This is a genomic window from Streptomyces sp. NPDC093225 (assembly GCF_044753805.1).
GTDB lineage: Bacteria > Actinomycetota > Actinomycetes > Streptomycetales > Streptomycetaceae > Streptomyces.
Genome location: NZ_JBIVNX010000012.1, coordinates 1 through 110,231, shown reverse-complemented (window position 1 = coordinate 110,231; position 110,231 = coordinate 1). Strand labels below are relative to the sequence as shown.

Here is a 110,231-nt window from a genome sequence, read left to right as displayed (position 1 = left end):
CGCCCTCTCCGGCGCCGGGATCTTCCTCCTCCACGGGCCCACCGGAGCCGGCAAGACCTCCGTCCTCGACGCCGTCTGCTACGCCCTGTACGGCTCCGTGCCCGGCGCCCGCCAGAGCCCCGGCACCACCCTGCGCAGCGACCACGCCGACCCCGGCACCGCGACCGAGGTGCGCCTCGACCTCACCGTCGGCGGCCGCCGCCTGGAGATCACCCGCCGCCCCGAACAGGAACGGCCCAAGAAGCGCGGCTCCGGCACCACCCGCGACAAGGCCCAGTCCTGGCTGCGCGAGCACACCGCCGACGGCTGGAAGGCGCTCAGCCGCTCCCACCAGGAGATCGGCGAGGAGATCGAGACCCTGCTCGGCATGAGCCGGGAGCAGTTCTGCCAGGTCGTACTGCTCCCGCAGGGCGACTTCGCGCGGTTCCTGCGCGCGGACGCCGACGCCCGCGCCAAGCTGCTCGGCCGGCTCTTCGACACCCGCCGGTTCGCGGCCGTCGAAGCCCGCCTGGCCGACCGGCGCAAGGCCGCCGAGGCGCGCGTACGGGAGGGCGACGAGCGGGTGCTGGCCACCGCGCACCGCCTGGCCCAGGCCGCCGGGGACTGCCCCGACCTGCGCGACCGGCCGCTGCCCCGGCTCGCCGCCGGCGACCCCGGGCTCGCGGCGGAGGTCCGCGCCTGGGCGGCCGTCGCCCGCGTCGGGGCCCGGGAGCGGCGCGACATCGCCGAGTACGCCCTCGCCGCCGCCGAGAGTGCCCACCACGCCGCCCGTACCGCCCTGGAGGACGCCCAGGAGCTCGACCGGCGCCAGCGCCGGCACGCCGAGGCGCTGGCCCGCCGCGAGGCCCTGGCCGCCGAGGCCCCCGCGCGCGAGCGGATCCGCGAACGCCTCGACCGGGCCGCCCGGGCCGACCGCGTCGCCCCCGCCCTCGACCTGCGCGGCGCCGCCGCCACCGCCCACCGCCAGGCCGCGCAGCGCGCCGCCGACGGCCGGGGCCGGCTGCCCGCCGGCCTGGCCGAGGCCGGCGCCGAACACCTGGCGACCGTCGAGCAGCGGCTGCGCGAGGAACTGGGCGCGCTCGGCGCCGCCACCCGCGCCGAGGCCCGCAGCACCGAGATCGGACGCGAGCTGGCCGCGCTGGAGCGCGAGGCCCGGGCCGCCGAGGAGCACCTGCACGAAGCCGCCGCCTGGCTGGAGGGCTGGGAGTCCCGCCGCGCCGGCCTCCAACGGCACGTCGACACCGCCCAGCAGGCCGCCACCCTCGCCGAGGCCGTCGCCGGGCGGCTCCAACCCGCCCGACTGCACCTGGCCGCGGCCCGCCGCCGTGACCAACTGGCCGGGCAGGCGGAGACCGCCGCCGCCGGCCTGCTCGCCGTGCGCGAGCGCGCCGGGGCCGCCCGCGAACACTGGCTGGAGCTCAAGGAGACCCGGCTGGCCGGGATCGCCGCCGAACTCGCGGCCGCCCTCACGGCGGGCGAGCCCTGCACCGTCTGCGGCTCGCCCGAGCACCCGGTCCCCGCCCGGCCGGCCCCCGGCCACGTCGACCGGGCCGCCGAGGACGCCGCCCGGGAACGCTACGAGCGGCTGGAGGACGAGCGGGCCGCCGGCGAGCGCGCCCTGGCCGCCGTACGGCAGGCCCGCGACGAGGCCGCGGCCACCGCGGGGGAGGCCGACGCCGCCGAACTCCACGCTCTGGCCGAGCGGCTGACGGCCGAGCACGCCGAGGCCCGGAACCTCGCGGGCGGCCTGCACGCGGCCGCCGAAGCACTGGCCCGGGCCGGCCGCGAGCACGACCGCCGCCAGGAGGTCCGCCGAGAGGCGGGCGCGGCGGCGGCCGCGGCCGTCTCGCGGCGCGAGGCCCTGGAGAAGGAACGGGCCTCCCTGGAAGAGGAGCTGTCCCGGGTCCGGGGGGACGCGCCCAGCGTCGCCGAGCGCGCCCGCGTCCTGGAGACCCGGGTCCGGCTCGTCGCCGAGGCCGCCGACGCCGCCCGCCGGGCCGACGCCGCCGACCAGCGCCTGAAGGAGGCCGACGACCGGCTCGCCGACGCCGCCTTCAAGGCCGGCTTCGACACCGCCGACGCGGCCGTCGCCGCCCTGCTGCCCGAATCCGAGGCCCGGGCCGGCCGGCAGCGGCTCGACGGCTGGGCCGCCGAGGAGGCCGCCCTGACCGACCGGCTCCGCGACCCCGAGACCACTGCGGCGGCCGCGCTGCCGCCGGCCCGGCCCGACCTGGCCCGGAGCGCGCTCGCGGCCGCCGCCGCCCGGCTGCGCACCGCCGGCTCCGCCACCGACGCCGCCCGCACCCGCTGCGCCGAACTCGACGCGCTCTCCCGGCAGGCCGAGACCGGCCTGCGCGCCCTGGGTCCGCTGCGCACCGAGTACGAGCGGGTCGCCCGGCTGGCCGGCCTGACCGCGGGCACCTCGGCGGACAACGAGCGCCGGATGGGCCTGGAGTCGTACGTGCTGGCCGCCCGCCTGGAACAGGTGGCGGCCGCCGCGACCGTACGGCTGCACCGCATGTCCGGCGGCCGGTACACGCTGGTGCACTCCGACGCCCGGGCGCGCCGCGGCGCCAGGTCCGGGCTGGGCCTGCACGTGGTCGACGCCTGGACGGGCAGCACCCGCGACACCGCCACGCTCTCCGGCGGCGAGACCTTCTTCGCCTCGCTGGCGCTGGCCCTGGGACTGGCCGACGTCGTCACCGACGAAGCGGGCGGCATGCGCCTGGACACCCTCTTCATCGACGAGGGTTTCGGCAGCCTCGATGACCAGGCGCTCGACGAGGTGCTGGACGTACTGGACTCGCTGCGCGAACGGGACCGCAGCGTCGGGATCGTCAGCCACGTCGCGGACCTGCGCACCCGGGTACAGGCGCAGCTGGAGGTGCTCAAGCAGCGGGGCGGCTCGGTCGTGCGGCACCGCACGGGCGGGCCCGGGGGACCGGGCTGAGCGCGGACCCGCGCCCCTGGGGGCCGTTCAGCCGCTGATGGCCCGCCGGGGCAGCGGCGAGGAGTACACCACGCTCGTGGTCACCGACCCGAGCGAGGAGATCCGGCCGGCCACCTCCTCCAGGTGCGCCATCGAGCGGGCGGCCACCTTCAGGACGAAGCAGTCCTCGCCCGTCACGTGGTGGGCCTCCAGGATCTCCGGCGTGCTCTCGAGCAGGTCGTGGAACGGCTTGTAGTTGCCGTGCGGGTAGCGCAGGCGGGTGAACGCCAGGATCGGCAGGCCCAGCCGCTCCTGGTCGACCACCGCCGCGTAGCCGGTGATGACGCCCGCTTCTTCGAGGCGGCGCACCCGCTCCGTCACCGCGCTCGCCGACATCGAGACGGCCCGCGCGAGGTCGGCGTAGCTGGCCCGTCCGTCGCGCTGGAGGGCCTCGAGGATGCGCCAATCGGTGGCGTCAGGGGAATAGGCGGTCATGTGCCAGGAGTACCAGGGGATTCACCGGTCGATCAAGGTGAGTGCCGGGGAATCCCCCTTCCGGGCATGATCAACGCTTTGTAGATTTTCGGGCATGACGACGCAGACGAACCCCAGCCAGGCGCCCGCCCCCACCAACCCCGTGCTCCGCGTGCCGCCCGCCTCCCCGGCCGCCGCGGCCGCGTACTTCGCCGCCAGCCTCGCCTTCCACGCCGACGTCTCCGACGTGGCCGCCGCGCTCGGGGCCGAGGGCGACCCGGGCTTCGTCCTCGTCGACTCCCGCTCCACCGCCGCCTGGGACCAGGCGCACGTCCCCGGCGCGGTCCACCTGCCGACCGCCCTGATCCCCGAGCAGGCCCCCGACCTCCTCGACAGGTCGGTCCCCGTCGTGACGTACTGCTGGGGCCCGGGCTGCAACGGCGGCACCCGCGCCGCCCTCGCGCTCGCCGAACTCGGCTACCAGGTCAAGGAGATGCTGGGCGGCATCGAGTACTGGATCCGCGAGGGCTTCGAGGTCGAGACCTGGCAGGGCCGCGAGCGGCGCGCCGGGGCGGACCCGCTGACGGCGCCCACGGACTCGGACGACTGCGGCTGCTGACCCGCCCGTACGCCGAACGGCCGCCCGCTCCCCGGAGGGAACGGGCGGCCGTCGTGACGTGCGGGGTCAGAGCTTGGACAGCTCGTCCACCAGGTCGTCCAGGCCCAGCGAGCCCTGCGACAGCGCCGCCATGTGCCAGGCCTTCGCGTCGAAGGAGTCGCCGTGCGCCGCCCGGGCGTTGTCGCGGCCGAGCAGCCAGGCGCGCTCGCCCAGCTTGTAGCCGATGGCCTGGCCCGGCATCGAAAGGTAGCGGGTCAGCTCGCTCTCGACGAAGTCCGCCGGCCGGCCGCTGTGCAGCCCGAAGAACTCCTGCGCCAGGTCCGGGGTCCACCGCTCGCCCGGGTGGAACGGCGAGTCCGCCGGGATCTCCAGCTCCAGGTGCATGCCGATGTCGACGATGACGCGGCAGGCGCGCATCATCTGGCAGTCCAGGTAGCCCAGCCGCTGCTCGGCGTCCTTGAGGAAGCCCAGCTCGTCCATCAGGCGCTCCGCGTACAGCGCCCAGCCCTCGGCGTTGGCGCTGACGATGCCCACGGTGGCCTGGTAGCGGGAGAGCTGGTCCGCCACGTGCACCCACTGGGCCAGCTGCAGGTGGTGGCCCGGAACGCCCTCGTGGTACCAGGTCGACACCAGGTCGTAGACGGGGAACGCCGCCTGGCCCATGGTCGGCAGCCAGGTGCGGCCGGGGCGCGAGAAGTCCTCCGACGGGGGCGTGTAGTACGGGGCGGCCGCGCCGCCCGCCGGGGCGATGCGGGACTCCACCCGGCGCACCCGCTCGGCGAGTTCGAAGTGGGTGCCGTCGAGGGCGTCCATCGCCTCGTCCATCACGCCCTGCAGCCAGGCCTGGACCTCGTCGACCGGGATCAGGGTGCCGTGCTCGTCGAGGTGCTTGAGCGCCTCCCACGGACCCGCGCCCGGCAGGATCTTGGCGGCCTCGGTCTTCATCTCGGCGAGCAGGCGGTGATACTCGGCCCAGCCGTAGGCGTACGCCTCGTCCAGGTCCAGGTCCGTGCCGTTGAAGTAGCGCGACCAGCGGGCGTACCGCTCGCGGCCGACCGTCTCCGGCTTGCCGGCGACGGCCGGGGCGTACACGTCGCGCATCCAGTCGCGCAGCGCCACCACGGCGGCCGTCGCCACCCCGGCGGCCTCGTCGAGCTCGGCGCCCAGTGCGTCGGGGCCGCCCGCGGCGAACTCCGCGAAGAACGCCTGGCCTTCTCCGTCCTCGCCGGCCCAGGAGGTGAGCTGCTCGACGAAGGTGGCGGCCGGGCGCGGGGCGCCCCACAGCCCGCGCTCCAGACCGAGCTCCAGGCCGGCCCGGTAGCCCTCGAGGGCCGTCGGGACCGCGTGCAGCCGCTGCACGAGGGCCGCCCAGTCCTCGTCGGTGTCGGCCGGGGTGAGGGTGAAGACCTCACGGACCGCGTGCACCGGCGAGTGGATGTTCGACACGGCGCGGAGGTCTTCGTCTGCGTCGTGCACGGCCAGTTCGGCGGTCAGGCGCTCCCGCAGCAGGCGGGCGCAGCGGCGCTCGGCGTCGCTGTCCGCACCCGGCAGCCGCTCGGCGTCGTCGAGCTTGCGCAGCGTGGTGCGGGCGAGCTCGGCGACGGCCGCGCGGCCGGCGGGGGAGAAGTCGGGGAGGGCGGAGGAGCTCTCCGCGACGCCGAGGTAGGTGCCGGTGATCGGGTCGAGCGCGATGAGGTCGTCGACGTACGCGTCGGCGACCTCTCGGGGCAGCTGATGGCCGTGCTGGGTGTCTGACATGCGGACATCTTCGTACGCGGAAGGGGTCCTCGTCACCACCGTTCGGTGCGAACCTCCTGACGCGCACGGTCCGGGTCCACCGGGGCGGCCTCGAGCCGGGCGGTGATCACGAGGGTGCCCTCCTCGATCTGGTAGTCGAGGGGCAGACCCAGGCCGCGCATCGCGGCCACCATGCCGGTGTTGGCGGCGCGCGTGACGGCGTACACGCTGTCGCAACCGGCTTCGCCGGCCATCTCGATCAGTCGGCGCAGCAGCTCCGAGCCGATGCCGCGGCGCTGCCAGGCGTCCTCGATCAGCAGGGCGACCTCGGTCTCGTCGCCGTCCCACAGCAGGTGTCCGAGGGCGACCAGGCGGCCCGAGGCGGTCCAGGCGGCGAGGGTGCGGCCGTAGCGGGGGCTGAGCAGGTGGCCGAGGTAGCGGTCGGCGTCGGAGACGGGTCCGTGGTAGCGCAGCGCCAGGGTGCGCTCCGAGCAGCGGTCGTGCATCGCGCGCGCGGCGTCCAGGTCGGTGGTGTCGGCGCGGCGGACGGTGATCGCGTTGCCCTCGGGGAGCGTCAGGACGTCCTGGCTGCGCGGGACCCGCGGGCCGAGCCGGGCGTCGAGCTCCACCAGGGCGCGGGCCCGGGCGAACTCGGTCGGGGTGAACGGCAGGTGGGGGCGTTCGATCGTGATGGCGCCGCCGGACGGGTCGCGCAGCCGCATCACGGTCTCCTCCAGCACGCCCTCGACGGGGGTGTCGGCGCCGGCGTGCGGGCGGCCGGAGAGGGTGGTCGCGGGGATCGAGTGGATGGTGCAGCGGCCCAGCAGCTGGCGCAGGGCGAGGGGGAGCTCGGCGGCGTCGAGGGCGGTGCGGGTGGCCAGGCCAAGAACCCGGGTCGGGGTGTCCACGAGGTCGTGGGCGTCGGCCCGCTCCAGCCACGTCCGGCGGCCGCCGCCGGACGCCACGGCCCGGGTCAGCTCGGCGGCGGGCAGCTCCTGGGGGGCTCGCAGGAGGAACTCGTCGGCGGTGCCGCCCTCGGCCAGCGGGTGGGTCTGGAGGGTGAGGATGTCGACCCCGTGCCGGGCCAGGGCGCCGCACAGCGCGGCGAGGCTGCCGGGCTCGTCCCGTACGGTCGTCCGCATCCGCCACAGGGTGCCGCCGGCCGGGGTGCGGCGGCCGGCGGCCGGGGCCCGTGCGGCTCCGGCGGCGGGAGTGGTGGGCGGGGGCGGCGGCGCATGGCTGTGCCGCCGCGCCCACCACATGTGGAAGCCGGAGGCGGCGAGCAGGGCCACCGCCGAGGCGACGAGCAGGACCGGGCCGTCGGGGCCGTGCACGACGAGGTTCGCGAGGGCGTCGGCCACCGCCACCGCGGTGAAGAGCGCGGCGAGTTCGACGAGGTCGCGGCGCCAGTGGTGACGGGTGGGGCGGGCGGAGGCAGGAGTGCGATCAGTCATGCCACCACTCTTCCGGCGTGGTGTTGCCTGATCACGAACGCACTGTGACCGACTGGTAAAAGGTGGATCTGGCCTGTTTCGCCCTGTTTTCCTGGCGTGTTGTGCCGGGCTCTCCGCCCCCTCCGCCACTCTTGACGCTACTGTCCCACACGTCCCGGCTGGAGGACCTTCGTGAAGAGCACCCGGCCGCCTTCCCGGCGCAGTCGGACGGTCAACTCGCCGGAATCCCCGTCGATCTCCACCTCGCCGTAGTTCGGCGGCTGCTCGGCGGGCGACAGGTTGGGCGTGGCGGGGGCCGACAGGAACGCGAACTCCGGTCCGAACGTGCCGTCGAGTCGGGAGGCCGGGAAGGCACCCGCCCCGATCGGGCCGGAGACGAACTCCCAGAACGGTGCGAAGTCGGAGAAGGCCGCCCGCTCGGGCGCGTAGTACTGGGCCGAGGTGTAGTGGACGTCGGCGGTGAGCCAGACGGTGCCCGTGATGCGCTGGTGCTTGATGTGACGGAGCAGCTCGGCGATCTGGAGCTCACGGCCCAGCGGGGCGCCCGGGTCGCCCTGCGCGACGGCCTCGAAGTCGGCCGCTCCGTCGGGCACCACGATGCCCAGCGGCATGTCGGCGGCGATCACCTTCCACACCGCGCGGGATCGGGACAGCTCCCGCTTGAGCCAGGCCAGTTGCTCCGCGCCCAGGATGCCGACCGGGTCGGAGTCCTGGCGGTCGGGGGAGTTGGCGTTGCGGTAGGTGCGCATGTCCAGGACGAAGAGGTCGAGCAGCGGGCCGTGCGGGACCACGCGGTGGATCCGGCCGCCGGGCCGCCCCCGCGTCCGGCCGGGCGCCAGCGGGACGTACTCGCCGAAGGCGCGGCGGGCCCGGGCGGCGAGCACGTCCACGTCCTTGACCGTGTAGCGGGGGTCGTCGAGCAGCTGGCCCGGGTACCAGTTGTTGCGGACCTCGTGGTCGTCCCACTGGACCACGGTCGGCACCTGAGCCTGGAAGCGCCTGTACGGCTCGTCGAGCAGGTTGTAGCGGAAATTGCCGCGGAACTCGGCGAGGGTCTCGGCGACCTTCGACTTCTCCTCGGTCGTCACGTTGCGCCAGAGCGTGCCGTCCTGCTGCGTCGCGGTGGCCTGGATGGGGCCGTCCGCGTACACGGTGTCGCCGCTGAAGAGGAAGAAGTCGGGGTCCAGGCCGCGCATCTCGTCGAAGACGGTGTGGCCGCCGCGGTCGGGGTTGATGCCCCAGCCCTGTCCCGCGAGGTCGCCGGACCACAGGAAGCGCACCCCCGAGCGGCGCCCGGCGGGGGCGGTGCGGAAGGTGCCGTGGACGGGGCGCGAGGCGCGGCGCGGGTCGTCGGGGTCGGCGAGCAGCACGCGGTAGTGGACCTGGGTGCCGGCGGGCAGGCCGTGCAGGGCCGTGGTGCCGGTGAAGTCGGTGCCGGGGCCGAGCAGCGGCCCGTACCAGAGGCGGCGGCCGTGTCGGAACGTCTCGGTGGGGGAGGTCTCCACGAGCATGCGCGCGGGCCGGTCCGAGCGCGCCCACACGAGCGCGGTGTGGGCCGTGACCTCGCCGGCCTGGACTCCCCAGCGGGCCTCGGGGCGGCCGGCGAGCGCGAACGCGGGGGCCGCGGCCAGCGGTGCGGGCAGGGTGAGCGCGGCGGTGGCGGCCAGCGAGCCGCGCAGCAGCGCGCGGCGGGCGGGCCCGGGCTCCGGGCGGCGGCCGGGCGCGGGCTGCTGGCCGGCGTTCGGGGCGGCGGAGGGGTGCGGCAGCGACGGCATCGCGGGCCTTTCGTGGGCCGTGCGTGGACGGGGTGGCCCAGTGTGCCGCCGACCCACCGGGCCACCCCCTACGGCGCACGAACCGCCGGTGAACAGATGACCAACCGTCAGACGGTCAGCGGGCGGCCCGGGTCGTGTCCCGGATGACCCGGGCCACGAGTGCGGGGTCGTCGTTCATCGGTACGTGGCCGCAGCCGCGCAGCCGGACCAGCCGGGCGTCCGGCACCGTCCGCTTGGCCCGTACGCCCTGGCGGGGCAGCAGCAGCCGGTCGCGGTCGCCCCAGGCGATGGTGACGGGAAGCCCGGGCACGTCGTCGGAGAAGCGCACCCGCGTGCCGGCCGCGAGGGTCTCGGCGAAGCCGTGCGCGCCGCGCAGGGCCAGCGTCTCGGCGACCACGGCCTCGGGTGAACGGCGGCCCGGGCGGGCGTAGATGGTGCCGGTCAGGGCCGCCCGGCCGGCACGGGTGCGGGCGAGCCGCTCGACCGCGGGGCGCGGCAGGGCCCTGGCCCCGGCCCGCATGGCGCGCAGGGTCGTGAACGCGTAGCGGCGCTCGGGCTCGTTCCAGAAGCCGGCGGGGGACAGCGCGGTGACGGAGCGGACCGTCTTGTCGCGGCCCATCTCCAGCGCGATCAGCCCGCCGAGGGAGTTGCCGGCCACGTGCGGGCGGTCCAGGCCGAGCGCCTCGCAGAGCGCGCCGAGTGCGGGAACGATGCTGCCGAGGCCGTGCGGGACGCCGTCCGGCAGCGGCCCGGACGCGCCGAAGCCCGGCAGGTCGACGGCGACGACGTCGTGGTCGGCGGCGAGCAGGTCCAGCACCGGGTGCCAGGCCTGGAGGTGGTGGCCGATGCCGTGCAGGAGCAGCAGGGGCTCGCCCGCGCCGCGGCGCTCGTACGCGACGGTCGCCGTGCGGGGGCCGTGGGGAGAGGGGACGGGGAAGGAGACCGTGGCGGTCATGCTGCTCCTCGCTGCGCGTGAACGGTCGGGCACGGGCGCGTAGTTGGACACGCCGTCAGCCATCATTACCGTCGGGTAGCCGGGGCGCGCAAGGGCCGTGCCGCCGCGGTGCGCCGCCCGGGGCGGCGGCGCTGTGCGGGAGTGACCGACCGCGGCGGCGCCTCCTGCCCGACGCGGCGTGTCGTCCCGTTCGTCGCATTTGCAGTGCGCAAGAACATCCTGTGAACGGCCTGATACCTATGCCCGGTCTGCCCGGCAAAGGTATGAGGATTGGTCTTGACCAAGGGGGTGCGCCGCCCTATGGTCGCAGGGTTAGTGCAGGAACCTTTAATAAACAAAGGCGCGGAACTGCCGCTGGAGACAGCGACGGCAGGAGGAGTCAGGGTGGGGACCACGCAGCTCGAAACGGTGCCGGAGCCGAAGTACTGGCACCTCAAGACCGTGCTCAGCGAGGCGCTCGATCAGGACTTCGCCGTGGGCGAGGTGCTGCCGAACGAACGCGAGCTGGCGGCCCGCTTCGGCGTGGCCCGGGCCACCCTCCGCCAGGCGCTGGAGCAGCTCGAGCTCGAAGGTCGGCTGCAGCGCCGGCGCGGCGTGGGCACCACGGTCGCGCCGCCGCGGGTGGGCGTGGCCGTCGGCGGCGGACGGGACAACTGGCCCGGCGAGGCCGCCGAGGGCTGGCAGGCCGTCGACGCCGCCGAGACGCTGCCCACCACCGCGCTCGCCGCCCTGCTCGGCGTCGACGCGGACACCAGGGTCCACACCGTCCGCCGCACCCGCGTCTCGCACGCGCAGCCCGTGGCCGCCGAGCTCCTGTACGTCCCGGCCGCCTCCGTGCCCGGCCTCTCCGGGATAGAGGCCCCCGCCGGACCGGCCCGGGCCCGCGCGGTGCTGCGCGAGCTGCGCCGGCTGGACCTGGTGGGCCAGGACCGCTCCGTGGAGCTGGGCTCCGCCCGCGCCGACGACGCCAAGGAACTGGACCGGCTGCCCGGCGCCCCCGTCCTCGTGGTCACCACGCGGTACCTGACCGCGGACGGCACGGCGGCCGTCTCGGTGGCCACCTATCGGGCCGACACCTGCCGCCTCACCTTCGGTGACAGCGGCGCGGACGTCGAGATCCACGACGGCGACGCGCGCCGCGCGTCCTGATCCGACCGATCCGACGGCTCGCAGCGCGACGCCATTCCCGCCCCGTCCGGCGTTCGCCCGGCCGGGGCGGCCGCGTGTCCGGGGCGCGCGCCCCCGGACCGACGGGCTCAGCGGCGGGCGGTGACCGTCTTCTCGATGGCGAAGAGCTGCTCCTCGACGTGGTCGAGGGCCAGCCGCAGGGCGCCGGTGGCCACGGCCGCCTCGCCCAGCATCGACAGCGTCACCCGCGGCGGCCGCAGGCAGTAGCGGGCCAGCTCCTCGCGCAGCGGGGCCAGTACGCCGTCCAGCCCGGCGGCCCAGCCGCCGACCACGACCAGCTCGGGGTCCATGGCCACCACCAGCGCCGCCACGTCGTGCACCAACCGCTGGATGAACCGCTCCACCGCGGCCTGCGCCTGCACGTCCCCGCCCCGGGCCTCGGCGAAGACCGCGGCCACGGCCTGCTCGTCCAGCGGGTGCAGGGGCTCGTCGGTGGTGGACAGCAGCGCCTCGGGCGTCACGTCCCGACCGAGCAGGTGCAGCGCCCCGATCTCGCCGGCCGCGCCGCCGAAGCCCCGGTGCAGCCGGCCGCCGATGAGCGAGCCCGCGCCGGGACTCAGGCCCGCCATCACGAAGACCACGTCGTCGGTGCCCCTGGCCGCACCCTTCCAGTGCTCCGCCACGGCCGCCGCGTTCGCGTCGTTCTCCACCAGCACCGGGCAGCGGAACGACCGGCGCAGCCGCTCGCCCAGCGGCAGCCCGGTCCAGCCGGGCAGCGCCGTGCCCAGCCGTACCGTGCCGTCCGCCTCGACGATGCCGGGGCTGCCGACCCCGACCGCGCGGAGCGAGTCGCGCGGCACCCCGGCCCGGCGCAGGAGGTCCGCCACGGTCGCGCGGATCTTCTCCAGCCGCTCGTCGGCGGTGGCGGTCTCGGAGACCTCCTTGGTGCCGGCGCCGATCACCCGGCCGTCCAGACCGGAGATGAGGACGGCCACGCGGTGGGAGCCGATCTCGATGCCGAGCAGGTGGCCCGCCTCCGCCCGGAAGCGGAACCGGCGGGCCGGGCGGCCCTGGCGCCGGGCCCCCTCCTCGACGTCGGCCTCGACGACGAGTCCGGAGGAGGTCAGGCCGTCCACGACCCCCTCCACGGTCGGTCGGGAGAGCCCGGTCGCCCGGGTGAGGTCGGTGAGGGTCGGTGCCCCCGCCGCGCGCAGTGCGCGCAGGACGACGGCGGAGTTGATCCGCCTGAGCAGAGAGGGATCCCCGCCGGTCAGCTGCCCCAACGTGATTCCTCCCAGCTCGTGCACCTGTTCAGGCGGATGGTACTGCGCCGCCCCGGGCCGGGCGAGGACGAGGGGGGCCTCGGCTCCGTTCCGCTCCGTTCCCCGTCCCCCCGCGCGGTGTCCGGCTGCCGGCCCGGCGGTCAGGCGGGCGTCACGAAGCCCGACTCGTACGCCGCGATCACCGCCTGCGTGCGGTCCCGCGCGCCCAGCTTCGTGAGCACCGCGCTGACGTGCGACTTGACCGTCTCCGCGCCGACGTACAGCTGCGCGGCGATCTCCGCGTTCGACAGGCCTCGCGCCATCAGCCGAAGCACCGCCTCCTCGCGGTCGGTGAGGGCGGCCGCCCGCAGGGCCGCCCGCGCGGCCCCGTTGCCGTACTCCGCCGCGAGCGCCCGGACCGCCGCGGGGAACAGCAGGCTCTCGCCCTCGGCGACGAGCCGCACCGCGTGCACGATCTCCGCCGGCCGGGCCCGCTTCAGCAGGAAGCCGTCGGCGCCGGCGCGCAGCGCCTGGTACACGTACTCGTCGTTCTCGAAGGTGGTGACCACCAGGATCTTCGGCGGCTCGGACACGGTCTTCAGCACCGCCCGGGTGGCCTCGATGCCGTCCAGCAGCGGCATCCGCACGTCCATCGCGACGACGTCGGGCCGCAGCTGCCGCACGAGCGGGACCACCGCCGCCCCGTCCGCGGCCTCGCCCACCACCTCGATGTCGGGCTGGGCGTCCAGGACCGCGCGCAGGCCCGCGCGCACGAGGGGCTCGTCGTCGACGAGGAGTACGGTGACCGGCATCCGCCCAGCGTAGGCGCTCGCGGCCGGTCAGCGTGCGGGCGCCAGCGGCAGCCGGGCGCGCACCCGCCACTGGCCCCGGTACGGGCCGGTGTCCGCCACGCCGCCCAGGAGCGCGGCCCGTTCGCGGATGCCCCGCAGGCCGCTGCCGCCGCCCGCGAACTGCGGGGCCCCCACCCGCGGCAGCGCGTTGACCACTTCCAGCTCCAACTCGTCCGCGCCCATGACGATCCTCACCCGAACGGGGACCGGACCGCAGTGCCGCAGCACGTTCGTCAGGGACTCCTGCAGGATCCGGTACCCCTCGCGGGCCACCGGGCCCGGCAACCGGTCCAACGGGCCGGTCAGTTCGGCCTCGACCGCCGCGCCCGAGCCGCGGGCCGACTCCAGCAGCCGGTCCGCCTCCGCCAGGGTCGGCGCGGCCGACGGCCGGGGCCCGCTCTCGCGCAGCACGAGCAGGACCCGCTCCAGGTCCTCCAGCGCGGCCCGGCCGGTGTCCTCGATCGCGGCCAACGCCCGCTCGGTGAACCCGGCGTCCCCCGCCGCCCGGGCCGCGCCCGCCTGCATCACGGCCACCGTCAGCGCGTGCCCGATCGAGTCGTGCAGCTCCCGCGCGATCCGGGCCCGCTCCAACAGCTGCTCGGTGCGCTCCTCCAGCACCGACAGCCGCTCGGCGGCGGACGGGCCGAGCAACTGCCGCGCCACCGCCGTGATCAGCCGCCCGAGCAGCACCACCACCGCGAAGAGCAGGGCCAGCGGGACCGGCACCAGGGCGGCCGCCACCCACCGGGGCAGCTCGGCCGTGGGGGCCAGGCCACCGCCGAGCGGGTGGCCGACGGCCTGGGCGGCCAGGTCCACCGCGGCGAAGGGCAGCCACGTCGTGGCGCCCACCGTGACGACCCCGACGAGCAGCCGCACTTCCAGCCACAGAGCCGTCCGCCAACGGTCGGCCCACGTGCTCGCGCGCGCGGTGGATATGGCCCCGTCCGCCCGTCCCCGCTCTGCCGGGGTCAGCAGGAACTGGGCCTGCAGACCCTCCATCAGCCGCACCCACGGCACCAGCCCGAGCGGCGGGATCAGCAGCGCCGGCCCCCACGGGTACCGGGGGAAGACGTAGAGCCAGACGGCGACCGCGAGCAGCGGAACGCACAGGTGCAGCCAGCGCGAGTACGTGACCGGCCGCAGGGTCGCGCGGAGGAGATGGGACATGCCGCCATCGTGCCAGCGGCCCTGCCGCCGCCATCTCCCCCGTACGGGGGAGGCGATCCCCCCGGGCGGGGGAGGAGCCGGGGCGGGGGCGGCGGCGACGCTGGGGGCATGAACGCGATCGAGATCCACGAACTGACCAAGGCGTACGGGACCGTCCGCGCCGTCGACCACCTCACCTTCACCGTCCGGCCCGGCCGGGTCACCGGATTCCTCGGGCCCAACGGCGCGGGGAAGTCCACGACCATGCGGCTGACGCTGGGCCTGGACCGCCCCACCGCGGGCCGCGCGACCATCGGCGGCCGCCCGTACACCGCACTCGACGAGCCGCTGCGGCACGTCGGCGCGTTGCTCGACCCGCAGGCGGCACACGGCGCGCGCACCGCGCGCGATCATCTCCTCGCGCTCGCCGCGGCGAGTCGGCTGCCGCCCCGGCGGGTGGACGCGGTGCTGGCGGAGACCGGCCTCGCGGAAGTCGCCCGGCGGCGGGTGCGCACCTTCTCCCTCGGCATGCGCCAGCGGCTGGGCATCGCGGCCGCCCTGCTCGGCGAGCCGGCCGTGCTGATGCTCGACGAGCCGACCAACGGGCTGGACCCGGAAGGCATCATCTGGATCCGCGAGCTGATGCGCCGGCTGGCCGCCGAAGGCCGCACCGTCCTCGTCTCCAGCCACCTGATGGCGGAGACCGCGGCGTGTGCCGACCACCTCGTGGTGCTCGGACGGGGCCGGTTGCTGGCCGACAGGTCGATGAAGGACTTCATCGACCTGCACAGCAGTCCCCGGGCCCGCGTCCGGACCTCGGACCCCGGCCGCCTGGAGCGGGCCCTGGCCCGGGACGGCCGGGTGCTGGTGCCGGCCGACGGCGGGTGCTGGGCCGTGGACGGGATACGCGCGGAGGAACTGGGCGCCCTCGCCGCCCGCGAGGGCGTGCCCGTGCTGGAACTCGTCGACGAGCGGGCCTCCCTGGAACAGGCCTACCTCGACCTCACCGCCGCCCACACCCCGTTCGCCGCCCCTCCCCCCTCCGCCGCGGCCCGGACCACCACCTCGACCCCGCCCGTGAGCCCGACCCCCACCTCGATCTCGAGCGCAGCCCGGGAGGCCTGACCATGCGTGCCCTTCCCACCCGCCCCGTCCTGCACTCGGAGTGGATCAAGATACGGTCGGTGCGGGCCACGCTCTGGTCCCTGGCCGGCATCTTCCTCGCCACCGTCGGCGTCACTGTCCTGGCCAGCGCGACCGTGGGCCGGGCCGAGGCCGACGACCTGGGCGGCGACCCGTTGTTCGGGGCGTTCTACGGACTGAACTTCGGGCAGATAGCGGCCCTCGCCTTCGGTGCCACCGCTTTCGCCGGCGAGTTCCACAACGGAGCCCTGCGGGTCAGCCTCGGGGCGGTCCCGGACCGGTCCCGGCTGTTCCTCTCCAAGGCCGCGGTGACCGGAGCCCTGGCCCTGGCCGCCGGCATCGCCACGGGATTCGCCGGATTCCTCGGCGGGCAGGCCTTCATGGGCCCGTACGCCCTGGGGCTCGGCGACCCCGGCGCGCTGCGCGCCGTGGTCGGCAGCGGGATCTACCTCGCGCTCATGGCCCTGCTCGCCGCGGGCCTGACGGCGGTGCTGCGCAGTGGGGCCCTGGTGCTGGGCATCCTCATACCCTTCGTGCTCATCGTCTCGTTCGTGGTCGGCGACATGGCCGGGGGCGCGGCCTCCTACCTCCCCGACCAGGCCGGACAGCTGGTGCTCTACCAACACCCCCCGGGTGCCCTGGGCCCGTGGACGGGCCTGGGCGTCACGGCACTGTGGTCGGCGGCCGCCCTGGCCGCGGGGTGGACGGTCCTGCGCCGCAGGGACGCCTGACGGCAGGCCAGTTGTCAGTGGCCCGCGGTTTACTGACGGCATGACCACGGCAGAGCAACTCGAGACCATCGACCGGCTGCGGACCGGTGCGCATCCCGGGGGGCACGGCGGGTCGCGCGGGGACCGGGACGGGCCCGGCCACCACCTCGTCGAGCTCGGCCGCACCCAGGACTTCTGGGAGGGTGACGGCTCCGACCGGGCCGGGGCGGCCGACCAGATCGACGCCGAATGCACCGCCCTGGTCCAGGCCCTGACCGACCGCTGGGGCCGGCCGGACGTGTTCAGCCCGGCGACCGTCCACGAGCGCGTGGTCGCGGGGGAGGAGATACCCGAGCCCTGGGGCGAGATCAGCGCGAGCACGGACCTGGTGAACCTGTGGCGCGCCGGCGAGCACTGGCTGGCGGTCTACGTCATCGACGCCGGCAGCCCGCACCCCTACCTCCTCATGGCCGCCCTCACCACTGCCGACCCGCCCTGACGGAGGTCAGTCGGGGAGGCCGGGGGTGAAGGGGATGTCGGGGGTGACGGGGGCGTCGGCGGCGGCGCGGAGGCGGGCGTACTCCTCGGCCATGGACTCGGCGGTCCAGTGGGCGTTGAGGCCGCTGGGGTTGGGAAGCGCCCAGATGCGGGTGGCGCCGATGGTGCGGTCCTGGGGGCCGATCTTCGCCCCGCGCTCGCCGAAGGCGGTGCGGTAGGCGGTGACGCCGACCACCGCGAGCCAGGACGGTCGGAGCCGGCGGACCTTCTGCTCCAGGAGGCGGCCGCCCTCGCGGAACTCCTCGGCGCCGAGCTCGTCGGCGCGGGCGGTGGCCCGGGCCACGACGTTGGTGATCCCGAGGCCGTAGTCGAGGAGCTCCTCCTGCTCGGCCGGCAGGAGCCGGCGCGGGGTGAAGCCCGCCAGGTGCAGCACGGGCCAGAAGCGGTTGCCCGGTCGGGCGAAGTGGTGGCCGGTTGCGGCGGACATCAGGCCCGGATTGATGCCGCAGAAGAGCACACGCAGACCGCCCGCGACCACGTCCGGGATGACGCGGTCACGGGCGGCGGCCAGTTCCTCGGGGGTCAGAGGATCGACCCCGGGGTGTAGGCGGCGGCCTCCGGGTGCTGCTTGGCGATCTCCTCGATGCGGGAGACGACCGAGGCGACCTGGTCGCCCGCCGCACCGGTGAAGGACAGCTTGTCGGCCATCAGGGCGTCCAGCTGGGCACGGTCCAGCGGGATGCGCTCGTCGGCGGCGAGCTTGCCGAGGAGCTCGTTGCGCTCCGCGCCCTGCTCGCGCATGGCCAGGGCGGAGGCGACGGCGTGCTCCTTGATGACCTCGTGGGCGACCTCGCGGCCGACACCGGCCCGCACCGCGCCCATGAGGACCTTGGTGGTGGCCAGGAAGGGGAGGTAGCGGTCCAGCTCGCGCGCCACGACGGCCGGGAAGGCGCCGAACTCGTCGAGCACGGTCAGGAAGGTCTCCATCAGGCCGTCCAGCGCGAAGAACGCGTCGGGCAGGGCCACGCGGCGGACCACGGAGCAGGAGACGTCGCCCTCGTTCCACTGGTCGCCCGCCAGCTCACCGGTCATCGAGGCGTAGCCGCGCAGGATGATCATGAAGCCGTTGACGCGCTCGCAGGAGCGGGTGTTCATCTTGTGGGGCATCGCGGAGGAGCCGACCTGGCCGGGCTTGAAGCCCTCGGTGACCAGCTCGTGGCCGGCCATCAGGCGGACCGTCTTGGCGATGGAGGACGGTGCGGCGGCCAGCTGCACCAGCGCGGTGACCACGTCGTAGTCGAGCGAGCGGGGGTAGACCTGGCCGACGGAGGTGAAGGCGTGCGCGAAGCCGAGGTGGCCGGCGATGCGCTGCTCCAGCTCGGCGAGCTTGCCTGCGTCGCCGCCGAGCAGGTCGAGCATGTCCTGGGCGGTGCCCACCGGGCCCTTGATGCCGCGCAGTGGGTAGCGCTCCAGCAGGTCCTCGAGGCGGGCGTAGGCGACGAGCAGCTCGTCGGCGGCGGTGGCGAAGCGCTTGCCGAGGGTGGTGGCCTGCGCGGCGACGTTGTGGGAGCGGCCGGCCATGACCAGTTCGGCGTGCTCCGCGGCCAGCTTGCCCAGGCGGGTCAGGACGGCCACCGTGCGGTCGCGGACCAGCTCCAGGGAGAGCCGGATCTGCAGCTGCTCGACGTTCTCGGTCAGGTCGCGCGAGGTCATGCCCTTGTGGACGTGCTCGTGGCCGGCGAGGGCGTTGAACTCCTCGATGCGGGCCTTCACGTCGTGGCGGGTGACCTTCTCGCGCTCCGCGATGGAGGCGAGGTCGACCTGCTCCAGGACGCGCTCGTAGTCGGCGAGGGCCGCGTCGGGGACCTCGATGCCGAGGTCCTTCTGGGCGCGCAGCACGGCGAGCCACAGCCGCCGCTCCAGCGTCACCTTGTACTCGGGGGACCACAGGACGGCGAGCTCCGCGGAGGCGTAGCGGCCGGCCAGGACATTGGGGATGCGGGGCTTGGCTGTCACGTGTAGGGATTCTACTGTCGGTTTGCGCAGGCCAGCGCCCCGCCCCCGATTGTGGCTTGCTACGAGAGCGGGCTCACGTGGCGCGGCCGGGCCGGGCCGCGCTCATGCCGGCGGCCCCTGCGGCAGGGGCGCGAAGGGCAGCAGCTCGGGCCGCTTGGCCGGCAGGCCGTCGCCGGAGGAGCGGCCGGTCAGCCGGCGGCCGATCCAGGGGAAGAGGTGCTGGCGGGCGAAGCGTACGTCCGCCACGCGCCGTTCGGCCCAGCCGGCCGGGAGCGCCGGCGGCAGCTCCGCCCGCCAGTCGTGCTCGGCCGGCAGGCCCAGCGTCTGCCAGACGGCCTCGGCCACCCGGCGGTGCCCTTCCGGCGTCAGGTGCAGCCGGTCGACGTCCCACAGCCGCTGGTCGCCCAGGGTCGGTGCCCCGTACAGGTCCACCACCAGGGCGTCGTGCCGGCGGGCCAGCTCGTCGACGAACGCGAAGAGCTCTTCCATGCGCGGTCGGAACCGCTCCATGACCGGTCCGTTGCGCCCGGGGGAGCGCATCAGTACCAGCCGACCGCACGAGGGGGCGAGCCGACCGGCGGCCTCCTCCAGGAGCCCGCGGACCCGGCCCATGTCGCACTTGGGCCGGAGCGCGTCGTTCAGCCCGCCCACCAGGGTGACGACGTCGGCCCGCATCGCGGCCGCCGCGTCCACCTGCTCCTCGACGATCTGGCCGATGAGCTTGCCCCGCACGGCGAGGTTCGCGTAGCGGAAGCCCGGCTCGCGGGCGGCCAGCCGCGCCGCGAGCAGATCGGCCCAGCCCCGGTACGACCCGTCGGGAAGCCGGTCGGACATCCCCTCGGTGAAGGAATCGCCGACCGCGACAAAACTGGTGTACGAGGCATTCATTTCCATGGCGGTGCGATGTTACCGCGCGGTTCGTCCGCCCCGCTCAGGTGTTCGCCGCATTCCCGAACAGCTCGCGCAGTACGTCCTCCATCGTCACCAGACCCGCGAGGGTGCCGTCCGTCCCCAGCACCGCCGCCAAGTGCGTACGGCTGCGCCGCATCGCGGTCAGCACGTCGTCCAGCGGCGTCTCGGCCCGTACCTGGGCGATCGGCCGCAGCGCGTCCGCCGGGAACGGCTCGTCCCGGCTGGGCGCGTCCAGCGTGTCCTTGACGTGCAGGTAGCCCAGGATCCGCCGCTGCCCGTCGACCACGGGGAAGCGCGAGTAGCCGGACCGGGCCGACAGCTGCTCCAGCTCCGCGGGGGTGAGCCCCTCCCGGGCGGTCACCACCCCCTCCACCCGCAGCACCACGTCCGCCACCGGCCGGCGCCCCAGCTCCAGCGCGTCGTGCAGGCGCTCGCTCGCCCGGTCGTCGAGCAGCCCGGCGTCGCTGGAGTCCTTCACCATGCGCGCCAGCTCGTCATCCGAGAAGGTGGCGGACACCTCGCCCTTGGCGTCCACCCGCAGCAGTCGCAGGAGCGCGTTGGCGAAGGCGTTGACCGCGAAGATCACCGGCCTCAGGGCCCGGGTCAGCGTCACCAGCGGCGGTCCGAGCGCCAGCGCGGTGCGCACCGGCTCGGACAGCGCCACGTTCTTCGGCACCATCTCGCCGAAGAGCATGTGCAGGTACGTCGCGACGGCGAGCGCGATCACGAAGGAGATCGCGTGCGTGGCTCCGGCCGGCACGCCCACGAGCTCGAAGAGCGGCGTGAGCAGGTGTTCGATCGCGGGCTCGGCCACCACGCCCAGCACCAGGGTGCACAGGGTGATGCCCAGCTGCGCCGCCGCCATGAGCGCCGAGACGTGCTCCAGGCCCCACAGGACGCTGCGCGCCCGCCGGTCGCCCTGCTCGGCGTACGGCTCGATCTGGCTGCGCCGGACCGAGATCAGCGCGAACTCCGCGCCGACGAAGAAGGCGTTGACCACCAGGGTCAGGAAGCCGATCAGCAGTTGCAGCGCGGTCATCGGTCCGTTCCCTCCTCGTCCTTGTCGCGGCCACCGGCCGCATGGCGGTCCGCACGCCCGCGGCGTCCGTCACCGCCGGGCCGGTCGGCGCCCCGGTGCCGGCCCTCGCCCCGGTGGCGCCGGTGGCGCCGGCCGTCCTCCTCGGCGGCCGGGACCGCGGGCGCGACCGGTGCGTGCAGCAGGACCCGCGAGGCGCGGCGCCCCACGGCGTCCACCACGTCCACCCGCCAGCCGTCCAGCTCCAGGCCGTCGCCCACCTCGGGTATCCGGCCGAGCTCGGTGGCGATGAGCCCGGCGAGCGTCTCGTACGGGCCGTCCGGCACGCGCAGCCCGATCCGGGCCAGCTGGTCGGTGCGGGCCGCGCCGTCGGCGGAGTAGAGCCGGCGGCCGCCGGCGTCGGTGCCGGCCGGGGCCAGGTCCGGCGTCTCGTGCGGGTCGTGCTCGTCGCGGACCTCGCCGACGACCTCCTCGACGATGTCCTCCAGCGTGGCCACGCCGGCGGTGCCGCCGTACTCGTCGATCACCACGGCCATCGTCTGCCGGCCCGAGAGGCGGTCCAGCAGCCGGTCCACGGTCAGCGACTCGGGCACCAGCAGCGGCTCGCGCAGCAGGCGCTCCACCGGGTACCGGTGCCGGTCCTCGGCGGGCAGCGCCAGCACGTCCTTGATGTGCACGGTCCCGACCACCGTGTCGAGGCTGCCCCGGTAGACCGGGAAGCGGGACAGGCCGGTGGCCTGGGTGGCGTTCGCGACGTCCTCGGCCGTGGTCTGCACGTCCAGCGCGGTGACCTGCACGCGCGGGGTCATCACGTTCTCGGCGGTCAGGTCGGCCAGGTTCAGCGTCCGTACGAACAGCTCGGCGGTGTCCTTCTCCAGCGCGCCCTCCTTCGCGGAGTGCCGTGCCAGCGCGACCAGCTCCTGCGGGGTACGGGCGGAGGCCAGCTCCTCGGCGGGCTCCATGCCCAGGCGGCGGACCATGTGGTTGGCGGTGGTGTTCAGGTGCCCGATGAGGGGCTTGAACACCATGCTGAAGACCCGCTGCGGGGTGGCCACGTGCCGGGCCACCGACAGCGGCGAGGAGATCGCCCAGTTCTTGGGGACGAGCTCGCCCACCACCATCAGGACCACGGTGGACAGGGCCGTGCCGAGCACCAGCGCCACCGAGGAGGCCGTGGTCTCGCCCAGCCCGATCGCCTCCAGCGGGCCGCGCAGCAGCGCGGCGATGGAGGGCTCGGAGAGCATGCCGATGACCAGGCCGGTGACGGTGATGCCGAGCTGGGCGCCGGAGAGCTGGAAGGTCAGGCTCCGGACGGCCTTCAGGGCGCTCTCGGCGCCGCGGTCGCCGCGCTCGACGGCCGCCTCCAGGTCCGCGCGCTCGATCGTGGTCAGCGAGAACTCCGCCGCCACGAAGACGCCGCAGGCGAGGCAGAGCAGCAGCGCCACCACGAGCAGAAGCACTTCGGTCATCGGTTCACCTCCGTCCCATGATCGGCCAGGGGGAGGCGTCGTGCGCGATGTCGGGTACTGGGAGGCTCGCCCATGGGCGGACGCTCACGCCTTTCGGTCGTCGGATCGGCCGCAGGGGCGGGCCGGGTCGGTCCCCACATGGTAAAGGATCGGCAAAGCAGACGGGTGGGCGGCGGCCGTCCGCATCGTGGGAATCCGGTGGCGGCCGGCGGTCGCGCGGTGATGGGGTGGCGCCATGGATGATCTCCGGATACGGGCCGCGTCGGCGGCCGACGTCGACGCCGTCCTGCGGTTCTGGGCCGACGCGGCGGAGGGCACGAGCATCAGCGACGACCCGGCCGGCGTCGGCCGGCTCGTCGCGCACGACCCCGAGGCCCTGCTGCTCGCCGAGCGCGGCGGCGAGCTCGTGGGCACCGTCATCGCCGGCTTCGACGGCTGGCGCTGCCACCTCTACCGGCTCGCCGTCTCCCCCGGCCACCGGCGCCGGGGCATCGGCTCCGCGCTGCTGGCCGCGGCCGAGGAACGCTTCGTACGCCTGGGCGGCCGCCGCGGCGACGCGATGGTGCTCGACCGGAACGAGCGGGGCCGGCACGCGTGGCGCGCCGCCGGGTACGGGCCCCAGGAGCAGTGGACGCGCTGGGTGAAGCCGCTGCCGGCCTGACCCGGGCCCGACCCGCCGGGCCGGCCGGCCCGCCGTCAGACCGACGGCCGCCGCGCCGACCCCAGGACGCAGTACGAGTCCGGGAAGGCCGGGCCCCGCTCCGGCAGCCGCAGCGAGCGCTGCGCGAGGAGCTCGAACCCGGCCGCCTCGATGGCGGCCACCGGATCGCGCGAGGTGTGGCAGCCCCCGCACAGCCGCGGCCACACCGTCCGGTCCAGCAGCCTCTGGAAGGAGGCCATGTTCGGTCCCGGCGCGAGCCCGTGCTCGAAGAAGCGCAGCTCCGCGCCCGGCCGCAGCACCCGGTGGATCTCGGCGAGGGAGCGCGGCAGGTCCCGTACGGAGCACAGCACCAGGGAGGCGACCGCCCCGTCGAAGGCCTCGCTCTTGACCGGCAGCGCCTCGGCGACGCCCGGGACCACGTCCACCGGCACCTCGGCGCGCAGCGCCGCCCGTACCGCGAGCCGGCGCAGCGTCCGTTCGGGTTCGATCGCGACCACCTCGGCGACGGCGGCCGGGTAGTGGGCGAAGTTGCGCCCGTTGCCCGCACCGATCTCGATGATCCGGCCGCTGAGCCCGGTCAGCAGCTCCGCGCGGATCCGGGCGACGCCGGCGTGGGCGTCGGCCTGGGCGCTCATCCGGGCGTAGGCGCGGGCGAAGAGGGGGTGATGGACGGGTTCCCTGGCGGCGCGGGTCCGGCGCGTCATGGCGGGCCTCCTTGGACGGGCGGGCACGGCGGGCGCATACCGTCAGTGTCCCCCCGTGTGCGGCCGCTATCCCCGAGCACGGGCGCGGGGCGGAGCGATTTCCCCCGCCCCGCCCCACCCCGTCCGGCACCACCGCGCGCGAGGACGGCCCCGCCCCCGGAGAAGGGGCGGCCTACGCGGCCCAGCGCGCCATGAAGTCCGCGGCGTCCCAGGTCCCGTCCAGCGCCGGGGCCAGCCACGAGCCGGCCGCCCCGCGGAATACGGCGGGGTCCAGTCCCGGCGCCCCCTGGGGTACGGCGCCCAGCAGCGGCACCCCGGACACCGAGGGCAGGTCCGCGAGGTTGCACCGCATCGCCAGGTCCGGCTCCGCCGGCCAACTGCCGATGACGACGCCCGGCGTGGCCAGGCCGCGGGCGGCCAGGGCCTCGGCGGTCAGCGCACAGGAGTTGAGGGTGCCCAGCCCGGCCGGGGCCACCACCAGCACCGGCGCGCCCAGCAGCCGCGCCGCGTCCGCGAGCGTGCCGCCCTCGGCGTCGAACCGTACGAGCAGCCCGCCCGCGCCCTCGACGAGCACGAGGTCGTGCTCGGCGGCCAGCTTCGCCGCGGCCTCGGCGACGGCGGCCGGCGAGACGAACGGCATCCCGGCCCGGCGCGCGGCCGTGTCGGGGGCCAACGGCTCCGGGTAGCGGGCCAGTTCGGCCCCCGTCACCGGCCCCGCCAGCCGCTCGACCTCCGCCACGTCCCCGGGCTCGCCCGGAGCCACGCCGGTCTGCGCGGGCTTGAGCACCGCGACGGACCGCCCGGCGGCCAGTGCCGCCGCCGCGACCGCCGCGGTCACCGCCGTCTTACCGATCTCCGTGCCCGTACCGGACACGACGAGGACGCCCATGTCAGCCTTCAGCCTTCCCGTGCGGCCGCGCACACCGCGCGACCGATCCGCGCCACGTCCTCGTCCGTCGAGACGTACGGCGGCATCGTGTACACCAGATCGCGGAACGGGCGCAGCCAGACGCCCTCCCGCACGGCGGCCCGGGTGGCCGCCGCCATGTCGACCTCGTGGTCGAGCTGGACGACGCCGATCGCCCCGAGGACCCGTACGTCCCGGACGCCCGGCAGCGCGGCGGCCGGGGCGAGCCCCTCGCGCAGCCCCGCCCCGATCCGCTTGACCTCGCCCGCCCAGTCGCTGCCGAGCAGCAGGTCGATCGAGGCCAGGGCCACCGAGGCGGCCAGCGGGTTGCCCATGAACGTCGGCCCGTGCGCGAGCACCGGCACCTCGCCCCGCGAGATCCCGTCGGCCACCCGCGAGGTGCACAGGGTCGCGGCCATCGTCAGGTAGCCGCCCGTCAACGCCTTGCCCAGACACAGCACGTCGGGCGTGACGCCCGCGTGGTCCGCCGCGAACATCGCGCCGGTGCGGCCGAAGCCGGTGGCGATCTCGTCGAGGACGAGCAGGACGCCGTACTCGTCGCACAGCTCCCGCAGCACCCGCAGGTAGCCGGGGGAGTGGAAGCGCATGCCGCCGGCGCCCTGCACCACCGGCTCCACGATCACCGCGGCCAGCTCGTCCGCGTGCGCGGCGACCAGGGAGCGCAGGTGGGCCACGTACTCCGGGTCCGGCTCGGCGTCGAAGCCGGCGGGCGGGACGTCGGCGAACACCTGCTTCGGCAGGTGGCCCTGCCACAGCTCGTGCATGCCGCCCTCGGGGTCGCACACGGCCATCGGCTGCCACGTGTCGCCGTGGTAGCCACCGCGCCAGGTCAGCAGCCTGGTCTTGCCCGTGTACCCCAGCGAACGCCAGTACTGCAGGCACATCTTGACCGCGACCTCGACCGAGACCGAGCCCGAGTCGCACAGGAAGACGTGCTCCAGCCCCTCGGGGGTGATCTCCACCAGCTTCGCCGCGAGCCGCACGGCGGGCTCGTGCGTGAGCCCCCCGAACATCACGTGGCTCATCCGGTCGAGCTGGCCGCGCACCGCCTCGTTGAGCACCGGGTGGTTGTAGCCGTGGACGGCCGACCACCAGGAGGACATGCCGTCGACCAACTCGTCGTGGCCCTCGGCCGGCTCGGCCAGCCGCAGCCGGACGCCGGACGCCGAGGAGACCACCAGCGGCTCCTGGCGGCCGGGCATCGGACCGTACGGGTGCCACACGTGCTGCCGGTCGAGCGCCCGCAGGTCGGCGGGGGACAGGGAGCCGGGTCCGCCGGACCGCGGGCCCGCTCCGGCGGACCCGGGCCCGGCGGCCCCGTACAGCGGGTCAGGCATTCGGCGCGAGGTCCGTGCCGGCACCGCGGCGGCGCACGGCGACCAGCTCCGGCCGCACCTCGCCGGGCGCGGCCTGCGTCGGCTGCTCCTGCTCGTCGGCCTCGGCCGCCGGGGCCTCGGCGACCTCGGCCGCCGGCTCCTCGTGCGCGCCGCAGCCACCGCAGCCGGAACCGCAGCCGGCCGCCGCGCCGTCCTGCGGACCGCACAGCGAGGCGCCCCCGCCGTGCGAGCCGCAGCCGCCGCCGGCGCGGGCCTCGGAGCGGTGCGTGGGCAGCGTCGTGGTGTCCGCGCCCTCCACCGTGAACCCGGCGTCCGCGATCATGTCGAGGTCGGCCTGACCGGCCTGGCCCTCACTGGTGAGGTAGTCGCCGAGGAAGATCGAGTTGGCCAGCTCCAGGGCCAGCGGCTGCAGCGTGCGCAGGTGCACCTCGCGGCCGCCGGCGAGCCGCACCTCGACGTCGGGGCAGACGAAGCGGACCATCGCCAGGATCCGCAGCGCGCGCTGGGGGGTGAGGTTCCACTCCTTCGCCAGCGGCGTGCCCTCGAAGGGGATGAGGAAGTTGACCGGCACCGAGTCCGGGTCCAGGGAGCGCAGCGAGAACACGACGTCGACCAGGTCCTCGTCGCTCTCGCCCATGCCCGCGATCAGACCGGAGCAGGCGGACAGGCCGGCGGCGTGCGCCTTGTTCACCGTGTCGACCCGGTCCTGGTAGGTGTGGGTCGAGGTGATCTGCCCGTACGTGCCCTCGGACGTGTTCAGGTTGTGGTTGTAGGCGTCGGCACCCGCCTCGCGCAGCCGCTCCGCCTGGCCGTCCGACAGGAGGCCGAGGCAGGCGCAGACCTCGATGCCCTCGTTCTCCTCCTTGATGGCCTCGATGGTCTTGGACACCCGGTCGACGTCGCGGTCCGTCGGACCGCGCCCGCTCGCCACCAGGCACACGCGCTTGGCGCCGCCGGCCACGCCCGCCGCGGCCGCCTTGGACGCGTCCTCCGGCTTCAGCCACGTGTACTTGAGGATCTCCGCCTTGGAGCCCAGCCGCTGCGAGCAGTACGAGCAGTCCTCGGGGCACAGCCCGGACTTCAGGTTGACCAGGTAGTTGAGCTTCACTCGACGGCCGAACCACTTGCGCCGCACCTTGCCGGCCGCGGCCACCACGTCGAGCAGGTCGTCGTCGGACGTCGCCAGCACGGCGAGCGCCTCTTCACGGGTCGGCAGCTCGCGCCGCAGCCCCTTGTCCACCAGGGTGTTCAGCAGGTCCATAGGCGTGATCCTGTCTCACGCCCCGGCCCTCGGCCAAGGAGAGAAGCTACAAGAAGAGTCGAAGCCGGTGTGGGCATCACCACACCAGTCCTGTGACGGACGGGGACTAGGGTCTGTGGACAGCCCACAAAGACGAGGACGGTGGCCGATGCCCGAGGACGTGTTCGCCTGGATCGACGGGGCCGCCGCCGCCCGTGAGCGGGCCGGGCTGGTCCGCACCCTGCGGCCGCGCCCGGCGGAGTCGGACCTGCTGGACCTCGCGAGCAACGACTACCTGGGCCTGGCCCGCCACCCCGAGACGGTCGAGGCGGCCGCCGAGGCCGCCCGCCGTTGGGGCGGCGGCGCGACCGGCTCCCGGCTCGTCACCGGCAGCACGGCGCTGCACGCCGAGCTGGAGCGCGAGCTCGCCGACTTCTGCGGCTTCGAGGCGGCGCTCGTCCTGTCCTCCGGGTACGCCGCGAACCTCGCCGCCGTCACCGCGCTGACCGGCCGCGGTTCCCTGGTCGTCTCCGACGCCGGCAACCACGCCTCCATCGTCGACGGCTGCCGGCTCTCGCGCGCCGAGGTGGCGGTCGTACCGCACGCCGACCCCGAGACCGCGCGCAAGACCCTCGCCGCGTACGACGGCGACCGGAAGGTCCTCGTCACCGACTCGGTCTTCTCCGTCGACGGCGACGCCGCCCCGCTGGCCGGCTACGCGGCGGCCTGCCGCGCCGAGGGCGCGGCGCTGGTCGTCGACGACGCGCACGGGCTCGGCGTGCTGGGCGAGGGCGGCCGCGGCGCGCTGCACGCCGCCGGGCTGGCCGGCGACCCGGACGTGGTGGCGACGCTGACCCTCTCGAAGTCCCTGGGCAGCCAGGGCGGCGCGGTACTGGGTCCCGCGAAGGTGATCGAGCACCTGGTGAACGCGGCCCGCAGCTTCATCTTCGACACCGGACTGGCCCCGGCGGCCGTCGGCGCGGCCCTCGGCAGCCTGCGCCTGCTGCGCCGCGAGCCGGCCCGCGCCGAGCGGGCCCGCGAGGTGGCCGGGGCGCTGTACGAGCGGCTGACGGCGGCCGGCCTGACGGCGGCGCGGCCCGACGCGGCCGTGGTGTCGGTGCGGGCGCCCTCGCCGGCGGCGGCGCTGCAGTGGGCGGCCGACTGCCGCGGGGCGGGGCTGTCGGTGGGCTGCTTCCGCCCGCCGTCGGTGCCGGACGGCATCTCGCGGCTGCGGCTGACGGCGCGCGGCGACCTGACGGAGGCCGAGATCACGCGCGCGGTCGACACGATCCTGCGGACCGCGCCGACCGCGGGCTGAGACGGTCGGCCCGCCGGTTCCGGGGGAGAGGGGGTCAGCCCTCGGAACCGGGCAGGTCCGCCCGTACGTACGACAGGAAGCCCTGCCAGGCCGTGTCCGTGAACACGAGGGCGGGCCCTTCGACCCGCTTCGAGTCACGGACGGCCAGCAGCGTGCGGCCGAGCTCGGCGGCCTCCACGCAGTTGTTCATCCCGGTGCTGCGGCTGCTGCGCCGCCAGGTCGCTCTGTTCAGAAGTCCGCTCGGGGGTCGGGGGTTTGCGGACATGGGGGTGTGCCTCCTTACGCGCCGTCAGCGATCGCGCTGATGAGATCCGACGAGTCCTGGGGCGGGAGGGCGTGCGCCTGAATCGTGCGGAAGGCGGCGCTGTACGCCTCGAGGTCTTCTTTCCGCTCCAGATAGAGGCTACTCGTCAAATGGTCGAGAACAACCACGTCCAGATCGGCGATGTTCGGAAATGAGAAAATAACGAAAGGCCCGGTGAGGCCGAGATGGCCTCCCACACTGAACGGCAGTACCTGGAGCCGGACTTGGGGCAACTCCGCGACCGCCGTCAGGTGCCGCAGCTGCTCCGCCATCACCTCCGGACCGCCGATCTGCCGCCGCAGGACGGCCTCGTCGAGCACCGCACTCAGCTGGAGCGGCGGATCCGCGCGCAGCACCGACTGCCGGGCCAGCCGTACGTCGACCAGCGCGTCCACCTTCGGCTCCGGCATCCCCCCGAGCGCCGCCCGGGTCACCGCCCGTGCGTACGCGGGGGTCTGGAGCAGCCCGGGCACCACCGACAGCTCCACCGTCCGGGCCGCGCTCGCGGAGGCCTCCAGGCTGATGAAGTCCCGGTACTCCTGGGGCAGCAGGCCCCGGTACTCGTGCCACCACTGCCGCGCCTGGCCGGTGTCGCCCGCCGAGACGGCCAGCGCCTCCAGCAGTGCGCGCTCCCGGGCGTCGGACACGCCGTAGGCGTCCAGGAGGAGCCGGACGTCCTCCGGTTTCACGCCACTTCGACCCGTCTCGATGCGGCTGATTTTCGACTGGTGCCACCCGAGCAGCTGGGCTGCTTCCCCGCTGGTGAACCCGCAGCGGTCGCGCAGCGCGCGCAGTTCCTCGCCCAGCTTGCGGCGGCGCACCGCGGGACCGTGCTGCATGCCGGCCTCCTTCCACCGGCGCACCCGCGCCAGTCCTACGCCCAAATACGGTCTTCCGTAGCAGAGTTCACCGCTTTGAGCGACAGATATATGCATATCTTGGTGGAACGCCAGCGTCGGCGCCGCCATGAGTGGCAGTCTGGCGCGGAGCACAGATCCGGGACCGTCCTCGAGGTCATCCGCTACGAGTCGGAGTCCGGCCCCGGTGGGAAAGGGACAGTGTCGCCATGGCAGACCACCAGGAAGCATCCGTCACTCTGCCGAGCGATCCCGCCTCGGTGTCCGCGGCCCGCCGCTACGTCGCGGACGTGCTGTCCGAATGGGGCCTGCCCGAGGACGCCGGCCAGGCCGACAGCGTCCGGCTGATCGTCTCCGAACTCGCCACCAACGCCGTGCAGCACACCTTCGGCCGGTCCCCGGTGTTCACGGTGGACATGCGGCTGGAGCGTGACGAGCTGCTGCGGATCGGGGTGACCGACAGTCACCCGCGCTGGCCCCGACGCCTGCCGGCCGCCGTCCAGCAGGACAACGGCCGGGGCATGGTGATCATCCGCTGGCTCACGGCGGAGGCGGGCGGCCGGTTGTCGGTGAGCCCGACCGCCGACGGGGGCAAGACGGTGTGGATCGTGCTGCCGTGGACGGCGGCCGCGGCCCCCGCCCCCGCCGAACGGACCTGCTGACGCGGCGTCGGGGCGCTCAGACCAGTCCGCGCTCGACGGCACTGCGCTCCACGCAGAACTCGTTGCCCTCCGGGTCGGACATGACCACCCAGCCCATGCCCTCCGAGGTCCTGCGGTCGTCCTCGATCCGGGCCCCGAGCTCGAGGAGCCGCGCCACCTCCTCGTCCCGGGTGCCGGTGGGCGGCTGGATGTCGAGGTGGACGCGGTTCTTGCCGGACTTCTCCTCGGGCACCTGGCAGAACAGGATTCCCGGCGCTCCTGGCTGCTGCGGGTCGAGCAGCACCTCCGGGTCGCCCTTCTCGGTCGGGTCGAGGGCGTAGCCGGTGACGGCGGCCCAGAACTCGGCGAGCCGGTAGGGGTCGCGGGCGTCGAAGTTGATGTGCCGGACGGGGTTGAGAAAGGACACGGCTCTCCTCGGTGGCGGATCCCGGCCCGGTGCGCCGGGATCCGCCAACCTACCCGCGTACACCCCGTGGGGGGCGGTGATTTCAGCGCACGCGGCCGTACCACACGCTGTTCGTCCAGATCTTCTCGAGGCGGACCGTGGAGCCCGTCTTCGGCGAGTGCCAGATCCGGTTCGCGCCGGCGTAGATGCCCACGTGGTAGACGGACGAGCCGTAGTGGAAGAACACCAGGTCCCCGGGCCGGCGGGAGCCCGCGGAGACGTGCGAGGTGCGGTTGTACTGCTGGGCCGCCGTGCGGGGCAGCGACTTGCCGGCCTTCTTGAAGGAGTAGAGGGTCAGGCCCGAGCAGTCGAACCGGTGCGGCCCGACCGCCCCCCACTGGTACGGGGCGCCCCTCTTCGATGCGGCCACCTGGAGCGCCTTGGTGCCGGGCGTCGCCGCGGCGGCCTCGCCCTGGGCGCCGGGGGCGAGGAGCGTGGCCCCGGCCACGGCGAGCGCGAGGGCCGAGGTGACCCCGGCTCGGGACAGCACGGACGGGACGTTCGTGAGCGCGGACATGCGCAACCCTTCGTCAGCCGCCTGTGAAGGATGACCTGTCGGGTTCGGGCGGCGAAGTTCGCCCGGCCGCAGAACGCCCCGTCCCCATGTGCGGGACGGGACGACGTACGGCTTCACCCCAAGGGCCGGCAACGGACCTGACGGTCCGCCGACCCGTACTGCTGGGTCCTCCACTCCTGCCGATGCATTCCTGTCGACCAGTCATCCGGGTGAGGCGGCAGGACTCGGCGTCCGCCCGGACCGCCCCGCCGTGGTGGCGGGGGCTTGTCGTCGACAGGGATCCTCACCCAGGAATTGCCCGAAAACCGCATCGAATCGGCGATATGTGAGACTCGTCACGTATGCCGGAATTGTGGTTTCCGGCTCCGGTTCCGGCCGTTCAGGTGACAAGGACGCATGCTCTGACCTGCGCGGTTGCGGTCTGCGCCGGTCTGTCCGGTACTGCGTCAAGAATGCATAAGTGGAGGGCGCCCGTTCGGGTGACTCTGGCCGGAACGTCGATGCTTCGTCAGGTCGCGAGGCGTACTGGCATGGCTACGCTGGGTGTTCATGGCCCGCTCGTGCAACACCCGCATGCGGCCGCCGGTCCACGCGGCGGCCCGCGTCCGAACCGTGCGACCGCCCGAAACGTGGGGTAACACGACGGAAAAGCGCGAGCCCTACGCTGCGGGGCCCGGTCCGTGTCCCCGGCTGGCGCAAAGCGGTAGTCATCGAAGGGCCAAAAAGAGCTCTGCGAGCGGCAAGTCATCACCAGCAGTTGGCAAGGGAAGGTCAACAGGTTGTTGACCGCGGATATGGTCCGGTTCGCTCCGCACTTGATCATCCGTAACCGCAGTGAGGTGACCCCCCGTGCAACTGACACCGCACGAACAAGAGCGGCTTCTCATCCACGTCGCCGCCGACGTGGCCGAGAAGCGGAGGGCCCGCGGCCTGCGGCTCAACCACCCCGAGGCGATCGCCCTCATCACCTCGCACATCCTCGAAGGCGCCCGCGACGGCCGCACGGTGGCCGAGCTCATGGCCTCCGGGCGCAAGATCCTCACCCGTGACGACGTCATGGAGGGCATCCCCGAGATGATCCACGACGTCCAGGTCGAGGCCACCTTCCCCGACGGCACCAAGCTCGTCACCGTCCACGACCCGATCGTCTGAGGGGGCCCGACGTGATTCCCGGCGAGATCCTCCACGCGGACGGGCCCGTGACCCTCAACGCGGGCCGCCCCATCACCCGTCTGACCGTGCTGAACGCCGCCGACCGCCCCGTACAGGTCGGCTCCCACTACCACTTCGCCGAGGTCAACCCCGGTCTGGACCTCGACCGCGCGGCCGCCCGCGGCCGGCGCCTGAACATCGCCGCCGGCACCGCCGTCCGCTTCGAGCCCGGCATCCCGGTCGAGGTCGAGCTCGTACCACTGGCGGGCCTGCGCACGGTGCCCGGACTGCGTGGCGAGACGGGCGGTGCCCTCGATGGCTGAGCTCACCCGACAGGCCTACGCCGCCCTGTTCGGCCCCACCACCGGCGACCGGATCCGGCTGGCCGACACCGACCTGCTCGTCGAGATCGAGGAGGACCGCAGCGGCGGACCGGGACTCGCGGGCGACGAGGCCGTCTTCGGCGGCGGCAAGGTGATCCGCGAGTCCATGGGGCAGGCCCGCACCACCCGCGCCGAGGGCGCCCCCGACACCGTCATCACCGGCGTGGTGATCCTCGACCACTGGGGCATCGTCAAGGCCGACCTCGGCATCCGCGACGGCCGGATCACCGGGATCGGCAAGGCCGGCAACCCCGACACCATGGACGGGGTGCACCCCGACCTCGTCATCGGCCCCGAGACGGAGGTCATCGCCGGCAACGGCAAGATCCTCACCGCCGGCGCCATCGACGCGCACGTGCACTTCATCGCGCCGACGATCCTGGACGAGGCCCTCGCCTCCGGCATCACCACCCTCGTCGGCGGCGGCACCGGCCCCGCCGAGGGCTCCAAGGCCACCACCGTCACCCCCGGGCCCTGGCACACGGCCCGGATGTTCGCCGCGCTGGACGCCCACCCCGTCAACATCGGCCTGCTGGGCAAGGGCAACACCATGTCCGCCGAGGCCATGCACTCCCAACTGCGCGGCGGAGCCCTCGGCTTCAAGATCCACGAGGACTGGGGCGCCACCCCGGCCGTCATCGACGCCTGCCTGCGGGTGTGCGAGGAGACCGGGGCCCAGGTCGCCGTCCACACCGACACCCTCAACGAGGCCGGGTTCGTGGGGGACACCCTCGCCGCCATCGCGGGTCGCACCATCCACGCGTACCACACCGAGGGCGCCGGCGGCGGGCACGCGCCCGACATCATCACCGTGGTCTCCGAGCCGAACGTCCTGCCCAGCTCGACGAACCCGACCCGGCCGCACACCGTCAACACCGTCGAGGAGCACCTCGACATGCTGATGGTCTGCCACCACCTCAACCCGGCCGTCCCCGAGGACCTCGCCTTCGCCGAGTCCCGGATCCGGCCCTCCACGATCGCCGCCGAGGACGTCCTCCACGACCTCGGCGCCATCTCGATCATCTCCTCCGACTCCCAGGCCATGGGCCGGGTCGGCGAGGTCGTACTGCGCACCTGGCAGACCGCGCACACCATGAAGCGGCGCCGGGGCGCCCTGCCCGGAGACGGCCGCGCCGACAACCACCGGGCCCGCCGCTACGTCGCCAAGTACACGATCAACCCGGCCGTCGCCCAGGGCCTGGCCCGCGAGATCGGCTCCGTCGAGACCGGCAAGCTCGCCGACCTCGTCCTGTGGGAGCCCGCGTTCTTCGGCGTGAAGCCCCAACTCGTCATCAAGGGGGGCCAGATCGCGTACGCGCAGATGGGTGACGCCAACGCCTCCATCCCCACCCCGCAGCCGGTGCTGCCCCGTCCCATGTACGGAGCCCTCGGCCGTGCCCCGGGCCTGAACTCGGTCAACTTCACCTCCCGGGCCGCCCTGGACGCCGGACTGCCCGAACGGCTCGGTCTCGGGAAGGAGTTCGTCGCCATCGAGGACACCCGTCGGGTCACCAAGGCGGACATGCGCGAGAACGACGCCATGCCCCGGGTCGAGGTGGACGCCGACACGTTCACCGTGACCATCGACGGCGAGCCGGTCGAGCCGGCACCCGCCGTCGAACTGCCCATGGCCCAGCGGTACTTCCTCTTCTGACGGCACCCATGGACACGGACACGGACACGGACACCACACCCACCGGCGGCGGCCGGGCCGCGCTGCTCGTCCTGGCCGACGGCCGGTTCCCGGCCGGCGGCCACGCCCACTCCGGCGGCGCCGAGGCGGCCGTCAAGGCCGGCCGCATCACGGACGCCGCCTCCTTGCAGGAGTTCTGCCGGGGCCGGCTGCACACCGCGGGACTGGTCGCCGCCGCCTTCGCGGCGGCGGCCGCCGCCGGCCACGACCCGGCGGACCTCGACGCCGCGGCCGACGCCCGCACCCCCGCGCCCGCCCTGCGCACCGCCGCCCGGCGGCTGGGCCGTCAGCTCACCCGGGCGGCGCGGTCCGTGTGGCCGGGCGACCCGGGGCTGGCGGCGCTGTCCGCCGCGTTCCCGCGCGGCGCCCACCAGCCCGTGGCCCTCGGGCTCGCGGCCCGGGCCGCCGGCCTCGGGCCGCTGGACGCCGCGCACGTGGCGGCGTACGAGAGCATCGGCGGGCCGACGACCGCGACCGTACGGCTGCTCGGCCTCGACCCCTTCGAGGCCACGGCGGTGCTCGCCCGGCTCGCCCCCGAGCTGGACGCGGTCGCGGAGCGCGCCGCCGCCGCGGCCGCACGCGCCCGTACGGAAGGGACCGGGGCGCTGCCCGCGGCGGCCTCGCCGCTGCTCGAGATCGGGGCCCAGGCGCACGCCGCCTGGCCGGTCCGGCTGTTCGCCTCCTGAGCCGCGGGGCACCGTCGTCCCGCTCCCTCTTCTTCTTCCTCTTCTTCCTCCTTCCCCCCGTCCGCCCCTGGAGGGCCCCATGCACCTCGACCACCCGGTCGTCTACCCCCAGCGCCACACCCACGGTGCCCCCGAGACCCGTCCCGACGGCCGCCGCCGCGCGCTGCGCATCGGGCTCGGCGGCCCCGTCGGCTCCGGCAAGACGGCCACCGTGGCCGCACTGTGCCGGGCGCTGCGGGCGGAGTTCTCCCTCGCCGTGGTCACCAACGACATCTACACGCGCGAGGACGCCGAGTTCCTGCTGCGCGAGGCCGTGCTGCCGCCCGAGCGGATCGCCGCCGTGGAGACCGGGGCCTGCCCGCACACCGCGATCCGCGACGACATCTCCGCCAACCTGGAGGCCGTCGAGGACCTGGAGGACACTGTCGGCCCGCTGGACCTGGTGCTGGTCGAGTCGGGCGGCGACAACCTCACCGCCACGTTCTCCAGGGGCCTGGTCGACGCCCAGATCTTCGTGATCGACGTGGCGGGCGGCGACGACATCCCGCGCAAGGGCGGGCCCGGGGTCACCACCGCGGACCTGTTGGTGGTCAACAAGACCGACCTCGCCCCGTACGTCGGTTCCGACCTCGACCGGATGGCCCGCGACGCGGCCGCCCAGCGCGGCGAACTCCCCGTCGCCTTCACCTCCCTGGCCGCCGAGGGCGGCGTCGCGCCCGTCGCGGGCTGGGTCCGCGAGCGGCTGGCCGCCTGGGCGGGCGTACCGGCATGACGGCCCCCGCCGCCGTACCGGCTCCCGCCGCCGGGCCCGCCCCCACTGCCCTACCGGCCCCCGCCGCCGGGCCGGCGGCCCCCCACGGGTACGGCGTGTCCGCGACCGCCCGGATCCGCGCCGTCCCCGACGGCCGGGGCGGTACCGCCCTGCCGCTGCTCGCCGGCGAGGGCCCGCTCGCGCTCCGGCGCACCCGCGGTCCCGCCACCGGCGCACAGGTCACCCTGGTCGGCGCCATGAGCGCACCGCTGGGCGGCGACCGGCTCGCGGTGGAGGCGGAGGTGGCCGTCGGAGCCGCCCTGACCGTCACCTCCGCCGCCGCCACCATCGCGTTGCCGGGCCGGGACGGTGCCCCCGCCCGGTACGACGTACGCCTGACCGCCGAGGAGGGCGCCGAGCTGCGCTGGCTCCCGGAGCCCCTCATCTGTGCCCGCGGCAGCCGGCTGCGCACCCGCACCGTCGCCGAACTCGCGCCCACGGCCCGCCTCCTGCTGCGCGAGGAGCAGGTGTTGGGGCGGGCGGCCGAGGAACCGGGCCTGCTCACCAGCCGGCTCCGCGTCACCCGGGCCGGGCGGCCGCTGCTGGACCAGGAGCTGTCCTGCGGGCCGGGGGCGGCCGCCGGCTGGGACGGTCCCGCGGTGCTCGGCGGACACCGGGCGGTCGGTCAACTCCTGGTCGTGGACCCCCGGTTCGAGGCCGACCCGGTGGCGCCCCGGATGCTGGGGGAGTACGCGGCCGTGACCCCGCTGGCCGGGCCCGCGGTGCTCGTCACGGTGCTCGCGCCCGACGGGCTGCGGCTGCGGGTCCTGCTCGACGAAGCCCGCCGTGCGTACGGTTGGTGAACTCTGACCGGATTCTGTACCGCTGAGCGGTACAGACCGATCCGGTTATCGGGTTGGTAAAGAAGCGGTCAGCACTCTGTTGTCAGGTACCCCGCAGACGAAAGGATCCCCCAGCAGTCTGTTCGAACACGGCCCACTCCGGCCGCACATGACGCAGGGGGAATACCACGTGATACGCACAGCGGTGCTCGGCAGCGCGGGCACTCTGATGGCGGGCACGCTCATCGCGGGCGCCTTCGTCGCCCCGTCGGCCGCCGCGGCCGACACCCAGACCGGCAGCAGCACCACCGTCTCCGCCGCCCGCGGCGCGGCCATCGCGGCCGCCCGCGCCGGCCGCAAGGGCATCACCTGGAAGGACTGCCCCGCCGCCTGGGGCTTCGCAGCTCCGATCCAGTGTGGCTGGGTGAAGGTCCCGCTCGACTACACCAAGCCGTACGGCAAGCAGATCGACATCGCCGTCGACCGCGCGCTCAGCACCGGCACCAAGGCCGAGCGCCAGGGCGCCCTCGTCTACAACCCGGGCGGCCCGGGCGGCTCCGGCATGCGCTTCCCGCTCCGCGTGGTCAACAAGGCGCCGCTGTGGGTCAACACCTCCAAGGCGTACGACTTCGTCGGCTTCGACCCGCGCGGTGTGGGCCACTCGACCCCGATCTCCTGCATCGACCCGCAGAAGTTCGTGGCCGGCCCGAAGAAGGACCCGGTCCCGGACAACGCGGCCGACAAGCGCTACCAGCGCAAGCTCGCCGCCGACTACGCGGACGGCTGTAAGAAGCGCAGCGGCTGGATGCTGCCGCACATGACCACGCCGAACACCGTGCGCGACATCGACGTGATCCGCGCCGCCCTGCACGAGAAGAAGCTCAACTACCTGGGCGTCTCCTACGGCACCTACATCGGCGCCGTCTACGCCGAGCTCTTCCCGACGCACGTGCGCCGCATGATCGTCGACTCCGTGGTCAACCCGTCCAAGGAGAAGATCTGGTACCAGGCCAACCTGGACCAGGACGTCGCCTTCCAGATGCGCTGGAACGACTGGAAGAAGTGGGTCGCCAAGAACGACGCCCACTTCCACCTGGGCAACACCCCGGCCAAGGTCGAGGCCCAGTGGCTGAAGCTGCGCGCCGCCGCCAAGAAGGCCCCCCTCGGTGGCAAGGTCGGCCCGGCCGAGCTCATCAACTTCTTCCAGAGCGCCCCGTACTACGACTCCGCCTGGCTGCCGGTCACCCAGACCTGGGCCGACTACGTCGCGGGCAACACCCAGGGGCTGATCGACGCCGCCTCCCCCGACATGTCGGACACCGCGGGCAACATCTCCGCGGAGAACGGCAACGCCGTCTACACCGCCGTCGAGTGCGCGGACGCCAAGTGGCCCACCAGCTGGGCCCGCTGGGACCGTGACAACACCCGGCTGCACAAGGACTACCCGTTCATGACCTGGGCGAACGCCTGGATGAACCTGCCGTGCGCCACCTGGGGTGCCAAGCAGTCCAACCCGGTCGAGGTCCGCGTCAACCGCGGCCAGGGCCTGCCCTCGGTCCTGATCGTCCAGTCCACCCGTGACGCCGCCACCCCGTACGACGGTGCCGTCTCGCTGCACAACCGCCTCTACGGCTCGCGCCTGATCACGGAGAAGGGCGCCGGCTCGCACGGCGTCACCGGCCTGGTCAACCCCTGCATCAACAACCGCGTCGACGCGTACCTGCTGCGCGGCAAGATCGACGCCCGCGACGTGACCTGCGCCGCGCACGCCGCCCCGGTGGTTCCCGCCGCCCCGGCCCGTGCCAAGGTCCAGGACGTCCTCGCGGACCTGCCCGCCGTGAAGTAACACCCGCGGTCGGTACCTCTTGAGGAAGGCTCAGCGCGTCCTGCGCTGGGCCTTCCTCGCTTCCTCCGCCTCGGTCTTGACCTCGGCCGCGTACCGGTCGACGTACTCCTGCCCGGACAGCGCCATGATCGCGTACATGATCTCGTCGGTGACGGCCCGCAGCACCGCCTTCTCGCCTTCCATCCCGGCGTACCGAGAGAAGTCCAGCGGGGCGCCGAAGCGGATCGTGATCCGCTTCGGGCGCGGCAGCCGCTGGCCCGGCGGCTGCGCCTCGAAGGTGCCGACCATCGCGCACGGCACCACCGGAACCCCGGCCGTCAGCGCCATCGCGGCCACACCCACCTTGCCCTTGTAGAGGCGGCCGTCGTGCGAGCGGGTGCCCTCCGGGTAGATCCCCAGCAGCTCGCCCTTGGCCAGCACGCCCAGCCCCTCGCGGATCGCCGCCTGCCCGGCGGCCTTGCCGGAGCGGTCCACCGGGATCTGCCCGGCGCTGCGGAAGAACGCCGCGGTGAGCCGTCCCCTGGGCCCGGTGCCCGTGAAGTACTCGGCCTTCGCCAGGAACGTGATCCGACGCCGGAGGATCGCCGGCATCAGGAAGTGGTCCGAGAACGACAGGTGGTTGCCCGCCACGATCGCGGGCCCCTCGGCCGGCACGTGCTCCAGCCCCTCGATCCGCGGCCGGAACAGCAGCCTCAGCAGCGGTCCCAGCAGTACGTGCTTGAGCAGGTGGTAGAACACGACCGACCCCCTTCGCGCCCCGACGACGGCCCGGTCATTGTGACAGCGCCCCGGCCGGTCGGACACGGGGCGCGGCGGGCGTGCCGGGGCGGCGGGTCAGGTGTTGCGCGAGGCGGCGACGCCCGCCGTGAGGACGCACACGACCACCCAGCCGAACCAGAGCCAGCCGTTGCTGCCGAGGGCCGCCGAGTACGCGGAGACCACCACCAGCAGGCCGACGCAGAGAACGGCCATCCACTTCATCGAACCGCTCATGCCCCCATGGTCGCGCCTACGGGGCGGAACGCGCTACCTGCGGGCGGGTTCAGCGGCCCCGGGTCTGGAGGGAGGCGAGGTAGGCGTTGTACGCCTCCAGCTCGGCGTCCCCGTCGCGGTCGGCCCGGCGGTCGACGCGCTTGGCCGTCCGCTGCTCCGAGCGGTACCACTGGTAGATCAGGGCGATCAGCACCAGGACCGAGGGGATCTCGCTGAAGGCCCAGGCGATGCCGCCGGCCGCGGTCTGGTCGGAGAGGGCGTCGATGCCGAGCGAGGCCGGCGGGTCGGCGTACGTGGAGACCATCGGCTCGGTCGCCATCATCAGGGCGATGCCGAAGAAGGCGTGGAAGGGCATGCCGGCGAACAGCTCCAGCATCCGCATGATGTACCCGGGCCGGTGCGGGCCGGGGTCCACGCCCATGATCGGCCAGAAGAAGACCAGGCCCACCATCAGGAAGTGCACCATCATCGCGATGTGCCCGGCCTTGCTGCCCATCAGGGTGTCGAAGAGCGGCGTGAAGTAGAGGCCGTACAGCGAGGCGATGAACATCGGGATCGTGAACGCCGGGTGGGTGACGACCCGCATGTAGCGGCTGTGCAGCAGCATCAGGAGCAGCTCGCGCGGCCCCTTGCCGCGGCCCCGGCCGGCCGGCGGCAGCGCGCGCAGCGCCAGCGTCATCGGCGCGCCGAGCAGCAGCAGGATCGGCGAGAGCATGCTGATGACCATGTGCTGGATCATGTGCACGCTGAACATGACCATGCCGTAGTCGTTCAGCTGCGTGTTCATCACGAGTGCGATGCTCAGCACGCCCGCGGCCCAGGCGACGGTGCGGCCCGCCGGCCAGGCGTCGCCGCGGCGGCGCAGCCGGAGCACGCCCCAGCCGTACAGGCCGAGGCCCAGCAGGCAGCCGACGAGGAAGAAGGGGTCGGCGGAGAACTCCAGGCCCCGCCCCAGCGTGAACGGCGGGAGGTCCATGGGCATGCCGTCCATGCCGTGCCCGCTGTGATCCATGTCCTCGTCGTCCTCGTCCCTGGGATGGTGCCGGTACTGCCCCCCCCACACTAGACCCGCCCCCGGAGGCCGAAGTCTCCGGGGGCGGGTCTGTCCGGGTTGATCACGTCACAGTACGGTCTGCCCCGTCGTGACGGGCCGTTCGGGGACGTCCGGGGACGTCCGGGCGGGCCGTCAGAGGACGGTCTCGGCCTCGGCGTAGCGGTCCGTCGGGACGGTCTTGAGGGTCTCCACGGCGCTGCCCAGCGGCACCATCGTGACGTCGGTGCCGCGCAGCGCGGTCATCATGCCGAACTCGCCCCGGTGCGCCGCCTCCACCGCGTGCCAGCCGAACCGGGTCGCCAGCACCCGGTCGTACGCGGTCGGGGTGCCGCCGCGCTGGACGTGGCCCAGGATGACCGGACGCGCCTCCTTGCCCAGGCGCTTCTCCAGCTCCACCGCGAGGACGTTGCCGATGCCGGCGAACTTCTCGTGGCCGTAGATGTCGGTGCCCCGGCCCTCGAACTCCATCGTGCCCGGCTTCGGCTTGGCGCCCTCGGCCACCACCACGATGGCGAACCGCTTGCCGGCCGCGAAGCGCGCGCCCACGATCTCGGTGAGCTCGGCGATGTCGAAGGGCCGCTCCGGCACCACGATGGCGTGCGCGCCGGCCGCCATGCCCGAGTGCAAGGCGATCCATCCGGTGTGGCGGCCCATCACCTCGACCACCATCACGCGCTGGTGCGACTCGGCGGTGGTCTTCAGGCGGTCCAGGGCCTCGGTGGCGACCCCGACGGCGGTGTCGAAGCCGAAGGTCACGTCGGTGACGGCGATGTCGTTGTCGATGGTCTTCGGCACGCCGACGATGGGCAGCCCGGCCTGCGAGAGCAGGTGGGCGGCCTTCAGGGTGCCCTCGCCGCCGATCGGGATGATCGCGTCCAGGCCGAGGTCCGCGACGTGGCCGCGGGCCCGCTCCACGCCGTCGCGCAGGTGCGCGGGCTGGACGCGGGAGGAGCCGAGGACGGTGCCGCCGAGGGCGAGGATGCCGCTCACCGAGTCGAGGTCGAGCTTGCGGTAGTCGCACTCCAGCAGCCCCCTCCACCCGTCGTGGAAGCCGATGACCTCGTCGCCGTGGTCGACGACGGCGCGGTGCACGACGGAGCGGATGACGGCGTTCAGACCGGGGCAGTCGCCGCCGGAGGTGAGCACACCAATGCGCATGGCAGGAGAGAACCTTTGCAACGTGGGCCGACGACCGGACCACGTCGTCCGGTTGGATCTGACCGCAACCCTACAAGCGGAAACCCGGTGGACTGAACCATCTTCCACAGGCTCGGCAGGCATCTCGTACGAAAAAACGAGGGCCAGGGCGCCTCTGGGGTGAGGCGCCCTGGCCAGGGCTTTCTTCCGTGCGCGGACCCGCTCAGACGAGCTGTCGGAGGCGCTCAGCCGAGCGCGGCACCCGCTCAGGCGGGGCCGTTCGGCGGGCCCGATCGTTCGAGCGCGGACCCGCTCAGGCGGGCCGCGTCCGACCTTCTCAGGCGGGCTGCGTCGCGGCTGCGATGCGCTCCGCGCGCAGCGCCTCGTACCAGCGGTCCTCGACCGGCGGCAGCGCGTTCACGTCCAGCGCCAGCTTCAGCAGCAGGTCCGCGATCTGGGGGTTGCGGGCCATCACGGGACCGTGCATGTAGGTGCCGAAGACCGTGTCGTTGTACGCGCCCTCGGTGCCGTCTCCGGTGCCGTTGCCGCGGCCGAGGCGCACCCGGGCGAACGGCTTGGCCGTCGGACCCAGGTGCGTGACGCCCTGGTGGTTCTCGAAGCCGGTCAGCTGCGGCAGGTTCAGGTTCGGGTCGATGTCCGCCAGGACGTCGCCCACGCACCGCTCGCCCTCGCCGCGGACCGTCACGACGTCCAGCAGGCCGAGGCCCTCCTGGCGCTGGCCCATGTCGTTGACGAACTCCTGGCCCAGGATCTGGTAGCCGGCGCACACCGAGAAGACGATCGCGCCGTTGGACACCGCCCGGGCCAGACCGCCGTCGCGCACCAGCCGCTCCGCGGCCAGCCGCTGCGGCCGGTCCTCACCGCCGCCGATGAGGTAGATGTCGCCGGAGGTGGGCACCGGCTGGTCGCTGCGCACGTCCAGGCGCTGCACGTCCAGGCCGCGCTGGCGGGCCCGGCGCTCGACGACGAGGGCGTTGCCCTGGTCTCCGTACGTGCTGAGCAGGTCCGGGTAGACCCACACGAGACGCAGGCTGTTGTCGCTCATGCTCGTTGTCCTCAGAAGGTCTCGTGGACTAGTTGCCGACGCGGCGGCGGACGTCCTGGAAGGCGGTGTAGTTCGCGATCAGCTCGATCTGGCCGGGCGGGCACAGCTGCACGGCCTCGTCGAGGGTGTCGCAGACGCGGAAGTCCACGTCGGCGACCTCCAGGCGGACGGCGAGGTCGAGCTTGCGGTCGCCGATCACGAAGATCGGGTGGCCGGCCAGCCGCCCGTAGTCCACGTCCCACAGCCACGAGGTGTCGGTGCCGTCGGCGCCGCGCGCGTTCACCGAGAGGATCACCGGAGCCGGAGCCGGGTCGATCAGGGAAAACGTTTCGAGCCAGCCCGCCGGGTTCTTCGCGAGCAGGAGCCGCACCTGGCGGTTCATGAAGTCCACCACGTCGTACCGGCCGGCCACCGCCTGCACCTGGTACATCCGCTCGAGCGCGACCTGCGGCGGCACGCCGAAGACCGCGGCCACGGCGGCCGAGGTGGCGGCGTTCGACTTGTTCGCGCGCCCCGGCAGCTGGAGGTGGATCGGCCAGGCGCTGCCGTGCGGGTCGAGCACGTGGTCGCCGGACAGGGCCCAGCTGGGCGTCGGGCGGCGGAAGCCGCACTCGCCGCAGAACCAGTCGTCTCCCGGGCGCTGCATCACACCGCCGCAGGAGGGGCACGACCAGGCGTCGTCCTTCCACTCCTGGCCGGCGGCCACCCACACGACGTTCGGCGAGGAGGAGGCGGCCCACACGATGAGCGGGTCGTCGGCGTTGGCCACGACCACGGCCTTGGTGCCCTCCAGGCCCTCCCGCCACTTCTCGGCGAGCATGCGGGTCTCCGCGGCCCGGTCGAGCTGGTCGCGGGAGAGGTTGAGCAGCGCGATCGCCTTCGGGGTGGTGTCCCGGGCCACGCCCGCCAGGTACTTCTCGTCGACCTCGATGACGCCGTACTTGGCCTCCGAGCCGCCCGCCAGGGCGGAGGTGATGCCGGCCGGCATGTTCGCGCCCAGCGCGTTCGACACGACCGGCCCGCTGGCCCGCAGGGCCTCGGCGATCAGACGGGTCGTGGTGGTCTTGCCGTTCGTCGCGGAGACGAGGACGACATCGAGGTGCTGCGCCAGCGCGCTGAGCAGATCGGGGTCGAGCCTGAGGGCGACCTTGCCCCCGATCACCGATCCGCTGCCCCGCCCTGCGGCCCGCGACACCGCCGCCGCGGCCTTGCCCGCCGTCACGGCCAGCTTGGCCCGCGGCGAAAGCGGCTCCGTGTTGCCTGCCATCGTCCCTGCTCCTCCTTGCGTCGGTCCGGGCTCAGCCTATCCAGAACCGGCCTGGGCCCTGACCAGGCGCCCAGGTGGATCCCTCATATATTCGCCCGACGTACCCTTACGGCCATGCGACAGCGCCCGATCCCCGGCAATTCCGGTCTCGTCCGCACCATGACCCTGCTGGGCGACCCGGTGCTCCACGCCCCCTGCGCGGAGGTCACGGAGTTCGGCCCGGACCTCGACCGGCTGGTCGAGGACATGTTCGCGACGATGTACGCGGCCCAGGGCGTGGGCCTCGCCGCCAACCAGGTCGGCGTCGGGCAGCGGGTGTTCGTCTACGACTGCCCGGACGACGAGGACGTCCGGCACGTCGGGCACGTGGTGAACCCACGGCTCGTCGAGGCCGACGGGTACGAGGTCACCGGCCCCGAGGGCTGCCTGTCCCTGCCCGGTCTGGAGGCCGGTACGACCCGGTTCGACCGGGCCGTGGTCGAGGGCGTGGACCGCGAGGGCCGGCCGGTGCGCGTCGAGGGTACCGGGTTCTTCGCGCGCTGCCTGCAGCACGAGTGCGACCACCTCGACGGCACGGTGTACGTCGACCGGCTCGCGGGCCTGAGGCTGCGCCGGGCGAAGCGGGGGATCCGCAAGGCGCCGTGGGGACAGCGGGAGCAGGCGCGCGCCTACACGGCGTAGCCGGCGTACGGGATCAGAAGCCCGGGCCGCCCTCGAGGACGCCCGCGGTGGACAGGTGGCCCCACAGCAGGTCCGTGAGGTCGGTCACCAGCTCCGCGCGGGTGCAGGGGCGCTCGCCCAGCCACCAGTCGCCGGCCGCGTGGAGCATGCCGACGATCCCGTGGCCCCAGACCCGGGCCAGCCGGTCGCCGGCCGGGCCGAGGTCCACGCGCTCGGCGATCACCTGGGCGAGCTCCTCGCCCAGCCGGCGCAGCAGCGGCGCCGAGTGCCGGCCCACGTCGAAGCCGCGGTCGGTGGGCTGGGAGTCCTCGGCGGGGTGCATGAGGAAGCGGTACACCTGCGGGCGGGCCTCGATGGCCGCGAGGTAGGTGTCGAGGGTGGACTCGACGCGGTGCCGGCGGTCGGTCGGGGCGTCCAGCGCGGCCCGCAGCGAGGCGAGCAGCGCGTCCGTGTGCCGGACGGCCAGGGCCTGGTACAGGCCCGCCTTGTCACCGAAGTGGCGGTAGAGGATCGGCTTGGTGATGCCGGCCTCGGCGGCGATGGCGTTCATGGAGGCCTTCGGGCCGTCGCGCAGGACGACCCGGTCGGCGGCCTCCAGCAGCTGGCGGCGCCTGCGGTCGGCGGTGCTCAGCCGCTCGTCCTCGTGGTCGGCCTGGTGGTCGGCCTGCTGCGTGGTCTCCATGACGTGCTCTCTCCCCGCCCGTGCGATTGCGTGACGCAGGCGCAACGTAACACCACGCACACCCCCCGAGCCGAATCGGTGGCAGTGGTTGACATGTCCTACTGACGAGTAACACACTGCCGTTACCGCAGGTAACAAGCCGCGGTTACCGCAAGTAAGGCACTATGCGGACAAGGCTACAGCCGGGAGGGGAACATGGCGGAGTTCACCATGGAGCTCAGTGACGAGCAGAAGGAGGTGCGCGACTGGCTCCACGGCTTCGCCGCCGACGTGATCCGCCCCGCGGCCGCGGAGTGGGACGAGCGCGAGGAGACCCCCTGGCCCGTCATCCAGGAGGCCGCCAAGGTCGGCATCTACTCGCTCGACTTCTACGCCCAGCAGTTCTTCGACCCCACGGGCCTCGGCATCCCGATGGCCATGGAGGAGCTCTTCTGGGGCGACGCCGGCATCGCGCTGTCCATCGTCGGCACCGGCCTGGCCGCCATCGGCGTCGTGGCGAACGGCACCGAGGAGCAGATCGGCACCTGGATCCCCCAGATGTACGGCACCCCGGACGACGTCAAGGTGGCCGCCTTCTGCTCCTCCGAGCCGGACGCGGGCTCCGACGTCGGATCGATGCGCACCCGCGCCGTGTACGACCAGGCGAAGGACGAGTGGGTCCTCAACGGCACCAAGACGTGGGCGACCAACGGCGGCATCGCCAACGTCCACATCGTCGTGGCCGTGGTCGACCCCGGGCTCGGCACCAAGGGCCACGCCTCGTTCATCATCCCGCCGAACACCCCCGGCCTGTCCCAGGGGCAGAAGTTCAAGAAGCACGGCATCCGCGCCTCGCACACCGCCGAGGTCGTGCTCGAGGACGTGCGGGTGCCCGGCTCCTGCCTGCTCGGCGGCAAGGAGAAGCTCGACGAGCGCCTCGCCCGCGCCCGCGAGCGGGCCAAGGCCGGCGGCGAGCGCGTGAAGAACGCCGCGATGGCCACCTTCGAGGCCTCCCGGCCCGCCGTCGGCGCCATGGCCGTGGGCACCGCCCGGGCCGCCTACGAGGTCGCCCTCGACTACGCCAAGACCCGCACCCAGTTCGGCCGCCCGATCATCGACAACCAGGGCATCGCCTTCCAGCTCGCCGACATGCGCACCCAGATCGACGCGGCGCGGCTGCTGGTCTGGCGCGCCTCCTGGATGGCGAGCACCGGCAAGCCGTTCACCTCGGCCGAGGGCTCGATGTCCAAGCTGTACGCGAGCGAGGTCGCCAAGAAGGTCACCGCCCAGGCCGTCCAGATCCTCGGCGGCAACGGCTACACCCGCGAGTACCCGGTCGAGCGGATGCACCGCGACAGCGCCATCTACACGATCTTCGAGGGCACGAGCGAGATCCAGCGGCTGGTGATCGCCCGCACCCTCTCCGGCATGCCGATCCGATAGCCGGAGCCGTACGCCCACGGGGCCGGCCCCCACCGCCCGCAGTGGCGGGACGGGGGCCGGCCCCGCCGCGTCAGCGGGCCTCCCGCAGCAGCCCGGCCAGGGCCCGTGCGAACAGGAACCGGCCCGCCGCGGCCGTCAGCGGGTCCATGGCACGCGGCAGGCCGCGCACCCGCAGCTCCTCCCGCCACCGCACCTCGCTGCCGCCGCGGCCGTCCGGCGCCGGCCGCACCTCGATCTCGGCCCAGCCCGACACCACCCGGCCGTGCTTGACCAGCCGGCAGTGCCCGGGCCGGCCGTCCGCCGGCGGCCGCCAGGCGACCACTTCCATCGGGTCGTCGAAGCCGACCGGCCCCAGGCCCGTGCGGGCCGTGAACCGGGTGCCCACGCGCGTGGGCGGGGCCGTGGCCACCGTCGTACGGGTCAGCGGGACCTGCGCGCCGTGCCGTTCCCAGTCCGTCACTCTGCGCCACGCCTCAAGAAGCGGTACATCGGCGGTGTGCACGATCTGCATAACGGACATGTACTGATCGTAAAACCCCTTCCGGTACCTGAGATGAATGTCGAATATGGGTTCCATCCGGTACCGGCGGTCGGTAATACTTCCGGCCACCGTGGACGGCGGCTCGGACCGGCAACGACCGCCCGGCCCTCCGCCGCCGCAGCGCGAGGAGGTGCGCCATGTTGTGTTCCCACCATCCGATGTGCCCGAGTGCCGACAGCGCCGATCGTGACGCCGCCCGCACCGTGGCCTCCCATCCGGAACAGGGCTGGAGCCTGCTCTGCAACGGCGTGGTGCTCTTCGACGACACCGGTGAACAACTTCCCGACGGGCGCGTGGTCGAGCCGCGCCGCCCCGTCCTGCTCCGAGCCTGAACAGGGGGAGACCATGCGCCAGACCCTGATCCGCAAGCCCGCCCCGCGCCCCGCGCCCCGCGACCTGGACCTGCGTACGCCGTCGGGCAGAACCCTCCCGTACTGACGGGAGCCCGCTGCCGGGGGAGCCCGCGCCCGAGGGGCGCGGGCTCGACCCGAGGGGACCGGCCTACCGGTCCGGAGACCGTACCCACGGAGCGAAACGCTGACCGGGTACCGCGTCCTCGCGCCAGTAGCGCAGGACGTTCTCCTGCACGATGTCGAGTCTCGCTGCGGCGACGAGGCACGAGACCGGCTCCCGACCGCCCGCGTCGGCCTCGAAGGCGACCACGACGGGCGGCTCCTCGCCGAGCTGGCGGGTGATCCTCAGGAGCTCGTCCGCCGTCGGCGCGCGGAAGGCCGGATCGTAGAACACGGACGGGCAGCTGACGAACATCGCATCGACGAAGACCAGCTCCAGGCCGTGGTGGTACGCCAGGTCGTACCCGGCGGCGAGCGTGAGCCCTCCGGCGTTCCAGACGACGACGTCCCAGTCCCACCAGGACCCCTCGGGGAGCCGGATCGCGGCGTGCGCTCCTTCGGTGTCCACCCGCGGCCTCCCGTCCCGTTCGAACAGATCGACAGGCTACACAGCGGCCGTGGAGTGCGGCTCCACGAACGGGGGACCCGAGGTGTCCGGGGCGCGGGCTCAGCCCACCTGCGGCCGTGACTCCGCCCCGCCGTGGAAGGCCTTCTCGTACGCCTCGTCGCCGATGGCCGCCCGGGCCTGCCGCTCGCCCGCGTCGCGCAGCGCCAGCAGGGAGGGCGAGCCCATCTGGGGCCGGCCCACCGTGCGCCACCAGGCGTGCCCGGTGCCGAGCAGCCGCGCCGCCAGCTCCCCGTCGCCCTGCGCCGCCACGGCGGCCCCGAGCAGGTCCAGGCCGAGGGCGATCCCGAAGCTGTCGTGCAGCAGCCGCTTGCCCGAGAGCATGGCGCGGACGTGCCGGGCCGCCTCGCCGGGCCGTCCCAGCCCCAGCGCCGCCACCGCCAGGACGTAGTCGGCGTACGCGCGCAGCCAGTAGTCGCCGATCGCCGCACAGGCGTCCCGCAACTCCGCCGCCTCCGCCGTGGCCTCCTCGTAGCGGCCCTGGTCGGACAGGGCGTACGCGGCCACCAGCTGGCACAGCAGCCGGCCCAGCCCGTACGGCCGGCCCGCGTGCGCCGACCGGGCCCGTCCGTCGGTCAGGGCGAGCGCCCGGACCGCGTCCCCCGGCATCAGCACCGACACGCCCACCAGGTACGTCGCCCGCAGCCGCGTCTCGGGATCGGCGGACCCCTCCGCCGCCCGGACGCACTGCTCGCCCCGCGCCAGACTGGTGGTCAGGTCCCCCTGGAGCAGGGCGGTCAGCCCGAGGGCCCACACGCCCTGCCGGTGCGCCGGGTCGTCGGCGGGCACGGCGGCCAGCGCGCGCTCCAGGAAGCCGCGGCCCTCGCTGAGGTGCCCGCAGCAGAACCAGAAGAACCACAGGTTCCCGGCCATCTCGAGGGCGGTGCGCGGATCGGAGCCGAGCAGGTGTTCCAGCGCCGTGCGCAGCTCCATGTGGTCGGCGCTGGTGCGGCGGTACCAGTCGAGCTGCTCGGGCCCGAGCCAGCCCGCGTCGGCCTGCCGGGCCAGGGCCGCGTACCAGTGGGCGTGGCGGTCGGCGACCACCGCCTCCTCGCCGAGCTCGCCGAGCCACTGGCGGCCGTACTCGCGGATGGTGTCGAGCATCCGGTAGCGCTCGCGCGCGCCTTCGACGGTGCGGCGGACCACCGACTTGCCGGCCAGGCCCGCCAGGACCCGCTCCACGCGGGCAGCGGGCAGCGGGCCGCCGGCGCAGACGGCCCGGGCGGCGGCGAGGTCGAAGTCCCCGGCGAAGACCGACAGCCGGGCCCACAGCAGCCGCTCCAGCGGCTCGCACAGCTCGTGGCTCCAGCCGATCGCGGTGCGCAGGGTGCGGTGCCGGGGCGGCCGGCCGGCCGCGCGCGGATCGGCGAGCACCTCGAAGCGGGTCTCCAGGCGCGCGGCGACCTGCTCCAGGGTGAGCAGGTCCAGGCGCGCGCCGGCGAGTTCGAGGGCGAGCGGCAGGCCGTCGAGACGGCGGCAGACCTCCACGGCGGTGGCCGCGCGCCCCGGGTCGGCGAAGGCCGCGGCGAGCTGGGGCGTGGCGGCCAGGGCGCGCTCGCGGAAGAGCACGACGGCGTCGCTGTCGGCGTCCCCGACGGGCAGCGGGCGCACCTCGCGGACGGTCTCGCCGTAGCAGCCCAGCGGCTGGCGGCTGGTGACCAGAACGGTCAGGCCCGGTGCCGCCTGGAGGAGTTCGCCGACCAGATGGCGACAGGACTCGACCAGGTGCTCGCAGGTGTCGAGCACCAGGAGGACGTCCCGCTCGGCGCACCACTCGCACAGGCTCTCGTCGAGGCTGCGGCCGGACAGTTCGCCCAGGCCCAGGGCGTGGGCCACGGTGGCGGAGAGCAGGGCGGGGTCGCGCAGCGGGGACAGTTCGATCCACCAGGCGCCGTCCGGGTGGTCGGTACGGGCGGCCGCGCGGGCCGCGCGCAGGGCGAGCCGGGATTTCCCGACGCCGCCCACGCCGGTGAGGGTGACCAGCCGACTCTCCCTCAAGAGGGCCTTCAGCAGACCCAGTTCCTCGTCCCGCCCGACAAAGCTCGCCGTCTCCGGCGGCAGGTTCCCCAGCACGGCGTCAGATTCTGTCTCAAAGGCCCGGTCCGGCAAGTCCAGGTGATCGTTGTTGATCGAATAGTCATCGAGCGGGTGGTCAGTTTGATCCCGTGGATACGAGCGTGACCGATCGTTCGGGAGAGAAGCCGCCCCAGTCGCCGTCGGGCAGCCGGGCTCGAAGTTTCACGGTCCAGACCGTGCCGGCGGGCCCGGTGGCGTCGAGGCGGTGGACGGTGCGGCCGACGGGCACCGCGTCGGCGCCCCACTGGACGACCGTGGTCGGACGCCCGTTCACCCAGAGCTCGTACGCGCGGGGCCGGTGGGCCGGGTCCGGCCAGGTCCAGGAGAGCTCGACCGTTCCCGGAGCGGCCGTGGCCAGGAAGTCCACCGGGACCGTGCCGCCGGTGTCGGGCGCCGCGGGGGTGGTGAGGCGGGCGGTGGGGCTGTCGGGGGACGAGTTCTCGGCGGCGTCGCGGGCCCTGACGGTGAACACGTACGCGGTGTGCGGGCGCAGCCCCGTCAGGCGCGTGCCGGTCTCGCGGCCGCCTGCGGTGTGGACGCGGACCCCGCCCTGGTAGACGTCGTACGCCGTGACGCCGGTGTCGTCGCGGGCCGTGGCCCAGACCAGGTGTACGGTGCGGCCGTCCTCGGCGCGGACGGTGAGGCGGGCCGGAGCGCTGGGGGCGAGGACGTCGCGTGCCGCCCGGGCGGCGGTGGTCACCCGGGCCGCGCCGGTGGGGTCCGAGAGGTTCCCGGCCGCGTCGCGGGCCCGGACGGTGAAGGCGTAGCGGGTGGCGGGGGAGAGGCCGTCGACGTCCACCATGGTCCTCGCGGCGGGGAGTTCGCGCACCAGGACCCCGTCGCGGAAGACCTGGTACGCGGTGACGCCCGCGCGCGGGTCGGCGGCGTCCCACATCACGTGCGCCGAGGTGGCGCTCCCGGACTCGGCCGTGAGCCCGGCGGGGGAGGGCGGCGGATCGGTGTCCGCGCCCGGACCGCCGCAGGCGGTCAGCGGGACGGAGCAGAGGAGGCAGCACAGGACCAGGACCGGGCCGACGGTGCGTCGCACGGCCGCCCTCCTTCCCTCGCGAGTTCCCCGTCGAGTGACTCCGAGCTCCCGTCGAGCTCCTCCCGAGACCGGGGTCAAAGGTCTAGACATATATGACACGAGGGTCGTGGGCACATCAAGACCCTGCGGGCGCCGCTCCGTCGCGGAGCGGCGTCGCGCGCCGCGGTCGCCGGGGGCCGCCGACGCCGCCGTGTCCGGTCACGTCCTGTTCGACGGCGATCGATGGTGCAGGAGCGGTCGGGACGCCCGGCCCCGGTGGCCGCGGCCCCGACCCGCCACCGCCAGGCCCAGACGGGCGTAGCAGGGCAGGACCAGGTACACCACCACCGGCACCACCAGCGCCGTGAGCACCAGGGAGCGCAGGGGCAGGGGGAGCCCGGCCAGGGCCGGCCCCAGTACCGCCAGCACCGCGGTGATGACCGGGTACACGGCCAGCCAGGTCAGCAGGGCCCGGCGGTGCGCGCCCGGGGCGCTCACGGGGCGGCCGGGAGGCCGAGGGCGGGGTCGCCGGTGTACGCGCGGGCGAGGCCGAGGGAGTCCTCGAAGATGTCGTAGGCGGTGATCCGGCCGTCGGCGACGGTGAAGACCATGACGAAGGTGTCGTCCAGGATCTGCCGGGAGGCCGTGAAGCGGTAGGCGAAGCGGCCGGGGATGACGACCTTCGTGCCGGGCCCGACGGGTCCGGCGGGCACCTCGGTCATGCCGTGCACCTCGAACGCGAGGGGCTCGCTGGCGGCGAACAGCTCCGTGAAGAAGTCCCGCAGGGCGTCGTGGCCCTGCCGGACCCCGACCCACGGCACGATCCGCGGGTCGCCGGGGACCGTCCAGACCGCGTCCGGGGCCACGTGGGACAGTGCCCGGTCGACGTCGCGGGCGCCGAAGGCGTCGAAGTAGGCGTTCACGACGGCGGTCGCGGCGGTGGTCGTCGTGCTCGCGGCGGTCGCTGTGGTCGTGGCGGTCGCTGTGGTCGTGCTCATGGGTCCCTCCCCGGTGGTCGTCCCCCCGGGCGGGCCGCCCGGGGACGTCTCCACCTTCCGCCACGATCCGGCCCCGGACGCCCGAAGGGCATGCCGGTCTATACGATCCATGCCCGGGAGGCATGGAATGGACATGGAACTCCGGCTGCTCGGCTACGTCGTCGCGGTCGCGGAAGAGGGCACGGTCAGCGGCGCCGCCCGGCGCCTCAACCTGACCCAGCCCACCCTCAGCCGACAGCTCCGCGACCTCGAACGACGCCTGGGCACCGAGCTGTTCGTCCGGACCGGGCGCGGCCTCACCGCAACCCCGGCCGGCCTGGCGCTCGCCCAGCGGGCCCGCGCCGTGCTCGCCGGGGCCGAGGCGGCCCTCGAGGACGTGCGCAGGGCCGCGCAGGGGCGGACCGGGCGGCTCACCGTCGCGTTCGCCGGCTCCGGCATCAACGGCCCGCTGGGCGCCGCGCTCGGCACGGTCCGCACCCGACTCCCCGACGTCGACCTCCGGCTCATCGAGAGCTTCGACGACGAGGAGATGTCGCGGGGCGTCCTCGACGGCACGTACGACGTCGCGGTCCAGCGCCTGCCCCTGGCGGACAACCGGCTGCGCACGCAGCCCTGGTGGCGCGAGCCGCTCACCCTCTTCCTCCCCGACCAGCACCGGCTGGCCCGCGGCCGCCGGCCACTTCCGCCGGTGCCGGCCCACGTCCTCGGCGAGGTGCCCCTGGTGCTGTGGCCGCGGGAGGTCTCGCCCCGCTCGTACGACGAGGTCATCGCCCTCGCCCAACGAGCCGGCGTCAGCCCGCTGGTCGCCGCCGAGGGACGCAGCGTCCCCACGGTCCTGGCGCTGGTCGCGGCGGGCTTCGGTGCGGCCGTGCTGGCCGACTCCATGCGGGTGCTGCGCCGCGTCGGCGTGACACCGCGCCCCATCGCCGACACGGTCACGACGCTGCACCTGGTCCGGCACGCCGAACGGCAGTCGGCGCTCCTCGACCGCTTCCTCGACCTGCTCAGGGCCCCCGCGTCCGGGGGCTGAGGCGGGCCCCGCCGGCGGGCGCCGCGCCCGTCACCCTCGGTCAACCACCCGGACGGCCGACACGTCGTTCCCCCGTCGGGCCGCGCGACTGCGCCACGATGTGGGCCGAATGCCGCATCCTCCGGGCCCGGCCGCACGGGCCGGACACGCCCGGATCCCCTCCTCTGTGGCCGATGCGGCGTAGGAGGTTCCGATGGCCGTTTCCATCTCCGTGATCCTGCTGCTCCTCATCCTCGCGGTGATCTTCGTGCGCAGCGGCGGGCTGAAGTTCTCCCACGCGCTCGTGTGCCTGCTGCTCGGCTTCTACCTGGCGAGCAGCAGCATCGCGCCCACCATCCACGACGGCCTGTCCGCGACCGCGGACGTCGTGGGCAGCCTGCGGCCCTGAGGCCGGCAACTCCTGTTCACGACACCCGTGTTGCGCGTTCGTGAATCATGACTCGCCGGTATGGATTCCTCGGGCAACGAGTTCTACCGTCGGGCGGCGGCGCGACCCCGTACGCCCGAAAGACGGAGGAATTCCCGGATGTTCCGAAGAGCGCTGAACTGCGCCGTGGTGCCGGCCCTGGCGGTCGCCGCGGCCCTGACGGGGGCGGTCCCGGCCCATGCCGACGGGATACCCAACGCCCCCGGCCACCGCCTCGTCAGCCAGTACGACGGGGCGCCCGCGACGGCGGCCCCCGTCCCCGGCCAGGCCCCGCCGCAGCACCCCTTCCTCGCGCCCAACGGACGCAGCGGCATGCACGCCGACGCGGCCGGCAGCGCCACCTACCCCTGGTCCGGGCCGCTGGGCCGGAACCCGCGGGTGACCAGCAGGAAGATCGCCGCCCTCGGCGGCGAGTGCGCCACCGCCACGTTCGACTCCGGCGGCCGCCTCGTCACCGTCTGCGGCACCTTCGCGGGCTTCGAGGTGAAGCTCCTCGACCCGCGCACGCTCGACACCCTCGCCGAGTACGCGCTGCCGCAACGGTCCTCGACCGTCGAGGCCGTCACCCGCCTCGACTTCTCGAAGATCTTCAAGGACACCTCGGGCGGCGCGTACTTCTACCTCGACGACCAGGACCGGGCCGTCCTCGCCGACTCCCGCCAGCACGTCCTGCGCCTGGCCCACTCGCAGGACCCCGACGGCACCTGGAAGTTCACCGTCGCGGACGACTGGGACCTGACCGGGGTCGTCCCGCACGACTGCATCGGCTGGACCAACCTGTGGCCCAGTGGCACCTGCGACCCCGTCACCTCCGTGATGCCGGACTGGCAGGGCCGGATCTGGTGGGTGACCCGGCTCGGCCGGGTCGGCACCGTCGACCCCCGCACCTCCGCGATCCGCTCCGTGCAGCTGACGGGCGAGGAGATCCAGAACTCCTTCTCGGTGGCCGAGGACGGCGTATCCGTCGTCACCGACCACGCCCTCTACAGCTTCGCCACCACCGCCGACGGCACCCCGCGCGTCCAGTGGCGGCAGACGTACGACCGCGGCACCGGCACCAAGCCCGGCTCGGTCAACCAGGGTTCGGGCACCACCCCGGACCTGTTCGGCGACCCCGCCGCGCCCGGCGGCGGCTACGTGGCGATCACCGACAACGCCGACGACCGCATGAACGTCCTCGTCTTCCGCCGCGGTACGGACGTCGCCGACGCCGACCGCCCGGTGTGCCGGGTCCCGGTCTTCGGCGCCGGGGCGTCCACCACCGACAACTCCCTGATCAGCTGGGGCAACAGCCTCGTCGTCGAGAACAACTACGGCTACGAGAACATCACCAGCCTGCTGTTCGGCAGGAGCGTGACCGGCGGCGTCACCCGCATCGACGTCCGCCCCGACGGCAGCGGCTGCGACACCGTGTGGGAGAGCGCGGTCCGCTCCCCGTCCACCGTGCCGAAGCTGTCCACCGCCAACGGGCTGCTCTACTTCTACGAGAAGGAGCCCAACGTCTGGGGCATCGACGCCTGGTACCTGACCGCCGTCGACTTCCGCACCGGTGAGCGGCGCTGGCGCCGGCTGACCGGCACGGGCCCCCTGTACGACAACAACTGGGCCCCGATCACGCTCGGCCCGGACGGCACCGCCTACGTCGGCGTCTTCAACGGCATCGTGGCGGTCCGCGACGACGGCTGAAGCCGGCCCGGCGACGGCCGGCACCGGCCCGCGGTACGGGCGCCCGGACGGGGCGCCCGTACCGCGGGGACGCGGCGGAGGCGTCAGCGGCGCTCGGGCAGGTCGGCCTCGGCCGGGGCGACCGTGAAGCCGCGCCGGGCCACCGACGGGGCCGTCTTCTTGCCGCAGAACGCGGCCTCCAGCGTGCCGCCCAGGGCGGTGTTGGCCGCGCCCCGGTTGGAGGTGTTCGCCATGGCGCTCAGGCTCCGCTCGCCGTCGCGCGTGGTGAAGGCGTACGAGTAGAAGCCCTGCACGGTTCCGGTGTGGCCGAACACCTGGGTCCCGCACGACAGGTTGTACCGGCGCAGGCCCAGCCCGTAGAAGCGGGTGTTGGTGGCGTCGGTCGGGGTCACCGTGGTCATGGCGTCGAGCAGGTCGGCGCTCAGCAGCTTCCCCTTGAGCAGGCTGGACATGAAGGTGCTCAGGTCCGCCTCGGTGGAGATCATCGCGCCCGCCGACTGGGCCCAGGAGACGGTCTGCTCGGTCGAGTCGACCAGCGGTGCGCCCTCTTCGTCCGGGTGCAGGTAGCCGTTCACGTGCCGGCCCTTGATGGCCGTGTCCGGGTGGACGTACGAGGTGTGCGACAGCCGCAGGGGCTTGATGATGCGGCGCTCGTACTCCTTGGCCACGGGGCGGCCGGTGACCTTCTCGATGATCATGCCGACCACGACGAAGTTGGTGTTCGAGTACGAGTACGCCGCACCCGGCTGGGTGGTGCGCGGCTCGGCCAGCGAGAGGTTCACCAGCTCCTGGTACGTGAACACCCGGTTGCGGACCGCCTCGAAGCCGGGGACGGTGTTCGCGAACATCGCGTTGGTGTAGTCGGACAGGCCGCTGCGGTGCGTGAGCAGGTGGCGGACGGTGATGCGGTCGTCGGGGAGCAGCCCCGGGACGTAGGTGTTCACCGGGTCGTCCAGCTTCACCTTGCCCTCGCCCACCAGCTGCAGGAGGACGACGCTGGAGAAGGTCTTGGTGATGCTGCCGACGCGGAACCGCGCGTTGCGGTCCATCGCGGCGCCGGTGACGCGGTTCTGCACGCCCTCGCGGCGGAACTCCACCCCGTCCGGGCCGGTGAAGCGGGCCATGGCGCCCGGGGCGCCGGCGGCCAGGGTGTTGCGCAGGGCCTGCGAGACACCGTCCATGTCGGGGGCCGGGGCGGCCGGGGCGGTGGCGGTACGGGCGGGCAGGGCCGGCCGTCCCCCGGCGGCCGGGGCGGCGGTGGCGGGGGCGGCCGCGGCGACGACGGTGAGCACGGCGGCACCGAGGGCGAGGCGTCGGTCGATCGACAGGCGCACGGGTCTCCTCAACTGGTCAGGGTGAGAAAAGCGGTTCGCGGTCGCGTACCGCTGGCCCGAGCCTACGCAAGATCACCGACAGCGTGCCGACCCGACCCCCTCCGCCCCCGCCGCCCCGGCCCCCGCCGCCCCGGCCCCCGGTCCCTCGTCGACCAGCCCCACGACGTGGTCCGTGATCGTGTCGAGCAGGTCCGCCGCGGCCGCCGCGTCCCCGAGGACCAGGAAGTTCAGCGTCAGCCCGTCGGTCATGGCCGCCAGGTAGCGGGCCAGCTGCTCGACGGGCACCCGGGGCACGAAGCCCGTCGCCGCCCGCAGTTCCTCGATCAGCTCGCGGAACGTCGCGGAGTACATCTCGTACTGACGGCGTGCCAGGTGGCCGAGCCCGGGACGGCGCAGGGCGTACTGGGTCAGCTCATATGTGAGCATATGCTCGCCCGGACGGGCGCAGACGTGGTCCCAGTACGCCTGGAACCCGGCGCGGATCGTCTCGCGGAGGGTGCCGCGGGGGCGCAGGGCCTGGCGCACCACCGCGATGTAGTGCTCGGTGATGGCCTCGATGACGGACTCCAGGAGCGCTTCCTTGGACTCGAAGCAGTAGTGGAAGACGCTGAGCGACACGCCCGCCTCGGCGGCGATCGACCGGGTGGTCGTGTTCGGGACCCCGTCGCGGGTCATCGCGCGGATCGCCGCCTCGGTCAGCTGCCGGCGCCGCTCGGCCGAGGGCATGCGTGCCATGTCGTGGTCCCTTCGCTGTCGTTCCCGTGCCCGCCGACCGCGCCGTGGCCCCGTACGAAGCGGCCGGGGCCGGCCGGATCCAAGGTGCTGATCCGGCCGGCCCCGGCCCAGGGTCTCGCGGCGGCGTCAGTCGCTGTAGACGCCCACGTCGTAGAGGGAGTAGCCCCACCCGGTGCCGCGCGTCACCCCGTGCACCCGCAGGTAGCGGGCCGGGGTACCGGCGAACCGGACCGTGTCGAGGCCTCCGTCGCCCTCGGAAGTGGACCATACCGTCTGCCAGTTCGAGCCGTCCGTGGACAGCTCGATCCGGTACCCGCGCCCGTATGCCCGCTCCCAGTCGAGCACGACCTTCTTGACGAGCTGCGTGGAGCCGAGGTCGAGCCGGAGCCACTGGTCGTCGCTCCACTCGCTGGCCCAGCGGGTGCCCCGGTCGCCGTCCACGGCCCGGCCGGGCGCGTAGCTCACGAACGGGTTCCACCACTCCGTGGAGGAGGCCGCGGCCGGGGCGCCGGCCGCCAGGTCGACCCCGGCCCGGTGGTGCTCCGAGGCCCCCCACGTCCCGAGGTAGGACTCGGCGCCCTTCATCAGGTCGTCGACCACGTCCTGGCCGCCGGTGACCCGGATGTCCTCGATCCAGTCCGGCACCATGCCGTACTGGGCGCCGCCGTCGGTGTTGAAGTCCCAGGTGCGCTGGCCGGTGACCTGCCGGTCGAGCATCGACCCGCCGTCCGCGCTGCGGAACGGGTACGTGACCGGGTTGGCCGCGTTCGCCCCGCGCGGGGCCGGCCAGCCGCCGACGCCGTTCATGTCGGTGCCGACGCCGATCCCGACGTGGTACTTGTCGCGCAGCGGCTTGGTGCGGCGGGCCTCGGCGGTGAAGCCCCCGGAACCGCTCATGTACGAGCCGAGGAAGCCGCCGAGCTTGTAGAGCCGCTCGGTCCAGTCCATGTCCATCCAGCTGTGCGAGGAGATGACGCCGGGGTAGTTCTCCGACTCCAGGATGTCCAGGGACCGGCTCGCGGCCTTCACGCTCATGTGGTCGAGCTCGAGCATCATCTTGCGCTTCATCATCCCGCGCAGCGCGTACTCGCCGAGGTCGGTCAGGCCGCGGGAGTTGCACTGCGCACCGGCCGCGTACCCGGGGAACGCGACGCCCTCGGGCAGCCTCTTCACGGCCGCCGGCGCGGCGGCGGCGTTCAGGCCGATGGGGTTGTCGTGCTGCGGACCGGCGCACTCCTCCGTCTTCCAGAAGGTGCCGGTGGACAGGAACTGGCCGACGTTGATGGCCACCCCGAGCGCCCCGGAGTCGAAGCGCACGCCGCACAGGGCGTTGTCGAACTTGTGGCACAGGAACATGCTGCGCACACCCAGCCCGTACAGCTCGTCCAGGCCGCGGTCGATGTCGGCCTTGCTGCACTGCGCGACGTCGAGGATCTGCTTGCAGCCGAACGGCTCGGAGGTCTCGACGCCGAGGACGACGGCGAGCTTGCCCTGCTTGATGACCTCACGGGCCTGCGCGGAGTCGGTGACGATGCGGAACCAGCCCTTGCCCGGGCCGCCGTACATCTTGTCGATGTAGTCCTGCATCTCGTAGGTCTTGCGCGCCTCCAGGCGGATGGCGGTCATCTCGTCGCAGGTGCGGTCCTTGAAGAAGTAGACCGAGCAGATGACCCCGTTGGTGACGAGGTCGTTGACGAGGACGCGCTGGCCGCCGCGCCACGCCCGCTCGACCCAGGCGTAGTACGTCTGGGTGTGGGTCAGCGAGTCGTGGGCGGGCCAGTCCTTGAACGTGGGCCAGCCGGCGGGGTCGTGCTTGCCGTCGCCACCCTTGGTGATCATGTCGAAGACGGCGAGGGAGCCGTCGGGGTAGTGCTCGGGGCAGTCCTTGAGGGCGTCGGCGATGCCGTCCTGGGAGAACGGCTTGCCGCAGATGAGACGGCCGCCGAAGCCCTCGTTGGACATCAGGTGGACGTGGTCGTCGACGAAGCCGCGCACCTTGCCGTCCGCGTCGGTGCCCTTGAACGGCTCGCCCGTGACGTTGATCTGCGAGTCGGGGGCGGGGCGGGCGGTGGGGTTCCACCAGCCCTCCTGGGTGGTGTCCGCGGACGAACTGGTGGCGGGGCCGAGGAGTACGGCCACCACGGCGAGGATCACCGACAGGACGGCCGCCGGCCGCCTGGTCGAACGGGAGCGGGCGCCCCTCGGGCGCGGGGGCGCCGGGCGCGGGTGTGGGGTCATGGGTACGTCCATGTCTTCGGGCGGTGGGGACGCTCTGCGGCATTGCGGGGTACGGCGGTGCGGCGGTACGGGCAGTGCGGCGGTGCTGCGCGGACGCGGGGCGCTGCCGTGCGTCGTGTGACGCGACAGGCCTTCTTGACATGTCCGCGCTCATAGATCCGCTCCGAGAATCGCTACTGGCGCGTAAAGAGTCAAGGGTCCGGGACGCTTGACCTGATGCCCCGTCGGATCCGCTCCGCGCGCGGTCGAGTGCGGCCCGACCGTCCGTCCGAGAGATGAGCCCCCGCACCGGCGTCACCCGTCTCGGGTGGCGCCGGGATCCACCCCCGGGGGCTCGCCGGGCGGGGTCCCGGCACCGGATGCCGGCTGGCGTTCCACCGGTACGACGAGGGGTTCCCCCGTGGGAAGGGCCCAGGTCGCGGCCGTGCTGACCGTGTTCGCCACCGCGGTCGCGGGGGCGGTGACGGGCATGGCCCCCACCCCCTCCTGGGAAGCCATGGGCCCCTACCTGAAGGCGTTGCGCGACGGTACCCGCTCCGACGCCGACGAGGACGGCGGCCGACCCGGACGCGGAACCGCCGTGGCCCCCACGACCCGCGCCACCGTCCTCGCCCCCTGACGCGCACCGCCGGCCCCCCTTCAAACGAGGACAAGCCCGGGCGAAGCCTGTGACGTATCGCTCGGTGGACACCCCTTGATCGATCAAATATGGGAGGGGTTAGCATATGAGCGCCGCCTAGCTCGAAAGATAATCCTGTGACTGTCAACGACGACTCGTTCACCAACTGGAAGACCCGCGAGGAGATCGCGGAGTCGATGATCCCGATCATCGGGAAGCTGCAGCGCGAGCGGGACGTCACCGTCCTGCTGCACAGCCGCTCCTTGGTGAACAAGTCGGTGGTCAGCATCCTCAAGACCCACCGCTTCGCCCGGCAGATCGCCGGTGAGGAGCTCTCGGTCACCGAGACGATGCCGTTCCTGCAGGCCCTCACCACCCTCGACCTGGGCCCGTCCCAGATCGACCTGGGCATGCTCGCCGCCACGTACAAGGCCGACGACCGCGGTCTGTCGGTGGAGGAGTTCACCGCCGAGGCCGTCGCCGGCGCCACCGGTGAGAACAAGATCGAGCGCGGCGCGCCGCGCGACGTGGTCCTCTACGGCTTCGGCCGCATCGGCCGCCTCGTCGCCCGCCTCCTGATCGAGAAGGCCGGCTCCGGCAACGGTCTGCGCCTGCGCGCCATCGTCGTGCGCGGTGGCGGCGACGCCGACCTCGTCAAGCGCGCCTCGCTGCTGCGCCGCGACTCGATCCACGGCCAGTTCAACGGCACGATCACGGTCGACGAGGCCAACAGCACGATCGTCGCCAACGGCAACGCGATCAAGGTGATCTACGCCAACGACCCGTCCGAGGTCGACTACACGGCGTACGGCATCAAGGACGCCATCCTCATCGACAACACCGGCAAGTGGCGCGACCGCGAGGGTCTCTCCAAGCACCTGCGCCCCGGTATCGAGAAGGTCGTCCTGACCGCCCCGGGCAAGGGCGACGTCCCGAACATCGTCCACGGCGTCAACCACGACATGATCAAGCCGGACGAGCAGATCATCTCCTGCGCGTCCTGCACGACCAACGCCATCGTCCCGCCGCTGAAGGCCATGGACGACGAGTACGGCGTGCTGCGCGGTCACGTGGAGACCGTCCACTCGTTCACGAACGACCAGAACCTGCTGGACAACTACCACAAGGCCGACCGTCGCGGCCGTTCCGCGCCGCTCAACATGGTGATCACCGAGACCGGTGCCGCCTCCGCCGTCGCCAAGGCGCTGCCGGACCTCAAGGCGCCCATCACCGGCAGCTCGATCCGCGTCCCCGTCCCGGACGTCTCGATCGCCATCCTGAGCCTGCGCCTGGGCCGCGAGACCACCCGCGAAGAGGTCCTCGAGTACCTCCGCGACGTCTCGCTGAACTCGCCGCTGAAGCGTCAGATCGACTTCACCACGGCCCCCGACGCCGTCTCGATGGACTTCGTCGGCTCGCGCCACGCCTCCATCGTCGACGCCGGCGCCACCAAGGTCGACGGCGACAACGCGATCCTCTACCTCTGGTACGACAACGAGTTCGGCTACTCGTGCCAGGTCATCCGCGTCGTCCAGCACGTCTCGGGTGTCGAGTACCCGACCTTCCCGGCCCCGCGGGCCTGAACCGGTCGTGCCGTCCCCGTGACGGCGTAGCGCAGGGCGTCCGGCCCGGGCTCCGTGCCCGGGCCGGACGCCTTTCGCGTTCCCGCGCCCGCTCGGCCGCTCACCGCGGACGCCCCGCCGCTCCCCGTGGCCGCTCACCGCGGACGCCCCGCCGCTCCCCGTGGACGCTCCCCGGGGACGCCCCGCCGCTCCCGGGGGCGGTCCGACCCGTCAGCGGCCGCCGCCCGGCGCGACCAGCCCCGTCTCGTACGCCGCGATCACGGCCTGGGCGCGGTCGCGCACCCCGAGCTTGGCGAACACGCCGGTGATGTGGTTCTTCACCGTCGAGGGGCTGATGTCCAGCGCCGCGGCGATCTCCGCGTTGTCGAGGCCGGTCGCGATCAGGCGCCACACCTCCGCCTCCCGCTGCGTGAGGTCCCCGGGCGCCGCTGCGGACCGCGGCCCGGGAGGGTGCGGGGTGCGCACGTACGCGGAGATGAGCCGGGTCAGCAGCCGCGGCGCGACGGCGGCCTCACCGGTGTGCACCACCCGCACCGCCGCGACCAGGTCCTCCGGCGAGACGTCCTTCGGGAGGAAGCCGCAGGCGCCGGCGCGCAGAGCGGCGACCACGTACTCGTCCATGTCGAAGGTGCTCAGCGCGAGCACCCGGCAGCCGGGCAGCTCCCGGGCGAGCCGTTCGGTGGCGGCGACCCCGTCCAGCACCGGCATCCGGATGTCCATGACGACCACGTCCGGACGGAGCCGGTGCGCGAGCTCCACGGCCTCCGCCCCGTCGGCCGCCTCCCCGACCACCTCGAACGCCGGGTCGGGCGTGAGGATCAGGGCCAGGCCGCGGCGCACCAGCGGCTGGTCGTCGGCGATCAGCACCCGGACCCGCGCCCCGCCGGCGCGCCGGTCCGAAGGTCCCCCGCTCACGACGCCCTCCCGTCCGCGAGTGCCAGCGGCAGCCGCGCGGCCACCCTGAACCCGCCCCCGGCCACCGGCCCGGCGTCGAGGGTCCCGCCGTGCAGGGCGACCCGCTCCCGCATGCCGACCAGCCCGTACCCCGACCCGCCGGCCCGCTCCCGGGCCGTGCCGGTCGCGGATCCGGCGGCGCCGGGGCCCGCTGCCCGGCCGTCGTCCGCCACGTCCACCCGCACCTCCGCGGCGCCGTACGCCAGCACCACGGACGTCCGCGCCCCGCCCGCGTACCTGCGCGCGTTCGTCAGCGCCTCCTGCACGATCCGGAACACCGCCAGCCCCACGCTCGGCGGCAGTGCGCGCTCCTCGCCCCGTACGTCGAACGAGGTCGGCAGGCCCGCCCGGCAGGACTCGGCGACGATGCGCGGCAGGTCCCCGATCCCGGGCTGCGGGGCGTCGATCCGGGGCCCCGGCGCGGCCGGCCCGGGCGCGCCCCCGGCCAGGGACTCCGGCTCGTCCCCGGCCCGCAGGACGTCCAGCAGCTGCCGCATCTCCCGCAGTGCCATCCGCCCGGAGCCCTCCAGCTCCACCAGCGCCTCCCGCACCACCTCGGGGTCGCCGGCCAGATTGGCCCGGGCGCCGCCCGCCATCAGCTGCATGGTGGTGATGTGGTGCGCGACGATGTCGTGCAGCTCGCGGGCGATGCGCCGGCGCTCGGCGGCGACCGCGCGGTCGGCGAGCAGCCGGCGGTGGGCCTCCGCGTCGCGCTGCCAGCGGTTCACCACGAGCGCCGCGCAGACGACCAGGACCGCCGCGGCGGCGCCGGCCGCCACGTCGACCAGCGGCGGCGGCCACCGCGTCAGCCCGACCAGCGGTACGGCCGCGCTCGCGAGGCCCGCCCCCACCGCGACCGCCGGGCCCCGGGAACGCACGACGGTGTACAGGGCGACGACCACGGCGGCGTTGAAGTGCTGGGCCATCGGCACGTTCAGGTTGAGCACCAGCCCGGCCAGCAGGACGGCGCCCAGTACGGGCAGCGGGGCGCGGCGCCGGGCCAGCAGCGGCAGCGCCGAGACCGCCATGAGCAGGCAGCCGACGGCGGGCACGCGCCCGAAGTCGCTCTGGCTGCCGAGTGCGAAGCCGGTCAGGTCGACGGCCGCGGCCCCGACCGCGACCAGCGCGTCGTTGCGCGTCCACGGCATCGTCCCTCGTCCCCCTCACGGCCCGCCCGGTGATCCATTCTCACACCGCGCCGCCGTGCGCGTCCCCCGCCCCCGGGCCCGTCCCCGTCTGGGAGCACGGTCCTGGTCGGCGGCTCGGCCGGGCCCGCGCTCCCACCCGCGATCTCGTTCCCGGCCCCGACGATCCGACCCGTCCGCGCTGATGAGCTGGACAGCGGCCGGGGGAGACCCGGCCCGGCCCCGGGACGGACCCGGCGCCGACCGCACCCCACCGCCGGAGGCCCCTCCGTGATCCGCGCCCTGACCGCGTTCGCCACCCGCAACCCATGGCGGGTGATCGCCCTGTGGGCGGTGCTCGGCATCGCCCTGACCATCCTCGGCCAGGCACTCGTCCCGCGCGTCACCCGGAGCGCCGGCGCCGACTTCCTGCCCCGTACGTACGACTCGGCCGCCGCGCTGCGCATCGCGCAGGACCGCTTCGGCGTGGAGCCCGACGCCGACACGGTCACGGTGCTGGTCGCCCGGCCCGACGGCCGGCCCCTGACCACCGCCGACCACGGCCGGATACGGGCGGCCGCCGCGCACCTCGGCAGCCGGCGGGTGCCGATGCCGACGTCCGAGGACCGGCCGTCCCTCCTGGCCCTGGACCACTCCCAGACCCCGAAGGTCCGCCCCGCCATGACCGCCCCCGACGGCAGCTTCGACCTGCTCGCCGTCCAATTGCGGGGCAACACCGCCGACCCCGGCCTGCACGACCTCTACCGGGCCTTCCGTGACCGGGCGGAGGCGGAGTTCGACGCCGTCGGGCTGCGCGCCGGCTTCACCGGCGGCCTGGCCGACGTCGTCGACACTGCCGACGCGGAGGAGCCGACGCGGCTGGTCGTCGGGCTGGTCATGACCGGCCTGATCGTGCTGATCCACGTCCTGGTGTTCCGCAGCCTGCTCGCCGCCTTCGTCCCGCTGCTCGCGGTCTCCGTCATCGGCGGCGCCGCCACCGGCGCCGTCGTCGGCACCGCCCTGCTCACCGGCATCCGGCTCGACACCTCCACCCCCGGCCTCATCGGGGTGGTCCTCATCGGCATCGGCGTGGACTACCTGCTCTTCCTCCTCTTCCGCTTCCGCGAGGAGCTGCGGGCCCGTCCCGAGCTGCCGCCGCGCCGGGTGGCCGCCGACGTCAGCCGTCGCGTCGGCACCGCGATCACCTCCGCGGCCCTGACCATCGTGGCGGCCTTCGCCACCCTGGGCGTCGCGACCTTCGGCCAGTTCCGGGTCCTCGGCCCCGCCGTCGCGGTGTCGGTCCTCGTCATGCTGCTGGCCGCACTGACCCTGATGCCGGCGCTGCTGGCGGTCAGCGGCCGCCGCATGTTCTGGCCCTCCCGGGCGCTGACCCGCGCACCCCGCGCCGGCGCCGCCGCCACCCTCGCCACGCTCGTGGCCCGCCGACCGCTCGCCCTGCTGCTCGCCTCCGTCGCCCTGCTGGGTGCGCTGGCGGCCGGACTGCACGGCGTGCGCATGGACTTCGGCGGGCCCGGCGGCGGTCGCGGCACCCCGGCCGCCGCCACCGCGGCCGAGATCGCGCGGGCACTGCCCGCCGGCGTGTCCGACCCCGCGACCGTGTACGTCACCGCGCCGGACGGGCGCCGCCTGACCCCGGCCGCGCTCGGGGACCTCCCCGGCGCCCTGGCCCGGGTCGGGGGAGTGGGCCGGGTCGGCACCCCGGTGCTGAACGCGGACCGCACGGCCGCCCGCATCGACCTGTACCTCACCGCCGACACGCGGACGCAGCGGGCCCGCGACGTCGTCTCCGGTCCGGTCCGGGCCACCGTTGCGGCCCGGACCCCGGCGGGCCTGGTCGCCCACGTCGGCGGCACCGCCGCCGTGTTCGCCGACGTCGCCACCGCCGTCGACCACGACCTGCGGCGGGTGTTCCCGGTCGCGGCCGCCCTGATCGCCCTGATCCTGCTCGTCCTGCTGCGCAGCCTGCTCGCGCCGGCGGTCCTCATGGTCTGCGTCGGCCTGGGCTTCGCCGCCACGCTCGGCGCGTCCGCCCTCGTCTTCCAGCACCTGGGCGGGCAGCCGGGCGTCGACTTCGTCCTGCCGCTGGTGCTGTTCCTCTTCGTGGTGGCCCTCGGCACCGACTACAACATCCTCGTCAGCGACCGGATCCGCGAGGAGATGGCCCGGCCCGGCCCGGCGCGCGCGGCCGTGGCCCGCGCCGTCCGGCACACCGTCCCGGCCGTCGCCACCGCCGGCGTCGTCCTGGCGGCCTCCTTCGGCAGCCTCGCCGTCGACGCCGCCCCCGCCACGCGGCAGATCGGCTTCGCGACCGGACTGGGCATCCTGCTGTCGGCGTTCGTCCTCTCGTCCGTCCTGGTGCCGGCCGCGGCCGCGTTGTTGGGGCGGGGGCTGTGGTGGCCGGTGAGGCCGGTGGGTGCGGTTGGTCCGGTCAGTTCGGCGGGTTCGGTACCGGGAGGTCGGGCCGGGTCCCCGGTCGGCGGGAGGTGAGGCGAGGGGGCTTCGAAGGCCGTCCGGGGTCGGGGGCGGGCTCGCTTCGGGGGCGGGTCCCGTGGTGTGCGGGTCCCCTCGCCGCTTGACGGACCGTGGCCTGCGGGCCCTGCGGCAGGCCCACCCCTGGGGCTTCGGGGCTTCGCCCTGGCCTTCGGCCACCCCAGGCCCGGGCCCGCCTCCGGACCAGCCTGCCACGGTCCGTCAAGCGGCTCCCCCACACACCCCGGGACCCACCGGGCACTGTTGGGCTCACGGGCCCCAGTCCCAGGTGTCGAAGTACCCGGGCGTGCCGCTGCGCCGTGCGGCCATGACGGCCTCGAGGCGCGCGAAGTCCCGCTCGGGCATGTGGCCGCGCCACTCCTCGACGGTCAGGACCCGCACGGCGTCGTGCTCCGCCGGGTCCAGGGTGATGGCCTCGATCCGGGCGGGGGACAGGCGGCCGCCGTCGAAGACGAAGCCGACCGTGGCGTACGGCCACTCCGCCCCCGGCAGCCCGAAGACGGTGGCCAGCAGCCGGGGCGGCCCGCCGAACTCCAGCCCCGTCTCCTCGCGGCACTCCCGCACCGCCGTCTCCCACGGCCGCTCGCCCGGGTCCATGGTCCCGCCCGGCCACTGCCACGGGTGGATGCGCGAATAGGTCGCGCGCAGCTGCACCGGGCGATCGTGCTCGTCCGTGAAGAACAGGCAGGCGAAGGCGGTGGCCTTCAAGACGGTCTCGGCGTACTGCTCGGGCGGCAGCCACACCTTGTTCATCGTCCCCTCCGCTCCCTTCGTCGTCGTTCGCTCCCGGCCCCCTACCCGTCCCGTCGTACGCCAGGCCTGCGTCCGGGGCTCGGTGGCACTCGGCGGGAGCGTGCGCGGCGTGCGCGGTGGTACGGGGGGCGTGCGCGCCGCGGGTGGCCGATGGGGGATGATCAGTGGTATGGACCACTCCTCCCCGCCGACCACCCAGGCCGCGGTCACCGCCGTGCGCGCGCTCGCGGACGCGTACGGCCGCACGGTCACGGTCGTCGACGACATCGGCGCGGACCGGACCTCCCGGCGCACGTCGGCCCCGCTGTTCACCGCCGTGGACGCCGACGGCTCGCTGCCGCACGAGGCCTTCGTGGAGCTGGCCGGCAGCCCGGCCGTGAGCATCCGGCTCTTCCCCGAGGGAGACACGCTGGTCACCGTGGAGGGCGTCGAGTTCCACGACCTTCCCCGGGAGGCCGTCCCCGCGTTCCTGCGCTCCGTACTGGGCGGCCTGGCGCACGTGAAGGGACGGTTCTTCCCGCCCGGGTACCGGCTGGTCGTCCCGCTGCCGGGCGACCGGACGTACACGGAGGCGGTCACGGGCGTGGCCCTGACCCCGTGGCTCTCGCGCGCGTTCCGCGACTGACGGCGGTTCGGGGTCCGGGCGCCCCGGTGCCGGGGCGTCGTCCGGGATCCGGCCGCCGGATCGCCTTGGATGGGGACGACGCCCGCGGACGCCCCCGCGGGCCCGCGACGGCCCGACCCCCGAAAGGCCCGGCATGAGGAAGATCAAGGCGCAGCTGTTCATCTCGCTCGACGGCGTCGTCGAGGCCCCCGACCAGTGGCACTTCCCGTACTTCAACGACGAGATGGGGGCGGCGGTCGACGCCACCCTCGGGCAGGCCGACACGCTGCTGCTCGGACGCCGGACGTACGACAGCTTCGCCGGCGCCTGGCCGGGACGCGAGGCGGCCGGCGGCGAGGACGCCCCGTTCGCGAAGGTCCTCGGCGACGCCCGCAAGATCGTCGTGTCGAACCGCCGGCTCGACTTCACCTGGCGCAACTCCGAGCAGGCCGACGGCGGCCCCGCCGAGGCGGCAGCCGCCCTCAGGGCGGAGCCCGACACCGGCGCGCCCGTCTGGATCAGCGGTTCCGTGTCGGTGGTCCGCCACCTGCTCGCCGCCGGCCTCCTCGACGAACTGAACCTCCTGGTCCACCCGATCGCCGTCCGCAAGGGCATGCGCCTGTTCGAGGAGGCGGACGCGTCCGTCCCGCTGGAGTTGCTGTCCTGCGAGACGTTCCGGACCGGCGTGCTGAACCTGTTCTACGCCCCGGCCGCCGGCCCCGGCGCCGGCACGTACGAGGACGCGAAGACCCACCTGCCCCAGCACTGACCGCCCGGCCGTGCCGCCGGGTCCGCAGGGGCGGTTCCCGGCCTCATCCGCCGCCCCGGGGTACCGAACTCGGCCGTTCCGCGCGTTCTCCTTCCCGGTCCGGACACGTCCGGCAGGATGGCGCCGGTGGCACCGGAGACGACACCCGGGACGGCGCGGGCCGCGCGGAACCGGGCCGGCGGGCGAGAAGGAGCGGCGATGCGGGGCGGCGGTACGGTCGCGGTGGTCGGCGGGAGCATTGCGGGCTGCGCGTTCGCGGCAGCGGCGGCGCGCGCGGGCGCGGACCGGGTGGTGGTCCTCGAACGCACCCGCGGACAGCTGGCCGACCGGGGCGTCGGCCTGTGCGTCCACAACGACCGGGCCGCCGAACTCGCGGCCGCCGGCGCCCTACCCCCGGGCATCGCCGCCCACCCGCTGACCCGGCGCCGCTGGGTGGTGCGCGACGGCGCGACGGCCGCCGGGAAGCTGTTCTGGGAGCAGCCGTTCCCCTTCCACTCCTACCACTGGGGACTGCTCTGGCGCGGGCTGCGGGAGGCGACGCCCGCGTCGGTGGTCTACCGGCAGGGCGCCGCGGTCGCCGGCGTCACGGTCCCGGCCGGACCGGGCGACGACCCCCGGCCCGAGGTCAGGCTGACCGACGGCACCTCCGAACGCCACGACCTGGTCATCGGTGCCGACGGATACCGCTCCGTCGTCCGCGATGCCGTCAGCGCCGGCTCCCGGCCCCGCTACGCCGGTTACGTCTGCTGGCGGGGCAACTTCGACGCCCGGCTGCTGGACGGCCTCGGCGAGGACGTGTGGCCCTCCGACGCGGTCACCACCGTCTGTTTCCCCGGCGGCAGTTGCGTCGTCTACCGCATCCCGGGCCCGGACGGCACGCGCGTCAACTGGGTCCTGTACGCCGTGCCCCCGCAGGACGGCGCGCTGCGCTTCGACGACCCCACGAGCTTCCCGCCCGGCCACCTCACCCCGGGCCTCGCGGAGGGCCTCGCGGAGCTGCTGGACCGCGCGTTCCCGCCGTACTGGGGCCGGCTGCTCGCCCTGACCGCCCCCGCGGACACCTTCGTCCAGCCCATCTACGACCTGGAGGTCCCCCGGACCGCCGCCGGACGCGTGCTCCTCGCGGGCGACGCCGCCACCGTGGTGCGCCCGCACAACACCAGCGGCGCGGCCAAGGCACTGCAGGACGCGACCGCGTTCGGCGCGGCGTGGCGCACCGCCGCCTCCTGGGACGACCTCGTCGCGGAGTACCGGGCGGCGCGCGGGCCGGCCGGCCGCGAACTGGTCGCCCTCGCCCGCCGGTTGGGCCGCGCCCAGGTCGAGGAGACCCCCGACTGGACGGCGATGGACCCGGGCCGCGCCGAGGTCTGGTGGCAGGAGGTGCTGGCCGGCGCGGCGGACATCGGCGGCCAGTCCCTGACCGGAGGTCGTCCCTAGGGGGCGTCCGGCAGCCCCCGGCATCGGGCCGGGCGGGGCCCGCGCCGGGGTGAGCCGTGTCTCACCCGGCGGCCGACGCTTGTCTATGCAACGAGTTGCATAGAAGGATCGGGGCATGGCGCTCGACCACGCGATCCTCGTGTCCCTCCTGGAGAAGCCCGGCTCCGGCTACGAGCTGGCCCGCCGCTTCGAGCGGTCCATCGGATACTTCTGGACCGCCACGCACCAGCAGATCTACCGGGTGCTCAAGCGCATGGAGACCGAGGGCCTGCTGGTCGTCCGCGACGTCCCGCAGCAGGGCCGGCCGGACAAGAAGGAGTACTCCGTGGCGGGCCCCGGCCGCGCCGCCCTGTCCCGCTGGCTGCACGAGCCGATCGAACCCGAGAGCCTGCGCCACGACCTCGCCGTCAAGATCCGCGGCGCGGCCTTCGACGACCCGGCCGCCCTCGTCCGCGAGGTCGAACGGCACCGCCGGGTGCACGGCGACCGGCTCGCGCACTACCTCGCCGGCGAGCGGCGCGACTTCACCGGACCCGAGGTCCCCGCGCCGCTCGACGCCGGCCAGGAACTCCAGCACGTCGTCCTGCGCGGCGGCATCGCGTACGAGCGCATGACGATCGCCTGGCTCGACGACGTCCTCGCCACCCTGCACCGGCTGGCCGACGGCCTCCCGCCGGCGCCCACCGCGTAGCCGCACCCGTCCACGGACCCCGAGCGCCCGCGGACGAGGCCGGGCCCCCGCCCGCGCGGGCCCGCCCGCCGCCGCGCACGCACCCCCACGGACCTCCCATCCCACCCCTCGACCGACGGAAGGCGGACCTCCCATGGCCGACCCGCTCCTCTTCAACCCGCGCACCTACGACCCGGCGCACTTCGACCCCGAGACCCGCCGGCTGCTGCGCGCCACCGTGGACTGGTTCGAGCAGCGCGGCAAGCGGCAGCTGATCCAGGACTACCGCGACCGCGCCTGGCTGGCCGACTTCCTCGCCTTCGCCGCCAAGGAGGGGCTGTTCGCCACCTTCCTGACCCCCGCCTCCGCCGCGGCCCCCGGCCAGGACGACCTGCGCTGGGACACCGCCCGGATCGCCGCCCTCAACGAGGTCTTCGGCTTCTACGGCCTCGACTACTGGTACGCCTGGCAGGTCACCATCCTCGGCCTCGGCCCGGTCTGGCAGAGCGAGAACGCCGCCGCCCGCACCCGCGCGGCCGAACTCCTCTCCCAGGGCGAGGTCTTCGCCTTCGGCCTGTCCGAGAAGACCCACGGCGCCGACATCTACTCCACCGACATGCTGCTGGAGCCGTCCGCCGACGGTACCGGCGGCTTCCGCGCCACCGGTTCCAAGTACTACATCGGCAACGGCAACGCCGCCGGCCTCGTCTCCGTCTTCGGCCGCCGCACCGACGTCGAGGGCCCCGACGGGTACGTCTTCTTCGCCGCCGACAGCCGCCACCCGGCGTACCACCTCGTGAAGAACGTCGTCGACTCCTCCAAGTACGTCAGCGAGTTCCGCCTGGAGGACTACCCGGTCGCCGCCGAGGACGTCCTGCACACCGGGCGCGCCGCCTTCGACGCCGCCCTCAACACCGTCAACGTCGGCAAGTTCAACCTCTGCGCCGCCTCCATCGGCATCTGCGAGCACGCGATGTACGAGGCCGTCACCCACGCCCACAACCGCATCCTCTACGGCCGGCCCGTCACCGCCTTCCCGCACGTGCGCCGGGAGCTGGCCGACGCCTACGTCCGCCTCGTCGGCATGAAGCTGTTCAGCGACCGCGCCGTCGACTACTTCCGCTCCGCCGGCCCGGACGACCGCCGCTACCTCCTCTTCAACCCGATGACGAAGATGAAGGTGACCACGGAGGGCGAGAAGGTCATCGACCTCATGTGGGACGTCATCGCGGCCAAGGGCTTCGAGAAGGACAACTACTTCGCCCAGGCCGCCGTCGAGATCCGCGGGCTGCCCAAGCTCGAGGGCACGGTCCACGTCAACCTGGCCCTGATCCTCAAGTTCATGCGCAACCACCTCCTGGAGCCGGTCGAGTACCCGGCCGTGCCGACCCGCCTGGACGCGGCCGACGACGACTTCCTCTTCCGGCAGGGCCCGGCCCGCGGCCTGGGCTCCGTGCGCTTCCACGACTGGCGCCCGGCGTTCGACGCGTACGCCGAGCTGCCGAACGTCGCCCGGTTCCGCGAGCAGGCCGACGCGCTCTGCGAGTTCGTCACCACCACCGCCCCGGATGAGGCGCAGGGCCGCGACCTCGACTTCCTGCTCTCCGTCGGCCAGCTGTTCGCCCTGGTGGTGCACGCGCAGCTGATCCTGGAGCAGGCGCGCCTGACGGACCTGGACACGTCCGTGCTCGACGAGCTGTTCGCCGTCCTCGTCCGCGACTTCTCCGGCCACGCCGTCGAACTGCACGGCAAGGACTCCGCCACCGAGGCCCAGCAGCGCTGGGCGCTGGGCGCGGTCCGCCGCCCGGTCGTCGACGAGGCCCGCTCGGCGCGCGTCTGGGCCCGGGTCGAGGCGCTCTCCGGCGCCTACGAGATGGCCCAGTAGTCCGGGAGCGCTCCCGGTGCCGCCGCGTACGGTGAGCCCCTGCGCACGGGGAGCACGACGGACGCGGCGGCCGCGCCGGACCACGACCGGGGCCGCCGCGGGCACCGGGCCCAAACCGGGGGTGCGAGGGCCCCCGCGGCCCTCCTACGATCCGCACATGCACGCCCTCCAGCACCCGCCCAAGCCCTCGCCCGGCGACTCCGTCGCCGTGCTGTCGCCCTCCGCCGGGCTGCCCGGCCTCTTCCCGACCCCGTACGAGCTGGGTCTGCGCCGCCTGACCGAGGAGTTCGGCCTGGTCCCGGTCGAGTACCCCACCACGCGCCGCACGGGGGCCTCGCCCGAGGACCGGGCGGCGGACATCCACGCGGCCTTCGCCGACCCGGCGATCACCGCGGTGTTCGCGAGCATCGGCGGGAACGACCAGATCCGCGTGCTCCCGCACCTCGACCGGGAGTTGATCCGGGCCAACCCCAAGCCGTTCTTCGGGTACAGCGACAACACCAACCTCCTCGCGTTCCTCTGGAACCTGGGGATCGTCGGCTACCACGGCGCTTCCGTGATGGTCCAGCTCGGCCGCCCCCTCGGCACGGCCCCGGTCACGGCGGACTCGCTGCGCGCGGCGCTGTTCGGCTCCGGACCGCGTGCCCTGACCGCCCCCGACCGGATCGGGGCCGCCATCGGAGACTGGGCCGACCCGGCCACGTTCACGCGTGAACCGGACCTCGAGGCGGCCGACCCCTGGACCTGGCACCTGCCCACCCGCCGGGTGACCGGCCCCACCTGGGGCGGCAACCTGGAGACCCTGTCGCGCCTCCTGGAGGCCGACCGGGAGATCCGGCCGGCCGGGGACTACGAGGGCTGCGTCCTGATGCTGGAGACCTCCGAGGAGATGCCCGGCGCCGCCGAGGTCCACCGCATGCTCAGCCGCATGGGCGAGCGCGGGCTGCTCCGGCCCTTCTCGGCGCTCCTCATGGGCCGGGCCCAGGCCTGGAACTTCGACCGGCCGTACACGGCGGCCCAGCGGGCCGCCTTCCGGGCCGAGCAGCGCGCGGCGGTGCTGCGCGCCCTGGCCGAGCACGCGCCGTCGCTCATGACCGTCTTCGACGTCGACCTGGGTCACACCGACCCGCAGGTCGTCCTCCCGTACGGCGGCACCGTGACCGTCGACGGCCCGGCCCGCCGGATCACCGTCGAGTACTGACCGCGGCACGCCGGCCACCCCCGTCGCCATGACCACTCTCCGTGCCGAAAAGATGCGCCGCGTGACGGACCGTGTCAGCGTCGTACCGCGGGCGGGACGACGAGGTCCCATCCGCTCCAAGGTCTCCAAGGAGAGTGACCCGTCATGGGTGGTATGCAGGACAAGCGCCAGCAGCCCGGCAAGGGCCGGGAGGAGCAGGGCCGGGGCCAGCGCAGGCCCGGAGAGGTCTCCCGGGACCGCGACGAGGACATGCGCCGCGAGGACATGTCGCGCGAGGACATGCGCGGCGGCGACATGCGTGGCGGCGAGATGCGGCGTGACGACATGCGTGGCGGCGAGATGCGTGGCGGTGACATGCGCGGCGGTGACATGCGTGCCGGTGAGACGCGCCGCGACGACATGACCCGCGGCGACATGGACGAGCGCCGGAACACGGGCGACATGCGCGAGAAGCGCGGCAAGCGGGAGACGCGCGACGGCCACTGACGCCGTCGCCGCCACCCGCGGCACCCCCTGAACCAGGACCCCGGCCGGGACCGACAGTCACCACCGGCCGGGGTCCTGACCCGTGTTTCGGCGCACGGCGCCCGGGCAGACGCCCCGGGTCAGCGGCAGCCGCGCGCCGAGGCGGTGAGGACCATGGCCCGACCGGTCTGGACCGGCGTACTGAGCTTCGGGCTGGTGAGCTTCCCCGTCGGGATCCACACCGCGACCGACAGCCACACGATCCGCTTCCACCAGCTGCAGCGCGGTACCTCCGACCGGGTCCGCAACCGCCGGGTCAACGAGCGCACCGGCGAGGAGGTGGCCGCCGACGAGATCGTGAAGGGTTACGACGCCGGCGACGAGTACGTCCTGGTCGAGCCGGCCGAGCTGGAGGACGTCGCCCCCGGCCGCTCCAGGGCCCTGGAGATCAGCGGTTTCGTCGACCTGGAGGCGATCGACCCGATCTTCTTCGACCGGACCTACTACCTCGGCCCGAAGGGCGCGGAGTACGCGAAGGTCTACGCCCTGCTGCAGGGCGCCCTCGCGAAGACCGGCCGGGCCGGCGTGGCCACCTTCGTGATGCGCGGCCGCGAGTACCTCGTCGTCCTCAAGGCGGAGGACGGCATCCTGACCCTCCACACGCTGCACTGGGCCGACGAGATCCGCGACCCCCGCGCGGAGGTCCCCGACCTGCCCGACGACTCCGCCGCCAAGAGCTCCGCGAAGGAGCTGCGGATGGCGGAGCAGCTGGTCACCGCACTCGAGACGGACTGGGACCCCGAGGAGTTCCACGACACCTACCAGGAGAAGGTCGCCGCCCTGGTCGAGGCCAAGCGGACGGGCGGGACCGTCGAGAAGGCCGAGCTCCCGGCGGAGGCCACCAACGTCGTCGACCTGACCGAGGCCCTGCGCGCCAGCGTCGAACGGGCGCGCGGCGGCCGCAGCGGTGGCCGCCGCGGCCGCCGCACCCCGGCTGCCGACCGCCCCTCCCTCGACTCCCTCACCAAGGCCCAGCTGTACGAGAAGGCGGCCGCCGCCGGCGTCCCGGGGCGCTCCACCATGACCCGCGACGAACTGGCCGAGGCCCTGACCCGTGCCGACGCCGCCTGAGGCACCCCGGCGGCCCGGCCGGGCCGCCCGGCCGGGCCGCCGATATCCTGGGACGGAGATCGGGGGCTTTCCCACCGGAAGGCAGCACGATGAACCGGCGTCGGCACCTCATGCTCCTCGCAGCAGCCCCGCTCCTCGCCTCCTCGGTGGCCTTCGCCCCCGCCCACGCGGCGCAGGCCGGAACCGCCGGGACGACCGGGGCCGTGGCGGCGGTGAAGGTCACCAAGGTCGAGGTGGTCACCCTGCTGAAGTCGGGGGAGACGGTCGAGTGCAACGGCACTCCCGTGGCCATGTCCTTCGACGGGAAGGTCACGGCGACCGGGCCGGGCACCGTCCGCTTCCACTGGACCGTGAACACCGGCCGGGCCCGGGTCTCCCCGGGATCCTTCTCCTACGGTGCGGGCACCTCCACCAAGGTCTCCCTCCTGGTAGCGGACGTGCCGGCCCCCAAGGGCGCCAAGGCGGTGACCGGGTACGTCACGTTCCACCTGCCGGACCAGAAGAAGAGCGTCCGCAGCGAACAGGTGACCTTCCCCTGCAAGAAGTGAGCCCTCCCCAGCCCTCCCCGGTCTTCCTTCAGGCCTCCAGCTCGTGGCGCCAGAGCTCCTCCGTGAGGCGGTCCACGCCCGCCGCCAGATGGCGCCGGTAGGTGGACATCGGCAGGCGCAGCAGGTCGGCCGCGCGCTGCTGGGTGCCGGCCGGCCTGAGGTACGTGTGGTGCAGCGCCCGGTAGCCGCGCCGGTCGTGCGGCGCGGCCTCGAGCCGCGCGGCGGTCTCCCGCAGCAGCGCGGCCAGCACGGCCGTGCGCTCCTCCTCCCCGGCCTGCTCCCCGCTGCGCGCCGCCACCGACCGGGACCGCAGCAGGACGCACCCGCGCAGCCCGCCGGCCCGACCCAGCCCCCGCAGCGCCTCACGGACCCCCGTGCCGAACTCCTCGCGGTCCAGGACGCGCAGCGGGGCGGCCTCGGGCGGCGCCACCGCCAGCGGCTCGGCCGCCGACTCCCGCGCGCCGAGCAGGTCGAGCCAGGCCAACGGGGGCGTACGGCGCCAGTCGTGGACGAAGGCCCCGTACGTCCGTCCGCCGACCGTGAAGTCGGCCGCGGGCAGCCGCTCGAAGTCGGCGTACGCGCACCCGGCGGCCCAGAAGGCGGGGTCGGCGAAGGTCAGCAGCGTCAGCGCGGGCCGGAGCCCGGAGAGGTAGTGGTGGGTCAGCCGCAGGGTGATCAGGGTCTGTACCGGCGACACGTCCTGGTACGCGTCCCCGGCCAGCCAGCACCGCACCAGCAGGGCCCGCTCACCGGCGCGCAGCCCGCCCGGCCCGCGCAGCCAGGCCCGCGCCGCCGTGACGGCCGGGTCGGCGGGCCCGGCGGGCTCCGCCGCGTCGAGGGCCAGCAGGACGTAGAAGCCGCTCGGCCCCTCCCCGGCCGCCGCGACCGTCCCCCAGGTGGCCGCCGGGTGCGCCCACCAGGCGCCCAGCACGGCTGCCGACTCCGGGCCCTCGTGCCGCTCGGCCATGGCCAGCAGGTCGGGCAGCTCCGCCTCCCGGGTCGGGGTGACCGTCAGGGCGTCCAGCCGGGCCGTACCCGCCGGGCCCGCGCTGACCGGGGCGAGCAGCGGACCGACCAGCGGGCTGTCGCGGTGCAGGTAGGCGAAGTCGGCGAGCACGGTCCGCTGCCGCGGCCGGTCGCCGTCGGCGAACAGCTGCTGGTAGTACGAGCCGGCCCGGCGGCGCAGCTCGGCCCGGCGCGCCGGGTGCCGCCAGGCGAGTTCGGCGTCGAGGACCGAGCGCGCGAGGTCGTGGGGGTGGATGCCGCGGCCCCCGTACTCGGTGACCGACAGCGAGCACAGCCAGTCGAACAGCTCGCGGGCGTCGGGTACGCCGACCAGCGCGGCCAGCAGCGGCTCGGTGGTGACGAGCACCTGGGCGTACGCCTCCAGCGCGGCGCGGTGCAGCGGGCTCGGCACCACCTCCAGCAGCGCCGCCAGGAGGGTGCTGACCACCCACGGCGGCTGCGCCGGCTGCCCGGTGTGCCGCGCCCCGTGCACGTGCACGTCCGCCATCAGCGCGAGCGCCAGCGGATGTCCGTGGGTGAACTCCAGCACCCGGGAGTGCTCGGCCTCCGGGACCCCGCGCCGGGCCAGCAGCTCCGCGCTGTCCGCGGGCGGCAGCGGGGCGAGCGCGAGCACGTGCAGCAGCCCCTGCCAGGCGGGGTCGGTGCGCCAGGCCAGTGGGGGCGGTTCCCGGTCGGCGAGGGCGAGGACGGCGTCGTCGGGCACGTCCGCGAGCAGCCGTTCGGCGGCCGGCACGGCGGCCGGTAGGTCGACCACCACCACCGTGCCCGGTGCGAGGCCGCCCGACCCGGTCTCCCCGGTAGGCCCGCTCTCCGCGTCGACGCGGACCACGGGCCGGCCGGCCCCGGCCGCGAGCCAGCCGAACTGCCGCAGCAACGTGGACTTTCCGATGCCGGCCGGGCCGTGCACGTGCACCACCGCACCCTGACCCTCCGCCAGGATCCGCCGGAACCGCTCGACCTCCGCCCGCCGTCCGACGAAGCCGCGGGCCCGCGCCTCCGCGAACCGGTCCGCCAGCCGCCGCGCCGCCATGCGCCCCACCCCCTCTCCGGTGATACCAGGGCGTGGCTGCGGAACGGGCGCGATGGACCGTTTTTGGGCGGGAGTTGACCCCCTTTCGGCGTGTCGGACGGATGGTGCCCGCTCCTACCGTGGGCAGTGCCCGGGAGGGCGCGGAACCGCTCCGACCAGGTGAAGTCCGGTCGGAGCCCGCCGCCCCGGGTCCACGCCGAGCCATCCACCAGGAGGGACGCACCATGTCCGAGACGACCACCACCACGACCGCCCGCACGACCACGACCGCCGCCACCGCCGGGCCCGCGACCACCACCGGCCGGCGCACCGGCCTGCGCCTGACCGCCGCCGCATCGCTCGCGGCGGCCTGCGCCGCCGCCCTGCTCGCCGCCGCCGGGCCGGCCTCGGCCAGCCAGTTCTTCGGCGGCACGCTGCACCCCGGCGAGCAGCGCTGCGTCCAGCAGTACGCCGGGTACCAGGTCCGTGCCGACGGCCGGGCCACGGGAGCGGGCGCGAAGTTCAAGCTCCAGTACAACGGCGTCACCGTCCCCGGCACCGGCTCCCCGGGGCTCGTCACCACCTGGGCCGTGGACCTCCGCTCCGCCTGGGGCACCTTCCCCGGTCCCGGCTACTACACCGCCTGCGTGACCAACAACGGCACCGCGGACACCAACGTCCGCCTCGACCTCAGGACCGACGGCGAGGTCTGACCCCGCCTGCCACCGCCCGCCGCCCGGCACCGCACCGACGGGATCCCGTCAAGCGCGGGGCCGGGCCCGGACGGCGCCGGCGACGGTGTGGGCAGGAAGGTACCAACAGGGCGGCGGGGAAAGGGGTATCGGGTTTCGGCCAAGTACCGGAACTTCGATTCCGTGGGCATGTCCAGATCATGATCTGCTGTCAAGACCCGTGCGCGGAGCGGATAAGCTACCGGGTCGTTGTCCAAGGATCTTTATTTTCCGATCATTTGAGGGTTCTGATGGTTCGAGAGGGATCGTCGCCCGGCAGCCCACGGCCAGCGTCGTCCGCAGCATGGGCCGTGCCCGCCGTGGTGACAGCGGCCGTCGCGGCGGTGGCCGTGGCCCTGGTGTCGGCGCCCGCCCGCACCCCCGTGGCCTGGACCGGCGCGGTGGCGTGCGTCGCGGTCGCGCTCGCGTGCACCGTGGCCGCCCGGCGCGGTGCGGCGCTCGCGGCACTGCGGGACGCCGTCGACGAGCAGCGGACCCTGCTCGCCCGGCAGGAGGCGGAGACCGTACGACTGGCCGAGGCGGTGCTGCCCGCGGTCGCGGAGCGGCTGCGCAAGGGGGAGTTCCCCGAGGACGTATTGGCGTCCGTGGCGGACGAGGACGTCCACGGGACCGGTCTGACCCCCGAGTTCAGGGCGGCCCACCGGGCGGTGCTGCGCTCGGTGACGGACGCCGTCGTGGCCGAGGAGGACCTGCGCGACTCGGCGCAGCGCGCCTTCGTCAACATCGCCCGCCGCGTCCAGGCGATCGTCCACCAGCAGGCCCAGGAACTCCGGGAGATGGAGGAGCGGCACGGCCGCACCCCCGAGGTCTTCGGCGACCTGCTCCGGCTCGACCACGGCACCGCGCTCATCGGCCGGCTCGCCGATTCCATCGCCGTCCTCGGCGGCGCCCGGCCGGGCCGCCAGTGGTCCAAGGCCGTTCCCCTCTACAGCGTGCTGCGCGGCGCGATGTCCCGGATCATCGACTACCAGCGCGTGGAGCTGCACTCGGTGTCCCAGGTCGCCGTGGTCGGCACCGCCGTCGAACCGCTCATCCACGCCCTCGCCGAGCTGCTGGACAACGCCACCCGCTACTCCCCGCCCCAGACCAAGGTCCACCTGACCGCCGTCGACGTGAACGCGGGCATCGCCGTCGAGATCGAGGACGGCGGCGTCAACATGAGCGAGGAGGCCCGCAAGCGGGCCGAGCGGATGCTGCGCCAGGCCCAGCAGGGCATCGACGTCAACGACCTCGGGGAGACCCCGCGCCTCGGCCTCGCCGTGGTCGGCCGCCTCGCGCAGGCCCACGGCTTCCAGGTGTCGCTGCGCTCCTCGGCGTACGGTGGCGTCCGGGCGGTCCTGGTCATCCCGCAGCACCTCATCACCAGCGTCGCCGCCGCCACCGGCGTCGCGCACGGCATCGGCACCTCGTCCGGCCCGCGCGCCGCCCTCGACCCCGCCGCCGAGGACCGCGGGCCGCGCCCGGCCACCGGGCCCCGGCGCGCCGACGAGGACGCGCCCGTGGTGGCGGAGCGGACCCCGAACGGGCTGCCGCAGCGCCGCCGCCGGCAGCGCGCCGTGGCACCGGCCCTGCCCGCGCAGCCCGTGGCGGCCCCCGCGGCGGCTCCGGCCGCCGCCGCGCCGACCGTACCTCCGGCACCGACCGCACCGGATCCGGGACCCGACCCCGCACCGCAGGTGCAGCCCGGGATATGGCTGGCCGCCTTCCAGAACGGCCTGTCCGGAGAGAGCCACACCGCCGCCGGTACGACGACCGCCGCCGGTACGACCACCGCCACCGCACCCGGTACGGCCACCGACCGGACCGGCACGGCTAGCCAGCACACAGACGTATCGCCGGCCGCGGCGATCAAGGGGGAACAGGCATGAGTCGCCAGCTGACCAACATGGACTGGATGCTCAAGGACCTGGCGGAGAGCGTCCCGCAGACCCGCAACGTCGTCGTCCTGTCCGCCGACGGCCTGCGCATGGCCCAGCACGGTGCCGACACCGACCGCGCCGACCGGCTCGCCGCCGCCTGCGCCGGACTGCAGAGCCTGGCCGGTGCCGTGGCCACCGAACTCCCGCACAGCAACGGCCGGATGCGACTCGTCGTCATCGAGATGGACGGCGGATTCTTCTACCTGATGGCCGCCGGCGCGGGTGCCTACCTCGCGGTGCTCGCCGACGAGGGCGTGGACGCCGGGCTGATGGGCCAGCGCATGCGCGACCTGGTCGCCCGTATCGGAGAGCACCTCAGCAGCCCGCCCCGCAACGAGGAGCAGCCCGCGTGAGTGACCCGGGCCGGGGCTGGGAGGACGAGGGGCCCGAGCGGCTCTACGTGATCACCGGTGGCCGCAGCGGGGCGGCCCGACCGGCCGGCCTCGACCTGGTGACGCTCATCGTCGCCAGGTCGGGGCCCGGCAACGGGATGCAGCCGGAGCACGCGGCCATCATGCGGCTGTGCGCGTCGCCGCTCTCGGTCGCCGAGATCTCCGCGTACCTCGGGCTGCCGGTCAGCGTGGTCACCGTCCTGCTGGAGGACCTGCTCGTCGCGGGGCACGTGCTGTCCCGGGCCCCCGTCCCCGCCGCCCAACTCCCCGACCTGGCACTGATTGAGGCAGTCATCCATGGACTTCAAAAGCTCTGAGCCGCGGCGCGAGGACGCGCTGCCGGCCACCGCCGTCGCCGCGGTCAAGGTGGTGATCGTGGGGGGCTTCGGGGTCGGCAAGACGACCCTGGTCGGGTCGGTGAGCGAGATCCGGCCGCTGACCACGGAGGAGACGATGACCCGCGCCGGCGTCGGCGTCGACGACACGGCGGGCATCGAGGGCAAGACCTCCACCACCGTCGCCATGGACTTCGGCCGGATCAGCATCAACGAGGAACTGGTCCTGTACCTGTTCGGCACCCCCGGGCAGGAGCGGTTCTGGTTCCTGTGGCGCGGGCTGTTCGAGGGCGCGCTGGGGGCGGTGGTCCTCGTGGACACCCGCCGCCTGGAGGTCAGCTTCGACGTCATCGGGCGGCTGGAGGAGCGCGGCGTGCCCTTCGTGGTCGCCGTCAACGACTTCCCCGAGTCGCCCCGCCACCCCCTGGAGGAGCTGCGGGCCGCCCTCGACCTGCCGCCCTCCGTGCCGCTGGTGCGCTGCGACGCCCGTCGCCGCGACTCCAGCCGCGACGTGCTCATGACGCTGATGCGCTACCTGCACTCCCTCGCGGTGACGCCCGAGGCGTCGTGACCCCTGCGGTCCCGTGACCCGCCCCCGCTCGGCGTGCGCCGCCCGGTCGGCGCACGCCGAGCGGGCGGGGGCGGTCCCGCTCGATACACTTTCGACTATGGGGAAGTGCCCTGTCGTTCCGAACACAGGTTCGCATCGACGACGTCGCGGTACGGGCCCGGAGCGGCGCGGGGCCGCCGGTCCGGCCGGGTGAGGTGCGTCCGATGGGCTCCGCATCCGACCTGAGCGTGTACGACACGGGCCGCCCCTCGGGCCTGATCGGCAAGCAGATCGCCGGCTACCGGATCGAGCGCATGCTCGGCCGGGGCGGCATGGCCGTCGTCTACGCCGCCAAGGACCTGCGCCTGGACCGCATGGTCGCGCTCAAGCTGATCGCCCCGGAGCGGGCCCGCGACGACACCTTCCGGCGCCGCTTCACCCACGAGTCGCGGGTCGCCGCCTCGATCGACCACCCGCACATCGTGCCGATCTTCGAGGCCGGCGAGACCGACGGCGTCCTCTACATCGCCATGCGCTACGTCTCCGGCCTCGACCTGCGGGCCCTGCTGGACCGGGACGGCCCGCTCCCGGTCGCGACCGCCCTGCGCATCGCCGCCCAGGTGGCCTCGGCGCTCGACGCCGCCCACGAGCACGACCTGGTGCACCGCGACGTCAAGCCCGCCAACATCCTGGTCGCCCCCGGCACGGACGACGAGCACCCCGAGCACGTCTACCTCACGGACTTCGGCCTGACGAAGAAGTCCCTGTCCCTGTCCGGCTTCACCACCGCGGGCGAGTTCGTCGGCACCCTCGACTACATGGCCCCCGAGCAGATCTCCGGCCGCCCGGTGGACGGTCGGTGCGACCTGTACAGCCTGGCCTGCGTCGTCTACGAGACCCTCGCCGGCGGTCCCGTCTTCGAGCGGGACGAGGACATGGCCCTGCTGTGGGCGCACCAGTACGACCAGCCGCCGCCCCTCGGCGAGCGGCGGCCCGATGTCGGGCCCGCCGTGGCCGACGTGCTGGCGAAGGCCCTGTCGAAGGTTCCGGAGGACCGGTTCGACACCTGCCTGGAGTTCGTGGCCGCGCTGCGGGCCGCCTCGGGCGGTGCCGAGCGCGCAGCCGCCGATCCGGCCCGGCGGGAGGCCGGGTCGGGCGGGGTCGGGTCCGAGGACGGGCCGCCGCCCGAGCCCCCGGCCTGGGCCGGGCCGGTGTTCCGCGGGCCGGCGGGCGGCTGAGGGGCGCAAGCCCCGACCCGCCCTGAGCGGGCGGGTCGGCCCACCGGGCGCGGACGGCGAAGAACCCCGCTCCTTCGGGGGCGGGGTTCGCGGTGTCGGTGGTGCGGGGCCGGGTGCGACGGTCGGGTCTCACAGGCCCATCGCGACGGCCAGGCGGGTCATCTCCGCCGTGGTGCTGATGTTCAGCTTGGCCCGGATGCGGCGCAGGTAGGCGTCGACGGTGTGCTTCGAGAGGCCCATGTTGCGGGCGGTCTGCAGGTACGTGCAGCCGGCGGCGATGTGGCGCAGGGCCTCCTGCTCACGCGGGGCCAGCGTGGTGGTGGGGGCTTCGACCTGCGGGGTGGTGAGGGTGAGGCTCATGGGATTTCCTCCGACGCATCGGTTCGGTCATCTCTGCTCACGTCCTCGGAAGCAGGGGACTTGCGATGGGATGTCGCTTTTGTCCGCTACTGAAGAGCTTGACCGCCGCACGTCATGGCGCTGTCCGCCGTTTGTCACCGCGGTGTCACAGGGCCCCCGGACGGCGCAACCGCAGCCCCGCCGCGCACGTCCGCGCGGCTCAGAACGCGGCGATCGGCAGCTCGGGAACGCCGGTGAGGGACTGCTCGGCCCAGATGGTCTTGCCCACCGGCGCCGGCCGCGCGCCCCAGCGCTGGGCCAGCTGCGCGACCAGCAGCAGCCCCCGGCCGCCCTCGTCGAAGGTCCGTGCCCGCCGCATCCGCGGCGCCGTGCTGCCCGAGTCGGAGACCTCGCAGATCAGGATGGTGTCCTGGTGGATCAGGCGGAGCTGGACGGGCGGCTGCCCGTACCGGATGGCATTGGTGACCAGCTCGCTGACCAGCAGCTCGGTGACGAACGAGGCCTCCTCCAACCCCCACGCCTCCAACTGGTCGGTGGTGTTGCGGCGGGCGTCGGAGACGACCGACGGGTCGGACTCCAGGTCCCAGACCGCCACCCGGTCGGCGTGCAGGGCCCGGGTCCGCGCCACGAGCAGCGCCACGTCGTCGTCGGGCCGGTGCGTCAGCAGCGCCGTCAGCACCCGGTCGCACACCGTGTCCAGCGTGCCGGCCGGCCGCAGCAGCGCGCCGAACATGCTGTCCAGGGCCTCGTCGATGTCGTGGTCGCGGGCCTGGAGCAGGCCGTCGGTGTACAGGGCGAGCAGGCTGCCCTCGGGCAGCTCCGTGTCGATCGTCTCGAAGGGCAGGCCGCCCAGGCCCAGCGGCGGGCCGGCCGGCACGTCCAGGAGGTACACGGAACCGTCGGGGGAGACCACGGCCGGCGGCGGATGGCCGGCCCGGGCCAGCGTGCAGCGGCGGCTGACCGGGTCGTAGACGACGTACAGGCAGGTGGTGCCGATGCCGCCGGCGGCCTCCCCGCCGGCCTCCCGCTCACCCTCGTCGGCCGACAGGTGGATCACCAGGTCGTCGAGGTGGGTCAGCAGCTCGTCGGGCGGCAGGTCGACGTCCGCGAGGGTGCGCACCGCCGTCCGCAGCCGGCCCATGGTCGCGGCGGCCCGCATGCCGTGGCCGACGACGTCGCCCACGACCAGGGCCACCCGCGCCCCGGACAGCGGGATGACGTCGAACCAGTCCCCGCCCACGCCGGCCTCGGTGCCGGCGGGCAGGTAGCGGGACGCGATCTCCAGCGCCGGGTGGTCGGGCAGCTTGTGCGGGAGCAGGCTGCGCTGCAGGGTCATGGTGCTGGTGTGCTCGCGGGTGTGCCGGCGCGCCTTGTTGATGCCCACCGCCGCCCGGGTCGCCAGCTCCTCCGCCAGCCACAGGTCCTCGGGCTGGAAGGGCTCCCGGCCCTCGTCACGGCTGAAGAGGGCGACGCCGAGGGCCGTGCCGCCGGCCCGCAGCGGCACCACCAGGACGGAGTGGGTGCCGTTCTCGCCGAGCCAGGCCGCCTCGGGGTCCTGGGCCAGCCACTGGGCGACGGCCGGGTCGGCCGTCGCGTAGACGGCGCCGCGGCCGCTGGCCAGCGCCTCGGTGGGCGGCGACGGTGACGCGTAGACGGTCGTCTCGCCGACCCCGACCCGCGGGCGCGGGCCCGTCCCGGCGGCCGAGCGGACCGCCGTGCGGCACACGGTGACCGGTCCCGCGGCCGGGCCGGCGGAGGCGGTGTCGGGGCGCGGCGCGGGTTCGAGCAGGTCCACGACGGCGAAGTCGGCGATCCGGGGTACGGCGGCGTCGGCCAGCTCCTGCGCGGTCCGGCCGCTGTCCAGGGTGGTGCCGATGCGGGCGGCGGCCTCGTTCGGGAGGAGGCTGCGCTGCCGGTCGCCCTGCAGGGCGTTCATGTCGTGCGCGGTCAGGCACACCGCGCGCACCCGGCCCTCCGGGTCCCGCAGCGGGTCCAGCTCGGTCGCCCAGGCGTTCCCGGGGCCGCCGCCCGCGCCCGCGGCGCGCACGAACGCCGCCACGTACTGCGGCTCCCCCGACTCCAGGACCAGCCGCATCCGCCGCTCGGTCTCGTCGCTCACGGGGTCCGGGGCGATCTCCGGCAGCCGCAGACCGCGCATCTCCTCCTCGGTCAGCCCCAGCAGGCGCTCCATGGCGGAGTTCGCCCGCACCAGCCGCAGGTCCTCGTCGAAGACCGTCAGGAAGCACGGCGACTGCGCGAACGCCCAGTCCCGCAGCGACGCCTCCCAGTCGGTACGGGGACTGCCGGGCACGGCGGAGACGAGGAACCACTTCGTCGTCCCGCCGCTGGACGTCCAGCGGTGCGCGATCAGCGCCCGGTGCAGCCGGTGGCCCTCCCGGTGTCGCAGCGCCACCGTGCCGCTCCACAGCTCCGCCCCGGAGGGGATCAGCCGGGCCGGGTCGCCGGGGGCGTCCGCGAGCAGCTGGACGGCGGGCCGTCCCACGATGTCGGAGGACTCGTGGCCCAGCAGGCGGCGGGCACCCTCGCTCCACTCGGTGACGATGCCCTGCTCGTCGATGCTGGCCGTGGCCGTGTACGCCGGCTCGGCGGAGGAGTCCGGCTCCTCGGGCCCCTCACCGGGAGGGGTGGGCAGTCGATCCATCGCCGCTCATCTCGCCCTCGCTCGTTCCAGTGGTTCCGCGGTGCGACGGGAACCTGCATGGCCAGGGGTCCACTGACAAGCATGATCCAGCGGGCCGAAGAGCACCAACGCAGTGCACCCGCCGGCTCACGGCCCCGGTCGTTCCGGGCCGCCCCCGGGGTGCCCCGGCGGCGGACCCGGCCGTACCAGCACCAGGGCGAGGACCGCGTCGTCGACCTGCCACACCATCGCCCGCCGCGGCCCGCTGAGGGCCGGCGGCCGCAGGCCGGTGATGACGATCCGGCGCGGTGCGGGGCCGTGGACGCCCTCCCGGTCGGCCTTGACCGCCGCCTCCTTCAGCGCCCAGGCACCGGCCAGCGCCTCCGGCCGCCCGGTGTCGACGAGGGCCAGCTCCTCGGGGGAGAGCACGTGGTCGGCGACGCGGCGGACGGCGGGGGCGGAGCCGGTCTCGCACAGGTCCACGCCGACCGGCTCGGGCGCGAGCGCCGCCGCGACGTGGCCGGCCGTGTGGCTGATGGAGAGGTGCAGTGCGGGGAGCGGGCTGCCGGCGACGACGACGTACGGGCTGCCGTCCTCCCGCGGCAGCACCTCCACGTCGGCCTCGGGCGCGCCGACGGCCTCGCCCACCAGGCGCTTGGCGAGCAGCCGGCCGGCCATCCACTCGCCCCGGCGCCAGGCCGGCAGCCCGCGCACCACGCCCCGCTCGGCGGGTGAGAGGCGCAGCGGCTGGTGGGTGAGGTCGGGGCGGCGGGCGACGATGAGGCCGGCTCCGCCCCAGCGGAGCATCCGCCCCGGGGCGAGCGGGACGAAGGCGGCGCCGCGGTCGGTCGCGGCGGGTGCGGCGGTGGTGTCCATGGCGGTGGTCCTCTCATCGGTGCGGGTCAGGCGGCCGGGGCCGGTGCGGGCCGGTGCAACGCGCGGGCCAGCGCGGTCACGCTCCGGCGGATCTGGTCGGCGGTGTGGTCGCGGGTGACGAAGAAGCGCAGCCGGGCCAGCTCCTCCGGCACGGCCGGATGCAGGATCGGGTTGACGCTGATGCCCTGCCGGAACAGCGCCTCGGCCAGCTGCAGGGTCCGTACCGAGTCCCCGACGATGCACGGCACGATCGCCGATCCGCCGCTGTCCCCGGTGTCGACGCCGGCTTCCCGCGCGAGGCGGGCGAACAGCGCGGCGTTCTCCGCGAGCCGCGTCACCCGCTCCGGCTCGGCCCGCAGCAGCCGTACCGCGGCCAGCGTCGCGGCGGTGTCGGCCGGGGTCGTCCCGGCGCTGTAGACGAAGCCGGGGAGCGTGTAGCGCAGGTAGTCGACGACGGGACGGGCCGCCGCGACGTAGCCGCCGCAGCTCGCCAGGGCCTTGGACAGGGTGCCCGACCACAGGTCGACGTCCGCCCGGTCGGTGTCGAAGTGCTCGCCGATCCCGCGCCCGGTCGCGCCGATCACCCCGATGCTGTGCGCCTCGTCGACCATCAGCAGCGCGCCGTGCCGGCGCTTGACCTCGACCAGCGCGGGCAGGTCGGCGATGTCGCCGTCCATGCTGTACACGCCCTCGATCACGACCAGCACCCGCCGGTACTGGTGCCGGACCTGCGCGAGGAGGGCGTCGAGCGCGGCCGCGTCGTTGTGCGGGAAGGGCCGCCGGGTGGCGCCGGAGAGGCGGCAGCCCTGGAGGATGCTGTCGTGGGCGAGGGCGTCGTGGACGACGAGGTCGCCCGGGCCGACCAGGTGCCCGATCAGGGTGACGTTGGTGGCGTGGCCGTTGGCGAGGGCCAGCGCGGCCGGGCGGCCCAGCAGGTCCGCGAGTGCGGCCTCCAGCTCCCCGTGCGGCGGACGGCTGCCGGACAGCAGCCGGCTGGCGGACACCGACGTTCCGTAGCGGCCGACCGCCTCCTGCGCGGCCGCGCTCACCTGTGGGTGCGTGGCCAGGCCCAGGTAGTTGTAGCCGGCGAACGAGAGCAGCTCCCGGCCGTCGACGACGGTGGTGTCCGTCATGCCGCCCTCGTGGACGAGGAAGTACGGGTTGGGGAGCCCGAGCCCGGTGAGCACGGACACCCGCTCGGCGTGCGCGACGACCTCGGGGAAGCACTCGATGCGGGTGTGCTCGTCCGGCGGCGGGGTGCCGGCCGGTCCGTCGGGGGCGGCCGGGGGCGGGTCGGCCGACGGGTACTCGGGTGCGGGTGCGGCCGCGTGGTCGCGCTGGGCGGGGACGGGTGCCGGGGCCGGGTCCGCCGTACCGCCCGAGAGCAGGGCCGCGATCCCGCCGACGGTCGGCCGGGCGGCCGCGCGCTCGTCGAACGCCCGGTCCGGCCACAGCTTCCTGAGGGAGGTGAAGAGGTCGGTCAGCATCAGGGAGTCGAAGCCGAGGTCGTCGACGAGCAGCTGGTCGGCGCGCAGCCGGTCCACCGGGAAGGCGCTGATCCGCGCCACGTGCGCGAACACGGCCCCGGTGACCGCGTCGGCGCCGCCCGGCGGCCCCCCGTCCGCCGGGGCGCCGGCCGCGGCCGGCTCGGTGGGCGCCGGTACGACGACCAGGGCCGGGGTCGCCGTGACCGGTTCCACCCGGTCCGGGACCGGGGCGGGCACCGTTGCGGAGGCGGGGGCGTTCGGAGCGTTCGGGGCGGGCGGCGGGGGCAGGGTCGCGGCGAGGCCGGTGAGCAGCGTGACCTGCTGCTGGACCAGCTGGAGCAGCTCGTGCATCAGGTTGTCCATCGGGTGGTTCATCGGGGTCTCCTCGTTCGGTACGGGCGGGACGGCCGGAAGGGATTCGGCTGCGGTGTCCCGCTCCACCGGCCGCACCGGTCGGGTTCCGACGGGGGCACCGGCCGCCGCGGCGCGCCGCCGGGGCACCCAGTACGACTGGGGGTCGAGCCGGGCCACCGGCAGGTCGAGCGCGCGGCGGTGCTCCTCGGGCACCAGGACCCGCGGGTCGACCGGGGCGCCCAGGACCGCCAGCCGGGCGAGGCCGTGCACGAAGCCGTGCCCGTCGTCCGGTTCCGGTCCGGACGCCGCGACCACCTGCACGTCGTCGAGGCCGGCGAGGTTGCGGCCCACGGCCCGCAGCAGCGAGCCGCCGCCGGTCACCTGGACGAAGACGCGGGCGCCGCCGTCGTACGCGGTGCGGACGGCCTCGCCGAAGCGCACGGGCGCCGACGCGTGCCGGGCCCACAGCTCCCGCAGCCGGTCGGCGTCGGTGCAGACCTCCGCGTCCACGGACGAGACGAACGGCAGGACGGGCGGGCCGATCCGGACTCCGGCGAGCCCGGCGCGCACGGCCTCCCGCGCGGCGGCCAGCCGCGGCGAGTGGAAGGCGTTGGACACGTCCAGGGCCTTGGTGGTGATGCCCGCCGCCGCGCAGGCCAGCCGTACCGCGGCGAGCCCGGGCAGGGTGCCGCTGACCACCACCTGGCGGGGCTCGTTGAAGCAGGCGAGCCACACGTCGTCGATGCCGTCGACCAGGCGCCGGCAGGTGTCCTTGTCGCTCAGTACGGCGAGCATCCCGCCCCGCGGCTCCGGCTCGGCATCCCGGAGTGCCGAGCCCCGGTGGGCGAGCAGCCGGACGGCCTCCTCACCGGTGAGCGCCCCGGCGGCCGCGGCGGCCGCGAACTCCCCGACGCTGTGCCCGAGGGTGAGGTCGGGGGCGATGCCGTGGTCGGCCAGCAGGCGGGCGGCCGCGAGCTGGAGGGTGCCGAGCAGCGGCTGGCACACGTCGGTCCCGGCGAGGTGCCGCCGCAGCTCCGCGTCGTCGGCCGGGGCGGCGGACGCCCGGCCGTACAGCAGCTCGGCGGGGTCGGGGCCGCCCTCCCGGCGGGCCACCGCGCCGAGGGCGTCCACCGTCTCCCGGAAGGCGGGGAACCGCTCGTAGAGGTCCCGCAGCATGCCCGGACGCTGGCTGCCCTGGCCGGGGAAGACGAAGCAGACGCGGCGCCGGCCGGCCGGCAGCGGCGCGTCGGCGGCGAAGGCGCCGTCGCCGAGGTCGCCCCTGACGCCGTCGGCCCACTGCCGGCGGGCCCGGAGCAGCCGCCGCGCGAACGTGTCCGTGTCGGCCGCCACGATCGCGAGCCGGGTGGTCAGCGGCCGGCGCCCGCCGAGCGTGTGGGCGAGCGCCGCGACGGGGAGCCGGGGGCTGCGCCGGACGGTGTCGAGCACGTCGCCGACGTGCCGGTCCAGCAGCTCGGGACTGCCCGCGGTGAGCAGCACCAGCTGCGGTACGGCCGCGGCGGCGGACCCGGAGGCGACGGGTACGGACACCGCCGGGACGGAGCCGACTTGCACGGACGCCGCGGGGACGGGCGTGGCCGGTGCGCAGGCGGTGCCGGTGCGCAGCGACGCGGCCGTCGCGCAGCGGGCGGGCGCCGCCGGGCGTACGGCGGGACGCGCCGCGGCGCGGACGGTGGGCGGGGCCGGGGGCGCCGGAGCCGGCGGCTCCTCCAGCACCACGTGGACGTTGGTGCCGCCGAAGCCGAACGAGCTGACCGCGGCGCGCCGCGGGTCCGTGCCCGGCCAGGGCCGCGCGGTGTCGGCGATCCGCAGACCGGCGGCCGGAATGCCCAGGTCGGGCGCGGGGCTGGTGTCCGGCTGCGGCACGATCGTGCCGTGGTGGACGACCAGGGCCGTCTTGATCAGGCCCGCGATCCCCGCCGCCGACAGCGCGTGCCCGATGAGGGCCTTGCCGGAGGCGAGGTAGCACAGCGCCGGGTCGTCGTCGGGGTACTCGGTGCGCAGCCGGCGCAGGGCCTCCACCTCGGCGCGGTCGCCGACCGTGGTGCCGGTGCCGTGCGCCTCGATGAAGCCCACCGAGGAGGGCGGGAGGCCGGCGTCGTCGTAGGCCCGGCGCATCGCCCGCAGCTGTCCCTCGGGGGTGGGTGCCAGCGGTCCCGGAGCGGCGCCGTCGTTGGCCGAGCCGACGCCGCGGATCACGGCGTAGACGCGGTCGCCGGCGGCCAGCGCGTCGGCCAGCGGCCGTACGACGACCGCGCCGGCGCCCTCGCCGAGGACGAAGCCGTCGGCCCGCTCGTCGAAGGGGCGGCACACCCCGCTCGCGGACAGCGCCCGCAGCGCGGAGAAACCGATCAGGCCCTCGGGGGTGAGGTTCAGGAACACGCCGCCGACGACGGCGAGCCGGCAGGTGCCCTGCCGTAGCTGGGCCACCGCCTGGTCGAGGGCGACCAGCGAGCCGGAGCAGGCGGCGTCGACGGCGAGGCTGGGGCCGCCGAGGTCGAACTGCCGGCTGATGGTGCCCGGCGCCATGTTCAGCAGGCTGCCGGGCAGCGAGAAGGGCTGGAAGCCGCCGAGCCGGGCCGCCCGCTCCCGGACGGCGCCGAGGGCGCCCCCGGTCTCGGCGGCCAGCGCGATGGCCCGCAGGGGGGCCGCCATGAGGTCCTTGTAGTCGGACACCGACATGCCGACGAACACCCCCGTGCGCTCCCGGTCGAAGTCGCCCCGGCCCAGCCCCGCGTCGTCGAGGGCCTCGCGGGCCACGTCGAGCATCAGCCGGTGCTGCGGGTCCGTGGCCCGGGCCCGGGCGGGCGGTATCCCGTAGTGGAGGGCGTCGAAGCGGTCCACGTCGTCCAGGAAGGCGACCTGGTCGGTGTACGCCGTGTGGGGGTCCGACCGGTCGCCGGACGGGTCGTGGAAGGCGTCGTGGTCCCAGCGCTCCCGCGGCACGCGAGCGAACTGCCGCTCCCCGCTCAGCAGCAGCTCCCAGTAACCGCGGACGTCGGAGGCGCCGGGAAATCGGCAGCCGAGTCCGGTGATGGCGATGTCGGTCATGACGGAGGGTCCTTCGGCGATTCGCCCCTGCCCTTGCGCAGGAGGGTCGAATGCCACCGTGCCCGCCCGCGGCCGCGGGCCACAGTCACGGCGATTCGTCACTTGACAGGAGCGCGGAAGCCGAAGCAGGAAAGGGGACTCCGGGATCGGTCGAGGGCTTTTACCGTGCGTCCTCGCGGGAGTCAAGCCCCGTATTGCAGTGGCGTGACGGTCTGCGGCCGGAAGGGTTTATTTGAAGCACGGCCCCACCGGGGAACCCCGGAAACGAAAAGGCCGACACATTGCCCGACAGTTTGAATGGAGAATCACCATGTTCGCTCGTTTTTCGACCCGTCGCCTCGTTCTCGCCGGTGCTTCCGTGGCCCTGGTCGGTGGTGGTGTCGCCCTCCCGGCGACCGCGATGGCCGCCCCGGTCTCCGCTCCGCACCACCTCTCGTCGTTCGTCCAGGACGACAGCGCCGACGGCATCGGTACCAGCGGCGACTCGAACGCCGAGAACACCACGGTCGGCGGCACCGCCACCGGTGGCGCGGCCAACACCGGCAACAACAGCTGCAAGGGCAAGTGCACGGTCACCACGGGCAACGCCACCGGTGGCAACGCCAGCGCCGACGCGGTCAACACGGGTGACGCGACCTCCGTGAGCGGCGACGCCACGGGCACCGGCGGCACGGTCAAGAACATCAAGAAGGACATCAAGAAGGAGGTCCTCAAGAAGATCGGCAAGTGAGGGCCGGGGGCCCGCCCGCCCCCGCGGGCGCCCCGACACACGGACGCCGGAGAGGCCGCAGCCTCTCCGGCGTCCGTCCGTGCCGTGTTCCGCGCGTCAGCCGTTGCCGCCCACCGCGGTCGCGTCGCCGCTCACGGCGGTCGCGTCGCCGGCGTTCGCCGCGTCGGCGCTGGCGTTGCCGCTGGTGGCGTTGCCCGTGGTGATCGTGCACCGGCCGATGCAGGTGCCCACGCCGCCCGACGTGGCGGCGCCGGAGGCGGCCTCGCCGCCGACGGTCGTGTTGGCGGCGTCGGCGTCGCCGCTCACCGCGGTGGCGTCGCCGCCGCGGCTGTTGTTCTGGTCGCCGCCCTGGCCGTCGTCGTCGCCACCGCGCCGTGCGCGCTGGCCGATCGGGCCGTTCGCCGTCCGGTGGCTGCTGCCGCTGACGACGTCGGCGGTGGCCACGGTGTTGACGCTGCCGAGGCACAGGCCGTTGCACACGTTGAAGGCGCCGTCGCCGGCCGCGGTGTTGGTGCTGGTGCCGCACAGGCCCGCGCACTCGTTGTACGCGCCGTTCCCGACGGTCGTGCTCACGCTGTCGTCGCACAGGCCCCGGCAGACGCCCGACGCCCCCTCGCCCACGGCGGTGTTCGTGCTGCCGTGGCACAGGCCCGTGCAGCCGGCCGAGAGGCCGTCGCCCGCGGCGGTGTTGTCGGAGTCGTGGCACAGCCCGGCGCAGCCGCCGGAGCCGTCGCCGACGAGAACGCCGCCGTCGTGGGTGAAGGTGACGGCGTAGTGCGGGACCGCCGGTGCGGCCGCAGCGGTCGCCGGGAGCGCGACACCGCCGCCGACCAGGGCCACGGAAGCCGCGGCGAGCACGAAACGACGGGTCCAGGAACGCTCGTTCATCGGAATTCTCCGGGATTCTCGTGCGAGGTCTTCGCCTGCGGCCAAGCGGACGGGCGCTGCGGGTTCCGGCCGGCGACGTCCGGGGCCGTGCGGACGCCGGGGCCGTGCGAGGGCGACGCTATCGCGCGGATCAGGCGGTCGACAGGATCCGGCGGGGCGCGGCGTGTTCCGGCCCCCACCCGGGCCCTACCCGCCCGCGCCCCGGTGGCTCGCCGGCCTTCGGGAGGTCCTGCAGGGGATTCCGTCCGGGGAACCCGGCGGCTTTTACCAAGATCTGTGCGTCGGCGTCAAGTCCCGTATTCAAGTGGCGTGACGCGGGAGCCCGGAGCGGGTTTATTTGAAGTACGCCCTCACCGGGGAACCCCGGAAAACCGAAGGCGGAGAAATGCTCCGGTGGAATCCCTCGGAGAACGTTTCGAAGACCTCTTTCCTTCTGAATGGAGAATTACCATGTTCGCTCGTTTTTCGACCCGTCGCCTCGTTCTCGCCGGTGCTTCCGTGGCCCTGGTCGGTGGTGGTGTCGCCCTCCCGGCGACCGCGATGGCCGCCCCGGTCTCCGCTCCGCACCACCTCTCGTCGTTCGTGCAGGGCGACAGCGCCGACGGCATCGGTACCAGCGGCGACTCGAACGCCGAGAACACGACCGTCGGCGGCGACGCCACCGGTGGCGCGGCCAACACCGGCAACAACAGCTGCAAGGGCAAGTGCACGGTCACCACGGGCAACGCCACCGGTGGCAACGCCAGCGCCGACGCGGTCAACACCGGTGACGCGACCTCCGTGAGCGGCGACGCCACGGGCACCGGCGGCACGGTCAAGAACATCAAGAAGGACATCAAGAAGGAAGTCCTCAAGAAGATCGGCAAGTGACGCGGCGCGCACCCGCCGCACCGCCGACCGCGCAGACGCCGGAGGGGCCCACCGCCCCTCCGGCGTCCGCGCGCCGTCCACAGGCTCCGGCCGACCGGCACGGGGTGTCCGCGGCTGCCGATAGGCTTCTCGAATGGCCCTTCCGGACGCTTCCCCCGAGATCTCAGACCCTTCGCTGCAGGTGCTCCACCGTGTCTTCGGATACGGCTCGTTCCGCGGCGAGCAGCAGGAGATCATCGACCAGGTCGTGGGCGGCGGCGACGCCCTCGTCCTGATGCCGACCGGCGGCGGCAAGTCGCTCTGCTACCAGATCCCGGCCCTGGTCAGGGACGGCACGGGCGTGGTGGTCTCCCCGCTCATCGCCCTCATGCAGGACCAGGTGGACGCGCTGACCGCCCTCGGCGTGCGGGCCGGCTTCCTCAACTCGACGCAGGACCCCTACGAGCGGCAGGCCGTCGAGCAGGCCTTCCTCGCCGGCGAGCTGGACCTGCTGTACCTGGCCCCCGAGCGGCTGCGCACCGAGGGCACCCAGCGGCTGCTCGACCGGGGCACGGTGTCCCTGTTCGCGATCGACGAGGCGCACTGCGTGGCCCAGTGGGGCCACGACTTCCGGCCCGACTACCTGGCCCTGTCGATGCTCCACGAGCGCTGGCCCAAGGTGCCCCGGATCGCCCTGACGGCCACGGCCACCGAGGCCACGCACGCGGAGATCGCCGGCCGGCTGGGCCTGGAGGACGCCCGGCACTTCGTCGCCAGCTTCGACCGGCCGAACATCCAGTACCGCATCGTCCCCAAGAACAACCCCACCCGGCAGCTGCTGGAGCTGATCCGCACCGAGCACGCGGGGGACGCCGGCGTCGTCTACTGCCTGTCCCGGTCCTCCGTCGAGAAGACCGCGGCGTTCCTCGTGGAGCAGGGCATCGACGCCGTGCCGTACCACGCCGGCATGGACGCCGCCGCCCGCGCCGCGAACCAGGCCCGCTTCCTGCGCGAGGACGGCGTCGTGGTGGTCGCCACGATCGCCTTCGGCATGGGCATCGACAAGCCCGACGTGCGCTTCGTGGCCCACCTGGACCTGCCCAAGTCGGTCGAGGGCTACTACCAGGAGACCGGCCGCGCCGGCCGCGACGGCGAGCCCGCCACGGCGTGGCTGGCGTACGGGCTGCAGGACGTGGTCCAGCAGCGCAAGCTCATCGACGGCTCCGAGGGCGACGAGGCGCACCGCCGGTCGCTGGGCATGCACCTCGACGCCATGCTCGCGCTGTGCGAGACGGTCGACTGCCGCCGGGTGCGGCTGCTCGCCTACTTCGGGCAGTCCGGCACGCCCTGCGGCAACTGCGACACCTGCCTGACGCCGGCCGAGTCCTGGGACGGCACCGTCGCCGCGCAGAAGCTGCTGTCCACGGTGTGGCGACTGGCCCGGGAGCGGCGCCAGAAGTTCGGCGCCGGCCAGGTCATCGACATCCTGCAGGGCAAGAAGACCGCCAAGGTCATCCAGTTCGACCACGACGGGCTCTCGGTGTTCGGCGTCGGGGCGGACCTGGGCACCGCGGAGTGGCGGGGCGTCGTGCGCCAGCTGCTGGCGCTCGGCCTGCTCGCGGTGGAGGGCGACTACGGGACCCTGGTCCTCACGGAGGCCAGCGGCGACGTGCTGGGCGGTCGCCGCACCGTCTCGATGCGGAAGGAGAAGGCGGCCGCCGCGCCCCGCAAGGAGTCCGGCTCCGGCTCCCGCTCGGGCAAGGGCGCCCGCGTACCGGTCGACCTGCCGGCCGCCGCGGTCCCGGTCTTCGAGGCGCTGCGCGCCTGGCGCAGCGCGACGGCGAAGGAGCAGGGCGTACCGGCGTACGTGGTGTTCCACGACGCGACCCTGCGGGAGATCGCGACGCTGCTGCCCGCCACGATCGAGGAGCTGGGGACCGTCGGCGGCGTCGGCGAGGCCAAGCTGGCGAAGTACGGCGAGGGCGTCCTGGAGGCCCTGGCCGGGTCCGGCGCCCCCGCGTCCGGCGCCGGCGCCCCCGCGGACCCCGCCGCCCCGTCCGGCCCGGCGACCCCGTCCGGTGGCCGCGCCGACGCCTCCGCCGCCCCGGACGGCCCGCCGTTCGACGACGAGGAGCCGCCCTTCGACGACGAGCCGGCACCCTGGGACGACTGGGAGTGACGTCCGGCACGCGGGGGCGCCCGAAAACCGGTTGGCGGCCGCCGCCCCGGCCGGATAGGAAGGCCGCATGCTGAGAGGTACCAAGGTCGGGCTCAGGGCCCGGCACGAGGACGACATCCCGGTCCTGCGGACCGAGCTCTACAACGACGTGGTCAACGCCGCGCGGGCCGAAGGCGGACCGTGGCGGCCGCTGTCGCCCGGCACGAAGGACCCGCGGCTCGTGGTGGACGAGACGGCACCGGGGAGCGTCTCGTTCTCGGTGGTCGAGCTCGCCGGCGACACCCTCGTCGGCACGGCCACGCTCTGGGGCATCGACACGCACAACCGCGGCGCGCACATCGGGCTCGGCCTGCTGCCGTCCGCGCGCGGCAACGGCTACGGCACGGACGTGGTCGCGACGCTGTGCCACTACGGCTTCGTCGTCCGCGGCCTGCACCGCCTCCAGATCGAGACGCTGGCGGACAACGCCGCGATGTTGCGCTCCGCCGAGCGCAACGGCTTCGTCCGCGAGGGCGTGCTGCGCTCCTCGGCCTGGGTGCTGGGGGAGTTCGTGGACGAGGTGCTGCTCGGCCTCCTCGCCCGGGACTGGAAGCCCGGAGCACCGCTCTAGCAGCGCTTTGTCAGGTGGTGTCCGGAGGATCGGGGCCGGGCCCGGGATCAACCTCCCGCGGTACCGCGGGAGGTTGACGCGCCGTCGTGCGCACGCGGCTACCCTGCGGCAATGCGGATCCGCCCCCTCCTCGCCGACGCGCTGGTCGCGGCGGCGATCGCCGGCCTTGCCGTCCTCCTGGCGCAGGAGGCCCCGGAGCAGGGGTGGCCCCCGCTGGACGGCACCGGGTACGCCCTGGTGGCCGCCCTGCACCTGCCGCTCGTCCTGCGCGCCCGCGGTCCGGTCGCGGTCTGCCTCTTCGTCGACCTCGTCTGGACGGTGTACGTCACGGCCGGCTACTGGCCCGTGGTGAGCTCCTTCGCTCCCATGCTCGCGCTCTACACCGTCGCCTCCACCCGCCCGGCGCGCACCACCGGCGTCTGCGCCGGCCTGATGGCCGCGGTGTGGATCTGCGCGGGGCTGCTGCGACCCGACTCCAACATGGTCTCGGTCGCCGGCCAGGCGCTCGTCTTCCCGGCCGTCATGTGGCGCTTCGGCTGGCTCGCCCGCCGCTCGGCGGAGCTCACCCGCAGGTTGCGGGCCGAACAGGCGGAGCGGGCCCGCCGCGAGGTCGCGGCCGAGCGCGGGCGGATCGCCCGGGAGCTGCACGACGTGGTCGCCCACCACATGGCGGTGATATCCGTGCAGTCCAGCCTCGCCTGGTACGTCATCGACTCGGACGCCGCCACCGCGCGCACCGCCCTCGCCACCATCACCGGCACCAGCGGCGAGGCCCTGGAGGAACTGCGCCGCGTCCTGGCCCTGCTGCGGACCGACGAGGCCGATGCCGCCCCGCTCGCCCCCGTACCCGGCCTCGACCGGCTCGACGACATGCTGGCCCGCGTCCGGGCCGGCGGCGCCGAGGTGGACCTCCGCGTGGTCGGCCGACCGCGGCCGCTCGCTCCGGGCACCGGCCTGTGCGTCTACCGCGTGACGCAGGAGGCGCTCACCAACGTGCTCAAGCACGCTCCCGGGGCCCGTACCACCGTCGAACTCACCTACGGACGGCGGGAGGTGACGGTGCGGATCACCGACGACGGCAAGGGTGCGATTCCGGCCAACCTCCCGCCCGGGAGCGGACACGGCTTGATCGGCATGAGGGAACGGGCCAAGCTCTACGGTGGGACGATCAGCATCGGCCCGCGGCGCGAGGGGGGATTCGCGGTGAGCCTGACCCTGCCGACCGCCGCGCGTGCCCCCGGCCAGGGAGACGACACCGCACAATGACCAGGGTGCTCGTCGTGGACGACCAGTTCCTCATCAGGGCCGGGCTGGTCGGACTGCTGCGGGCGGCCCCGGGCATCGAGGTGGTCGGCGAGGCCGCCGACGGGGCCGAAGCCGTCGAACTGGCCGCCCGGACCCGGCCCGAAGTGGTCCTCATGGACATCCGGATGCCGGGCATGGGCGGCATCGAGGCGACCCGGCGGATCCTCGCGGAGGCCGAGGACCCGCCGCCCCGGGTCCTGATCCTGACCACCTTCGATCTCGACGAGTACGTGTACGGGGCGCTGCGCGCCGGAGCGTGCGGCTTCCTGCTCAAGGACTCCGGACCGGAGCGCCTGCTGGCCGCGGTGGCGGCCGTGCGCGGCGGGGACGCCCTCTTCGCGCCCAGCGTCACCCGGCGCCTGGTCGAGGCCTTCGCCCCGCGCCCGGAGCCCGCGCCGGACGTCGAACCGCCGGCGGACCTCGCCGCGCTGACCACCCGTGAGCGGGAGGTGCTCCAGCTGACCGGCCGCGGGCTGTCCAACGGCGAGATCGCCGGCCGGCTCTCGATCAGCGAGGCCACCGTCAAGACCCACCTCAACCGGACCATGAGCAAGCTCGGCCTGGACAGCCGGGCACAGGCCGTCGTGACGGCGTACGAGACGGGGCTGGTTCGACCCGCGCGCGGCACCTAGGGCCTGTCTTTCGGATCATGCCGGGCTCGCGGGGCCCCGGCCGGGTCACGACCGCGCCCCGGCCGCGGCCAGGGCCGCCGCCCGGGCCTTCGCCCGCACGGCGCGCAACTCGGCCAGGTCCCGTGCGTACGCCCCGCCGACGCGCCGCTCGGCGTCCGCCTGGGCCGCGGCCACGGCGTCGGCCAGGCCGGCGCGCGCCTGGCAACCGGCGTCGGTGCGCGCCACGTCGAGCTCCCGCCCCGCCACGGCGTGCACCGCGGCGGGGTCCGTGCCCGCCGCGTCGAGCTCCCGGCCGATCGCGGTCACGGGATCGGTGAGCGCGCCGGCCGGGTGGCCCGCCGCGGCCATGCAGGAACTCCAGCGGGTACGCGCCCGCACGAACCGCGGATCCCGCTCCACCGCGTCGGCGACCCGGTTGCCGAGGACCACGAACGTGTTGGACAGCCGCAGGTACTCCGGCCCGTACTGCGCCAGGTCCGCCCGGACCGCGCACGAGTCGGCGTGGTAGAAGAACTCGCTGCCGTCGGGCATCGGCAGGCGCCGCTCGTGCGCCTTCGTGCCCAACAGGGCGTCCTGCCACCGCTGGTCGGCGGCCCGGTCCCCGTTGGCGTCGGCGGGCGGGTCGGCGGCGAGCGCGGCGCCCGTGACGCCGTACCCGTCGGCCGCCGCCCCGGCCGGTGTGAGCAGGCCGTAGGGATTCGGCTCGGGCCGACCTGCCCCCGGGCGCGACGGCTGTGGTCGGTAGGCGAAACCGCGGCCCCGCATGCAGGCGGCCACCCGTCGCTCGTTCTCGGCGTGCAGGGCGACCGCGGCCCGGCCCGACTCGGCGGCGGTGACGCCCCCGAAGGGACCGGGCGGCGGCGCGGACCGGGCGGACGCGGGGGAGGCGCCGCCGGACGGTGAGCATCCGGCGGCGCCCAGGGCCGCACCGACGCCGACCCCGACGCCGACGAGCAGGGCCGCGAGGGCGGACGGGCGTCGGAGGGTCATCGCGGTCCCGTCAGCACCACTTGTCGGACCAGATGTGCGGCAGGTTCCAGGCGCCGATCTCGCGCCACCCGGTGCCGCGGTTCAGCGGCCAGCCGCGGCCGCGGAAGTTCTTCTCCTTGTAGACCTTCACGTTGCACCGGGCGCCGTTGTTGTACAGGGAACCGCCGGCACTGTGGTTGAAGTTGGCGTACCGGCTGAGGTCCCGGTTGTCCTGGTAGACCTTCTGCACGCGGTGCGCGCCGGTGCTCTGGTAGTTCTTCAGCCAGTAGGCGCACAGCGCCGTGCGCGGGCAGTCCCGCGGCGCCGCGGCCACCGCCGGGGTGACGGTGAAGGCGCCGGCGCCGAGCGCCGCGCCGACGGCGAGAGCCGTGAGGGAACGCCGGGTCCTGTTCATGGAATTCTCCTTTGTTTCCTGTACGTGGACATCAGCTTCTCAGGGGTGGAATGCGGCCCGCTTGTACGAATGCGCCCGGATTCCCGTTCCGCCGGTGCAGCGCCCGTCCAGTGCGCCGGAAAACGGAACAGGCACTGCGGACTACGAGGGAAGCGTGAAGGATTCGAGGAGGCCCCCGATGTGCAGCGGGGAACGGTTCCGCAATTCCCGCAGCCGTCCCGGCGTGCAGCCCAGCGCCGCCTTCACGCACCGGTGGAAGTGGGCCTGGTCGCAGTAGCCGGCCTCGGTCGCGGTCTGCGCCGCGGACCGTTGCGACTCCATCAGCCGCAGGGCGTACTGGAGGCGGGTGATCTGGGCGTACGCCTTGGGCGCGACGCCCACCTCCGCGCGGAACCGGCGCTCCAGGTGCCGCCGGCTCTGCGCCATCGGGGCGGTGAGCTCGGCCACCGACAGCCGGCCGTGGCCGCGCCGGATCGCGCCGACCGCCCGGCACACGGCCGGGTCGGCCGGCGGGCCGGCCGCCAGCCGCGCCGCGAGGAACCGGTCGAGGAGCCCGAACCGGTCCTCCCAGCACGTCAGCCGGGTCAACTCCCGGGCCAGCAGCGTCACGCCCGGCAGCAGCTCCTCGGACAGCGCGGTGCGCCGGCCGTCGGGAAGGCCCGCCGACTCGGCGAAGAGCGAGTACGCCGCCGTCGGCGCCAGGGCCACGGTCACCGCCGCGGCCCCGCCGCTGGAGCCGGTCGCCACGGCCCTGGTGTGCACCGCGGCGACGAACGAGTCCGGGGGTGCGGGAGCGCGGGCCGGCGCGGCGGCCGCCCCGAGGGGGTCGCCGAAACCGATCACCAGGCGTACCGCCCCCGTGGGCACCTCCAGGCGCCGCGCGGCCGGCCGGGGCCCCGCCGCGTGACCGCGGTAGCCCAGTACGGCACCGAGCAGCCGCGCGGCGGGCCGCCCCGTCACGTGCGCCGGCGCGGCCCCCGCGCCGCGCCGGTGCACGACGGTGACGTCATTCATTTCTGGATCCGACCTCCTTTCCGGAGAAACGGGTTTCACCGGAAAGGAAATCTAGGGACGGCGGGCTCTTCCTCCATCCCGCAGGGAGCTGATCTTCGCGTCAACCCGGGCGGTACCGCCCGGATTCCTCCAACCGGCGCGGTACAGCGAAAGGCCGACGGCGTCCGAACCGATGAGAACGCCCGGCCCTACGCGGCGGTCCCGGCAATTCAGAACCGGACGGGCAGTGCGAGCAGCCCGCGGGCCCGCAGCGACGGGCGCCACCGGAGGTCCGCGCGGGGGACGTCCAGGGCCAGGGCGGGGAACCGGCGCAGCAGCGTGCCCACGGCGACCTCCGTCTCCAACCGCGCCAGCGGGGCGCCGACGCAGTAGTGGATGCCGTGGCCCAGGGCCAGGTGGCCGCCGTCCTTCCGGTCCGGCACGAGCCGGTCGGGTTCGGCGAACCGCTCGGGGTCGCGGTTGGCCGAGGCCAGCGACAGCATCACGGTCTCCCCGGCCGGGATCCGCACCCCGTCGAGCTCCACGTCCTCCAGCGGGAAACGGCGGATCGCCAGCAGCGCCGGCCCGTCGTAGCGGGCGAACTCCTCCACCGCGTCGCCGATCCGCGCCGGGTCGGCGCGCAGGGCGGCCAGTTCGGCGGGGTGGTCGAGCAGCGCGAGCACGGCGGTGCCGATGAGCTGGACCGTGTTCTCGTACCCGGCGAACAGGATGAGGAACGCGAGCGAGGTGAGCTCGTCCTCGGTGAGCCGGTCGCCGCCGTCGCGGACGCCGATCATGTCGGTCAGCAGGTCGTCCCCGGGCTCCCGGCGCTTGTCGGCGATGAGCCGGGGGAAGTACGCGAGCATGGCGGCCACGGCGTGCCGGGCGGCGCCGGGGTCGGCGGGGTCCGGGGCGATCAGCGCGTCGGTCCAGGCCCGGAAGTCCGGGCGCGAGGCGTGCGGGACGCCGAGCAGGTCGCAGATCACGGTGATCGGCAGCGGCGCGGCGTAGTCGGCGACGAGGTCGGCCCGTCCGCGGTCCGCGACCGCGTCCAGCAGTCCGTCGGCCAGGGCCTGGACGCCCGGCCGCATCGCCTCCACCCGGCCGGGGGTGAAGGCTTTGGAGACCAGGCGCCGGATGCGGGTGTGGTCCGGCGGGTCCATGTTCAGGAGGTTGGCGTCGAGGGCCGGGGGCAGGGAGAAGCCCGTGTAGTTGCCGGGCAGCCGGTGCGCCTTGTCCAGCGAGAGCCGGGGGTCGGCGAGGAGCCGGCGCACGTCGCGGTAGCGGGTGACGACCCAGACGGGCAGTCCGTCCGGTCCGATGACGCGGTGCGCCGGTCCGGCTTCCCGGAGCCGGGCGTAGGACGCGTGCGGGTCGGCGATCAGTGCGTGCCGGTCGGGGAGCGCGGTAGTCATACCGTCACCCTAAGCGAGCGCCCCGTGCTGCCGGACCGCGGGATCCGCCCGCCCGGTCGCCCGGTCGGGCGGGCGAGCGGGCGGGCGGATCCGAGCGGTCGAGTGGCGGGTCAGGGCGTCGCGTTGAGCTCGGCGACGATCGAGGCCGGGGTGTGGCCGCTGCTGTCGGACAGGCGGTGGAAGTCGACCGAGACGTAGTTCGGCTCGCGTCCGCCGCTCGCGGTGCGGCACTGGTTCGCGATGCGGTCGCGGAGTTTGGCGCCGTTGTCCAGGGCCGCGGTCAGGACGGTGGGCACGTTGCGGTGGTGGCTCATCATGAACAGCCGCCGGAAGCCCGGCTCCTGCCGGTCCAGCGGGACGTCCGACCAGCGGGTGACGCAGGCCGTGTCGTTGCCCATGTCGCCCAGGCTCCAGTAGTTGGCCACCGTCCACGAGCGGTCGTACATGACGCCCAGGTGCTCGCGGTCGCCCCGGTCGGAGAAGAGCAGCAGGCGCTTGCCGGCGGTGGCGAGGTCGGCCACCTTCGGCCAGCCGTTCTGCCGTACGCCCCACTGGTCGGGCCGGAAGAGGAGTTCGGACAGCCCTCGGACCCGGCCGAGCGACGACTGGAGCTGCTCGGCGCTCACGTAGTCCTCCAGGAAGACCGTCACGAACTCCTGCGGGTGGGCGTTCAGGAAGTCCACGACCGTCTGCATGGTGCCCGTGAAGCTCTGCCGGGGCAGGGCGTACGTGGCGCCGGCGAAGGTCTTGCAGTCGCCGTGGCACAGGTACACGTCGCTGGGGTAGCAGTCGCTGCCGAAGCTGATGACGCACAGCCAGGTGCTGCGGTCGTACCAGTGCGTGTCCAGGCTGAGCCCGCGCACGCCGCTCTCCAGCTGGTTGCGCACCGACTCGGACTGGTTCACCGAACTCCAGCGGGAGTCCTCGTAGTTGGTGAAAGAGTTGTGGGTGGTGAGGAAGGTGGCCTCGTCGAGGCGGCGGTCGCCCCAGCGGGCCGCCGCGGCGGCGCCGGCCGATCCGCCCGCCGGGGCCGCGACGGCGGTGGCGGGGGAACGGGGCCCGGCGGGCGCGGCGGCCGACGCGGCGGTCGCGGTGCCGAGGAGGGCCAGCAGGAGGAGGCAGAGGAAGGAGTGCCGCCCCGTGCGGCGCAGGAGTGCGGCGGGGGTCGCCCGGCGACGCCCGTGCGCTCGTGGAGGGGGAGTTAGTGACATGCCCATGCCAATCATGCCGGGAGGGTAGCGTGTGGGCCGCGCCCCGGCTACGGATCGGCAGGGCCCGCCGCGACACGGTCGTGCCGGCCACTGCACGGCCGTCCCGGCCACGCCACGGTCGCGCCGGCTACGCCGCGTCCCCGCTACGCCACGGTCGTGCCCGTCACGGCCCGGTCGCCGGGGTCAGCGGGCCGGTCGCCGCGGGGGCGTTCGCCGCACCGCACATCGCCCGCTCGAACAGGGTCTCCAGCGCGGCGTCGATCGGGTGCGGCCGCGGGCGTCCCGAGGCGTCCAGCGCGTTCCACCGCTGCAGGTTGAACGCGACCGACACCTGTCGTCGGCCGTCGGACCGGGTCATGGACCGGGTCCCCGCCCCCCAGGCCGTGCCGTCCTGGCCCCAGTAGGTGCCGCAGCCGGGGACCTCGAGCTTGGTCAGCCCCAGGCCGTACTGGATCGTCGTTCCGTCGAGGGCGATCACCGGGCCGGTGCGCTGCATCTGCGCCAGCGAGGCCCGGCTGACGACGCGGCCGGCCAGCAGCCTGCCGTAGAAGCGGTCGAGGTCCTCCACGGTGGACACGAGCGCGGCTCCCGGACCCACCCACGACATGTCGTAGACGCTGTACTCGTGCGGTTCGGCGACCACGCCGAACAGCGCCTCGTACATCCGGGAGTGCGGTCCCTCGATGCGCGGTCCGGCCGGGAAGCTCGTGTGCCGCAGTCCGGCCCGCGCGATGACGTGGCGGGCGACGTACGTCTCGTACGGCGTCCCCGTCACGTGCTCCAACAGCTGGCCCAGGATCAGGTAGTTGGTGTTGGAGTAGACCCCGACCGGACCGCCGGGCTCGCCGGCCGGCGGCGCCGCCAGACCGAGCTCGATCAGCTCGGCCGGGCGGAACCGCCGGAAGCGGTTGTCGTCCAGGCTGGTGATCGCCGTCGGGGAGGGGAGCTCCTGGAGGGACGGGAAGGCGTAGCGGATGTGGTCGGGGATGCCGCTGGTGTGGTTGAGCAGCATCCGGACCGTGATCCGCCGGCCGCGCTCGCCCGGGACCAGCTGCGGCAGGTAGTCACCGATCGGGGCGTCGAGCCGGATGCGGCCCTGTTCGACCTGCTGCATCACCGCGGCGGCGGTGAAGGTCTTGGTGATGCTGCCGACGCGGTGGCGCATGTCGGCCCGGACCGGACGGCCGGTCGCCAGGTCCGCGACGCCGGAGGCGCCGCGCCACGTCCGGCCGTCCGCGCGGACCTCGGCGAACACCCCCGGCATCCCGGCGCGGTGGACACCGTCCAGCGCGGCCTGCAGTCGGGCGGCACCGGGGCCTTCCGGCGCGGTCGTGCGGGCGGCGCTCGTGCCGGCGACAGCCGTGCCGCCCACGGTCGTGCCGGCCACGGGTGCGCCGGCCACGGGCGTGCCGGGTACCCGGGTGGGTCCGGCCCCGTGGGGCGCCGCGGCCGCCCCCACGGTTGCCGCGCACACGCCCAGCGCGGCCGCACCCGCGCACACCGCCAGTCGGATCTTCATGGGTCCGTCCTCTCGGGTTCGACGATCGAGGTGTTCGGCGCGAGCGGCCCGATCGACGGGACCGGAGCGGCTCGACGACGTCCATCCTGGTGACCGGCGCCCACCGGGTCCGCCGCCATCCGTCGCGCATCCCGCCCCGATCGCCCGCCGAACGGCGCGGCCGCATGGGACGCGATCACCACGGGCAGTTCTTCCTACCGGTATGAAGAGTGGATCACCGCACGCCGACCGAGGAGCCGTCCATGAACAGCCCGCCGCCGTCCTTCGAGGTCCTGACCGGCGCCGCCGCGTCTCCGGTGATCCTGCACGTGCCGCACTCCTCGCGCGCCGTACCGGAGTCCGTGCGCGCCGACATCCTGCTGGACGACGGCGCGCTGGCGACCGAGCTCGACCACATCACCGACGCCCACACCGCCGAGATCGCCGGGGCGGCCGCCGACCGGGCCGCCGTCCGGCCCTGGCGGTTCGTCAACCGGCTGTCCCGCCTGGTCGTCGACCCCGAGCGGTTCCCCGACGAGCGCGAGGAGATGCGGGCCGTCGGCATGGGCGCGGTGTACACGCACACCACCCACCGCGAGCGGCTGCGCCCGGCCGGCTTCGACCCGGGGCCGCTGGTCGACCGGTACTTCCACCCGTACGCCGGGGCGATGACGCGGGCCGTGCGGGACCGGCTCGCCGCCGTCGGCCGGGCCGTGGTCGTCGACGTGCACTCGTACCCGACCGAGCGCCTGCCGTACGAGCTCCACGGCGTCGGCCCCCGGCCGCCGGTCTGCCTCGGCACCGACCCCTTCCACACGCCGCCGGACCTGCTTGCCGCGGCCGAGAAGGCGTTCGCGCGCTTCGGCGGCACCGGGCTCGACAGTCCCTTCGCCGGCACGTACGTCCCGCTGGAGCACTACGGGACGGACGACCGCGTCACGGCGCTGATGATCGAGATCCGCCGGGACGGCTACATGTCCGAGCCCGGCGGTCCCGCCGGCCCCGGGCTCCCCGCCCTGGCGGCCGCGCTGGCGGAGCTGGTCGACGCCCTCACCTGACCCCGGGGCCCGGTCACGGGGCGATGGGCGGTGGGCACGCAGACCCGGAGCCTCTTGCCGAACGGCTGGGTGTGCGCGGTGAGTCGGCCGCACGCCTCCGCCACCAGCAGACCGACGATCAGCAGTCCGCGGCCGCTCTCGGCGTCCGGACGGGCTTCGACGCCGACGTCGGGCCCGGTGTCCGGGAGGGTTCCGGGCGGTGTCGGGCGGGCCATGGGCGGCAGGGTCGGATCCCCGTCCTCGACCTCGACGCGCAGCCGGCCGCCGCCGATCGCCACGGTGACGCGCAGGCGGTCGGTGGCGGGCGCGGCGTGCCGGACGGCGTTGCCGGCCAGTTCGGCCACGGCCAGCAGCAGCGTGTGCGCGAGGTCGCCGGGGACGCCCCAGGCGTCGAGGGTGGCGCCGACCCGGGCCCGGAGCAGCGGCACGCACGCGGCGGTCGGCCGCGCGGCCCAGCGGACGGTGCGGGGACCGGCCCCGGCATGGCGGGCTCCGGGGGACGGTGCGGGGCGACGGCGTTGCTCGTGCAAGGAGCGGTGACTGCTCGGGCTCATGACCTTGTGGCGCGGGGAGCTGGCTGGCTAAAGTCCGCTGTTACACGTGTAACAACGTAGCTCCCGCACGGTGGCCCGCGCAAGGAAAATCGGACGAACATCGCGAACCCTTGCCGACCCCCGCACCGCCCCCGCGAAAGGGCCGCACCAGCGATGACGCACACTCCTCCGGCCGAGCTCGACATGACCTGGCCGCCCCCTCCCTTCCAGCCGCCCGTGCCGCCGGTCCTGGGCGCGGACGGCGTACGCCGCTTCGACGGCATCACCTACGCGACCCGGCCGGGGTACCGCCCGCGGCTGCTGGACGTCCAGGTGCCCGCCGTGGCCGGGCCGTTGCCCGGGGCGGCCGGGCCGCTGCCCGCCGTGGTCTGGATCCACGGCGGCGGCTGGCTGGAGGGCGACCGGCGCTACCCGCCGCCGACCGTCCCGGCCGAGCTGCTGCACGGCTCCGTCCTGGCGGCGGGCCTCGCCCTGGTCTCCATCGACTACCGGCACAGCCTCGAAGCCCCGTTCCCGGCGCAGCTGCACGACGTGAAGGCCGCGATCCGCTACGTCCGCCGGTACGCCGACGTGTTCGGCATCGACCCGCACCGGATCGCCGTCTGGGGCGAGTCCGCGGGCGGCCACCTGGCCGCGCTGGCCGGCCTGACCGGTCCCCACAGCCCCGGTGCCGACGCCCTGGAGGGCACCGAGGGCGTGGGCGAGGGGGACACCTCGGTACGGGCCGTCGTCGACTGGTACGGAGTCTCCGACCTGCCCGCCGTACGGCTGCACCCGATGCCGCCCCTGCCGCCGGGCACCGAGTTCCCTGACCCGTACGACGCCCTGCTCGGCGGCACCGAGGAGGAGCGGCCGGCGCTGGCGCGGGCCGCGAGCCCGGTGACGTACGCCGACGGGGGCGCCGTCCCCCCGCCGTTCCTGCTGGTCCACGGCACCGGGGACGGGCTCGTGCCGTACAGCCAGAGCGAGGCGCTGCACGCGGCGCTGTGCGCGGCCGGCGGCGACTCCACCCTGCGACCGGTGCACGACGCGGACCACGTCTTCCTGGGTGCCGACGACATCCCCGGGATCGTCGGCGCGAGCGTCGCGTTCCTCGCCCGCCACCTGGGTGCCTAGCGCGACGGCCCGCAATGCCGTTCCCGCACACCGGGCCGTCCCCGCTCCGGGCCCCGGGAGCGCCGGCGTCCTCGCGCTCGGCGTCGTCCTGCGGTCTCCCGGCCGATCGCGACCCGTTGAGCCCGGTCGCGCGCCGCGCGAGGGGGCGCCGCGGGCCGACCGATCGCCCGCCGCCCACGGCTGAGCGGCCGCACGCAGGTCCCGGGATCCGTCTCGGGGCCCGCGGGCGAGCGTTCTCCGGTGTGCCTGCCTCGCCCGTGGTGGCCGCGGCGGGGTGTCGGCGGCCCTGGGCGTCAGGAGGACCGGCGGTGGACCAGGACCGGCTCGATGCCGCGCAGTCGTGGGGAAGTGCCCGTCGTTATCAGGGCGTGCAGGGCGTCGGCGACCTCGGCCGCGGTGGGGCGGTCCAGGGCGACGCTGGTGAGCGGGGGCTGCTGGAAGGCCGACAGCACCAGGTCGTCGCAGCCGACGACGGCCACGTCGTCCGGTACGGAGAGGCCCTCGGTCAGCAGTGCGTGCATCAGCAGGGCCGCGTACTCGTCGTTGTAGGCGAACACCGCGTCCAGGCCGAGCTCCCGCCAGCGCCGTGCCAGCGCCGTGGCCGACTCCCGGGTGTACGCCAGTTCCACCGCGGTGACCGTGGCGGGATGCCGCGCGGCGACCTGCTCGGCGCCGGCCAACCGTGGCCGGGCCATCGTGTCCAGGCCGCGCTCCTGGGGGACGACCACGCCGATCCGGCTCCGGCCCCGGGCGATCAGGTGCTCGGTGGCGGTCGCACCCACCGCGGCGTGGTCGAAGGGGATGGTCCGGACCCCGGGCACGGCGTGGGAGGCGAAGGCCAGCACCCCGCGTACGCCCGCCCGCGCGAGCACCTCGGCCGCCTGACCGGTGAGCCGGTCCCCGTCGAGGGCCAGGACCGCCGCCGGCCGCAGCTCGGCCCAGGCGCGTGCGGCTTCCAGCGGGTCGGTGAACCGTCCGGCGTGCATGACGGCGGTGTAGCCGTGCCGCTCCAGCCCGCTGACCAGCTCGTCCACCCACTCGCTCACCAGGCGGCCGACGGCCGCGATCGACGAGGGGAGGAGGACGAGGTTGCTGCGCCCGGCGCGCAGGGAGCGGGCGGCGGCGTTCGGTACGTAGCCCAGCTGGGCCGCGGCGGCGAGCACTTTGGCCCGGGTGCCGTCACTGACCCTGTGGTTCTGGGTGGCGTTGAGCACGAAGGACACAGTGGCACGTGACACCCCGGCGAGCCGCGCGACATCCGCGCTGGTGACCGATGCGGGGGCCGGTGTCTCGTTGGCCATGGCGTGCTTCATCGCTCTCTGTAGCCCGGTGCGTGCTCTCCCTGTTCACGTTACACGAGTTAAGCATGGAAACGGCGGGTGCCCTGGTGCTGTGGATGTGGGGGCTCGGGGCGGCCTCCGGGAGGCGTATGGGAGCTGCGCCGGGTGAGTGAGTGGGTGAGTGGGTGGGAGGGGGTGGGGGTGGGAGGGGGTGGGGGTGGGGGTGGAGGGAAGGGTGTGCCTGGTGAGTGGGTGGTGCCCGGTGACTGCCGGGTGCCGGGTGCGTGGGTGGGGTGGGGTGGGCGAGAGCGGACGGGCTGTCCGGTGTCGGGGTGGGCGCGCTTCGTGGGCCGGCCCGTCGTGTGTGGGTCCCCTCGGCGGTTGACAGGGGCGGCCTGCAGGCCCTGCGGCAGGCCCACCCCAGGGGCTTTGGGGCTTCGCCCTGGCCTTCGGCC

102 protein-coding genes and 1 riboswitch (1 of these 103 running past the window's edge) are annotated in these 110,231 nt (G+C 74.4%); of the genes, 48 read left to right on the top strand and 54 right to left on the bottom strand.

Annotated elements, in window-relative coordinates; genetic code table 11:
• On the top strand, nt 1–2,950 hold the 3' portion of the coding sequence (locus ACIQCH_RS14070; protein ID WP_402580930.1) for an AAA family ATPase. 68 nt of this gene lie to the left of the window's left edge; the window shows 2,950 of its 3,018 coding nt (coding positions 69–3,018); the start codon falls outside the window, past its left edge; its stop codon occupies nt 2,948–2,950.
• 27 nt (nt 2,951–2,977) lie between these two features.
• On the opposite strand, the gene ACIQCH_RS14065 is transcribed toward ACIQCH_RS14070, so the two are convergent.
• Nucleotides 2,978–3,424, bottom strand: a complete 447-nt coding sequence (locus ACIQCH_RS14065; RefSeq protein WP_402580929.1) for an Lrp/AsnC family transcriptional regulator — start codon at nt 3,422–3,424, stop codon at nt 2,978–2,980.
• A gap of 94 nt (nt 3,425–3,518) precedes the next feature.
• Between ACIQCH_RS14065 and ACIQCH_RS14060 the strand changes: the two genes are divergently transcribed.
• A complete protein-coding gene (locus ACIQCH_RS14060; RefSeq protein ID WP_402580928.1) occupies nt 3,519–4,022 on the top strand; it encodes a rhodanese-like domain-containing protein in 504 nt (167 codons plus the stop codon).
• Between the two features lie 66 nt (nt 4,023–4,088).
• Here ACIQCH_RS14060 and ACIQCH_RS14055 read toward each other — a convergent pair whose 3' ends face one another.
• The 4 genes from ACIQCH_RS14055 to ACIQCH_RS14040 form a co-directional block, all read right to left on the bottom strand.
• Nucleotides 4,089–5,780 (bottom strand): DUF885 domain-containing protein, encoded by a 1,692-nt coding sequence (locus ACIQCH_RS14055; RefSeq protein WP_402580927.1) that lies wholly within the window; start codon nt 5,778–5,780, stop codon nt 4,089–4,091.
• A 32-nt stretch (nt 5,781–5,812) separates the two neighbouring features.
• Nucleotides 5,813–7,213, bottom strand: coding sequence for a GNAT family N-acetyltransferase (locus ACIQCH_RS14050; RefSeq protein WP_402580926.1), 1,401 nt, complete (start codon nt 7,211–7,213; stop codon nt 5,813–5,815).
• 137 nt (nt 7,214–7,350) lie between these two features.
• A complete protein-coding gene (locus tag ACIQCH_RS14045; protein ID WP_402580925.1) occupies nt 7,351–8,988 on the bottom strand; it encodes an alkaline phosphatase D family protein in 1,638 nt (545 codons plus the stop codon).
• Nucleotides 8,989–9,103: 115 nt separating this feature from the next.
• A complete protein-coding gene (locus tag ACIQCH_RS14040; protein WP_402580924.1) occupies nt 9,104–9,943 on the bottom strand; it encodes an alpha/beta fold hydrolase in 840 nt (279 codons plus the stop codon).
• Nucleotides 9,944–10,327: 384 nt separating this feature from the next.
• Here ACIQCH_RS14040 and ACIQCH_RS14035 point away from each other — a divergent pair, with 384 nt between their 5' ends.
• Nucleotides 10,328–11,092, top strand: a complete 765-nt coding sequence (locus ACIQCH_RS14035) for a GntR family transcriptional regulator (protein WP_402580923.1) — start codon at nt 10,328–10,330, stop codon at nt 11,090–11,092.
• A 107-nt stretch (nt 11,093–11,199) separates the two neighbouring features.
• Here ACIQCH_RS14035 and ACIQCH_RS14030 read toward each other — a convergent pair whose 3' ends face one another.
• From ACIQCH_RS14030 to ACIQCH_RS14020, 3 genes are all read right to left on the bottom strand, one after another.
• The gene (locus ACIQCH_RS14030; protein WP_402580922.1) at nt 11,200–12,354 is read right to left on the bottom strand and encodes an ROK family transcriptional regulator; all 1,155 of its coding nucleotides are present in this window, start codon (nt 12,352–12,354) and stop codon (nt 11,200–11,202) included.
• 140 nt (nt 12,355–12,494) lie between these two features.
• Nucleotides 12,495–13,145, bottom strand: a complete 651-nt coding sequence (locus tag ACIQCH_RS14025; protein WP_402580921.1) for a response regulator — start codon at nt 13,143–13,145, stop codon at nt 12,495–12,497.
• 27 nt (nt 13,146–13,172) lie between these two features.
• The gene (locus tag ACIQCH_RS14020) at nt 13,173–14,351 is read right to left on the bottom strand and encodes a sensor histidine kinase (RefSeq protein ID WP_402580920.1); all 1,179 of its coding nucleotides are present in this window, start codon (nt 14,349–14,351) and stop codon (nt 13,173–13,175) included.
• Between the two features lie 108 nt (nt 14,352–14,459).
• Here ACIQCH_RS14020 and ACIQCH_RS14015 point away from each other — a divergent pair, with 108 nt between their 5' ends.
• Genes ACIQCH_RS14015 through ACIQCH_RS14005 form a run of 3 tightly spaced genes read left to right on the top strand, consistent with a single transcriptional unit; the run spans nt 14,460 to nt 16,682 of the window.
• Complete coding sequence (locus tag ACIQCH_RS14015; protein WP_402580919.1) at nt 14,460–15,455, top strand: ATP-binding cassette domain-containing protein; 996 nt, start codon at nt 14,460–14,462, stop codon at nt 15,453–15,455.
• A gap of 2 nt (nt 15,456–15,457) precedes the next feature.
• A complete protein-coding gene (locus ACIQCH_RS14010; RefSeq protein WP_402580918.1) occupies nt 15,458–16,204 on the top strand; it encodes an ABC transporter permease subunit in 747 nt (248 codons plus the stop codon).
• Nucleotides 16,205–16,244: 40 nt separating this feature from the next.
• Nucleotides 16,245–16,682: a hypothetical protein gene (locus ACIQCH_RS14005; protein WP_402580917.1), complete on the top strand. Its 438-nt coding sequence runs from the start codon at nt 16,245–16,247 to the stop codon at nt 16,680–16,682.
• A 6-nt stretch (nt 16,683–16,688) separates the two neighbouring features.
• Here ACIQCH_RS14005 and mug read toward each other — a convergent pair whose 3' ends face one another.
• The 5 genes from mug to ACIQCH_RS13980 form a co-directional block, all read right to left on the bottom strand.
• Nucleotides 16,689–17,267, bottom strand: a complete 579-nt coding sequence (gene mug / locus ACIQCH_RS14000) for a G/U mismatch-specific DNA glycosylase (RefSeq protein WP_402580999.1) — start codon at nt 17,265–17,267, stop codon at nt 16,689–16,691.
• Nucleotides 17,264–18,697: an adenylosuccinate lyase gene (gene purB / locus ACIQCH_RS13995; protein WP_402580916.1), complete on the bottom strand. Its 1,434-nt coding sequence runs from the start codon at nt 18,695–18,697 to the stop codon at nt 17,264–17,266. The genes mug and purB overlap by 4 nt, the downstream gene beginning before the upstream one ends.
• Nucleotides 18,698–18,799: 102 nt before the next feature.
• Nucleotides 18,800–19,591, bottom strand: coding sequence for an SGNH/GDSL hydrolase family protein (locus tag ACIQCH_RS13990; RefSeq protein ID WP_402580915.1), 792 nt, complete (start codon nt 19,589–19,591; stop codon nt 18,800–18,802).
• Between the two features lie 37 nt (nt 19,592–19,628).
• A complete protein-coding gene (locus ACIQCH_RS13985) occupies nt 19,629–20,648 on the bottom strand; it encodes a hemolysin family protein (protein WP_402580914.1) in 1,020 nt (339 codons plus the stop codon).
• A complete protein-coding gene (locus tag ACIQCH_RS13980; RefSeq protein ID WP_402580913.1) occupies nt 20,645–22,114 on the bottom strand; it encodes a hemolysin family protein in 1,470 nt (489 codons plus the stop codon). The genes ACIQCH_RS13985 and ACIQCH_RS13980 overlap by 4 nt, the downstream gene beginning before the upstream one ends.
• A 235-nt stretch (nt 22,115–22,349) precedes the next feature.
• Here ACIQCH_RS13980 and ACIQCH_RS13975 point away from each other — a divergent pair, with 235 nt between their 5' ends.
• Entirely contained in the window at nt 22,350–22,775 is a 426-nt protein-coding gene (locus tag ACIQCH_RS13975; RefSeq protein WP_402580912.1) for a GNAT family N-acetyltransferase, read from the top strand.
• Nucleotides 22,776–22,810: 35 nt separating this feature from the next.
• On the opposite strand, the gene ACIQCH_RS13970 is transcribed toward ACIQCH_RS13975, so the two are convergent.
• The 4 genes from ACIQCH_RS13970 to bioB form a co-directional block, all read right to left on the bottom strand.
• On the bottom strand, nt 22,811–23,479 hold the full coding sequence (locus ACIQCH_RS13970; RefSeq protein ID WP_402580911.1) for a class I SAM-dependent methyltransferase: 669 nt from the start codon (nt 23,477–23,479) through the stop codon (nt 22,811–22,813).
• Nucleotides 23,480–23,651: 172 nt separating this feature from the next.
• Nucleotides 23,652–24,368, bottom strand: a complete 717-nt coding sequence (gene bioD / locus ACIQCH_RS13965) for a dethiobiotin synthase (protein WP_402580910.1) — start codon at nt 24,366–24,368, stop codon at nt 23,652–23,654.
• A gap of 8 nt (nt 24,369–24,376) precedes the next feature.
• The gene (locus ACIQCH_RS13960) at nt 24,377–25,744 is read right to left on the bottom strand and encodes an adenosylmethionine--8-amino-7-oxononanoate transaminase (RefSeq protein ID WP_402580909.1); all 1,368 of its coding nucleotides are present in this window, start codon (nt 25,742–25,744) and stop codon (nt 24,377–24,379) included.
• On the bottom strand, nt 25,737–27,005 hold the full coding sequence (bioB, locus tag ACIQCH_RS13955) for a biotin synthase BioB (RefSeq protein ID WP_402580908.1): 1,269 nt from the start codon (nt 27,003–27,005) through the stop codon (nt 25,737–25,739). Before bioB ends, ACIQCH_RS13960 begins: the two co-directional genes overlap by 8 nt.
• Nucleotides 27,006–27,153: 148 nt before the next feature.
• Here bioB and ACIQCH_RS13950 point away from each other — a divergent pair, with 148 nt between their 5' ends.
• Nucleotides 27,154–28,302, top strand: a complete 1,149-nt coding sequence (locus ACIQCH_RS13950) for an 8-amino-7-oxononanoate synthase (RefSeq protein ID WP_402580907.1) — start codon at nt 27,154–27,156, stop codon at nt 28,300–28,302.
• Nucleotides 28,303–28,336: 34 nt separating this feature from the next.
• On the opposite strand, the gene ACIQCH_RS13945 is transcribed toward ACIQCH_RS13950, so the two are convergent.
• Entirely contained in the window at nt 28,337–28,567 is a 231-nt protein-coding gene (locus tag ACIQCH_RS13945; protein WP_402580906.1) for a DUF397 domain-containing protein, read from the bottom strand.
• A 14-nt stretch (nt 28,568–28,581) separates the two neighbouring features.
• On the bottom strand, nt 28,582–29,445 hold the full coding sequence (locus tag ACIQCH_RS13940) for a helix-turn-helix domain-containing protein (protein ID WP_402580905.1): 864 nt from the start codon (nt 29,443–29,445) through the stop codon (nt 28,582–28,584).
• A 227-nt stretch (nt 29,446–29,672) separates the two neighbouring features.
• On the opposite strand from ACIQCH_RS13940, the gene ACIQCH_RS13935 reads away from it, so the two are divergent.
• Nucleotides 29,673–30,125: an ATP-binding protein gene (locus tag ACIQCH_RS13935; RefSeq protein WP_402580904.1), complete on the top strand. Its 453-nt coding sequence runs from the start codon at nt 29,673–29,675 to the stop codon at nt 30,123–30,125.
• A gap of 16 nt (nt 30,126–30,141) precedes the next feature.
• On the opposite strand, the gene ACIQCH_RS13930 is transcribed toward ACIQCH_RS13935, so the two are convergent.
• Together ACIQCH_RS13930 and ACIQCH_RS13925 are read right to left on the bottom strand one after the other, a co-directional pair.
• A complete protein-coding gene (locus tag ACIQCH_RS13930; RefSeq protein WP_030200176.1) occupies nt 30,142–30,531 on the bottom strand; it encodes a VOC family protein in 390 nt (129 codons plus the stop codon).
• An 82-nt stretch (nt 30,532–30,613) separates the two neighbouring features.
• Nucleotides 30,614–31,087, bottom strand: a complete 474-nt coding sequence (locus ACIQCH_RS13925) for a C40 family peptidase (RefSeq protein WP_402580903.1) — start codon at nt 31,085–31,087, stop codon at nt 30,614–30,616.
• 3 nt (nt 31,088–31,090) lie between these two features.
• Nucleotides 31,091–31,314, bottom strand: a riboswitch (cyclic di-AMP (ydaO/yuaA leader).
• Nucleotides 31,315–31,936: 622 nt separating this feature from the next.
• Between ACIQCH_RS13925 and ACIQCH_RS13920 the strand changes: the two genes are divergently transcribed.
• The 7 genes from ACIQCH_RS13920 (at nt 31,937) to ACIQCH_RS13890 (ending at nt 38,440) form a co-directional block, all read left to right on the top strand.
• Nucleotides 31,937–32,239 carry an urease subunit gamma gene (locus tag ACIQCH_RS13920; RefSeq protein ID WP_402580902.1) on the top strand — a complete coding sequence of 101 codons (303 nt, stop codon included), beginning with the start codon at nt 31,937–31,939 and terminating at the stop codon, nt 32,237–32,239.
• 11 nt (nt 32,240–32,250) lie between these two features.
• A complete protein-coding gene (locus ACIQCH_RS13915; protein ID WP_402580901.1) occupies nt 32,251–32,562 on the top strand; it encodes an urease subunit beta in 312 nt (103 codons plus the stop codon).
• A complete protein-coding gene (locus tag ACIQCH_RS13910) occupies nt 32,555–34,276 on the top strand; it encodes an urease subunit alpha (RefSeq protein WP_402580900.1) in 1,722 nt (573 codons plus the stop codon). The genes ACIQCH_RS13915 and ACIQCH_RS13910 overlap by 8 nt, the downstream gene beginning before the upstream one ends.
• A gap of 8 nt (nt 34,277–34,284) precedes the next feature.
• Nucleotides 34,285–35,001, top strand: a complete 717-nt coding sequence (locus ACIQCH_RS13905) for an urease accessory protein UreF (RefSeq protein WP_402580899.1) — start codon at nt 34,285–34,287, stop codon at nt 34,999–35,001.
• A gap of 79 nt (nt 35,002–35,080) precedes the next feature.
• Entirely contained in the window at nt 35,081–35,773 is a 693-nt protein-coding gene (gene ureG, locus ACIQCH_RS13900; RefSeq protein WP_402580898.1) for an urease accessory protein UreG, read from the top strand.
• Nucleotides 35,770–36,615: an urease accessory protein UreD gene (locus ACIQCH_RS13895; protein WP_402580897.1), complete on the top strand. Its 846-nt coding sequence runs from the start codon at nt 35,770–35,772 to the stop codon at nt 36,613–36,615. Before ureG ends, ACIQCH_RS13895 begins: the two co-directional genes overlap by 4 nt.
• Before the next feature lie 208 nt (nt 36,616–36,823).
• On the top strand, nt 36,824–38,440 hold the full coding sequence (locus ACIQCH_RS13890) for an alpha/beta hydrolase (protein ID WP_402580998.1): 1,617 nt from the start codon (nt 36,824–36,826) through the stop codon (nt 38,438–38,440).
• A gap of 30 nt (nt 38,441–38,470) precedes the next feature.
• Here ACIQCH_RS13890 and ACIQCH_RS13885 read toward each other — a convergent pair whose 3' ends face one another.
• The 6 genes from ACIQCH_RS13885 to ACIQCH_RS13860 form a co-directional block, all read right to left on the bottom strand.
• Complete coding sequence (locus ACIQCH_RS13885; RefSeq protein ID WP_402580896.1) at nt 38,471–39,178, bottom strand: lysophospholipid acyltransferase family protein; 708 nt, start codon at nt 39,176–39,178, stop codon at nt 38,471–38,473.
• A gap of 96 nt (nt 39,179–39,274) precedes the next feature.
• On the bottom strand, nt 39,275–39,433 hold the full coding sequence (locus ACIQCH_RS13880) for a hypothetical protein (protein ID WP_402580895.1): 159 nt from the start codon (nt 39,431–39,433) through the stop codon (nt 39,275–39,277).
• A 49-nt stretch (nt 39,434–39,482) separates the two neighbouring features.
• Nucleotides 39,483–40,445, bottom strand: a complete 963-nt coding sequence (locus ACIQCH_RS13875) for a cytochrome c oxidase assembly protein (RefSeq protein WP_402580894.1) — start codon at nt 40,443–40,445, stop codon at nt 39,483–39,485.
• Nucleotides 40,446–40,619: 174 nt separating this feature from the next.
• Nucleotides 40,620–41,645 (bottom strand): 6-phosphofructokinase, encoded by a 1,026-nt coding sequence (locus tag ACIQCH_RS13870; protein ID WP_402580893.1) that lies wholly within the window; start codon nt 41,643–41,645, stop codon nt 40,620–40,622.
• A gap of 316 nt (nt 41,646–41,961) precedes the next feature.
• Nucleotides 41,962–42,690 carry a type 1 glutamine amidotransferase gene (locus ACIQCH_RS13865; RefSeq protein ID WP_402580892.1) on the bottom strand — a complete coding sequence of 243 codons (729 nt, stop codon included), beginning with the start codon at nt 42,688–42,690 and terminating at the stop codon, nt 41,962–41,964.
• A 28-nt stretch (nt 42,691–42,718) separates the two neighbouring features.
• Nucleotides 42,719–43,957 carry a MurT ligase domain-containing protein gene (locus tag ACIQCH_RS13860; protein WP_402580891.1) on the bottom strand — a complete coding sequence of 413 codons (1,239 nt, stop codon included), beginning with the start codon at nt 43,955–43,957 and terminating at the stop codon, nt 42,719–42,721.
• A 114-nt stretch (nt 43,958–44,071) separates the two neighbouring features.
• On the opposite strand from ACIQCH_RS13860, the gene def reads away from it, so the two are divergent.
• Nucleotides 44,072–44,638, top strand: a complete 567-nt coding sequence (gene def, locus ACIQCH_RS13855) for a peptide deformylase (protein ID WP_402580890.1) — start codon at nt 44,072–44,074, stop codon at nt 44,636–44,638.
• Nucleotides 44,639–44,651: 13 nt separating this feature from the next.
• Here the strand turns inward: def and ACIQCH_RS13850 are convergent, their stop codons facing one another.
• The gene (locus tag ACIQCH_RS13850; protein WP_402580889.1) at nt 44,652–45,320 is read right to left on the bottom strand and encodes a TetR family transcriptional regulator; all 669 of its coding nucleotides are present in this window, start codon (nt 45,318–45,320) and stop codon (nt 44,652–44,654) included.
• 195 nt (nt 45,321–45,515) lie between these two features.
• On the opposite strand from ACIQCH_RS13850, the gene ACIQCH_RS13845 reads away from it, so the two are divergent.
• Complete coding sequence (locus ACIQCH_RS13845; protein WP_402580888.1) at nt 45,516–46,742, top strand: acyl-CoA dehydrogenase family protein; 1,227 nt, start codon at nt 45,516–45,518, stop codon at nt 46,740–46,742.
• 70 nt (nt 46,743–46,812) lie between these two features.
• Here ACIQCH_RS13845 and ACIQCH_RS13840 read toward each other — a convergent pair whose 3' ends face one another.
• Complete coding sequence (locus ACIQCH_RS13840; protein ID WP_402580887.1) at nt 46,813–47,262, bottom strand: SRPBCC family protein; 450 nt, start codon at nt 47,260–47,262, stop codon at nt 46,813–46,815.
• Nucleotides 47,263–47,423: 161 nt separating this feature from the next.
• Here ACIQCH_RS13840 and ACIQCH_RS13835 point away from each other — a divergent pair, with 161 nt between their 5' ends.
• Entirely contained in the window at nt 47,424–47,615 is a 192-nt protein-coding gene (locus ACIQCH_RS13835; RefSeq protein WP_402580997.1) for a DUF5999 family protein, read from the top strand.
• 169 nt (nt 47,616–47,784) lie between these two features.
• On the opposite strand, the gene ACIQCH_RS13830 is transcribed toward ACIQCH_RS13835, so the two are convergent.
• The 5 genes from ACIQCH_RS13830 to ACIQCH_RS13810 all read right to left on the bottom strand — a co-directional run bounded on the left by ACIQCH_RS13830 (nt 47,785) and on the right by ACIQCH_RS13810 (nt 52,362).
• Nucleotides 47,785–48,204, bottom strand: a complete 420-nt coding sequence (locus ACIQCH_RS13830) for a hypothetical protein (RefSeq protein WP_402580886.1) — start codon at nt 48,202–48,204, stop codon at nt 47,785–47,787.
• A gap of 99 nt (nt 48,205–48,303) precedes the next feature.
• On the bottom strand, nt 48,304–50,334 hold the full coding sequence (locus ACIQCH_RS13825; RefSeq protein WP_402580885.1) for an ATP-binding protein: 2,031 nt from the start codon (nt 50,332–50,334) through the stop codon (nt 48,304–48,306).
• Nucleotides 50,335–50,413: 79 nt separating this feature from the next.
• Nucleotides 50,414–51,385, bottom strand: a complete 972-nt coding sequence (locus ACIQCH_RS13820) for a fibronectin type III domain-containing protein (protein ID WP_402580884.1) — start codon at nt 51,383–51,385, stop codon at nt 50,414–50,416.
• Nucleotides 51,386–51,583: 198 nt separating this feature from the next.
• Nucleotides 51,584–51,862 (bottom strand): hypothetical protein, encoded by a 279-nt coding sequence (locus ACIQCH_RS13815; RefSeq protein ID WP_402580883.1) that lies wholly within the window; start codon nt 51,860–51,862, stop codon nt 51,584–51,586.
• Nucleotides 51,859–52,362, bottom strand: coding sequence for a nuclear transport factor 2 family protein (locus ACIQCH_RS13810; protein ID WP_402580882.1), 504 nt, complete (start codon nt 52,360–52,362; stop codon nt 51,859–51,861). The genes ACIQCH_RS13815 and ACIQCH_RS13810 overlap by 4 nt, the downstream gene beginning before the upstream one ends.
• Before the next feature lie 127 nt (nt 52,363–52,489).
• Between ACIQCH_RS13810 and ACIQCH_RS13805 the strand changes: the two genes are divergently transcribed.
• The 3 genes from ACIQCH_RS13805 (at nt 52,490) to ACIQCH_RS13795 (ending at nt 55,505) form a co-directional block, all read left to right on the top strand.
• On the top strand, nt 52,490–53,392 hold the full coding sequence (locus ACIQCH_RS13805) for a LysR family transcriptional regulator (RefSeq protein ID WP_402580881.1): 903 nt from the start codon (nt 52,490–52,492) through the stop codon (nt 53,390–53,392).
• Between the two features lie 193 nt (nt 53,393–53,585).
• Nucleotides 53,586–53,780 carry a hypothetical protein gene (locus ACIQCH_RS13800; RefSeq protein ID WP_030200220.1) on the top strand — a complete coding sequence of 65 codons (195 nt, stop codon included), beginning with the start codon at nt 53,586–53,588 and terminating at the stop codon, nt 53,778–53,780.
• 138 nt (nt 53,781–53,918) lie between these two features.
• Nucleotides 53,919–55,505, top strand: a complete 1,587-nt coding sequence (locus ACIQCH_RS13795) for a hypothetical protein (protein WP_402580880.1) — start codon at nt 53,919–53,921, stop codon at nt 55,503–55,505.
• Between the two features lie 83 nt (nt 55,506–55,588).
• Here ACIQCH_RS13795 and ACIQCH_RS13790 read toward each other — a convergent pair whose 3' ends face one another.
• The 3 genes from ACIQCH_RS13790 to ACIQCH_RS13780 form a co-directional block, all read right to left on the bottom strand.
• Nucleotides 55,589–56,839, bottom strand: coding sequence for a serine hydrolase domain-containing protein (locus ACIQCH_RS13790; RefSeq protein ID WP_402580879.1), 1,251 nt, complete (start codon nt 56,837–56,839; stop codon nt 55,589–55,591).
• 72 nt (nt 56,840–56,911) lie between these two features.
• Nucleotides 56,912–57,574: a TetR/AcrR family transcriptional regulator gene (locus tag ACIQCH_RS13785; protein ID WP_402580878.1), complete on the bottom strand. Its 663-nt coding sequence runs from the start codon at nt 57,572–57,574 to the stop codon at nt 56,912–56,914.
• Nucleotides 57,575–57,700: 126 nt separating this feature from the next.
• Nucleotides 57,701–59,812, bottom strand: coding sequence for a discoidin domain-containing protein (locus tag ACIQCH_RS13780; protein WP_402580877.1), 2,112 nt, complete (start codon nt 59,810–59,812; stop codon nt 57,701–57,703).
• 400 nt (nt 59,813–60,212) lie between these two features.
• On the opposite strand from ACIQCH_RS13780, the gene ACIQCH_RS13775 reads away from it, so the two are divergent.
• On the top strand, nt 60,213–60,431 hold the full coding sequence (locus ACIQCH_RS13775; RefSeq protein WP_402580876.1) for a hypothetical protein: 219 nt from the start codon (nt 60,213–60,215) through the stop codon (nt 60,429–60,431).
• Between the two features lie 137 nt (nt 60,432–60,568).
• The gene (locus tag ACIQCH_RS13770; protein WP_402580875.1) at nt 60,569–62,014 is read left to right on the top strand and encodes a glyceraldehyde-3-phosphate dehydrogenase; all 1,446 of its coding nucleotides are present in this window, start codon (nt 60,569–60,571) and stop codon (nt 62,012–62,014) included.
• Between the two features lie 210 nt (nt 62,015–62,224).
• Here ACIQCH_RS13770 and ACIQCH_RS13765 read toward each other — a convergent pair whose 3' ends face one another.
• Both ACIQCH_RS13765 and ACIQCH_RS13760 read right to left on the bottom strand, forming a co-directional pair.
• Entirely contained in the window at nt 62,225–62,929 is a 705-nt protein-coding gene (locus ACIQCH_RS13765) for a response regulator (protein ID WP_402580874.1), read from the bottom strand.
• Nucleotides 62,926–64,116 (bottom strand): sensor histidine kinase, encoded by a 1,191-nt coding sequence (locus ACIQCH_RS13760; protein WP_402580873.1) that lies wholly within the window; start codon nt 64,114–64,116, stop codon nt 62,926–62,928. Before ACIQCH_RS13760 ends, ACIQCH_RS13765 begins: the two co-directional genes overlap by 4 nt.
• Before the next feature lie 267 nt (nt 64,117–64,383).
• Here ACIQCH_RS13760 and ACIQCH_RS13755 point away from each other — a divergent pair, with 267 nt between their 5' ends.
• Complete coding sequence (locus tag ACIQCH_RS13755) at nt 64,384–66,600, top strand: MMPL family transporter (RefSeq protein ID WP_402580872.1); 2,217 nt, start codon at nt 64,384–64,386, stop codon at nt 66,598–66,600.
• 252 nt (nt 66,601–66,852) lie between these two features.
• Here the strand turns inward: ACIQCH_RS13755 and ACIQCH_RS13750 are convergent, their stop codons facing one another.
• Entirely contained in the window at nt 66,853–67,356 is a 504-nt protein-coding gene (locus ACIQCH_RS13750) for an NUDIX domain-containing protein (RefSeq protein ID WP_402580871.1), read from the bottom strand.
• 169 nt (nt 67,357–67,525) lie between these two features.
• On the opposite strand from ACIQCH_RS13750, the gene ACIQCH_RS13745 reads away from it, so the two are divergent.
• From ACIQCH_RS13745 to ACIQCH_RS13705, 9 genes are all read left to right on the top strand, one after another.
• Nucleotides 67,526–67,981 carry a hypothetical protein gene (locus ACIQCH_RS13745; protein WP_402580870.1) on the top strand — a complete coding sequence of 152 codons (456 nt, stop codon included), beginning with the start codon at nt 67,526–67,528 and terminating at the stop codon, nt 67,979–67,981.
• Nucleotides 67,982–68,114: 133 nt separating this feature from the next.
• Nucleotides 68,115–68,729 carry a dihydrofolate reductase family protein gene (locus tag ACIQCH_RS13740; RefSeq protein ID WP_402580869.1) on the top strand — a complete coding sequence of 205 codons (615 nt, stop codon included), beginning with the start codon at nt 68,115–68,117 and terminating at the stop codon, nt 68,727–68,729.
• A gap of 198 nt (nt 68,730–68,927) precedes the next feature.
• Nucleotides 68,928–70,166, top strand: coding sequence for an FAD-dependent monooxygenase (locus tag ACIQCH_RS13735; protein ID WP_402580868.1), 1,239 nt, complete (start codon nt 68,928–68,930; stop codon nt 70,164–70,166).
• Nucleotides 70,167–70,281: 115 nt separating this feature from the next.
• Complete coding sequence (locus tag ACIQCH_RS13730; RefSeq protein WP_402580867.1) at nt 70,282–70,857, top strand: PadR family transcriptional regulator; 576 nt, start codon at nt 70,282–70,284, stop codon at nt 70,855–70,857.
• Nucleotides 70,858–70,990: 133 nt separating this feature from the next.
• Entirely contained in the window at nt 70,991–72,721 is a 1,731-nt protein-coding gene (locus tag ACIQCH_RS13725) for an acyl-CoA dehydrogenase family protein (RefSeq protein WP_402580866.1), read from the top strand.
• 157 nt (nt 72,722–72,878) lie between these two features.
• The gene (locus ACIQCH_RS13720; RefSeq protein WP_402580865.1) at nt 72,879–73,922 is read left to right on the top strand and encodes a S66 peptidase family protein; all 1,044 of its coding nucleotides are present in this window, start codon (nt 72,879–72,881) and stop codon (nt 73,920–73,922) included.
• Nucleotides 73,923–74,066: 144 nt separating this feature from the next.
• Nucleotides 74,067–74,408, top strand: a complete 342-nt coding sequence (locus ACIQCH_RS13715; protein ID WP_402580864.1) for a hypothetical protein — start codon at nt 74,067–74,069, stop codon at nt 74,406–74,408.
• 153 nt (nt 74,409–74,561) lie between these two features.
• Nucleotides 74,562–75,518: a Ku protein gene (locus tag ACIQCH_RS13710; protein WP_402580863.1), complete on the top strand. Its 957-nt coding sequence runs from the start codon at nt 74,562–74,564 to the stop codon at nt 75,516–75,518.
• Nucleotides 75,519–75,607: 89 nt separating this feature from the next.
• Nucleotides 75,608–76,066, top strand: coding sequence for a hypothetical protein (locus tag ACIQCH_RS13705; RefSeq protein ID WP_402580862.1), 459 nt, complete (start codon nt 75,608–75,610; stop codon nt 76,064–76,066).
• Nucleotides 76,067–76,094: 28 nt separating this feature from the next.
• Here the strand turns inward: ACIQCH_RS13705 and ACIQCH_RS13700 are convergent, their stop codons facing one another.
• Nucleotides 76,095–78,122 carry an AAA family ATPase gene (locus ACIQCH_RS13700; RefSeq protein WP_402580861.1) on the bottom strand — a complete coding sequence of 676 codons (2,028 nt, stop codon included), beginning with the start codon at nt 78,120–78,122 and terminating at the stop codon, nt 76,095–76,097.
• A gap of 224 nt (nt 78,123–78,346) precedes the next feature.
• Between ACIQCH_RS13700 and ACIQCH_RS13695 the strand changes: the two genes are divergently transcribed.
• The 6 genes from ACIQCH_RS13695 (at nt 78,347) to ACIQCH_RS13670 (ending at nt 83,287) form a co-directional block, all read left to right on the top strand.
• A complete protein-coding gene (locus ACIQCH_RS13695; protein ID WP_402580860.1) occupies nt 78,347–78,814 on the top strand; it encodes a hypothetical protein in 468 nt (155 codons plus the stop codon).
• A gap of 269 nt (nt 78,815–79,083) precedes the next feature.
• The gene (locus ACIQCH_RS13690; protein ID WP_402580859.1) at nt 79,084–80,721 is read left to right on the top strand and encodes a sensor histidine kinase; all 1,638 of its coding nucleotides are present in this window, start codon (nt 79,084–79,086) and stop codon (nt 80,719–80,721) included.
• Nucleotides 80,718–81,125, top strand: a complete 408-nt coding sequence (locus ACIQCH_RS13685) for a roadblock/LC7 domain-containing protein (protein WP_402580858.1) — start codon at nt 80,718–80,720, stop codon at nt 81,123–81,125. The genes ACIQCH_RS13690 and ACIQCH_RS13685 overlap by 4 nt, the downstream gene beginning before the upstream one ends.
• Nucleotides 81,122–81,481 carry a DUF742 domain-containing protein gene (locus ACIQCH_RS13680; RefSeq protein WP_402580857.1) on the top strand — a complete coding sequence of 120 codons (360 nt, stop codon included), beginning with the start codon at nt 81,122–81,124 and terminating at the stop codon, nt 81,479–81,481. The genes ACIQCH_RS13685 and ACIQCH_RS13680 overlap by 4 nt, the downstream gene beginning before the upstream one ends.
• Nucleotides 81,462–82,070: a GTP-binding protein gene (locus ACIQCH_RS13675; RefSeq protein ID WP_402580856.1), complete on the top strand. Its 609-nt coding sequence runs from the start codon at nt 81,462–81,464 to the stop codon at nt 82,068–82,070. Before ACIQCH_RS13680 ends, ACIQCH_RS13675 begins: the two co-directional genes overlap by 20 nt.
• A 203-nt stretch (nt 82,071–82,273) precedes the next feature.
• Nucleotides 82,274–83,287, top strand: a complete 1,014-nt coding sequence (locus ACIQCH_RS13670; RefSeq protein WP_402580855.1) for a serine/threonine-protein kinase — start codon at nt 82,274–82,276, stop codon at nt 83,285–83,287.
• Between the two features lie 129 nt (nt 83,288–83,416).
• On the opposite strand, the gene ACIQCH_RS13665 is transcribed toward ACIQCH_RS13670, so the two are convergent.
• The 4 genes from ACIQCH_RS13665 to ACIQCH_RS13650 all read right to left on the bottom strand — a co-directional run bounded on the left by ACIQCH_RS13665 (nt 83,417) and on the right by ACIQCH_RS13650 (nt 92,074).
• A complete protein-coding gene (locus ACIQCH_RS13665) occupies nt 83,417–83,647 on the bottom strand; it encodes a response regulator transcription factor (RefSeq protein WP_402580854.1) in 231 nt (76 codons plus the stop codon).
• Nucleotides 83,648–83,846: 199 nt separating this feature from the next.
• Entirely contained in the window at nt 83,847–86,309 is a 2,463-nt protein-coding gene (locus tag ACIQCH_RS13660) for a SpoIIE family protein phosphatase (RefSeq protein WP_402580853.1), read from the bottom strand.
• A gap of 126 nt (nt 86,310–86,435) precedes the next feature.
• Nucleotides 86,436–87,164, bottom strand: a complete 729-nt coding sequence (locus ACIQCH_RS13655; RefSeq protein ID WP_402580852.1) for a 4'-phosphopantetheinyl transferase family protein — start codon at nt 87,162–87,164, stop codon at nt 86,436–86,438.
• A 26-nt stretch (nt 87,165–87,190) separates the two neighbouring features.
• Nucleotides 87,191–92,074, bottom strand: a complete 4,884-nt coding sequence (locus ACIQCH_RS13650; RefSeq protein ID WP_402580851.1) for an aminotransferase class I/II-fold pyridoxal phosphate-dependent enzyme — start codon at nt 92,072–92,074, stop codon at nt 87,191–87,193.
• Nucleotides 92,075–92,384: 310 nt separating this feature from the next.
• Here ACIQCH_RS13650 and ACIQCH_RS13645 point away from each other — a divergent pair, with 310 nt between their 5' ends.
• Nucleotides 92,385–92,804 (top strand): hypothetical protein, encoded by a 420-nt coding sequence (locus ACIQCH_RS13645; RefSeq protein ID WP_402580850.1) that lies wholly within the window; start codon nt 92,385–92,387, stop codon nt 92,802–92,804.
• A gap of 96 nt (nt 92,805–92,900) precedes the next feature.
• Here the strand turns inward: ACIQCH_RS13645 and ACIQCH_RS13640 are convergent, their stop codons facing one another.
• Nucleotides 92,901–93,692: a hypothetical protein gene (locus tag ACIQCH_RS13640; protein WP_402580849.1), complete on the bottom strand. Its 792-nt coding sequence runs from the start codon at nt 93,690–93,692 to the stop codon at nt 92,901–92,903.
• A 450-nt stretch (nt 93,693–94,142) separates the two neighbouring features.
• On the opposite strand from ACIQCH_RS13640, the gene ACIQCH_RS13635 reads away from it, so the two are divergent.
• The 5 genes from ACIQCH_RS13635 to ACIQCH_RS13615 all read left to right on the top strand — a co-directional run bounded on the left by ACIQCH_RS13635 (nt 94,143) and on the right by ACIQCH_RS13615 (nt 99,267).
• On the top strand, nt 94,143–94,562 hold the full coding sequence (locus tag ACIQCH_RS13635) for a hypothetical protein (protein ID WP_402580848.1): 420 nt from the start codon (nt 94,143–94,145) through the stop codon (nt 94,560–94,562).
• Between the two features lie 133 nt (nt 94,563–94,695).
• Complete coding sequence (gene recQ, locus ACIQCH_RS13630) at nt 94,696–96,720, top strand: DNA helicase RecQ (protein WP_402580847.1); 2,025 nt, start codon at nt 94,696–94,698, stop codon at nt 96,718–96,720.
• Nucleotides 96,721–96,787: 67 nt separating this feature from the next.
• On the top strand, nt 96,788–97,330 hold the full coding sequence (locus ACIQCH_RS13625) for a GNAT family N-acetyltransferase (RefSeq protein ID WP_402580846.1): 543 nt from the start codon (nt 96,788–96,790) through the stop codon (nt 97,328–97,330).
• A 111-nt stretch (nt 97,331–97,441) separates the two neighbouring features.
• The gene (locus ACIQCH_RS13620; protein WP_402580845.1) at nt 97,442–98,596 is read left to right on the top strand and encodes a sensor histidine kinase; all 1,155 of its coding nucleotides are present in this window, start codon (nt 97,442–97,444) and stop codon (nt 98,594–98,596) included.
• The gene (locus tag ACIQCH_RS13615; RefSeq protein ID WP_402580844.1) at nt 98,593–99,267 is read left to right on the top strand and encodes a response regulator; all 675 of its coding nucleotides are present in this window, start codon (nt 98,593–98,595) and stop codon (nt 99,265–99,267) included. The genes ACIQCH_RS13620 and ACIQCH_RS13615 overlap by 4 nt, the downstream gene beginning before the upstream one ends.
• 45 nt (nt 99,268–99,312) lie before the next feature.
• On the opposite strand, the gene ACIQCH_RS13610 is transcribed toward ACIQCH_RS13615, so the two are convergent.
• From ACIQCH_RS13610 to ACIQCH_RS13585, 6 genes are all read right to left on the bottom strand, one after another.
• A complete protein-coding gene (locus ACIQCH_RS13610; protein ID WP_402580843.1) occupies nt 99,313–100,257 on the bottom strand; it encodes a hypothetical protein in 945 nt (314 codons plus the stop codon).
• Between the two features lie 10 nt (nt 100,258–100,267).
• Nucleotides 100,268–100,651, bottom strand: coding sequence for a peptidase inhibitor family I36 protein (locus ACIQCH_RS13605; protein WP_402580842.1), 384 nt, complete (start codon nt 100,649–100,651; stop codon nt 100,268–100,270).
• Between the two features lie 141 nt (nt 100,652–100,792).
• Nucleotides 100,793–101,665, bottom strand: coding sequence for a helix-turn-helix transcriptional regulator (locus ACIQCH_RS13600; RefSeq protein WP_402580841.1), 873 nt, complete (start codon nt 101,663–101,665; stop codon nt 100,793–100,795).
• Between the two features lie 209 nt (nt 101,666–101,874).
• Nucleotides 101,875–103,059: a cytochrome P450 gene (locus tag ACIQCH_RS13595; protein ID WP_402580840.1), complete on the bottom strand. Its 1,185-nt coding sequence runs from the start codon at nt 103,057–103,059 to the stop codon at nt 101,875–101,877.
• Between the two features lie 110 nt (nt 103,060–103,169).
• Entirely contained in the window at nt 103,170–104,285 is a 1,116-nt protein-coding gene (locus tag ACIQCH_RS13590; RefSeq protein ID WP_402580839.1) for a PI-PLC domain-containing protein, read from the bottom strand.
• A 148-nt stretch (nt 104,286–104,433) separates the two neighbouring features.
• On the bottom strand, nt 104,434–105,789 hold the full coding sequence (locus ACIQCH_RS13585) for a serine hydrolase domain-containing protein (protein WP_402580838.1): 1,356 nt from the start codon (nt 105,787–105,789) through the stop codon (nt 104,434–104,436).
• A gap of 242 nt (nt 105,790–106,031) precedes the next feature.
• On the opposite strand from ACIQCH_RS13585, the gene ACIQCH_RS13580 reads away from it, so the two are divergent.
• Entirely contained in the window at nt 106,032–106,826 is a 795-nt protein-coding gene (locus ACIQCH_RS13580; protein ID WP_402580837.1) for an N-formylglutamate amidohydrolase, read from the top strand.
• Here the strand turns inward: ACIQCH_RS13580 and ACIQCH_RS13575 are convergent.
• Nucleotides 106,739–107,254 carry an ATP-binding protein gene (locus ACIQCH_RS13575; RefSeq protein ID WP_402580836.1) on the bottom strand — a complete coding sequence of 172 codons (516 nt, stop codon included), beginning with the start codon at nt 107,252–107,254 and terminating at the stop codon, nt 106,739–106,741. The two genes, ACIQCH_RS13580 and ACIQCH_RS13575, sit on opposite strands and share 88 nt — an antisense overlap.
• 279 nt (nt 107,255–107,533) lie before the next feature.
• Here ACIQCH_RS13575 and ACIQCH_RS13570 point away from each other — a divergent pair, with 279 nt between their 5' ends.
• Nucleotides 107,534–108,496 carry an alpha/beta hydrolase fold domain-containing protein gene (locus tag ACIQCH_RS13570; protein WP_402580835.1) on the top strand — a complete coding sequence of 321 codons (963 nt, stop codon included), beginning with the start codon at nt 107,534–107,536 and terminating at the stop codon, nt 108,494–108,496.
• Between the two features lie 293 nt (nt 108,497–108,789).
• On the opposite strand, the gene ACIQCH_RS13565 is transcribed toward ACIQCH_RS13570, so the two are convergent.
• Nucleotides 108,790–109,797, bottom strand: a complete 1,008-nt coding sequence (locus ACIQCH_RS13565; RefSeq protein ID WP_402580834.1) for a LacI family DNA-binding transcriptional regulator — start codon at nt 109,795–109,797, stop codon at nt 108,790–108,792.
• Nucleotides 109,798–110,231 lie beyond the last annotated feature (434 nt).

Excerpts from the sequence above, each read along its gene's own strand:
- ACIQCH_RS13705 (WP_402580862.1), top strand. The coding sequence starts at position 75,608 with ATGAACCGGCGTCGGCACCTCATGCTCCTCGCAGCAGCCCCGCTCCTC.
- ACIQCH_RS13675 (WP_402580856.1), top strand. The coding sequence starts at position 81,462 with ATGGACTTCAAAAGCTCTGAGCCGCGGCGCGAGGACGCGCTGCCGGCC.
- ACIQCH_RS13910 (WP_402580900.1), top strand. The coding sequence starts at position 32,555 with ATGGCTGAGCTCACCCGACAGGCCTACGCCGCCCTGTTCGGCCCCACC.
- ACIQCH_RS13990 (WP_402580915.1), bottom strand. The coding sequence starts at position 19,591 with ATGGAAATGAATGCCTCGTACACCAGTTTTGTCGCGGTCGGCGATTCC.
- ACIQCH_RS14025 (WP_402580921.1), bottom strand. The coding sequence starts at position 13,145 with ATGCCGGTCACCGTACTCCTCGTCGACGACGAGCCCCTCGTGCGCGCG.
- ACIQCH_RS13735 (WP_402580868.1), top strand. The coding sequence starts at position 68,928 with ATGCGGGGCGGCGGTACGGTCGCGGTGGTCGGCGGGAGCATTGCGGGC.
- ACIQCH_RS13880 (WP_402580895.1), bottom strand. The coding sequence starts at position 39,433 with ATGAGCGGTTCGATGAAGTGGATGGCCGTTCTCTGCGTCGGCCTGCTG.
- ACIQCH_RS13780 (WP_402580877.1), bottom strand. The coding sequence starts at position 59,812 with ATGACCCCACACCCGCGCCCGGCGCCCCCGCGCCCGAGGGGCGCCCGC.
- ACIQCH_RS13850 (WP_402580889.1), bottom strand. The coding sequence starts at position 45,320 with ATGGAGACCACGCAGCAGGCCGACCACCAGGCCGACCACGAGGACGAG.
- ACIQCH_RS13635 (WP_402580848.1), top strand. The coding sequence starts at position 94,143 with ATGTTCGCTCGTTTTTCGACCCGTCGCCTCGTTCTCGCCGGTGCTTCC.
- ACIQCH_RS14065 (WP_402580929.1), bottom strand. The coding sequence starts at position 3,424 with ATGACCGCCTATTCCCCTGACGCCACCGATTGGCGCATCCTCGAGGCC.
- ACIQCH_RS13975 (WP_402580912.1), top strand. The coding sequence starts at position 22,350 with ATGGATGATCTCCGGATACGGGCCGCGTCGGCGGCCGACGTCGACGCC.
- ACIQCH_RS13940 (WP_402580905.1), bottom strand. The coding sequence starts at position 29,445 with ATGCAGCACGGTCCCGCGGTGCGCCGCCGCAAGCTGGGCGAGGAACTG.
- ACIQCH_RS14005 (WP_402580917.1), top strand. The coding sequence starts at position 16,245 with ATGACCACGGCAGAGCAACTCGAGACCATCGACCGGCTGCGGACCGGT.
- ACIQCH_RS13935 (WP_402580904.1), top strand. The coding sequence starts at position 29,673 with ATGGCAGACCACCAGGAAGCATCCGTCACTCTGCCGAGCGATCCCGCC.
- recQ (WP_402580847.1), top strand. The coding sequence starts at position 94,696 with ATGGCCCTTCCGGACGCTTCCCCCGAGATCTCAGACCCTTCGCTGCAG.
- ACIQCH_RS13665 (WP_402580854.1), bottom strand. The coding sequence starts at position 83,647 with ATGAGCCTCACCCTCACCACCCCGCAGGTCGAAGCCCCCACCACCACG.
- ACIQCH_RS13745 (WP_402580870.1), top strand. The coding sequence starts at position 67,526 with ATGGACCACTCCTCCCCGCCGACCACCCAGGCCGCGGTCACCGCCGTG.
- ACIQCH_RS13980 (WP_402580913.1), bottom strand. The coding sequence starts at position 22,114 with ATGACCGAAGTGCTTCTGCTCGTGGTGGCGCTGCTGCTCTGCCTCGCC.
- ACIQCH_RS13670 (WP_402580855.1), top strand. The coding sequence starts at position 82,274 with ATGGGCTCCGCATCCGACCTGAGCGTGTACGACACGGGCCGCCCCTCG.
- ACIQCH_RS13970 (WP_402580911.1), bottom strand. The coding sequence starts at position 23,479 with ATGACGCGCCGGACCCGCGCCGCCAGGGAACCCGTCCATCACCCCCTC.
- ACIQCH_RS13640 (WP_402580849.1), bottom strand. The coding sequence starts at position 93,692 with ATGAACGAGCGTTCCTGGACCCGTCGTTTCGTGCTCGCCGCGGCTTCC.
- ACIQCH_RS13720 (WP_402580865.1), top strand. The coding sequence starts at position 72,879 with ATGCACGCCCTCCAGCACCCGCCCAAGCCCTCGCCCGGCGACTCCGTC.
- ACIQCH_RS13810 (WP_402580882.1), bottom strand. The coding sequence starts at position 52,362 with ATGAGCACGACCACAGCGACCGCCACGACCACAGCGACCGCCGCGAGC.
- ACIQCH_RS13730 (WP_402580867.1), top strand. The coding sequence starts at position 70,282 with ATGGCGCTCGACCACGCGATCCTCGTGTCCCTCCTGGAGAAGCCCGGC.
- ACIQCH_RS13595 (WP_402580840.1), bottom strand. The coding sequence starts at position 103,059 with ATGACTACCGCGCTCCCCGACCGGCACGCACTGATCGCCGACCCGCAC.
- ACIQCH_RS13700 (WP_402580861.1), bottom strand. The coding sequence starts at position 78,122 with ATGGCGGCGCGGCGGCTGGCGGACCGGTTCGCGGAGGCGCGGGCCCGC.
- ACIQCH_RS13945 (WP_402580906.1), bottom strand. The coding sequence starts at position 28,567 with ATGTCCGCAAACCCCCGACCCCCGAGCGGACTTCTGAACAGAGCGACC.
- ACIQCH_RS13985 (WP_402580914.1), bottom strand. The coding sequence starts at position 20,648 with ATGACCGCGCTGCAACTGCTGATCGGCTTCCTGACCCTGGTGGTCAAC.
- ACIQCH_RS13610 (WP_402580843.1), bottom strand. The coding sequence starts at position 100,257 with ATGACCCTCCGACGCCCGTCCGCCCTCGCGGCCCTGCTCGTCGGCGTC.
- ACIQCH_RS13580 (WP_402580837.1), top strand. The coding sequence starts at position 106,032 with ATGAACAGCCCGCCGCCGTCCTTCGAGGTCCTGACCGGCGCCGCCGCG.
- ACIQCH_RS14040 (WP_402580924.1), bottom strand. The coding sequence starts at position 9,943 with ATGACCGCCACGGTCTCCTTCCCCGTCCCCTCTCCCCACGGCCCCCGC.
- ACIQCH_RS13625 (WP_402580846.1), top strand. The coding sequence starts at position 96,788 with ATGCTGAGAGGTACCAAGGTCGGGCTCAGGGCCCGGCACGAGGACGAC.
- bioB (WP_402580908.1), bottom strand. The coding sequence starts at position 27,005 with ATGGACCTGCTGAACACCCTGGTGGACAAGGGGCTGCGGCGCGAGCTG.
- ACIQCH_RS13785 (WP_402580878.1), bottom strand. The coding sequence starts at position 57,574 with ATGGCACGCATGCCCTCGGCCGAGCGGCGCCGGCAGCTGACCGAGGCG.
- ACIQCH_RS13715 (WP_402580864.1), top strand. The coding sequence starts at position 74,067 with ATGGGTGGTATGCAGGACAAGCGCCAGCAGCCCGGCAAGGGCCGGGAG.
- ACIQCH_RS13845 (WP_402580888.1), top strand. The coding sequence starts at position 45,516 with ATGGCGGAGTTCACCATGGAGCTCAGTGACGAGCAGAAGGAGGTGCGC.
- ACIQCH_RS13740 (WP_402580869.1), top strand. The coding sequence starts at position 68,115 with ATGAGGAAGATCAAGGCGCAGCTGTTCATCTCGCTCGACGGCGTCGTC.
- bioD (WP_402580910.1), bottom strand. The coding sequence starts at position 24,368 with ATGGGCGTCCTCGTCGTGTCCGGTACGGGCACGGAGATCGGTAAGACG.
- ureG (WP_402580898.1), top strand. The coding sequence starts at position 35,081 with ATGCACCTCGACCACCCGGTCGTCTACCCCCAGCGCCACACCCACGGT.
- ACIQCH_RS14055 (WP_402580927.1), bottom strand. The coding sequence starts at position 5,780 with ATGTCAGACACCCAGCACGGCCATCAGCTGCCCCGAGAGGTCGCCGAC.
- ACIQCH_RS13960 (WP_402580909.1), bottom strand. The coding sequence starts at position 25,744 with ATGCCTGACCCGCTGTACGGGGCCGCCGGGCCCGGGTCCGCCGGAGCG.
- ACIQCH_RS13870 (WP_402580893.1), bottom strand. The coding sequence starts at position 41,645 with ATGCGCATTGGTGTGCTCACCTCCGGCGGCGACTGCCCCGGTCTGAAC.
- ACIQCH_RS14060 (WP_402580928.1), top strand. The coding sequence starts at position 3,519 with ATGACGACGCAGACGAACCCCAGCCAGGCGCCCGCCCCCACCAACCCC.
- ACIQCH_RS14020 (WP_402580920.1), bottom strand. The coding sequence starts at position 14,351 with ATGTCCCATCTCCTCCGCGCGACCCTGCGGCCGGTCACGTACTCGCGC.
- ACIQCH_RS13660 (WP_402580853.1), bottom strand. The coding sequence starts at position 86,309 with ATGGATCGACTGCCCACCCCTCCCGGTGAGGGGCCCGAGGAGCCGGAC.
- ACIQCH_RS14045 (WP_402580925.1), bottom strand. The coding sequence starts at position 8,988 with ATGCCGTCGCTGCCGCACCCCTCCGCCGCCCCGAACGCCGGCCAGCAG.
- ACIQCH_RS13950 (WP_402580907.1), top strand. The coding sequence starts at position 27,154 with ATGCCCGAGGACGTGTTCGCCTGGATCGACGGGGCCGCCGCCGCCCGT.
- ACIQCH_RS13795 (WP_402580880.1), top strand. The coding sequence starts at position 53,919 with ATGTTCCGAAGAGCGCTGAACTGCGCCGTGGTGCCGGCCCTGGCGGTC.
- ACIQCH_RS13875 (WP_402580894.1), bottom strand. The coding sequence starts at position 40,445 with ATGGATCACAGCGGGCACGGCATGGACGGCATGCCCATGGACCTCCCG.
- ACIQCH_RS13620 (WP_402580845.1), top strand. The coding sequence starts at position 97,442 with ATGCGGATCCGCCCCCTCCTCGCCGACGCGCTGGTCGCGGCGGCGATC.
- ACIQCH_RS13590 (WP_402580839.1), bottom strand. The coding sequence starts at position 104,285 with ATGATTGGCATGGGCATGTCACTAACTCCCCCTCCACGAGCGCACGGG.
- ACIQCH_RS13725 (WP_402580866.1), top strand. The coding sequence starts at position 70,991 with ATGGCCGACCCGCTCCTCTTCAACCCGCGCACCTACGACCCGGCGCAC.
- ACIQCH_RS13650 (WP_402580851.1), bottom strand. The coding sequence starts at position 92,074 with ATGACCGACATCGCCATCACCGGACTCGGCTGCCGATTTCCCGGCGCC.
- ACIQCH_RS13585 (WP_402580838.1), bottom strand. The coding sequence starts at position 105,789 with ATGAAGATCCGACTGGCGGTGTGCGCGGGTGCGGCCGCGCTGGGCGTG.
- ACIQCH_RS13570 (WP_402580835.1), top strand. The coding sequence starts at position 107,534 with ATGACGCACACTCCTCCGGCCGAGCTCGACATGACCTGGCCGCCCCCT.
- ACIQCH_RS13860 (WP_402580891.1), bottom strand. The coding sequence starts at position 43,957 with ATGGCAGGCAACACGGAGCCGCTTTCGCCGCGGGCCAAGCTGGCCGTG.
- ACIQCH_RS13925 (WP_402580903.1), bottom strand. The coding sequence starts at position 31,087 with ATGTCCGCGCTCACGAACGTCCCGTCCGTGCTGTCCCGAGCCGGGGTC.
- def (WP_402580890.1), top strand. The coding sequence starts at position 44,072 with ATGCGACAGCGCCCGATCCCCGGCAATTCCGGTCTCGTCCGCACCATG.
- ACIQCH_RS13905 (WP_402580899.1), top strand. The coding sequence starts at position 34,285 with ATGGACACGGACACGGACACGGACACCACACCCACCGGCGGCGGCCGG.
- ACIQCH_RS13685 (WP_402580858.1), top strand. The coding sequence starts at position 80,718 with ATGAGTCGCCAGCTGACCAACATGGACTGGATGCTCAAGGACCTGGCG.
- ACIQCH_RS13605 (WP_402580842.1), bottom strand. The coding sequence starts at position 100,651 with ATGAACAGGACCCGGCGTTCCCTCACGGCTCTCGCCGTCGGCGCGGCG.
- ACIQCH_RS13865 (WP_402580892.1), bottom strand. The coding sequence starts at position 42,690 with ATGAGCGACAACAGCCTGCGTCTCGTGTGGGTCTACCCGGACCTGCTC.
- ACIQCH_RS13840 (WP_402580887.1), bottom strand. The coding sequence starts at position 47,262 with ATGTCCGTTATGCAGATCGTGCACACCGCCGATGTACCGCTTCTTGAG.
- ACIQCH_RS14010 (WP_402580918.1), top strand. The coding sequence starts at position 15,458 with ATGCGTGCCCTTCCCACCCGCCCCGTCCTGCACTCGGAGTGGATCAAG.
- ACIQCH_RS13760 (WP_402580873.1), bottom strand. The coding sequence starts at position 64,116 with ATGCCGTGGACGCGCAACGACGCGCTGGTCGCGGTCGGGGCCGCGGCC.
- ACIQCH_RS13690 (WP_402580859.1), top strand. The coding sequence starts at position 79,084 with ATGGTTCGAGAGGGATCGTCGCCCGGCAGCCCACGGCCAGCGTCGTCC.
- ACIQCH_RS14015 (WP_402580919.1), top strand. The coding sequence starts at position 14,460 with ATGAACGCGATCGAGATCCACGAACTGACCAAGGCGTACGGGACCGTC.
- ACIQCH_RS13800 (WP_030200220.1), top strand. The coding sequence starts at position 53,586 with ATGGCCGTTTCCATCTCCGTGATCCTGCTGCTCCTCATCCTCGCGGTG.
- ACIQCH_RS13805 (WP_402580881.1), top strand. The coding sequence starts at position 52,490 with ATGGACATGGAACTCCGGCTGCTCGGCTACGTCGTCGCGGTCGCGGAA.
- ACIQCH_RS13600 (WP_402580841.1), bottom strand. The coding sequence starts at position 101,665 with ATGAATGACGTCACCGTCGTGCACCGGCGCGGCGCGGGGGCCGCGCCG.
- ACIQCH_RS13890 (WP_402580998.1), top strand. The coding sequence starts at position 36,824 with ATGGCGGGCACGCTCATCGCGGGCGCCTTCGTCGCCCCGTCGGCCGCC.
- ACIQCH_RS13710 (WP_402580863.1), top strand. The coding sequence starts at position 74,562 with ATGGCCCGACCGGTCTGGACCGGCGTACTGAGCTTCGGGCTGGTGAGC.
- ACIQCH_RS13655 (WP_402580852.1), bottom strand. The coding sequence starts at position 87,164 with ATGGACACCACCGCCGCACCCGCCGCGACCGACCGCGGCGCCGCCTTC.
- ACIQCH_RS13695 (WP_402580860.1), top strand. The coding sequence starts at position 78,347 with ATGTCCGAGACGACCACCACCACGACCGCCCGCACGACCACGACCGCC.
- ACIQCH_RS13750 (WP_402580871.1), bottom strand. The coding sequence starts at position 67,356 with ATGAACAAGGTGTGGCTGCCGCCCGAGCAGTACGCCGAGACCGTCTTG.
- ACIQCH_RS13565 (WP_402580834.1), bottom strand. The coding sequence starts at position 109,797 with ATGGCCAACGAGACACCGGCCCCCGCATCGGTCACCAGCGCGGATGTC.
- ACIQCH_RS13895 (WP_402580897.1), top strand. The coding sequence starts at position 35,770 with ATGACGGCCCCCGCCGCCGTACCGGCTCCCGCCGCCGGGCCCGCCCCC.
- ACIQCH_RS14050 (WP_402580926.1), bottom strand. The coding sequence starts at position 7,213 with ATGACTGATCGCACTCCTGCCTCCGCCCGCCCCACCCGTCACCACTGG.
- ACIQCH_RS13615 (WP_402580844.1), top strand. The coding sequence starts at position 98,593 with ATGACCAGGGTGCTCGTCGTGGACGACCAGTTCCTCATCAGGGCCGGG.
- ACIQCH_RS13645 (WP_402580850.1), top strand. The coding sequence starts at position 92,385 with ATGTTCGCTCGTTTTTCGACCCGTCGCCTCGTTCTCGCCGGTGCTTCC.